This is a genomic window from Citrobacter sp. Cpo069 (assembly GCF_030332785.1).
Classification (GTDB): Bacteria; Pseudomonadota; Gammaproteobacteria; order Enterobacterales; family Enterobacteriaceae; genus Citrobacter; species Citrobacter portucalensis.
The window spans coordinates 459,534-553,789 of the sequence record NZ_JAOWHD010000042.1 but is presented as its reverse complement, the minus strand read 5'-3'; the positions used below and the strand labels follow the sequence as shown (position 1 = coordinate 553,789).

The 94,256-nt window shown below is 54.1% G+C and carries 83 protein-coding genes (1 of these 83 only partly in view); 55 read left to right on the top strand and 28 right to left on the bottom strand.

Translation table 11 applies throughout. The features are described from left to right. Positions 1-306 precede the first annotated feature (306 nt). Positions 307-1,605, top strand: coding sequence for an MFS transporter (locus OGY08_RS07065; RefSeq protein WP_008785510.1), 1,299 nt, complete (start codon positions 307-309; stop codon positions 1,603-1,605). Here OGY08_RS07065 and OGY08_RS07060 read toward each other — a convergent pair. The 5 genes from OGY08_RS07060 to trxC all read right to left on the bottom strand — a co-directional run bounded on the left by OGY08_RS07060 (position 1,602) and on the right by trxC (position 7,324). After that, the gene (locus OGY08_RS07060; RefSeq protein WP_008785509.1) at positions 1,602-1,937 is read right to left on the bottom strand and encodes a YfiM family lipoprotein; all 336 of its coding nucleotides are present in this window, start codon (positions 1,935-1,937) and stop codon (positions 1,602-1,604) included. The genes OGY08_RS07065 and OGY08_RS07060 overlap by 4 nt on opposite strands. A 32-nt stretch (positions 1,938-1,969) precedes the next feature. Further along, positions 1,970-3,325 carry a CDP-diacylglycerol--serine O-phosphatidyltransferase gene (gene pssA / locus OGY08_RS07055; protein WP_003835350.1) on the bottom strand — a complete coding sequence of 452 codons (1,356 nt, stop codon included), beginning with the start codon at positions 3,323-3,325 and terminating at the stop codon, positions 1,970-1,972. A 114-nt stretch (positions 3,326-3,439) separates the two neighbouring features. After that, positions 3,440-6,100, bottom strand: coding sequence for a bifunctional acetate--CoA ligase family protein/GNAT family N-acetyltransferase (locus OGY08_RS07045; RefSeq protein ID WP_286565848.1), 2,661 nt, complete (start codon positions 6,098-6,100; stop codon positions 3,440-3,442). A 36-nt stretch (positions 6,101-6,136) separates the two neighbouring features. Further along, positions 6,137-6,835 (bottom strand): tRNA-uridine aminocarboxypropyltransferase, encoded by a 699-nt coding sequence (gene tapT / locus OGY08_RS07040; RefSeq protein WP_003835347.1) that lies wholly within the window; start codon positions 6,833-6,835, stop codon positions 6,137-6,139. Positions 6,836-6,904: 69 nt separating this feature from the next. Then, a complete protein-coding gene (gene trxC, locus OGY08_RS07035; protein WP_008785506.1) occupies positions 6,905-7,324 on the bottom strand; it encodes a thioredoxin TrxC in 420 nt (139 codons plus the stop codon). 207 nt (positions 7,325-7,531) lie between these two features. On the opposite strand from trxC, the gene OGY08_RS07030 reads away from it, so the two are divergent. Then, positions 7,532-8,611 carry a tRNA/rRNA methyltransferase gene (locus OGY08_RS07030; RefSeq protein WP_057066700.1) on the top strand — a complete coding sequence of 360 codons (1,080 nt, stop codon included), beginning with the start codon at positions 7,532-7,534 and terminating at the stop codon, positions 8,609-8,611. A gap of 33 nt (positions 8,612-8,644) precedes the next feature. Here the strand turns inward: OGY08_RS07030 and ung are convergent, their stop codons facing one another. Then, the gene (ung, locus tag OGY08_RS07025; RefSeq protein WP_057066702.1) at positions 8,645-9,334 is read right to left on the bottom strand and encodes a uracil-DNA glycosylase; all 690 of its coding nucleotides are present in this window, start codon (positions 9,332-9,334) and stop codon (positions 8,645-8,647) included. A 317-nt stretch (positions 9,335-9,651) separates the two neighbouring features. Here ung and grcA point away from each other — a divergent pair, with 317 nt between their 5' ends. Next, entirely contained in the window at positions 9,652-10,035 is a 384-nt protein-coding gene (grcA, locus tag OGY08_RS07020; protein WP_003037563.1) for an autonomous glycyl radical cofactor GrcA, read from the top strand. Between the two features lie 79 nt (positions 10,036-10,114). On the opposite strand, the gene eamB is transcribed toward grcA, so the two are convergent. Continuing rightward, positions 10,115-10,702 (bottom strand): cysteine/O-acetylserine transporter, encoded by a 588-nt coding sequence (eamB, locus tag OGY08_RS07015; protein ID WP_286565847.1) that lies wholly within the window; start codon positions 10,700-10,702, stop codon positions 10,115-10,117. Positions 10,703-10,804: 102 nt separating this feature from the next. On the opposite strand from eamB, the gene OGY08_RS07010 reads away from it, so the two are divergent. After that, positions 10,805-11,701, top strand: coding sequence for a LysR family transcriptional regulator (locus OGY08_RS07010; RefSeq protein ID WP_100247265.1), 897 nt, complete (start codon positions 10,805-10,807; stop codon positions 11,699-11,701). Positions 11,702-11,718: 17 nt separating this feature from the next. On the opposite strand, the gene srmB is transcribed toward OGY08_RS07010, so the two are convergent. Then, positions 11,719-13,047, bottom strand: a complete 1,329-nt coding sequence (gene srmB / locus OGY08_RS07005) for an ATP-dependent RNA helicase SrmB (RefSeq protein ID WP_003835340.1) — start codon at positions 13,045-13,047, stop codon at positions 11,719-11,721. A 130-nt stretch (positions 13,048-13,177) separates the two neighbouring features. Here srmB and trmN point away from each other — a divergent pair, with 130 nt between their 5' ends. Further along, complete coding sequence (trmN, locus tag OGY08_RS07000) at positions 13,178-13,915, top strand: tRNA(1)(Val) (adenine(37)-N(6))-methyltransferase TrmN (protein ID WP_048215761.1); 738 nt, start codon at positions 13,178-13,180, stop codon at positions 13,913-13,915. Here the strand turns inward: trmN and nadB are convergent. Further along, the gene (gene nadB / locus OGY08_RS06995; RefSeq protein ID WP_125363656.1) at positions 13,900-15,522 is read right to left on the bottom strand and encodes an L-aspartate oxidase; all 1,623 of its coding nucleotides are present in this window, start codon (positions 15,520-15,522) and stop codon (positions 13,900-13,902) included. The two genes, trmN and nadB, sit on opposite strands and share 16 nt — an antisense overlap. A 263-nt stretch (positions 15,523-15,785) precedes the next feature. Here nadB and rseD point away from each other — a divergent pair, with 263 nt between their 5' ends. The 12 genes from rseD (at position 15,786) to acpS (ending at position 25,398) form a co-directional block, all read left to right on the top strand. After that, a complete protein-coding gene (rseD, locus tag OGY08_RS06990) occupies positions 15,786-15,950 on the top strand; it encodes a rpoE leader peptide RseD (protein ID WP_122973798.1) in 165 nt (54 codons plus the stop codon). Next, positions 15,947-16,522, top strand: a complete 576-nt coding sequence (gene rpoE / locus OGY08_RS06985) for an RNA polymerase sigma factor RpoE (protein ID WP_003037573.1) — start codon at positions 15,947-15,949, stop codon at positions 16,520-16,522. Before rseD ends, rpoE begins: the two co-directional genes overlap by 4 nt. Before the next feature lie 31 nt (positions 16,523-16,553). Continuing rightward, positions 16,554-17,204, top strand: a complete 651-nt coding sequence (gene rseA / locus OGY08_RS06980; protein WP_008785497.1) for an anti-sigma-E factor RseA — start codon at positions 16,554-16,556, stop codon at positions 17,202-17,204. Beyond that, on the top strand, positions 17,204-18,160 hold the full coding sequence (gene rseB, locus OGY08_RS06975; protein ID WP_125363655.1) for a sigma-E factor regulatory protein RseB: 957 nt from the start codon (positions 17,204-17,206) through the stop codon (positions 18,158-18,160). The genes rseA and rseB overlap by 1 nt, the downstream gene beginning before the upstream one ends. Then, positions 18,157-18,621: a SoxR-reducing system protein RseC gene (gene rseC, locus OGY08_RS06970; RefSeq protein ID WP_003037576.1), complete on the top strand. Its 465-nt coding sequence runs from the start codon at positions 18,157-18,159 to the stop codon at positions 18,619-18,621. Before rseB ends, rseC begins: the two co-directional genes overlap by 4 nt. A gap of 270 nt (positions 18,622-18,891) precedes the next feature. Continuing rightward, positions 18,892-20,691: a translation elongation factor 4 gene (gene lepA / locus OGY08_RS06965; protein ID WP_003037577.1), complete on the top strand. Its 1,800-nt coding sequence runs from the start codon at positions 18,892-18,894 to the stop codon at positions 20,689-20,691. 15 nt (positions 20,692-20,706) lie between these two features. Further along, positions 20,707-21,681 carry a signal peptidase I gene (gene lepB / locus OGY08_RS06960; RefSeq protein WP_003835329.1) on the top strand — a complete coding sequence of 325 codons (975 nt, stop codon included), beginning with the start codon at positions 20,707-20,709 and terminating at the stop codon, positions 21,679-21,681. Positions 21,682-21,950: 269 nt separating this feature from the next. Then, the gene (gene rnc, locus OGY08_RS06955) at positions 21,951-22,631 is read left to right on the top strand and encodes a ribonuclease III (protein ID WP_003037579.1); all 681 of its coding nucleotides are present in this window, start codon (positions 21,951-21,953) and stop codon (positions 22,629-22,631) included. Beyond that, positions 22,628-23,533 carry a GTPase Era gene (gene era, locus OGY08_RS06950; protein WP_003037581.1) on the top strand — a complete coding sequence of 302 codons (906 nt, stop codon included), beginning with the start codon at positions 22,628-22,630 and terminating at the stop codon, positions 23,531-23,533. Before rnc ends, era begins: the two co-directional genes overlap by 4 nt. A 27-nt stretch (positions 23,534-23,560) precedes the next feature. After that, positions 23,561-24,271: a DNA repair protein RecO gene (gene recO, locus OGY08_RS06945; protein ID WP_008785495.1), complete on the top strand. Its 711-nt coding sequence runs from the start codon at positions 23,561-23,563 to the stop codon at positions 24,269-24,271. Positions 24,272-24,286: 15 nt separating this feature from the next. Beyond that, a complete protein-coding gene (pdxJ, locus tag OGY08_RS06940) occupies positions 24,287-25,018 on the top strand; it encodes a pyridoxine 5'-phosphate synthase (protein WP_125363654.1) in 732 nt (243 codons plus the stop codon). Next, entirely contained in the window at positions 25,018-25,398 is a 381-nt protein-coding gene (gene acpS, locus OGY08_RS06935; protein ID WP_003037588.1) for a holo-ACP synthase, read from the top strand. Before pdxJ ends, acpS begins: the two co-directional genes overlap by 1 nt. Positions 25,399-25,427: 29 nt before the next feature. Here acpS and OGY08_RS06930 read toward each other — a convergent pair whose 3' ends face one another. Further along, complete coding sequence (locus tag OGY08_RS06930) at positions 25,428-25,688, bottom strand: YfhL family 4Fe-4S dicluster ferredoxin (protein ID WP_286565846.1); 261 nt, start codon at positions 25,686-25,688, stop codon at positions 25,428-25,430. A gap of 55 nt (positions 25,689-25,743) precedes the next feature. Further along, on the bottom strand, positions 25,744-26,592 hold the full coding sequence (locus OGY08_RS06925; protein WP_032944256.1) for a MurR/RpiR family transcriptional regulator: 849 nt from the start codon (positions 26,590-26,592) through the stop codon (positions 25,744-25,746). Positions 26,593-26,709: 117 nt separating this feature from the next. On the opposite strand from OGY08_RS06925, the gene murQ reads away from it, so the two are divergent. The 4 genes from murQ to tadA are packed head-to-tail and all read left to right on the top strand — an operon-like array spanning position 26,710 to position 30,181. Further along, on the top strand, positions 26,710-27,603 hold the full coding sequence (gene murQ / locus OGY08_RS06920; RefSeq protein ID WP_032944255.1) for an N-acetylmuramic acid 6-phosphate etherase: 894 nt from the start codon (positions 26,710-26,712) through the stop codon (positions 27,601-27,603). A gap of 9 nt (positions 27,604-27,612) precedes the next feature. Continuing rightward, entirely contained in the window at positions 27,613-28,977 is a 1,365-nt protein-coding gene (locus OGY08_RS06915; RefSeq protein WP_125363653.1) for a PTS transporter subunit EIIC, read from the top strand. Between the two features lie 3 nt (positions 28,978-28,980). Continuing rightward, on the top strand, positions 28,981-29,616 hold the full coding sequence (gene yfhb, locus OGY08_RS06910) for a phosphatidylglycerophosphatase C (protein ID WP_048234700.1): 636 nt from the start codon (positions 28,981-28,983) through the stop codon (positions 29,614-29,616). Between the two features lie 28 nt (positions 29,617-29,644). Next, positions 29,645-30,181, top strand: a complete 537-nt coding sequence (gene tadA / locus OGY08_RS06905) for a tRNA adenosine(34) deaminase TadA (RefSeq protein ID WP_071941323.1) — start codon at positions 29,645-29,647, stop codon at positions 30,179-30,181. A gap of 40 nt (positions 30,182-30,221) precedes the next feature. Here tadA and mltF read toward each other — a convergent pair whose 3' ends face one another. Then, positions 30,222-31,772: a membrane-bound lytic murein transglycosylase MltF gene (gene mltF / locus OGY08_RS06900; RefSeq protein ID WP_008785489.1), complete on the bottom strand. Its 1,551-nt coding sequence runs from the start codon at positions 31,770-31,772 to the stop codon at positions 30,222-30,224. Between the two features lie 257 nt (positions 31,773-32,029). Between mltF and purL the strand changes: the two genes are divergently transcribed. The 5 genes from purL (at position 32,030) to glnB (ending at position 40,496) form a co-directional block, all read left to right on the top strand. Continuing rightward, positions 32,030-35,917, top strand: coding sequence for a phosphoribosylformylglycinamidine synthase (gene purL / locus OGY08_RS06895; protein ID WP_125363651.1), 3,888 nt, complete (start codon positions 32,030-32,032; stop codon positions 35,915-35,917). Between the two features lie 649 nt (positions 35,918-36,566). Beyond that, positions 36,567-37,997 (top strand): two component system sensor histidine kinase QseE/GlrK, encoded by a 1,431-nt coding sequence (gene qseE / locus OGY08_RS06890; RefSeq protein ID WP_125363493.1) that lies wholly within the window; start codon positions 36,567-36,569, stop codon positions 37,995-37,997. Between the two features lie 22 nt (positions 37,998-38,019). Beyond that, on the top strand, positions 38,020-38,763 hold the full coding sequence (gene qseG, locus OGY08_RS06885; RefSeq protein ID WP_125363472.1) for a two-component system QseEF-associated lipoprotein QseG: 744 nt from the start codon (positions 38,020-38,022) through the stop codon (positions 38,761-38,763). Next, entirely contained in the window at positions 38,763-40,097 is a 1,335-nt protein-coding gene (gene glrR / locus OGY08_RS06880) for a two-component system response regulator GlrR (RefSeq protein WP_304502732.1), read from the top strand. The genes qseG and glrR overlap by 1 nt, the downstream gene beginning before the upstream one ends. A 60-nt stretch (positions 40,098-40,157) precedes the next feature. Next, positions 40,158-40,496 carry a nitrogen regulatory protein P-II gene (gene glnB / locus OGY08_RS06875; protein WP_002914032.1) on the top strand — a complete coding sequence of 113 codons (339 nt, stop codon included), beginning with the start codon at positions 40,158-40,160 and terminating at the stop codon, positions 40,494-40,496. Between the two features lie 101 nt (positions 40,497-40,597). Here the strand turns inward: glnB and hmpA are convergent, their stop codons facing one another. Beyond that, positions 40,598-41,788, bottom strand: a complete 1,191-nt coding sequence (gene hmpA, locus OGY08_RS06870; RefSeq protein ID WP_125363473.1) for an NO-inducible flavohemoprotein — start codon at positions 41,786-41,788, stop codon at positions 40,598-40,600. A gap of 326 nt (positions 41,789-42,114) precedes the next feature. Here hmpA and glyA point away from each other — a divergent pair, with 326 nt between their 5' ends. Continuing rightward, positions 42,115-43,368 (top strand): serine hydroxymethyltransferase, encoded by a 1,254-nt coding sequence (glyA, locus tag OGY08_RS06865; protein WP_079935298.1) that lies wholly within the window; start codon positions 42,115-42,117, stop codon positions 43,366-43,368. Positions 43,369-43,460: 92 nt separating this feature from the next. Here the strand turns inward: glyA and hcaD are convergent, their stop codons facing one another. The 5 genes from hcaD to hcaE are packed head-to-tail and all read right to left on the bottom strand — an operon-like array spanning position 43,461 to position 47,678. Then, entirely contained in the window at positions 43,461-44,663 is a 1,203-nt protein-coding gene (hcaD, locus tag OGY08_RS06860; RefSeq protein ID WP_125363474.1) for a phenylpropionate dioxygenase ferredoxin reductase subunit, read from the bottom strand. A gap of 9 nt (positions 44,664-44,672) precedes the next feature. Further along, entirely contained in the window at positions 44,673-45,485 is an 813-nt protein-coding gene (gene hcaB, locus OGY08_RS06855) for a 3-phenylpropionate-dihydrodiol/cinnamic acid-dihydrodiol dehydrogenase (protein ID WP_048215769.1), read from the bottom strand. After that, a complete protein-coding gene (hcaC, locus tag OGY08_RS06850; RefSeq protein ID WP_032944244.1) occupies positions 45,482-45,802 on the bottom strand; it encodes a 3-phenylpropionate/cinnamic acid dioxygenase ferredoxin subunit in 321 nt (106 codons plus the stop codon). The genes hcaB and hcaC overlap by 4 nt, the downstream gene beginning before the upstream one ends. Beyond that, positions 45,802-46,320, bottom strand: a complete 519-nt coding sequence (gene hcaF, locus OGY08_RS06845; protein ID WP_118262737.1) for a 3-phenylpropionate/cinnamic acid dioxygenase subunit beta — start codon at positions 46,318-46,320, stop codon at positions 45,802-45,804. Before hcaF ends, hcaC begins: the two co-directional genes overlap by 1 nt. Next, entirely contained in the window at positions 46,317-47,678 is a 1,362-nt protein-coding gene (gene hcaE, locus OGY08_RS06840; RefSeq protein WP_125363475.1) for a 3-phenylpropionate/cinnamic acid dioxygenase subunit alpha, read from the bottom strand. The genes hcaF and hcaE overlap by 4 nt, the downstream gene beginning before the upstream one ends. Positions 47,679-47,813: 135 nt before the next feature. On the opposite strand from hcaE, the gene hcaR reads away from it, so the two are divergent. Further along, entirely contained in the window at positions 47,814-48,707 is an 894-nt protein-coding gene (gene hcaR / locus OGY08_RS06835; RefSeq protein ID WP_048234713.1) for a DNA-binding transcriptional regulator HcaR, read from the top strand. A 3-nt stretch (positions 48,708-48,710) separates the two neighbouring features. Here hcaR and OGY08_RS06830 read toward each other — a convergent pair whose 3' ends face one another. Then, a complete protein-coding gene (locus OGY08_RS06830) occupies positions 48,711-49,904 on the bottom strand; it encodes an ROK family transcriptional regulator (RefSeq protein ID WP_125363476.1) in 1,194 nt (397 codons plus the stop codon). A gap of 114 nt (positions 49,905-50,018) precedes the next feature. On the opposite strand from OGY08_RS06830, the gene OGY08_RS06825 reads away from it, so the two are divergent. The 4 genes from OGY08_RS06825 to OGY08_RS06810 all read left to right on the top strand — a co-directional run bounded on the left by OGY08_RS06825 (position 50,019) and on the right by OGY08_RS06810 (position 56,876). Continuing rightward, positions 50,019-53,285 (top strand): DUF5107 domain-containing protein, encoded by a 3,267-nt coding sequence (locus tag OGY08_RS06825; RefSeq protein ID WP_125363477.1) that lies wholly within the window; start codon positions 50,019-50,021, stop codon positions 53,283-53,285. 72 nt (positions 53,286-53,357) lie between these two features. Further along, complete coding sequence (locus OGY08_RS06820) at positions 53,358-54,797, top strand: sugar porter family MFS transporter (RefSeq protein WP_125363478.1); 1,440 nt, start codon at positions 53,358-53,360, stop codon at positions 54,795-54,797. Beyond that, positions 54,797-55,639 (top strand): aldose 1-epimerase, encoded by an 843-nt coding sequence (locus tag OGY08_RS06815; protein WP_071446847.1) that lies wholly within the window; start codon positions 54,797-54,799, stop codon positions 55,637-55,639. The genes OGY08_RS06820 and OGY08_RS06815 overlap by 1 nt, the downstream gene beginning before the upstream one ends. A gap of 88 nt (positions 55,640-55,727) precedes the next feature. Then, positions 55,728-56,876: a 3-phenylpropionate MFS transporter gene (locus OGY08_RS06810; protein ID WP_008785472.1), complete on the top strand. Its 1,149-nt coding sequence runs from the start codon at positions 55,728-55,730 to the stop codon at positions 56,874-56,876. On the opposite strand, the gene csiE is transcribed toward OGY08_RS06810, so the two are convergent. The 7 genes from csiE to OGY08_RS06775 all read right to left on the bottom strand — a co-directional run bounded on the left by csiE (position 56,871) and on the right by OGY08_RS06775 (position 65,840). Then, positions 56,871-58,148: a stationary phase inducible protein CsiE gene (gene csiE / locus OGY08_RS06805; RefSeq protein WP_032944230.1), complete on the bottom strand. Its 1,278-nt coding sequence runs from the start codon at positions 58,146-58,148 to the stop codon at positions 56,871-56,873. The two genes, OGY08_RS06810 and csiE, sit on opposite strands and share 6 nt — an antisense overlap. 905 nt (positions 58,149-59,053) lie before the next feature. Beyond that, entirely contained in the window at positions 59,054-59,656 is a 603-nt protein-coding gene (locus OGY08_RS06800; RefSeq protein WP_125363479.1) for a KpsF/GutQ family sugar-phosphate isomerase, read from the bottom strand. Next, positions 59,653-61,290 (bottom strand): FGGY-family carbohydrate kinase, encoded by a 1,638-nt coding sequence (locus OGY08_RS06795; protein ID WP_008785469.1) that lies wholly within the window; start codon positions 61,288-61,290, stop codon positions 59,653-59,655. Before OGY08_RS06795 ends, OGY08_RS06800 begins: the two co-directional genes overlap by 4 nt. A 17-nt stretch (positions 61,291-61,307) precedes the next feature. Then, a complete protein-coding gene (locus tag OGY08_RS06790) occupies positions 61,308-62,261 on the bottom strand; it encodes an ABC transporter permease (RefSeq protein ID WP_008785468.1) in 954 nt (317 codons plus the stop codon). A gap of 1 nt (position 62,262) precedes the next feature. Beyond that, complete coding sequence (locus OGY08_RS06785) at positions 62,263-63,252, bottom strand: ABC transporter permease (RefSeq protein WP_008785467.1); 990 nt, start codon at positions 63,250-63,252, stop codon at positions 62,263-62,265. Further along, positions 63,245-64,753 (bottom strand): sugar ABC transporter ATP-binding protein, encoded by a 1,509-nt coding sequence (locus tag OGY08_RS06780; RefSeq protein WP_008785466.1) that lies wholly within the window; start codon positions 64,751-64,753, stop codon positions 63,245-63,247. Before OGY08_RS06780 ends, OGY08_RS06785 begins: the two co-directional genes overlap by 8 nt. Positions 64,754-64,856: 103 nt before the next feature. After that, entirely contained in the window at positions 64,857-65,840 is a 984-nt protein-coding gene (locus OGY08_RS06775; RefSeq protein ID WP_003037665.1) for an autoinducer 2 ABC transporter substrate-binding protein, read from the bottom strand. Between the two features lie 420 nt (positions 65,841-66,260). Here OGY08_RS06775 and OGY08_RS06770 point away from each other — a divergent pair, with 420 nt between their 5' ends. Then, a complete protein-coding gene (locus OGY08_RS06770; RefSeq protein WP_032944224.1) occupies positions 66,261-66,899 on the top strand; it encodes a DUF1007 family protein in 639 nt (212 codons plus the stop codon). Beyond that, positions 66,890-67,870, top strand: a complete 981-nt coding sequence (locus OGY08_RS06765; protein WP_125363480.1) for a nickel/cobalt transporter — start codon at positions 66,890-66,892, stop codon at positions 67,868-67,870. Before OGY08_RS06770 ends, OGY08_RS06765 begins: the two co-directional genes overlap by 10 nt. A 103-nt stretch (positions 67,871-67,973) precedes the next feature. Here the strand turns inward: OGY08_RS06765 and suhB are convergent, their stop codons facing one another. Next, positions 67,974-68,777, bottom strand: coding sequence for an inositol-1-monophosphatase (gene suhB / locus OGY08_RS06760; protein ID WP_003835237.1), 804 nt, complete (start codon positions 68,775-68,777; stop codon positions 67,974-67,976). A gap of 118 nt (positions 68,778-68,895) precedes the next feature. Between suhB and trmJ the strand changes: the two genes are divergently transcribed. From trmJ to sseB, 11 genes are all read left to right on the top strand, one after another. Next, positions 68,896-69,627 carry a tRNA (cytosine(32)/uridine(32)-2'-O)-methyltransferase TrmJ gene (trmJ, locus tag OGY08_RS06755; RefSeq protein ID WP_003835235.1) on the top strand — a complete coding sequence of 244 codons (732 nt, stop codon included), beginning with the start codon at positions 68,896-68,898 and terminating at the stop codon, positions 69,625-69,627. A gap of 239 nt (positions 69,628-69,866) precedes the next feature. Continuing rightward, a complete protein-coding gene (iscR, locus tag OGY08_RS06750) occupies positions 69,867-70,358 on the top strand; it encodes a Fe-S cluster assembly transcriptional regulator IscR (RefSeq protein WP_003037674.1) in 492 nt (163 codons plus the stop codon). Between the two features lie 112 nt (positions 70,359-70,470). Further along, on the top strand, positions 70,471-71,685 hold the full coding sequence (iscS, locus tag OGY08_RS06745; protein WP_003835233.1) for a cysteine desulfurase: 1,215 nt from the start codon (positions 70,471-70,473) through the stop codon (positions 71,683-71,685). A 25-nt stretch (positions 71,686-71,710) separates the two neighbouring features. After that, positions 71,711-72,097, top strand: coding sequence for a Fe-S cluster assembly scaffold IscU (iscU, locus tag OGY08_RS06740; protein WP_002913991.1), 387 nt, complete (start codon positions 71,711-71,713; stop codon positions 72,095-72,097). A 20-nt stretch (positions 72,098-72,117) separates the two neighbouring features. Then, positions 72,118-72,441, top strand: coding sequence for an iron-sulfur cluster assembly protein IscA (gene iscA, locus OGY08_RS06735; protein ID WP_003835203.1), 324 nt, complete (start codon positions 72,118-72,120; stop codon positions 72,439-72,441). Positions 72,442-72,517: 76 nt separating this feature from the next. After that, the gene (gene hscB, locus OGY08_RS06730; RefSeq protein WP_003835201.1) at positions 72,518-73,033 is read left to right on the top strand and encodes a co-chaperone HscB; all 516 of its coding nucleotides are present in this window, start codon (positions 72,518-72,520) and stop codon (positions 73,031-73,033) included. Positions 73,034-73,048: 15 nt separating this feature from the next. Beyond that, positions 73,049-74,899 carry a Fe-S protein assembly chaperone HscA gene (gene hscA, locus OGY08_RS06725; RefSeq protein ID WP_003838439.1) on the top strand — a complete coding sequence of 617 codons (1,851 nt, stop codon included), beginning with the start codon at positions 73,049-73,051 and terminating at the stop codon, positions 74,897-74,899. A gap of 1 nt (position 74,900) precedes the next feature. Then, on the top strand, positions 74,901-75,236 hold the full coding sequence (gene fdx / locus OGY08_RS06720; RefSeq protein ID WP_003037690.1) for an ISC system 2Fe-2S type ferredoxin: 336 nt from the start codon (positions 74,901-74,903) through the stop codon (positions 75,234-75,236). 11 nt (positions 75,237-75,247) lie between these two features. Beyond that, the gene (iscX, locus tag OGY08_RS06715; protein WP_003037694.1) at positions 75,248-75,448 is read left to right on the top strand and encodes a Fe-S cluster assembly protein IscX; all 201 of its coding nucleotides are present in this window, start codon (positions 75,248-75,250) and stop codon (positions 75,446-75,448) included. A 61-nt stretch (positions 75,449-75,509) separates the two neighbouring features. Further along, complete coding sequence (gene pepB, locus OGY08_RS06710; protein WP_286565845.1) at positions 75,510-76,793, top strand: aminopeptidase PepB; 1,284 nt, start codon at positions 75,510-75,512, stop codon at positions 76,791-76,793. Positions 76,794-76,863: 70 nt separating this feature from the next. Beyond that, on the top strand, positions 76,864-77,640 hold the full coding sequence (sseB, locus tag OGY08_RS06705; protein ID WP_016157136.1) for an enhanced serine sensitivity protein SseB: 777 nt from the start codon (positions 76,864-76,866) through the stop codon (positions 77,638-77,640). Positions 77,641-77,683: 43 nt separating this feature from the next. Here the strand turns inward: sseB and sseA are convergent, their stop codons facing one another. After that, entirely contained in the window at positions 77,684-78,529 is an 846-nt protein-coding gene (gene sseA, locus OGY08_RS06700; RefSeq protein ID WP_048234730.1) for a 3-mercaptopyruvate sulfurtransferase, read from the bottom strand. Positions 78,530-78,735: 206 nt separating this feature from the next. On the opposite strand from sseA, the gene OGY08_RS06695 reads away from it, so the two are divergent. The 10 genes from OGY08_RS06695 to der form a co-directional block, all read left to right on the top strand. After that, a complete protein-coding gene (locus OGY08_RS06695) occupies positions 78,736-83,670 on the top strand; it encodes an alpha-2-macroglobulin family protein (RefSeq protein ID WP_125363481.1) in 4,935 nt (1,644 codons plus the stop codon). Then, positions 83,671-85,983, top strand: a complete 2,313-nt coding sequence (gene pbpC / locus OGY08_RS06690; protein ID WP_125363482.1) for a peptidoglycan glycosyltransferase PbpC — start codon at positions 83,671-83,673, stop codon at positions 85,981-85,983. A 148-nt stretch (positions 85,984-86,131) separates the two neighbouring features. After that, positions 86,132-86,563 (top strand): nucleoside-diphosphate kinase, encoded by a 432-nt coding sequence (gene ndk / locus OGY08_RS06685; RefSeq protein ID WP_003037710.1) that lies wholly within the window; start codon positions 86,132-86,134, stop codon positions 86,561-86,563. 251 nt (positions 86,564-86,814) lie between these two features. Continuing rightward, the gene (gene rlmN / locus OGY08_RS06680) at positions 86,815-87,981 is read left to right on the top strand and encodes a dual-specificity RNA methyltransferase RlmN (RefSeq protein ID WP_003037713.1); all 1,167 of its coding nucleotides are present in this window, start codon (positions 86,815-86,817) and stop codon (positions 87,979-87,981) included. Between the two features lie 283 nt (positions 87,982-88,264). After that, positions 88,265-89,263: a cytoskeleton protein RodZ gene (rodZ, locus tag OGY08_RS06675; RefSeq protein WP_032944208.1), complete on the top strand. Its 999-nt coding sequence runs from the start codon at positions 88,265-88,267 to the stop codon at positions 89,261-89,263. 26 nt (positions 89,264-89,289) lie between these two features. Further along, positions 89,290-90,408 (top strand): flavodoxin-dependent (E)-4-hydroxy-3-methylbut-2-enyl-diphosphate synthase, encoded by a 1,119-nt coding sequence (ispG, locus tag OGY08_RS06670; protein ID WP_003037720.1) that lies wholly within the window; start codon positions 89,290-89,292, stop codon positions 90,406-90,408. Between the two features lie 110 nt (positions 90,409-90,518). Continuing rightward, positions 90,519-91,793: a histidine--tRNA ligase gene (gene hisS, locus OGY08_RS06665; RefSeq protein ID WP_003835173.1), complete on the top strand. Its 1,275-nt coding sequence runs from the start codon at positions 90,519-90,521 to the stop codon at positions 91,791-91,793. A gap of 13 nt (positions 91,794-91,806) precedes the next feature. Next, positions 91,807-92,427, top strand: a complete 621-nt coding sequence (locus OGY08_RS06660) for a YfgM family protein (protein ID WP_003835172.1) — start codon at positions 91,807-91,809, stop codon at positions 92,425-92,427. A 10-nt stretch (positions 92,428-92,437) separates the two neighbouring features. Beyond that, positions 92,438-93,616, top strand: a complete 1,179-nt coding sequence (bamB, locus tag OGY08_RS06655) for an outer membrane protein assembly factor BamB (protein ID WP_008785453.1) — start codon at positions 92,438-92,440, stop codon at positions 93,614-93,616. Positions 93,617-93,734: 118 nt separating this feature from the next. After that, positions 93,735-94,256, top strand: partial view of a ribosome biogenesis GTPase Der gene (der, locus tag OGY08_RS06650; RefSeq protein WP_003835168.1) — the start only. 951 nt of this gene lie beyond the right edge of the window; only the first 522 of its 1,473 coding nucleotides appear in the window; the start codon lies at positions 93,735-93,737; its stop codon lies off the right edge, out of view.

The window sequence follows — 94,256 nt, the reverse complement described above, 5'->3', positions numbered from 1 at the left end:
TGCGGCGTGCCGCCTTATCCGGCCTACAGGGGCCGGGCTGAACGTATTTTGTAGGCCTGATAAGCGCAGCGCATCAGGCAACGCGGCGGTACATTGCCGGATGCGGCGTAACAGCCTTAATCGATCACTGTCTCGAACTACTACACGGATCTCTCCCTCGAACATATCTGAATCCTTTCTCTGCTAATTAAAATCGTGATCTTTACCGCACAATAAGATATAACAATTATATAACATTCTATTCACTAAAAAACACACAACCATCATTGATAAATTCACGCGATCGTTGGCAGGGGTACAATTCTAATGGCTGATAGTAGTGTAACTGAGAACGGGGCGCTGGCAGACGGCGATACCCGTCGTCGTATATGGGCGATTGTCGGAGCATCATCAGGGAATCTGGTCGAATGGTTTGATTTCTATATCTATTCATTCTGCTCTCTTTATTTTGCTCATATCTTTTTTCCATCAGGAAATACCACCACACAACTCTTACAAACCGCTGGCGTTTTTGCCGCTGGCTTCTTGATGCGACCAATTGGAGGCTGGCTGTTTGGCCGTATCGCGGATAAGCACGGGCGTAAAAAGTCCATGTTGCTGTCCGTTTGTATGATGTGCATGGGATCGTTGGTGATCGCTTGTCTACCGGGATATGAAACTATCGGTACCTGGGCGCCTGCGCTATTACTGCTGGCAAGGCTATTCCAGGGGTTATCTGTCGGTGGTGAATACGGAACCAGCGCGACCTATATGAGTGAAGTCGCCGTTGAAGGTAAGAAAGGTTTTTATGCTTCATTCCAGTACGTAACGTTAATCGGCGGACAGTTACTGGCATTACTGGTTGTGGTCATATTACAGCACACGTTAGAAGACTCAGCGCTCAGAGAGTGGGGTTGGCGTATTCCATTTGCGTTGGGCGCCGTGCTGGCTATTGTTGCGCTATGGCTGCGTCGCCAACTGGATGAAACCTCGAAACAGGATGTTCGCGCGCTGAAAGAAGCGGGTTCCCTGAAAGGTCTGTGGCGTAATCGCAAAGCTTTTGTCATGGTGCTTGGTTTTACCGCCGCGGGATCATTGTGTTTTTATACGTTCACAACCTATATGCAGAAGTACCTGGTTAATACAGCAGGTATGCATGCCAACGTAGCCAGTGGGATTATGACGGCGGCACTGTGTGTGTTCATGCTGGTACAACCGCTGTTCGGCGCCTTGTCAGATAAAATTGGCCGGCGTACTTCAATGCTGTGTTTTGGCGCGTTGGCCGCGATTTTCACCGTTCCCATTCTGACAGCATTGCAAAGCGTAACATCCCCGTATATGGCGTTTGCTCTGGTGATGTGTGCTCTGTTAATCGTCAGTTTCTATACGTCAATTAGCGGTATTCTGAAGGCCGAAATGTTCCCGGCACAGGTACGCGCTCTTGGGGTCGGCTTATCTTATGCGGTGGCCAATGCGCTGTTTGGCGGTTCAGCCGAATATGTCGCGTTGTCCCTGAAGTCTGTCGGTATGGAAACGACATTCTTCTGGTACGTCACTGCGCTGGCAGTAGTTGCGTTTTTAGTATCGCTAATGCTGCATGGGAAAGGGAAAGGTCTGCGCCTCTAGTAATGTGCCAGTTGCCAGACCGCATAGCCGGTAGATGCGCCTGCAACATCCCAGGCGAAGTCCTTCCAGCTCCAGCCGCTCCCTGCGGGACGGCTGTCCCATAGCTCTTTTGACGCACCCAGGCTGACTGAGAACATCAGGCCGATAGCCGCACTGCGATCGCGGCTGTTGCCCTGATGTTGGGCATATTCATTGCCGGCTGCGGCAAGCATGGCGGAGGCGATGAAGTGTTGAGCTTTGTCTTGCCCGCTCCACTGGTCGTTAGCCATATGGCTGCAGCCCGAAATGGCAAGGACACTGGTAAGAATGAACAGGCGCACCGTTACCTCCATATGAAAAACCCCGTCACTGGACGGGGTCTTGATTACAGAATACGGCTAATTAATCTGTCGATACGAATACGGCGTAGTCGACGGATGAGCTTACGCACTTTGACTGGATAGTCAGCAATGCTTTGCAGGTCGCGATAGTGCTTAACGACGGTAGTATGCGTACGGATAAGCTCCAGCTCTTTATCGCGCTGAGGGGTGAGCTCTTGCTTAGGATCGTGAATAAGGATGGCGTTTTCCAGATCCAGACGCCAGGCGCGAGGGTTAAGATTGTTGCCGGTGAGCAGCATCCATTTATCATCAACCCACATACCTTTCAGATGATAGGTGTTGTCATCATCTTTCCATAGGCGTACGACCAGCTGGTCGGTATTCACGTAATACTGCAATCTGCTCAAGAAACGGCGCAGATTGATTTCATACAGATAAGGCAGCGCACCGATGATCTTGAATGGCTCATCTTCCGGGATGAAAAAGTCGTTGGCGGTTTTATCACCGACAATGATTTCAACCTTTTTCCCTTCACGCAGCAGTTGAATGATATTGCGCACCAGTATGGCCGGAAGGTTGAAATAAGGGGTACAGATTGTAAGCTTGTGCTCCGCGCAGGGCATAAGATGGAAAATGGTCTTATTTAACAGACTGGATTTCCCAAGGCCAACCAGAGGCGTAACCGAAAGCTGTTCGTTATCAGCATCACCCTGAAAATGGAATGACGCATCGCGCAGTTCCTGACGGTACAGGCGGATGTCGTTTTTAATTTCTGGGCTTTTAGGGCGGTTGATATCATCAAGACGGTTAACGCCGCGACCGTTCATCAGGTTTTGCGTCACCCAATCGAACATGATATCGGCCATTTGCGCGTTGCGAATCAACTGATAACGGTCATAGCGATATTTATCATGCTGATGCAGGTAAACATCATTCAGACTGGCCCCGCTGTACAGGACGCTGTCATCAATGATAAAGCCTTTGAAATGCAGGACGCCAAGCGCTTCGCGGGTGTTAATCGGGACACCGTAGACAGGAATATCGATACCAGGGTTTTCTTGCGCCATTCGGCAATACCAATCAGCATTGGTATTGGATGCCGCAGCACCAATACGACCGCGCTGGGCTCGGTGCCAGTCGACAAGCACCCGGACATCCAGCTCAGGACGCTGCCGTTTTGCCGCATAGAGAGCGTCAAGTATGCCTTTACCACCGTCATCCTGTTCCAGGTACAGCGCAATAATGCAGATCCGTCGCGTCGCGCTGGCTATTTTTTCCAGCAGAGTCTCCCTGAAATTAGCGGGAGCATAAAAGAAATCTACATCATCAACTGACTGAGAAATCTTGGGTAGTTGGGCAAGGTGTTGTTGATGTTTATTACGCTTAAATTTTGACAACATCACAGTGCATTTCTTCTCTGTTCATTGAAGGGTCCTCTGTGCTATGCAGACGACATAAGCGGGCAATGATACCACCAGTACCCATTAATGTGGTCAACATTTCCAGTACCTTACTCACGATTCCTCACATTGGGCCAGATTAAGCGTTAGCCCAACAATTCCCTCTTCGAGCTGGACGTCAACAACAAACCCGAGTTTTCGGGCCAGGGCGACCATCCCACGATTGTTCGGCATCGTAATACCATTCAAACGTATAAGTCCGTGATCTCGAGTATAGGCAATTAATTTTTCCATCAATCGGCGACCCAGTCCAAGCCCTTTGAGATCGGAACGAACCAGTACGGCAAACTCAGCGTCTACGTTATCAGGATCCGAGATTGCTCGCGTTACGCCGAGGATCTCTTCGTGATTATCTTTACAACGCACCGCAACAAAGGCCATTTCCCGATCGTAGTCGATCTGCGTCATATTGGCTAAATCTTCGTGGGTAAATTCGTTGATCTCACTGAAATAGCGATAATAAAGATCTTCTTTTGTCACCTGAGAAATGAACTGCTGAAGATGAGGTTCATCCTCCGGCAAAATGGGGCGGAACAGACAGCGTTCGCCGTTCTTCAACTCCACCCACTCTTCAAGCTGATGAGGGTAGGGACGTACAGCCAGTCTGCTTTCGTTATCTCCCGTGAAAGGGGCAATATCCAGCGTAACGTCCAGCGCGGTAAATTCTCCGGCCGAGGCCAGCAGCGGATGAATATCCAGACGCTGAATTTCCGGGCAATCGACGATCAAGTTGGAGACCTGCACCAGAAGTTGGCTCAACCCGGCGATATCCAATGGGCGCAGTGCGCTGCGCGCGCGGATCTTTTTATTTTTGATCCCCTGGATCACCAGATAACGCGCCAGATTCATGTTCAATGGCGGCAATGCCACCACGGCTTGATCTTCCGGTCGCCACTCAACACCACCTTCACCCAACATAATCAACGGGCCAAATACCGGGTCGTGTTCAACGACGACGCGAAGCTCCTGAGCGCCGGCGCGATTCGCCATACTTTGCACTAATAAGCCGTGAATGCGTGCCTGCGGCCAGGCCATTTTTACCCGATCGAAAATTGCATTGGCGGCCTGTTGCACTTCAGTGGCTGTACGCAGGTAGAGCATCACCCCCTGAACTTCTGATTTATGCGGAATATCAGGAGAACGCAGCTTGAGCGCCACCGGGTAGCCGATTTGCTCCGCGATGTGTACGGCTTCCGCGCTGTCGCTGGCGATCCACGTTGGCAGCGTGTGTAAGCCATAAGCCTGTAAAATCGGCTGCACTTCATGGGTATCAAGCGATGTCGCTCCTTCAGCAATCGCACGCTGTAACAGATTATGCGCTTCGGCGGTGTTGGAGGTCAGGCTGTCAGGCAGCGCAGGCGTTTCTCGTAGCTGCTTCTGGTTTCGCCGATACTCCACCATATGCATAAATGCGGTGATGGTACCTTCCGGCGTGCGGTAGGTGGGCAGTCCGGCTTCGCTAAACAGTCTGCGGGCTTCCTGAGAGGAAAACTCTCCGCACCAGTTGGTCAGCAACGAGACGAATTTTCCTCGGGGGTGATGCTTTACCGCTTCAATCAATGCCAGTGCGCTTTCGGTTCCGGGAGCGGCTGCGCTGGGTGAATGAATCACCATCAGCGCGTCGAAATCCTGGCTGGCGAGCAAAATATCCAGCGTCTTAACGTAGTGTTCGCTGCTGGCGTCATCACGCAGATCCAGCGGGTTGGCGATATCAACATGTTCAGGCAATGCATCGCGTAATTTCTGGCAGGTGTCTTCACTCAACGTCGCCAACTTGCCATTTTTTGACCACAGTTCATCTAATGCCAGTGCGGCAGGCGCGGCCCCATTGCTGATGATCATCAGCCTGTCGCCACGTAGTGGACGCATGTGGCTCAGGGTTTCGACCGCCGAAAACAGCTCGTGAGTGTCTTGCACGCGTAATAAGCCGGCACGCTGAATAGCGGCATCCCACGCAGGGTCCATCCCGGCGCTGGTATGCAGTAAACGCTGCGCCGCTGGACTACGACCGCTCTTAATCACCAAAATAGGTTTATTGCGCGAGGCGCTGCGGGCGGCGGAAACAAAGCGTCGGGCATCACTTAAATGCTCGAGATACAGCAATATCGCGCTGGTTTTGCTGTCGCGCGCCAGGTAATCCAGCAGCTCATCAACGTCGATATCCAGGCTATCACCCAGCGCGATAAAGTAAGAAAAGCCCATTTCTCTCTGCTGTGCCCAGTCGAGTATGGTGTTGGATACGGCAGCGGATTGAGAGATAAAAGCCAGCTTGCCGCGCTTAATCGGGACGGGGGAAAAGCTGGCGTTAAGCCCTTGCCAGGGCGCGAGAAGTCCCAGGCTGTTGGGGCCCAGCAAACGTATGTTGTAGCGTGATGCGCAGGCCAGCAGCTCTGCGTGCTGCGCCGCGGGAGCTGAGAGAATAATGCAGGTTTTACAGCCTTTCTCGCCAAGCGCTTCGAGTAACGCCAGGTTACGGCTGGCATTGGTGCACAACACGGCGAGATCCGGGCTAAAGGGCAGGCTGTTGATATTGGGCCATGCCAGTACGCCCAGCACCGCTTTCCATGCGGGCGTCACCGGTAAAACAGGTCCATTGAAACCGCCGGCAAGCAGGTTACGCATCATCAGGTAACCCGCGCGATTAGGCTTCATTGACGCCCCAATCACCGCAATGGATTTCGGTCGCAGTAGTGCTTCCAGAGCACGCTGACTCATATCGGCTTCCTTAATGACACCAGTGACCGAATGATTTTAAACGTTTTCTGATGAATCTGCTGTGACGCTTCCCTGATGTTGAGTTTTTCCTGCCAGGTAGCGGGTTTTAAAGCGAGTGAAATGATCGCTTAACCCTTCTGCGGCTTGCGTATCTCCCGCCAGATCCAACAAGGCGATGGCCACTTCAGCAGTGCAATATTGCCCTTCAGCGTGAACGCCACGCAGGTGGTAAGCAGAAAGGCGTGATAAATCAACGGAGATCACCGGTAGGTTATCGAGGTACGGGCTTTTGCGGAACATTTTACGCGCCTCAGGCCAGGTACCGTCGAGCATGATAAACAATGGTGGCTTACCGGCTGGTGGCGTGAAAATCACTTCACGCTCTTCACCCGCATAGGAGGCCGGGAATACAACCATCGGCTGGTAATCCGGATTTTTCACCAGTTCCAGCAGCGCCTGCGGCGGCTCGGTGCGTGACCACTGAAAAGCCGTGGTATCGGGCAGAATATCAGCAATCAAACGCCCCGTGTTGCTGGGCTTCATCGGCTCGGTATCAAACATCACCAGACAAAAGCGACTTTTTGCCTCAGAGGGTGCCAGCGTTGCGCACAAGCAGAGTTTCTGCGGCAGCAGGCAGCGCTGACAGCGGCGAACGCGATTACCTCGGGCAAGGAAAGGACGCGTGGCGCGCGCGAGGCGCTCAGCGCGTAACTGAAGAACAGCGTTATCGGTCATGGGGAAACACGTTGAAAAACGCTATTGTCGCAGAGGTGAAAACGGGGCACAAGATGCGCCCCGTAGAGATTATAATGATTCGTTAAGCCAGCTATCAAATGGGGCTTTTGGTACAGCGCCGTTAAGCATGTCGACGATTTCCCCTTTTTTGAAAATCATAATGGTCGGAATGCTGCGGATACCGAAACGGGCGCTGAGTTCACGCTCGGCTTCCGTATTCACTTTAACAAAACGCACTTTACCGCTACGCTCTTCCGCGACATCTTCAAAAATCGGGGCGAAGTTACGACATGGACCACACCAGGGGGCCCAAAAGTCAACGACCACCGGGAGATCGTCTTTTAACAGTTTATCCAGTGTCTCACCGGTCGCATTGATCACCTCCCCATCAAACAGGTCGTGACCACAGCGTCCGCATTTAGCCGCTTCCTGGACACGATCGTCGGGGATGCGGTTGATAGCCTGGCAGCTGGTACAAACGGTATTCATAACTAACCTCTGGATGAGTGGAGTGGACTTCACGGCAGGAACGCCAGTATGTTTCTATTATGTTACATATTATCGGGGAGTCTGTTCTAAACAACAATGCGTTTTATTCAATGAGTACAATAGTCCTTAGCTTTTAAATGAAATAATGGCTAACGACGTGCACATCGGGTAATCTGCGCGCTTCGCGCAGAGCAGGTGGAGAAAAACATGAGCGACGAACTGAAGAACAAAAACGGCAAGGTCAAAGTGATGTACGTCCGCAGTGACGATGACTCGGATAAACGCACCCAAAATCCACGTACCGGAAAAGGCGGCGGTCGCCCCGGTACTTCCCGAGCCGAAGGCGGTCGTCGCCCTGCCCGTGATGACCGAAAGGGTCCGAACAGCGAACGCGGTCGTGAACGTGGTCGTGACCGCGATGTAGAACGTGACCACAGACGTGAAGATTCACCGTGGCGTACCGTGTCCCGCGCACCGAATGATGACGCAGCGGATAAAGCCGATCACGGCGGTATTAGCGGTAAGAGCTTTATCGATCCTGAAGTATTACGCCGTCAGCGTGCGGAAGAAACCCGCGTTTACGGTGAGAATGCCTGTCAGGCTCTGTTCCAGAGTCGTCCGGACGCCATCGTCCGCGCCTGGTTTGTTCAGAGCGTAACCCCGCGCTTTAAAGAAGCATTACGTTGGATGGCGGCAAACCGCAAAGCCTATCACGTGGTTGACGAAGCCGAGCTGGCGAAAGCCTCTGGCACAGAACACCACGGTGGCGTTTGTTTCCTGATCAAAAAACGTAACGGTACTACCGTTAAGCAGTGGGTCGGTCAGGCAGGGGCGCAGGATTGTGTGCTGGCACTGGAAGATATCGCTAACCCGCATAACCTGGGCGGCATGATGCGTAGCTGCGCGCACTTCGGTGTGAAAGGCGTAGTGGTTCAGGATGCGGCGCTGCTGGAATCAGGTGCGGCCATCCGTACCGCTGAAGGCGGAGCTGAGCACGTTCAGCCGATTACCGGCGACAGCATTGTTGATGTGCTGGACGACTTCCGCCAGGCGGGTTACACGGTTGTGATGACCTCAAGCGCGAAAGGCAAACCGCTGTTTACTACCACGCTGCCGGAAAAAATGGTGCTGGTATTAGGGCGTGAGCGTGAAGCTCTGCCAGAAGCAGCATGCTCAGCCGACGATCTGTGCGTTGCGATTGACGGCACTGGCAAGGTAGAAACGCTAAACGTTTCTGTGGCAACAGGCGTGCTGCTCGCGGAGTGGTGGCGTCAGAACAAAGCCTGATAATAAAAATGCCAGCGAATCGCTGGCATTTTTTTATTCGCTTTCTGCGGGTAACACTGGCATCCAGTCAATTGGCTTTTCACCTCGTTGTTCCAGCCATTCATTCGCCAGTGCAAAGTGATTGCAGCCAAAGAAACCGCGATGCGCAGAGAGCGGTGATGGGTGGGGCGCTTTCAACACATGGTGACGCTGCGTATCAATAATCGCGCCTTTCTTCTGTGCGTGAGAACCCCAGAGCAGGAAAACCACGCCTTCCCGATGTTGGTTAATCAGACTTATGACTTTATCGGTAAATGTTTCCCATCCAAGGCTGGCGTGAGAATGTGCCTGGCCGGCGCGGACGGTGAGTACGGTGTTAAGTAACAGTACCCCCTGGCGTGCCCAGCTTTCCAGATATCCGTGCGTTGGGCGCGTGAAGCCTGGAATTGTTGCCTCCAGCTCTTTGTACATATTCAGCAACGAGGGTGGAGTGGCAATGCCGGGGCGAACAGAGAACGCGAGACCGTGTGCCTGGCCTGGACCGTGGTAAGGATCCTGACCCAGGATGACGACTTTCACGTCACCAAGCTCGGTAAAGCGAAAAGCGTTAAACACATCTTTTTGCGGCGGATAAATTGTCATTCCCGATTGACGCTCGCCGGCAACAGTATGCAGTGTGTTAACAAAATAAGGCTGCTGTTTCTCTTCAGCCAGCACATCGTGCCAGGTTAATTCGGTGGCCATCTCGCTCTCCTGCGAATTTTCAATCCCCCTAGCTTAACTGCTTCTTTCGACGTCGCAAAATTCTGTACGTTACTCAATGGTCTACCCCTTAAAGATAGTTGAAAATTTATGTAAAAAGTTTATCTGCACACATGGTGTAAGTTGATGTAAAACAATAAAATCCACCTATCACCACTTTTCATGTGTGGTTTTTATTGATTTAAATCAAAGATTCAAGGGTGTGTGAGGGGTATATATACACTCAAGCAACAATGGTTTTACCAATTGGCCGGATGACGGCCAACCGAGATCAAATAATTTTGCCGGGGAGGCATCAAATGATTACAGGTATCCAGATTACTAAAGCTGCAAACGACGACCTGCTGAACTCTTTCTGGCTGCTGGACAGCGAAAAAGGCGAAGCTCGCTGCATCGTTGCGAAAGCAGGTTTCAATGCTGATGAAGTTGTTGCAGTCAGCAAACTGGGCGAAATCGAATACCGTGAAGTACCGGTAGACGTACAGCCGGAAGTCCGCGTGGAAGGTGGTCAGCACCTGAACGTGAACGTTCTGCGTCGCGAAACGCTGGAAGATGCAGTTAAGCATCCGGAAAAATATCCGCAGCTGACCATCCGTGTTTCTGGTTATGCAGTGCGTTTCAACTCTCTGACCCCAGAACAGCAGCGCGACGTTATTGCTCGTACCTTTACTGAGAGCCTGTAAGGCTCACGGGGAATAACCCCGTTTAGCAGAGAATCAAAAAGCGGAAGATGCCAGTGCGTCTTCCGCTTTTTTGCATCTGTTAGTAAAAGATCCTCACCGCGCAATACACCAACAGCAGCGCCAGAATGATATTCAACTGTCGACCGTAATGGCAAAAAACGCGCTGAAAAAGATGGCCCGCCAGCGCCCAGCAGGCATTCCCGAAGGTGCCGATCAGCGCTAACAGAATACTCACCCCAATCAGCCAGTGGGCGTCCTGAGTGTACGGTAATACGAACGTGGATAACGCGGTAATGCCGTACAAAATGATTTTCACGTTAACAAACTGCAAGCCAAAACTTGCCCAGAAGCTAATCGGCTCTGACTGCAATCTATCGTTCGAGGTCGGGCTGGTGGCGATCTTCAGCGCCAGCCACAGGATATAAGCGGCCCCAGCCCAACTAAGCCAATGGATGATGGCTGGATCCATGACCGCCAGTGAAAATGAAATCCCGGCGCACATCATCATGACGATTAAAAAGCCCAGACTCATTTCGGCCAGTACGCGTGTACTCTGACGAAAACCGTGTGACGTCGCGGCGCTGAGCGCAAGGATGTTGTTTGGTCCGGGGGTTAGCGCGGTAATCAATGTATAGGTCCAGAATGCACTTAAAAGCGTGGGGGTCACTTGTTATCTCCTCTGTTTTGGTAGACAGTACCCGAGGCAAAATATTAAAAAAAATGAATGTTTTTGCATTCTGAGTTCGATATTTTCGATGGGTTGGTGCGGATGGATTTACGTCGGTTTATTACGCTAAAAACGGTGGTGGAAGAGGGTTCATTTCTGCGGGCATCACAAAAACTGTGCTGTACGCAATCAACGGTTACCTTTCATATTCAACAGCTTGAGCAAGAGCTTTCGGTGCAGTTGTTTGAAAAAATTGGTCGCCGGATGTGTCTCACCAGTGAGGGAAAACGGCTGATGCCGCATATCCATGACCTGACGCGCGTGATGGCATCGATTCGACAGTCGGCACATCAGGATGCGCAGCCGAGCGGCGATCTACGTGTCGCAACAGGCGAAACGCTGCTGGCGTATAAAATGCCGCAGGTTTTACAGCGATTTAAACAACGTGCGCCCCATGTGCGGCTGTCTTTACAGTCGCTCAACTGTTATGTCATTCGCGATGCATTGCTCAGTGATGATGTTGATCTGGGGGTCTTTTATCGGGTGGGTAATGACGATGCCCTGGAGTTGATGCCGCTTGGCGATCAGTCACTGGCATTAGTTGCTTCGCCACTGCTTCAGCACGTTGATTTTACTCAGCATAACCAGCACATTCCCTGCAGTTTTATCATTAATGAGCCGCAATGTATTTTCAGACAACGCTTCGAGGGGCTACTGCGTAAACGACAGATTACGCTGGAAAATACCATTGAGTTATGGAGCATTGAAAGTATTAAGCAGTGCGTATCGGCAAATCTTGGGATCAGCTTTTTGCCGCATTTTGCCGTCGAGAAGGAGTTACGTTCAGGGGAGTTGATTGAATTACCGTTCAGTGAACAACCTGAGTTAATTACGGCATTGTGTGGTTATCATGCCGGAAAAGTCGTTAGCCCGGCGATGCGGGTGTTTCTTGAGTGCATTGAAGAGAGTTTTGCATCACGTGAAAAAATGCCGGGCTAAATGGCCCGGCATTCGGTTTACTCTTTGTCGGACTGCTGGGTAGCAGCGCCGCTCGGCTTACGACGTTTGCCGATATTTTTGGCGTCGCGGTGACGTTTTTTCACCCGCGGCTTCTCTTTCTCTTTCGCCTTTTTCTCAGCGCGCTTCGCCAGCACTTTCTTGGATGGCTTACCGTTAGATTTCTCACTTGGCGCGCGCGTGGTTGGACGCAGTTCGTCAATGACGCGAGCTTTCAACGGTTCGTCAATATAGCGGCTCGCTTTGCCGAGCAGCAGGTGGTCGTGCGCTTCAACCAAAGAGATCGCAGTGCCTTTACGGCCAGCACGACCGGTACGGCCAATACGGTGCAGATAGGCATCGCCACTGCGCGGCATGTCGAAGTTAAACACGTGGCTGACGTCAGGAATATCGATCCCGCGAGCGGCGACGTCGGTTGCTACCAGCACGTTCACACGACCATCGGTCAGGCGTTTGATCGCTTCGTTACGTTTGTTCTGCACCATCTCGCCTTCGAGATAGCAGTTATTAATGCCCGCCTGGCGCAGCCAGCCTGCCAGTTCGTGCACACGCTCACGTTTGCGTACGAAGACAATCGAGCGAGTCGCTTCCGGCTGTTTTAACAGGTGGATCAGCATGGCAGTTTTGTGCTCGATGTCATCGGCACGGTAGTAAAACTGATGGATCTTCTTGCGTTCACGGGTGGACGGATCCGCTGAGACTTCGACCGGGTCTTCCAACAGACGCTCGGCAAAATCTTTAATCGCATCGCCTTCCAGCGTGGCGGAAAACAGCATGGTTTGCTTACGCCAGCGTGTTTCACCGGCGATATGCTCGATGTCCTGGGCAAAGCCCATGTCCAGCATACGGTCTGCTTCATCGAGAATTAGCGTTTCAACCGCATGGCAGTCGAAGTTTTCTTCTTTAATGTATTGCAGCAGACGACCCGTGGTGGCAACCACGATGTCCTGGTTTTCGCTAAAGACTTCCATGTGGTTCATGTAAGCCACGCCGCCGGTAATCGTAGCGATATCCAGATGCGTATTCTTCGCCAGTTCACGAGCGTGTTCGGCAACCTGCATCGCCAGTTCGCGCGTTGGCGTCAGGATTAAAATGCGCGGCGGACCAGATTTCTTGCGCGGGAAGTCGAGCAGGTGCTGCAACGCTGGCAGCAAATATGCCGCCGTTTTACCGGTGCCTGTCGGCGCAGAACCGAGTACATCACGGCCATCGAGCGCAGGCGGAATGGCGGCAGCCTGAATGGCGGTCGGGCGAGTGAAACCTTTTTCCTGGAGGGCATCCAGAAGGCTTTCATCGAGTTCAAGTTCGGAAAAAGTCGTTACAGTCATGTTCTACCTCTGAGTGGGGCGCTGATTATAGACGTTACGGCTGCAATCTTCATCTGTTTGTATGGATATACCTTCTCAGGTATTGTTTTTATCCTATGTTATCGTTTTTTTTCCAGGAAGGTTGTTCTTCATGCCCCAGTCTACATCCGTACTGAGACGTAATGGATTTACTTTTAAGCAGTTTTTTGTGGCACACGATCGCTGTGCAATGAAAGTCGGAACAGACGGCATTTTATTGGGGGCCTGGGCCCCCGTTGCGGGCGTAAAGCGGATCCTGGATATTGGTACCGGGAGTGGCCTGTTGGCGCTGATGTTGGCCCAGCGCACGGATGAAAACGTCATCATTGACGCCGTGGAGCTTGATGTCGATGCCGCGCAGCAGGCGCAGGAGAACATCGCGCAATCTCCGTGGATGCATCGCGTGAGTGTTCATACAGAAGATGCACAGCAGTGGATACCGCGTCAGACCGTGCGTTTTGATTTGATAATCAGCAACCCTCCCTATTATGAACAGGGCGTGGAATGTGCTACACCGCAGCGCGAGCAGGCGCGCTATACCACCACGCTCGATCACCAGGCGTTGCTTACGCTGGCGGCGGACAGCATTACGGAGGAAGGTTTTTTTTGTGTCGTGCTGCCGGAACAGATTGGGAACGCGTTTACCCAGCAGGCATTAAGTATGGGCTGGCATCTGCGATTACGTACGGATGTAGCAGAAACGGAAGCCCGACTACCGCATCGGGTATTGCTGGCATTCTCCCCGCAGGCCGGGGAGTGCTTTAGCGACAGACTGGTGATTCGTGGGCCAGACCAACGTTACTCTGAAGGTTACACGGCGCTGACCCAGGCGTTTTACCTGTTTATGTGATGACATAGCGGCGAGAGAATGGACGGGCCGGCTTCTGGAAGCTGCTCTGGGTAATCCAGCGTGTAGTGCAGGCCCCGACTCTCTTTGCGCATCATTGCGCAGCGGACAATCAGCTCGGCAACCTGTACCAGATTGCGCAGTTCCAACAAATTGTTCGACACGCGGAAATGGGCGTAATACTCGTCGATTTCCTGTTGCAGCATGGTGATACGGCGCAGAGCGCGCTCCAGGCGCTTGGTCGTACGCACAATACCGACGTAATCCCACATAAACAGCCGCAGCTCATGCCAGTTATGCTGGATAACAACCAACTCATCCGGATTTTCTACCCGGCTTTCATCCCAGCCCGGGAGCGTGCTAACGCCGCGAGCATAAGGCATGCGCCTGTCGATATCTTCAGCCGCGGACCAGCCATAAACCAGACACTCCAGCAATGAGTTCGATGCCATCCGGTTGGCGCCATGCAGGCCGGTGTAACTCACTTCGCCGATCGCATACAGCCCGTCGACATCGGTACGGCCAAAGTCATCCACCATCACACCGCCGCAGGTATAGTGCGCGGCAGGCACGATGGGAACCGGCTCTTTGGTTAAATCAATGCCCAATCCCAGCAACTTTTCATAAATCATCGGGAAATGCTGACGAACAAATTCTTCCGGTTTATGGCTGATATCGAGGAACATGCAATCTGCACCAAGGCGCTTCATTTCATGATCAATGGCGCGGGCGACAATATCGCGGGGAGCCAGTTCGCCACGTTCGTCAAAATCGGGCATAAAGCGTGAACCGTCCGGGCGCTTCAGGTGCGCGCCTTCGCCGCGCAGCGCTTCGGTCAGCAGAAAATTGCGCGCCTGCGGATGATACAGCGCTGTCGGGTGAAACTGGTTAAACTCCAGGTTGGCGACGCGGCATCCTGCGCGCCAGGCCATTGCAATCCCGTCACCCGAGGAAATATCCGGATTGGTGGTGTATTGATACACCTTTGATGCGCCGCCGGTGGCCAACACTACCGACTTCGCATGGCAGGTTTCGACGGCTTCTTTATTACGATTCCAGATCCATGCGCCGACAACCCGACGCGTTCCCGGCAGACCGATTTTATCGGAGACAATCAGGTCGACGGCGTTGCTACGCTCAAGAACCCGGATATTGGGGTGATTTTGTGCCTGGCTGACGAGGGTGGTTTCGACTTCTTTGCCGGTAGCATCCGCAGCGTGCAGGATGCGTCGATGGCTGTGACCGCCTTCACGGGTCAGGTGATAGCTCTCTTCGCCGTTAGGCTGAACCTGTGTATCGAATAAGACGCCCTGATCGATAAGCCATTGAACGCAGGTGCGAGCATTGCTGGCGACAAATTCAACCGCATGGCGATCGCACAGCCCGGCCCCGGCAATCAGCGTATCTTCAACGTGGGAGTCGATACTGTCGGTTTCATCGAAAACCGCGGCAATACCCCCCTGGGCATAAAATGTCGAGCCTTCGCTGACCGGCCCTTTGCTCAGGACAATAACCTGATGTTTTTCAGCCAGGCGCAGCGCCAGTGAGAGTCCGGCAGCCCCGCTGCCAATGATCAGCACGTCACAGGATAATTCAGGAGTCGTATTCATGATGTTTGTTTAATTTACTAAACAGTGTTTGGTCACCATAGCACCACATTGCGCGATACTGCACGTTTTATTTTTAAATGTGTTGCAATGACTAAACATGAAGGAAAAGCATGATGAGGGCGAAATAGGCAAAAATATTTTGTGAAGCAGGCCGTTAGCATCAGATTATGTGATGAAATAAAGTGCCCGTTGGGTTACTCTGCAAGCGGTGAAATGGGCATTTCTGTACAGATAGTGCGTTGATCGGGTTATGTAGACTTATAATGAGAGATAAGACCTGTCTACAACATGACAAACAAAAAACAATGCGTAACGGAACTTTACGAAACTTGAGCACTCTAAGCATTTGCTTGCTCATAGTGAAGCTGATGGAGTGGCGTTTCGAAAGCGCGTGGAAATTTGGTTTGGGGAGACTTTACCTCGGATGAGCGAGCAGTTAACGGACCAGGTCCTGGTAGAACGGGTCCAGAAGGGAGATCAGAAAGCCTTTAACCTACTGGTAGTGCGCTATCAGCATAAGGTGGCGAGTCTGGTTTCTCGCTATGTACCGTCGGGTGATGTACCCGATGTAGTACAAGAAGCATTTATCAAAGCCTATCGTGCGCTGGACTCGTTCCGGGGAGATAGTGCTTTTTATACCTGGCTGTATCGTATTGCAGTCAATACAGCGAAGAATTACCTGGTCGCTCAGGGGCGTCGTCCACCTTCCAGTGATATTGATGCGATTGAAGCAGAAAATTACGAAAGTGGCGGTGCGCTGAAAGAAATTTCGAACCCTGAGAACTTAATGTTGTCAGAAGAACTGAGACAGATAGTTTTCCGAACTATTGAGTCCCTCCCGGAAGATTTACGCATGGCAATAACCTTGCGGGAGCTGGATGGCCTGAGCTATGAAGAGATAGCCGCTATCATGGATTGTCCGGTAGGTACGGTGCGTTCACGTATCTTCCGAGCGAGGGAAGCTATTGATAATAAAGTTCAACCGCTTATCAGGCGTTGACGATAGCGGGATACTGGAAAAGGTATTAGGCATGCAGAAAGAGAAACTTTCCGCTTTAATGGATGGCGAAACGCTGGATACTGAGTTACTCAAAGAGCTAACTCACGACCCGGAAATGCAAAAAACCTGGGAGAGTTATCACCTGATTCGCGATTCCATGCGAGGTGATACCGCCGACGTTCTCCATTTCGATATTTCCGCCCGCGTAATGGCCGCCATCCAGGATGAGCCAGTACGTCAGACGGCGCCATTGATTCCTGAGGCCCAGCCAGCACCGCACCAGTGGCAGAAAATGCCATTCTGGAAGAAAATGCGTCCGTGGGCCGCGCAGCTTACCCAAATGGGTGTGGCCGCGTGCGTATCACTTGCAGTTATCGTTGGCGTCCAGCACTATAATGGGCAATCTGAAACGTCCCAGCAGCCCGAAACACCGGTATTTAATACATTACCGATGATGGGTAAAGCCAGTCCGGTAAGCTTGGGTGTACCTTCTGACGCGACGGCCAGCGGCGGTCAACAACAGCAGGTACAGGAGCAGCGTCGTCGTATTAATGCCATGTTGCAGGATTACGAATTGCAACGTCGACTGCACTCTGAACAGCTTCAGTTTGAGCAGGCCCAAACACAGCAAGCCGCTGTGCAGGTGCCAGGAATTCAAACTTTAGGAACGCAATCGCAGTAATGAAGCAACTTTGGTTTGCCATGTCACTTGTGGCTGGTAGCCTGTTCTTCTCTGTAAACGCCTCGGCCAATCCTGCGTCCGGGGCTTTGTTGCAGCAGATGAATCTGGCCAGCCAGTCGCTAACCTATGAGCTGTCATTTGTCAGCATTAATAAGCAGGGTGTTGAATCCCTACGTTATCGTCATGCCCGCCAGGATAACCGTCCACTCGCGCAACTATTACAAATGGATGGACCGCGCCGGGAAGTTGTGCAACGCGGCAACGAAATTAGCTATTTTGAGCCTGGTCTCGAACCGTTCACGCTGAACGGCGATTATATCGTTGACTCTCTGCCATCCCTGATTTACACCGATTTCAAACGCCTTGCTCCCTACTATGATTTTATCTCAGTAGGCCGCACCCGTATTGCCGATCGACTCTGTGAAGTGATCCGCGTTGTGGCGCGTGACGGCACCCGTTACAGCTATATCGTTTGGATGGACACGGAGACCAAACTGCCAATGCGTGTCGATCTCCTCGATCGTGATGGCGAAACGCTGGAACAGTTCCGTGTGATCTCCTTTACCGTGAATAACGGTGTTAGCGACAGCATGCAGACGTTAGCAAAAGCGAATTTACCACCGTTGCTGTCGGTTCCTGCAGGCGAGAAAACCAACTTCAACTGGAGTCCGTCGTGGTTGCCACAAGGTTTCAGTGAGGTCTCAAGCAGTCGACGTCCGCTGCCGACGATGGATAACATGCCGATTGAATCACGCCTTTATTCTGATGGCCTGTTTAGTTTCTCCGTGAACGTAAACCGTGCGATGCAGAACAGCGCCGATCAACTGCTGCGTACTGGCCGTAGAACAGTCAGCACCAGCGTGCGTGATAACGCGGAAATTACGATTGTGGGCGAGCTTCCGCCACAAACGGCGAAGCGTATCGCGGACAATATCAAGTTCAGGGCAGCACAATGATTAAAGAGTGGGCGACGGTCGTCTCCTGGCAAAATGGTCTGGCGACGGTCAGCTGTGATGTTAAAGCATCATGTAGCAGCTGCGCTTCCCGGGCCGGATGCGGGAGCCGCGTGCTAAACAAACTGGGACCACAGACCACACACACCATCGTGGTGCCCTGCGACGAACCCTTGACCCCTGGTCAAAAAGTTGAACTGGGCATTGCCGAAGGTAGCCTGTTGGGATCGGCGATGCTGGTCTACATGTCTCCATTGGCGGGACTGTTTCTTTTCGCGGCGCTGTTCCAGGTGCTGTTTGGTTCCGATCTTGCGGCATTAAGCGGCGCAGTGCTGGGGGGCGTGGGCGGATTCCTGATTGCTCGTGGATACTCTCGTAAGCTTGCTGAGCGCGAAGCCTGGCAGCCGGTCATTCTGAACGTTGCTCTCCCACCCGATCTTATTCGCGTCGAAACCCAGCAGTGATATCTTTGCCTGATGGCGTTGCGCTTATCAGGTCTACAGCGTGCTCAGATGCAGGCGTAGGCCGGATAAGGCGTTTATGCCGCCATCCGGCAAAAGTTTCACCGACTTTGCAAGGTTGTTTCCAGTTCCCGCTATCCTTGCTCTATGAACGTTTCCTCGCCTCAGCGTTGTAGTGTAGAATGCGGCGTTTCACTTAAACAGACGTTAAGCTCAGATCAGCGACTTCTCAGAGCCTGCTCCGGCGGGCGTAAGGCACAATAATTACACTATATGAAGAACATACGTAACTTTTCAATCATAGCTCACATCGACCACGGTAAATCGACGCTGTCTGACCGTATTATCCAGATCTGCGGTGGCCTGTCTGACCGTGAAATGGAAGCGCAGGTTCTCGACTCGATGGATCTTGAGCGTGAGCGCGGTATTACTATCAAAGCGCAGAGCGTGACGCTCGATTTCAAAGCATCTGATGGTGAAACCTATCAGCTTAACTTTATCGACACCCCGGGCCACGTTGACTTCTCGTATGAAGTTTCCCGCTCGCTTGCTGCCTGTGAAGGCGCATTGCTGGTTGTTGATGCCGGACAGGGCGTAGAAGCGCAGACCCTGGCTAACTGCTATACCGCCATGGAAATGGATCTGGAAGTAGTACCGGTACTGAATAAAATTGACCTGCCAGCCGCCGATCCTGAACGCGTAGCGGAAGAGATCGAAGATATCGTCGGTATCGATGCGACAGATGCCGTTCGCTGCTCGGCGAAAACCGGCGTTGGCGTCACTGACGTTCTTGAACGTCTGGTACGCGACATTCCGCCGCCGGAAGGCGATCCGGAAGGCCCATTGCAGGCGTTGATCATCGACTCCTGGTTCGATAACTACCTTGGCGTGGTGTCACTGGTGCGTATTAAAAACGGCACCATGCGTAAAGGCGACAAAATTAAAGTAATGAGCACCGGTCAGGTCTATAACGCTGACCGTCTGGGCATCTTCACGCCAAAACAGGTTGACCGTACCGAGCTGAAATGCGGCGAGGTAGGTTGGTTGGTTTGTGCGATTAAAGACATCCTCGGCGCACCGGTTGGCGATACCCTGACGCAGGCGCGTAACCCGGCAGACAAACCGCTGCCAGGCTTTAAAAAAGTGAAGCCGCAGGTTTACGCCGGTCTGTTCCCGGTGAGCTCTGACGACTATGAAAACTTCCGTGACGCGCTTGGCAAACTGAGCCTGAACGACGCCTCCCTGTTCTACGAACCGGAAAGCTCTACCGCGCTGGGCTTCGGCTTCCGTTGTGGCTTCCTTGGTCTGCTGCACATGGAGATCATTCAGGAACGTCTGGAGCGTGAATACGATCTGGATCTGATCACCACCGCGCCGACCGTAGTCTACGAAGTCGAAACCACGGCGAAAGAGACTATCTACGTCGATAGCCCGTCCAAGCTGCCGCCGCTGAACAACATCTACGAACTGCGTGAGCCGATCGCTGAGTGTCACATGCTGCTGCCGCAGGCTTACCTTGGCAACGTCATCACCCTGTGTATCGAGAAGCGTGGCGTCCAGACCAACATGGTTTACCACGGTAACCAGGTGGCGCTGACGTATGAGATTCCAATGGCGGAAGTCGTACTCGATTTCTTCGACCGTCTGAAGTCGACCTCTCGCGGCTACGCGTCGCTGGACTATAACTTCAAACGCTTCCAGGCGTCTGACATGGTGCGTGTTGATGTCCTTATCAACAACGAACGTGTCGATGCGCTGGCGCTGATTACCCACCGCGACAACTCCCAGAGCCGTGGCCGTGAACTGGTTGAGAAGATGAAAGATCTGATCCCTCGTCAGCAGTTTGATATCGCGATCCAGGCGGCCATTGGTACGCACATCATCGCGCGTTCAACGGTTAAGCAGCTGCGTAAAAACGTTCTGGCGAAATGCTACGGTGGCGATATCAGCCGTAAGAAAAAGCTGCTGCAAAAACAGAAAGAGGGTAAAAAGCGCATGAAGCAGATCGGTAACGTCGAACTGCCGCAGGAAGCGTTCCTCGCCATTCTGCATGTCGGTAAAGACAGCAAATAATCTTAAGGAGTTGGCATGGCGAACATGTTTGCCCTGATTCTGGTGATTGCCACACTGGTGACGGGCATTTTATGGTGCGTAGATAAATTTATCTTCGCGCCAAAGCGCCGGGAGCGTCAGGCAGCAGCGCAAGCTGCTGCAGGTGATTCACTGGATAAAGCTACGCTGAAAAAAGTGGCACCTAAGCCAGGCTGGCTGGAAACCGGGGCGTCCGTTTTCCCGGTACTGGCGATTGTGCTGGTGGTGCGTTCATTTATTTATGAACCATTCCAGATCCCGTCAGGTTCGATGATGCCGACGCTGCTTATCGGTGACTTTATCCTGGTGGAGAAATTCGCCTACGGGATTAAAGATCCGATTTACCAGAAAACGTTGATCGAAACCGGTCATCCGAAACGCGGTGATATCGTGGTGTTTAAATACCCGGAAGATCCGCGTCTGGACTACATTAAACGTGCTGTCGGTTTACCGGGAGACAAAGTAACGTACGATCCAGTGGCGAAAGAGGTGACTATTCAGCCTGGATGCCGTTCCGGTCAGGCGTGTGAAAACGCGCTACCGGTAACGTACTCTGATGTTCAGCCAAGTGATTTTGTACAGACCTTTGCTCGTCGTAACGGCGGTGAAGCGACCAGCGGCTTCTTTGAAGTTCCGCTGAACGAAACGAAAGAGAACGGTATTCGCCTCTCTGAGCGTAAAGAAACGCTGGGTGAGGTTACGCACCGCATTCTGACCGTGCCGATTGCGCAGGATCAGGTGGGGATGTATTACCGTCAACCTGGTCAGCCGTTGGCAACATGGATCGTTCCGCCGGGACACTACTTCATGATGGGTGATAACCGTGATAACAGCGCGGACAGCCGTTACTGGGGATTTGTACCGGAAGCGAATCTGGTTGGTAAAGCGACCGCTATCTGGATGAGTTTCGATAAGCAAGAAGGTGAATGGCCGACCGGTGTGCGTTTAAGCCGTATTGGTGGCATTCACTAATCACCGATAATCGTTCACGTTGTCGTCATTACGACGGCAGCGTGAATTATTTCTCGGATAAATTCCCGCAGACTAACGACATCCCTTGTCGTTGTGTATAGAATATTCCCCCGAAGTTTTAGGTTGGCACCGACAGGTTGCCACGGCACACGAAACAGCGTTGGTTTGTATATAAATGCATGCAGGCGAAGCCAGATGGCTCAGCGAAGTGCGTATATCAGGTCTGTTTCGTGTGCTGAATTGTTGACGCATTCATTTATTGGTATCGCATGAACCCCATCGTAATTAATCGGCTTCAACGGAAGCTGGGCTACACTTTTAATCATCAGGAGCTGTTGCAGCAGGCATTAACTCACCGGAGCGCCAGCAGCAAACATAACGAGCGTTTAGAATTTTTAGGCGACTCTATTTTGAGCTTTGTTATCGCTAATGCGCTGTATCACCGTTTCCCGCGTGTGGATGAAGGCGATATGAGCCGCATGCGCGCGACGCTGGTTCGCGGCAATACGCTGGCTGAATTAGCCCGTGAGTTTGACCTCGGTGAATGTTTACGTTTGGGGCCAGGTGAGCTGAAAAGCGGCGGCTTCCGTCGTGAATCAATCCTGGCGGATACCGTTGAAGCTTTGATCGGCGGCGTCTTCCTCGACAGCGATATTCAAACCGTTGAGCAATTGATCCTGAACTGGTATCAAACTCGTCTGGATGAAATTAGCCCAGGCGACAAACAAAAAGATCCGAAAACGCGCCTGCAGGAATATTTGCAGGGCCGCCACCTGCCTCTGCCGTCTTATTTGGTGGTACAGGTCCGTGGTGAAGCACACGATCAAGAATTTACTATCCACTGCCAGGTCAGCGGCCTGAGTGAACCGGTGGTTGGCACAGGTTCGAGCCGTCGTAAGGCTGAGCAGGCTGCCGCCGAACAGGCGTTGAAAAAACTGGAGCTGGAATGAGCGAAGAGAAAACCTACTGCGGATTTATTGCTATCGTCGGTCGCCCGAACGTCGGCAAATCCACCCTGTTGAATAATCTGCTTGGGCAGAAGATTTCTATTACCTCACGTAAGGCTCAGACAACACGTCACCGTATTGTTGGCATCCATACCGAAGGCGCGTATCAGGCGATTTATGTTGATACCCCGGGTCTGCATATGGAAGAAAAACGGGCTATTAACCGCTTGATGAACAAAGCGGCGAGCAGCTCGATCGGTGATGTTGAACTGGTTATTTTCGTTGTCGAAGGCACCCGCTGGACGCCGGACGACGAAATGGTGCTCAACAAACTGCGTGATGGCAAAGCCCCGGTTATTCTGGCCGTTAACAAAGTCGACAACGTTCAGGAAAAAGCCGATCTGCTGCCGCACCTGCAGTTCCTGGCAAGCCAGATGAACTTCCTTGATATCGTACCGATTTCTGCCGAAACCGGCTTGAATGTCGATACCGTTGCGGGCATCGTGCGTAAGCATTTGCCGGAAGCTATTCATCACTTCCCGGAAGATTACATCACCGACCGTTCTCAGCGCTTTATGGCCTCTGAAATCATCCGTGAAAAGCTGATGCGTTTTCTGGGTGCTGAACTGCCGTACTCCGTTACCGTGGAGATTGAGCGTTTTATCTCTAACGAGCGCGGTGGCTACGACATCAACGGTCTGATCCTCGTCGAACGTGAAGGGCAGAAGAAGATGGTTATTGGCAACAAAGGGGCCAAGATTAAAACCATCGGCATCGAAGCGCGTAAAGACATGCAGGAGATGTTCGAAGCGCCCGTTCACCTCGAACTGTGGGTGAAAGTGAAATCCGGCTGGGCCGATGACGAACGCGCGCTGCGTAGCCTCGGTTACGGCGACGACGTCTAAACACATCTTCTGAAACACGGCGAATATATGGAAGGATGGCAACGCGCTTTTGTCCTGCATAGTCGCCCCTGGAGCGAAACCAGTCTCGTGCTGGACGTCTTCACGGAAGAGTCGGGTCGCGTGCGCCTTGTGGCTAAAGGCGCACGTTCCAAACGCTCCAATCTTAAAGGCGCACTCCAGCCTTTTACCCCGTTGTTGCTTCGCTTTGGTGGACGTGGCGAGGTCAAAACCTTGCGCAGCGCCGAAGCCGTTTCTCTGGCACTCCCCCTTAGCGGAATCACGCTGTACAGCGGCTTGTATATTAACGAGCTTATCTCGCGCGTACTCGAATACGAAACCCGCTTTTCTGCACTCTTTTTCGATTACCTGAACTGTATTCAGGCGCTGGCTGGCGCGACGGGTTCGCCAGAACCTGCATTGCGTCGCTTTGAGCTGGCCTTACTTGGTCATCTGGGGTATGGCGTCGATTTTACCCACTGTGCGGGCAGCGGCGAGCCGGTAGACGACACCATGACCTATCGCTACCGGGAAGAAAAAGGGTTTATCGCAAGCGTAGTGATTGATAACGCCACCTTTACCGGACGCCATCTGAAAGCACTCGAATCGCGGGAATTTCCGGATGCTGATACGCTTCGCGCCGCGAAACGCTTTACCCGCATGGCGTTAAAGCCGTATCTTGGTGGTAAGCCCTTAAAGAGCCGCGAATTATTCCGGCAGTTTATGCCGAAGCGAAAATAAAAAACGAGGATTGTCATGGCCGAATTACTGTTAGGCGTCAACATTGACCACATTGCCACTTTACGTAATGCACGCGGTACCGCATATCCGGACCCGGTTCAGGCAGCGTTTATCGTTGAACAGGCGGGCGCGGACGGTATTACCGTACACCTGCGTGAAGACCGTCGTCACATCACCGACCGTGACGTACGTATTTTGCGCCAGACGCTGGATACGCGCATGAATCTGGAAATGGCAGTCACCGAAGAGATGCTGTCGATTGCCGTTGAGACTAAGCCGCATTTTTGCTGCCTGGTGCCGGAAAAACGTCAGGAAGTTACCACTGAAGGTGGGCTGGACGTCGCCGGTCAGCGTGACAAGATGCGCGATGCCTGCAAACGGCTGGCGGACGCAGGCATTCTGGTTTCGCTGTTTATCGATGCCGATGAAGAACAGATTAAGGCCGCTGCGGAAGTTGGCGCACCGTTTATTGAGATTCACACCGGCTGTTACGCCGATGCGAAAACCGACGCAGAACAGGCCAGCGAACTGGCGCGTATCGCCAAAGCGGCAACCTATGCTGCAAGTCTTGGCCTGAAGGTGAATGCGGGTCACGGTCTGACGTATCACAACGTTAAAGCTATCGCGCGGATCCCGGAAATGCACGAGCTGAACATTGGCCATGCCATTATTGGACGTGCGGTGATGAGCGGCCTGAAAGAGGCCGTAGTAGAAATGAAGCGCCTGATGCTGGAAGCGCGTGTCTAATGGCGATTCTGGGATTAGGTACGGATATCGTGGAGATTGCCCGCATCGAAGCGGTGATCTCCCGTTCCGGCGACCGCCTGGCAAGACGTGTGCTCAGCGACAACGAATGGGCAATCTGGGAAACGCATCAGCAGCCGGTGCGTTTTCTGGCGAAGCGTTTTGCAGTCAAAGAGGCGGCAGCAAAAGCCTTTGGCACGGGTATTCGCAATGGGCTGGCGTTTAATCAGTTTGAAGTCTTTAACGATGAACTCGGTAAGCCGCGTCTGCGATTATGGGGAGAGGCGTTAAAACTGGCGGAAAAACTCGGCGTTGCGCACATGCATGTGACGCTGGCCGATGAGCGTCACTACGCCTGCGCCACGGTGATTATCGAAAGTTAGATTCAGGACGATGCCGGATGGCGACGCGGCTAAAGTTTGTCGGCGTGGTGCATCAGCACAAACTTATCCCACAGCTGCTCTTCTGTTTCGACATGCGCCGGATCTTTCAAAATAGTATTGGGGATCGGGCACACTTTCTGGCAGGTTGGCGTGTTGTAATGGCCTACGCATTCCGTACACTTGTCGCTGTTAATCTCGTAAATGCTATCACCCATCGAAATCGCCTCATTCGGGCATTCGGGCTCGCACATATCGCAATTGATACACTTTTTAGTGATTAACAGGGCCATCAGGAAACTCTCAAAACATCACAAATCGGGCGGGCATTATACGCGCATTCTTTGCTCAGACCAGTTTTTTTACCAGTGCCTCACTGTGGCGAATACGTTCCGGGGCATGCTCCAGATCCTGCTGTACCAGCGCCATAAACAGTAAATCAGTGAGCATCATTTGCGCATGGGTGGAGGAAATCGCTGCGCTGCGCGTGGCCTGCTCCTCGGCAATGGTGTACAGACAATGACTTGCCCGTTGCTGCAGGGCGTTCGGTGTGAATCCGGTGATGGCGAGGATTTTCGCGCCGGTGCGCAACGTTTCATCCGCAGCCAGGTTGAGCTCGCGACGCTCTCCGGTATACGAAATGGCCAGCAGTAGATCGTTGGGCGAAAGCGCCTGCACCGTCGCCAGTAGGGCGTGCATATCGCGTTCCACCACCGCGTTAAAACCAATCTTCAGCAGCTTCCAGGCAAAATTCTGTGCCACCAGACCCGATGCGCCAATCCCGGTCACGATAATGCGGCGGGCTGAACGCAGCATCGTGACGCTCTCCATCAGTTTCTCTTCGCTGTTGACGTCCAGCGTTGCATGCATCGCCGCCACGTTCTCTTTAATCAGTTTCTCGCCTACCATTCGCATCGGGTCGTCACCGCGAATCTGATTATGTACCGGAATGGAATGGGGATTGGGATTGCTGGCCAATGCTTCGCTAATCGCCAGTTTGAGTGCCGGGAATCCTTTAAAGCCCATCTTTTGCGCGAATTTCACCACGCTGGACTGGCTGACGCCCGCTTCAAAGGCCAGCTGTTGTGAACTGAGATGACGCGCAGTATCCGGTTGAGCAAGAAGATAATCCGCAAGTTTTTTATCGCTTTGCGCGAGATCCGGATAACGCTGACGAATGCGAATTAAACAGTTCATGCTTTCTCCTGGCGAAAATGTGATGGCGATTACAAAACAAAATATCACTCGCCTTAGTGAATATAATATTCCATTATGACAGATTATTATGAATTAAAAATTCCTAAGGAACAAAAAATGAATCTCGGTGCGTTAGTTTCAGAAACCCGCAATCCTCAGACCATGGATCTGGATGCGCTCTCCACTCTGGAGTTGGTTCATCGTTTTAATCAACAGGATACGCTGGTAGCTGAAGCAGTAAAAGCAACTCTTCCCGAAGTTGCGCGTGCGGTCGATGCGGCAGCTGACGCGCTAAAAGCCGGTGGACGCATTATTTACATGGGAGCAGGTACCAGCGGGCGTCTTGGGGTGCTGGACGCGTCTGAATGCCCGCCGACCTTCGGCGTCCCGCACGGTCTGGTGGTTGGGCTGATTGCCGGGGGACCGGGCGCTTTGCTGAAGGCAGTAGAAGGCGCAGAAGACAACCCGCAGCTAGGCGAAGACGATCTGCGTGGGCTCAATCTTACCGCACAGGATCTGGTGGTGGGGCTGGCAGCTTCTGGTCGCACGCCGTATGTAATTGGCGGGTTGAAATATGCGCGTTCGGTGGGCTGTACAACGGCGGCTATTTCTTGCAATCCGGATTCCCCTATCGCGCATGAAGCGGATATTGCTATTTCTCCGGTAGTGGGGCCTGAGGCGCTGACCGGGTCAACACGACTGAAATCCGGCACCGCGCAAAAGCTGGTGCTCAATATGATCTCCACCGGCGCGATGGTGAAATTTGGCAAGGTGTACCAGAACCTGATGGTGGATATGCAGGCAACCAACGTCAAACTGGTCGATCGGGCGTGCCGTATGGTGGTTGAAGCCACCGGTATTGCGCGGGCTCAAGCTGAAACGCTGCTGAAGCAGACGGATTATGATGTTAAGCCAGCTATTTTAATGGCGCTCACCGGCCTGGATGCCGCTGCCGCCCGCGAAAAGCTTGCCGCTCACCAGGGTTTTTTACGCGCGGCGTTAGAACACTAAGAGGTGTATATGGATAAGACGGCGTTGCTGGCCAGCGACATCCTGCTGGGCGTTGGCGGAGAGAACAATATTCTGCGTCTGGAAAACTGTATGACCCGTGTCAGGGTGGAAGTTCAGGATGACGGGCAGATCGATATTCCCCGCCTCAGGCAACTGCCCGGCGTTAGCGGCTACGTGAAGCAGGGCGCACAGCACCAGATTATTGTCGGCCCCGGTAAAGCTGCCAAAGTGGTGGATGCCATGCGTTCCCTGATTGCCGATGGCGGCGAGCGAGCAGGTGCCAATGATATTGAGCGCACCAAGTCAGAGGCCAAAGCAAAGTACAAAGCGCCGATGAGCGATGCGCTGCGCAAGCTGGCGAACGTCTTTATCCCTCTTATTCCGGCGTTTATCGCCTCCGGTTTGATTACCGGGATTATTAACATCCTTAAGCGCCCGGATATCGTCGGGGATTTTGCGACCCACTATCCAAATATGCTGGGGTTGATGGGCATATTTGGCAGCGCCGTGTTTGCCATTATGAATATTCTGGTCGGGGTGAATACCGCCAAAGTTTTCGGTGGCTCCCTGGCAATGGGCGGGGTGATGGCGGGGATCCTTTCCAGCCCTCAACTGGCGCAAATTACCCTGTTTAGCGAAGCGTTGCAGCCGGGGCGCGGTGGGGTGATCGCGGTATTGCTGGTGGTTGCGCTGATGTGCTGGATCGAACGTAAATTCCGCACGCTGTTGCCGGAATCACTGGAGCTTATCCTTAACCCGCTGCTAACCACCATCATTACCGGCGTAATCGCGATTGTGGCGCTGCAACCGCTTGGCGGATGGATTTCTGAATCTATCGCTCACGGCGCATCCTGGGCTATCGATCGCGGCGGTTTTCTGGTCGGTGCCGTGCTGGCAGGAACCTTTCTGCCGTTGGTGCTCACCGGACTTCATCAGGGATTGGTGCCCATCCACGTTGAGCTGGTTCAGGCACACGGTTATAACGCGCTTTTTCCGATCCTGGCAATGGCGGGCGTTGGGCAAATAGGTGCTGCGATCGCGGTTCTGATGAAAACTCGTAATGCGCGGCTAAAGAAAGTGATCAAAGGGGCGTTACCGGTCGGACTGCTGGGGATTGGCGAGCCGCTGATTTTTGGCGTAACGCTGCCGTTGGGTAAGCCGTTTATCGGTGCCTGTCTTGGCGGCGCGGTAGGTGGGGCGCTGATTAGCTACTGGAAGGTGGCGACGGTCATCACCTTTGGCATCTCCGGGTTACCGCTGGCACTGACGATTGTTGCCGGAAAAGTGATGTTCTATCTGTTAGGCTATCTGGTAGCAGTTATCGCCGGGTTCCTGTTTACCTGGCTATTGGGATTCACTGATCCAGAGGAATAAGGTTTGACCAATCACCAGCGCCGCGTTGTCTTTTTTGATTTGGATGGCACGTTACACCAGCAGGATATGTTCGGTAGTTTTATTCGTTATCTGCTGCGTCGCCAGCCGCTGAATGCGTTGCTTGTGCTGCCTCTGTTACCGGTGATTGCGCTGGCGTTGCTGATAAAAGGACGTGCCGCCCGCTGGCCAATGAGCCTGCTGTTATGGGGATGCACTTTTGGCCGCAGCGAGGCGCGTCTGAAAGCGCATCAGGCCGACTTTGTGCGCTGGTTTCGCAGTAACGTGACGGCGTTTCCGCTCGTGCAGCAGCGGCTGACAACCTACCTGTTAAGCTCTGACGCTGATATCTGGCTTATTACCGGCTCTCCGCAGTCACTGGTCGAGCAGGTTTACTTTGATACTCCATGGCTACCGCGAGTCAATCTGATCGCCAGCAAAATGGCACGGGGATACGGCGGCTGGGTACTGACTTTGCGCTGTCTGGGCCATGAGAAAGTGACACAACTGGAACGCCACATTGGCGCGCCGCTACAGCTTTACAGTGGTTATAGTGACAGTAATCAGGACAATCCGCTGCTCTCTTTTTGCCAGCATCGCTGGCGCGTCACGCCGCGCGGAGAGCTTCAGCAACTCGAATAGCTAACGCACATGCAATTTGAAGTATGACGTGTATAATGCGCCCGCTTTGATTACTGGAGTTACCCCTTTGTCAGATGTTGAATTTAGCCACGAATACTGGATGCGTCATGCTTTAACGCTGGCTAAGCGCGCCTGGGATGAGCGTGAAGTCCCGGTGGGTGCGGTATTGGTACATCACAACCGAGTGATTGGCGAAGGCTGGAACCGCCCGATTGGACATCATGATCCGACTGCCCACGCTGAGATTATGGCGTTGCGTCAGGGCGGCCTGGTGCTGCAAAACTACCGCCTGTTAGATGCCACGCTGTACGTCACTCTGGAACCGTGCGTGATGTGCGCTGGCGCGATGGTGCACAGCCGTATCGGTCGGGTCGTTTTTGGTGCGCGCGATGCGAAAACGGGCGCTGCCGGGTCATTAATGGATGTACTGCATCACCCTGGAATGAATCATCGGGTTGAAGTGACAGAGGGGGTACTGCGGGATGAATGTGCCACGTTGCTCAGTGATTTTTTCCGCATGCGCCGGCAGGAAATCAAGGCCCTGAAAAAATCCGCTAATCAGTAACTCTCAGCCTGATGGCAGTGCGCTTATCAGGCGTACAAGACTACTTCTCCTCTTTTTTATGCGGTGAAAACAGCAGGGAAGGGGAGTGCGTCAGGTAGTTTGACGACGTTTGAGACAGAAACGCCGAAAGCGGGAATTTCTCTTTACCTAATAGTTCTGCGGGCGTCACCGTCGGGTAATCCTGCGCCAGTTGCTGCGTTTCTAGCGCCTGTTTTTCTTTCTCTTGCAGATATCCCACCAGGCTAATTTGGTACTTACGGATATTTTCCACATAGGCGTAAGCTTCGTGGCCGCGCGCATAGCCATAGGTCAACTTGTTATAATACGGTTTTTGGCTGAGCAGCGGTAATCGCTGTTTTACGTCAGACCAACTGTTCGGATTGCCTTTGGTTTTCACCGTCAGCGCCCGCGCATCCAGCATGTGCGCATAACCCATGTTATAGGCTGCAAGGGCAAACCAGATGCGTTCTCCTTCGGGGACGGTATCCGGTACTTTACTCATCATATCCTGCAAGTATCGCGCGCCGCCGCTGATACTCTGTTCGGCATCGGTACGGTCGGTCAGCCCGAGACTCTGAGCGGTATTTTTGGTCAACATCATCAGCCCGCGTACGCCGGTTGGAGAGGTGGCCTGCGCGTCCCAGTGTGATTCCTGATATGAGATAGCGGCCAGTAGTCTCCAGTCTATCTCTTGCGCATATTTCTCAAACAGCGGCTTGAGGTCCGGCAACACGCTGTCTACGGCACGTAAAAAGGAGCGGGTATCGACATAGTCAAAATCATCGCCATGCCCGAGATATTTCTCTTCCAGCCGTGCCAGAGAACCGTCTTCATTCATAGTGTTGAAGAAATCCAGTAGGGCGGCAGACAGCGTGTTGTCATCGTCCAGCCGACTAAACCATGTCACCGGTTGTTCGTCAGAGACGTCGAGCGCTACGGCCAGCTCAGGATGCACGCGTTGATATAAGCTGATGGCGACAGAATCGGCAATGGTGTAATCCAGCTTTCCGGCGATTACATCATCAAGCAGTTCGGTGGTGCCCTTTTTGTCATCGACTTTCCAGCTCAGATCGGGAAATTTTTTCTCTTTTAGCTGCTGGAGGTCATTAACCACCACGTGCCCCGGGGCGATAGTCAGTTGGTTTTCGTTCACGGTGGCAAGTGTGCGCGGGCGGTATTGCCCAACCCGGTACACCAGCTGTTGTGAAACCGAATAATAGGTCGGGCCTGGCTGGTAATTTTTCACCCGCTCGCTGTTATAGACCAGACCAGCGGCTAACAGGTCGGCATTGCCGTTATCCAGGTCGTCAAAAAGCTGGCTGATGTTCTGGCGTACGGTAACTTTTAACTTCACGCCTAAGTAGTCGGCAAATTCCTGGGCCAGTTCATAATCCAGGCCGAATTTTTTGCCGTTGAGGGTCGCGTAAGTTAACGGTGAGTCGATGGTACTGACGCGCAGCTCTCCCCGCGACTGAATGGCGGCGATACGATTTTCGGCTTTACCGAACCAGGGGATAGATGGCCAAAGGGCCGCTGCCAACAACAGCGTCAATATGCCGATGAACAGATAATTAATCTTTAATTTTTTCAATTAGTTAATTCTCTGAACCGTACGTTGTCTCTGTCTGTTGTGGTGTTGATTAAGAAGTGAAGTCGTCATTAATGAACGGCATTTTGCTTAAACTTGCGTCAGTTGGCAACTTATTCAGAAATCTGACCGCATTTGATGATAAGTGACGGTCGTGATTTTATTTCGACGCAAACGGTTTCGTCGGCGCGGTAGATTCTTTATAATGACGCCCGTTTCCCCCACTTGGGCACACCGAAAGCTTAGAAGACGAGAGACTTATGATGGAAATTCTGCGTGGTTCACCTGCACTGTCTGCATTCCGTATTAACAAACTGCTGGCACGTTTTCAGGCTGCCAACCTCCAGGTCCACAACATTTACGCCGAGTACGTCCATTTTGCCGATCTGAATGCACCGTTAAATGAAGATGAGCACGCGCAGCTTGCACGCCTGCTGAAATATGGTCCTGCTCTGCAAAGCCACGCCCCGGAAGGCAAACTGCTGCTGGTTACGCCTCGCCCAGGCACCATCTCCCCGTGGTCTTCTAAAGCGACTGATATTGCCCACAACTGCGGTCTGCACCAGATTAGCCGCCTGGAACGTGGCATTGCCTGGTATGTAGAAGCCTCTACGCTGACCGCTGAGCAATGGCAGATGGTGGCCGACGAACTGCACGACCGCATGATGGAAACGGTTTTCTCTGCGCTGAACGATGCCGAAAAACTGTTTGCCCATCACCAACCGGCGCCGGTCTCCAGCGTTGATCTACTGGGTGAGGGGCGTCAGGCGCTGATCGACGCTAACCTGCGTCTGGGTCTGGCGCTGGCGGAAGACGAAATTGACTATCTGCAGGATGCGTTCACTAAACTGGGGCGTAACCCGAACGATATTGAACTATACATGTTTGCGCAGGCCAACTCTGAGCACTGCCGCCACAAGATTTTTAACGCCGACTGGGTTATCGATGGTAAACAGCAGCCGAAGTCGCTGTTCAAGATGATCAAGAATACCTTCGAAACCACGCCGGACCACGTGCTGTCTGCCTATAAAGACAACGCTGCGGTAATGGAAGGCTCTGAAGTGGGCCGCTATTTTGCCGACCACAAAACCGGCCGCTACGATTTCCATCAGGAACCAGCCCACATCCTGATGAAGGTTGAAACTCACAACCACCCGACGGCTATCTCTCCGTGGCCAGGTGCTGCAACCGGCTCCGGTGGCGAAATCCGCGACGAGGGCGCAACAGGTCGCGGTGCAAAACCGAAAGCCGGGCTGGTGGGTTTCTCCGTTTCCAACCTGCGTATTCCTGGCTTTGAACAGCCGTGGGAAGAAGACTTCGGTAAGCCGGACCGTATTGTTACCGCGCTTGATATCATGACCGAAGGTCCGTTGGGCGGTGCGGCGTTTAACAACGAATTTGGTCGTCCGGCGCTGACTGGCTACTTCCGTACCTATGAAGAAAAGGTCAACAGCCACAACGGCGAAGAGCTGCGCGGTTACCATAAACCGATCATGCTGGCAGGCGGGATCGGTAACATCCGTGCCGATCACGTGCAGAAGGGCGAGATCGTCGTTGGCGCTAAGCTTATCGTCCTAGGCGGCCCGGCAATGAACATTGGCCTTGGCGGCGGGGCAGCCTCCTCTATGGCTTCCGGCCAGTCTGATGCCGATCTTGATTTCGCTTCCGTACAGCGTGACAACCCGGAAATGGAACGTCGTTGCCAGGAAGTTATTGACCGTTGCTGGCAGATGGGGGATGCGAACCCGATTCTGTTTATCCATGACGTTGGCGCGGGTGGACTGTCTAACGCTATGCCGGAGCTGGTAAGCGATGGTGGTCGCGGCGGTAAGTTCCAGCTGCGCGATATCCTCAGCGATGAGCCGGGTATGAGCCCGCTGGAAATCTGGTGTAACGAATCCCAGGAACGCTACGTGCTGGCGGTTGCTGCCGATCAATTGCCGCTGTTTGACGAACTGTGTAAGCGCGAGCGCGCGCCGTATGCGGTGATTGGTGAAGCTACCGAAGAACAGCATCTGACCTTGAGCGACAGCCACTTCGACAACCAGCCGATCGACATGCCGCTTGATGTGCTGCTGGGTAAAACACCGAAAATGACCCGCGATGTGCAGACGCTGAAAGCCAAAGGCGATGCCCTGAACCGTGGTGAAATCTCGATTGCAGATGCGGTTAACCGCGTGCTGCATCTGCCGACTGTCGCGGAGAAAACGTTCCTCGTGACCATCGGTGACCGTACCGTTACCGGCATGGTGGCGCGTGACCAGATGGTTGGTCCATGGCAGATCCCGGTCGCTAACTGCGCGGTCACTACCGCAAGCCTCGATAGCTACTACGGCGAAGCGATGTCTATCGGCGAACGCGCGCCGGTTGCACTACTGGACTTCTCTGCCTCTGCGCGTCTGGCGGTCGGTGAAGCGCTGACAAACATTGCGGCAACGCAGATTGGTGACATCAAACGTATTAAGCTGTCGGCAAACTGGATGGCGGCTGCGGGTCACCCTGGTGAAGATGCTGGCCTGTACGAAGCAGTAAAAGCCGTTGGGGAAGAGCTATGCCCGGCGCTCGGCCTGACCATTCCAGTGGGTAAAGACTCTATGTCGATGAAAACCCGCTGGCAGGAAGGTAACGAGCAGCGTGAAATGACCTCGCCACTGTCGCTGGTGATTACCGCCTTTGCCCGCGTAGAAGATGTGCGCCACACCATTACCCCGCAGCTGTCTACTGAAGACAACGCCCTGCTGCTGATTGACCTCGGTCTTGGTCACAATGCGCTGGGCGCTACGTCGCTGGCGCAGGTTTACCGTCAACTGGGCGATAAGCCTGCCGACGTGCGTAACGTTGAGCAACTGAAAGGCTTCTACGATGCGATTCAGGCGCTGGTCGCTGCGCGTAAGCTGCTGGCCTATCATGACCGTTCTGACGGTGGTCTGCTGGTTACGCTGGCGGAAATGGCCTTCGCCGGTCACTGCGGTATTGACGCTGATATCCACTCTCTGGGTGAAGATCGTCTGGCGGCGCTGTTTAACGAAGAACTGGGTGCGGTGATTCAGGTTCGTGCTGCTGAGCGTGAGGCGGTGGAAACGATTCTGGCTACCCACGGCCTGGCAGACTGCGTACACTTCCTCGGTAAAGCCGTTGAAGGTGACCGCTTCACCCTGACCGCTAACGGCCAGCCGGTGTTTAGCGAAAGCCGTACAACCCTGCGTATGTGGTGGGCGGAAACCACCTGGCAGATGCAGCGTCTGCGTGACAATCCGGAATGCGCCGATCAAGAACACGATGCTAAAACCAACGATGCGGACCCTGGTCTCAACGTTAAACTGTCGTTTGATATCAACGAAGATGTTGCCGCTCCGTACATCGCCACCGGTGCGCGTCCCAAAGTGGCCGTACTGCGCGAGCAGGGTGTGAACTCCCACGTTGAAATGGCAGCTGCCTTCCACCGTGCGGGTTTCGACGCCATCGATGTGCACATGAGCGACCTGCTGGGCGGACGTATCGGCCTGGGTAACTTCCAGGCGCTGGTGGCCTGCGGCGGCTTCTCTTACGGCGATGTGCTTGGCGCTGGTGAAGGTTGGGCGAAGTCGATTCTGTTCAACAACCGCGTCCGTGATGAGTTCGAAACCTTCTTCCATCGCCCGCAAACGCTGGCACTCGGCGTGTGTAACGGTTGTCAGATGATGTCTAACCTGCGTGAGCTAATCCCAGGAAGCGACCTGTGGCCGCGCTTTGTACGTAACCACTCCGATCGTTTTGAAGCCCGCTTCAGTCTGGTCGAAGTGACGCAAAGCCCATCCTTACTGCTTGCTGATATGGTGGGTTCGATGATGCCGATTGCCGTTTCTCACGGTGAAGGTCGTGTCGAAGTGCGTGACGGTGCGCATCTGGCTCAGCTTGAGAGTAAAGGTCTGGTGGCGCTGCGCTACGTTGATAACTTCGGTAAGGTGACCGAGACCTATCCGGCTAACCCGAACGGTTCGCCGAACGGCATTACTGCAGTGACCACTGAAAATGGTCGCGTCACCATTATGATGCCGCACCCGGAACGTGTGTTCCGTACCGTGAGCAACTCCTGGCACCCGGAAAACTGGGGCGAGGATAGCCCATGGATGCGTATTTTCCGCAACGCGCGTAAACAGCTCGGTTAATTCGCTCAATAGTCATCAAGCCCCTCTTCGCGAGGGGCTTTTTTTTGTCTGCCGGATGGAACCCGCCTGATGACGCTACGCTTATCAGGCCTACAGGGAAAATGCGGTTGTAGGCCGGATAAGGCGTTCACGCCGCCATCCGGCAATAAACTCAGCGCTTGCACCTAAAAGTAAAGTGTCGGGAAATGCCGACATGGGCAGGGTTGCGGTGTCGTCAAAAAGAGACGTTTAATTATTTGATTTAATAGGGATTTGTTTTTAAGTGCTGCAAGTGTTGCTGATTGGCGACAGAGAGAACAAAAAACAGCCAGAATTGTTATTTGTGAAAATAATAATATTTTTCATACTTATCATTGTGTTAATAAAGTGTTTTGAATATTGGCACAGATGCTGCATAATATTAACCAGTGGCTCATTCACCTTCTTATGTCAGCCCCTTCGGGACGTGCTACATAAACTTCGAATGACGCACAACAAGGTGCCTGCCGTCCAACATCTGATATTAGCATTGCTCATATCAACCTCCGGGCGAAACGTCGAGTTAGGCACCGCCTTATTCCATAACAAAGCCGGGTTAATCCCGGCTTTGTTGTATCTGGCGTTCCCCTCAGTTAGCATCAATCTATTCCTGTCCATTGAGAGTAACGCCTTGAAGCGCTGGTCAGTTTTTCCCCGATCTTTACGTCAATTGGTGACGTTGGCCTTCTTGCTTATCCTGCTGCCGTTGTTAGTTCTGGCCTGGCAGGCATGGCAAAGTCTGAATGCCCTGAGCGCGCAGGCTGCGCTGACAAACCGCACCACGCTGATTGATGCCAGACGCAGCGAGGCGATGACCAACGTCGCGCTGGAGATGGAGCGCAGCTATCGGCAATACTGCGTGCTTGATGACCCAACATTGGCCAGGGTCTACCAAAGTCAGCGTAAACGCTACAGCGACATGCTGGATGCGCATGCGGGGGTGTTGCCGGATACCAAGCTCTACCAGGCGTTGCGTCAGGATCTTAACGATCTCGCGCAGTTGCAGTGTAAAAACAGTGGTCCTGACAGTGTGTCGGCTGCACGGCTGGAAGCGTTCGCCAATGCCAATACCGAGATGGTGCAAGCGACGCGTACCGTGGTCTTTTCTCGTGGGCAGCAGTTACAGCAGGAAATAGCCGAACGCGGGCAGTTTTTTGGCTGGCAGGCACTGGTGCTGTTTCTCGTCAGCCTGGCGATGGTCTTGCTGTTTACCCGCATGATTATCGGTCCGGTGAAGGGCATTGAACGGATGATCAACTGTCTGGGAGAAGGGCGCTCGCTGGGGGATAGCGTATTATTTACCGGGCCACGGGAGCTGAGATCCGTGGGGAAGCGTATCATCTGGTTAAGCGAACGCCTCTCCTGGCTTGAGTCGCAACGGCATCAGTTTTTACGCCATCTTTCCCATGAGCTGAAAACGCCGCTGGCGAGCATGCGCGAAGGTACCGAATTGTTGGCCGATCAGGTGGTTGGCCCGTTAACACCGGAGCAAAAAGAGGTGGTCGGTATTCTGGATGACAGCAGCCGTAACCTGCAAAAGCTGATTGAACAACTCCTCGATTACAACCGCAAGCTGGCTGATGACGAGGTGGAACTTGAAAGTGTGGAAATCACGCCGCTGGTGGAAAGCGTTGTTTCTGCGCATAGCCTGCCTGCTCGCGCCAAAATGATACATACTGATGTTGCGCTTGCGGTGAACACCTGCCTGGCAGAACCGATGCTGTTGATGAGCGTGCTGGACAATCTTTATTCCAATGCGGTGCACTATGGTGCTGAATCCGGTAACATTTGGATCCGCAGCAGTTTGCATGGCTCAACGGTATACATCGATGTAATGAATACTGGCACACCGATTCCAGAAGCAGAACAGACCATGATCTTCGAGCCTTTTTTCCAGGGGAGTCATCAGCGAAAAGGGGCGGTAAAAGGAAGCGGGTTGGGGCTAAGCATTGCCAGAGATTGCATCCGCCGTATGCGGGGCAAGCTGTATCTGGTTGATGACCATGCGCAAAACGTTTGTTTTCGCATAGAACTGCCGCTAGCTGCTGCGAAAAATCACTAAAATAAACTTAAGTCTGGTGAGTATGCCATACGTTGTTGTCCGAATGCTTAAACGACATTTTCTTCGTCGCGTCATCCTCGCAAGCTTGCCGTGCCTGGCGCTGGTTGGTTGTGTCCCGAACGCGGTGAATCATATTATCGGCGATCCCTCGCAGGAGAAAATTCCGCCTAATCAACTGGCGGACTACCTTGCAACCGACTGTGCGGATATCTGGTCGCTGTCTGGCCAGTCAACAGAAACCAATCCGTTGTACTGGCTGCGGGCGATGGATTGTGCCAATCGCCTGATGCCGGTGCAGGCGCGTAGTGAAGCCAGCACCCTGATGACAGATACCTGGCAGGGCGCTTTCAGGCGTGGGATCCTGCTCGATAATGCCAACATTACGCCGCCTGAAAGGCGGGAGGTTGTTACGCGCCTCGATGCGTTAAGCCCGCAAATTCCGCCGCAGGTACGCCCGCTGTATCAGGTCTGGCGCAGCAGCCAAACGTTGCAGTTGCAGCTTGCCGAAGAGCGTATGCGCTACAGTAAGCTCCAGCAGGCGTCCGACAGCGATCTCGATACGCTGCGCCAACAGCAACAGCATTTGCAGTCCCAGCTCGATCTCACGACCCGCAAGCTGGAGAATCTGACCGATATTGAGCGTCAGCTTTCCACGCGCAAACCTGGCGGTAACTACAATCCTGATGCGCCGCACGGGAACGATAAACTCACTACGCCTGATAACGAAGAAGGCGCAGCGCCGTCTGCCGATGAGGTTACACCATGATAAGCCGTAAGCCCGCGCATCTGCTGCTGGTGGATGACGATCCGGGACTGTTGAAATTACTTGGAATGCGACTGACCAGCGAAGGCTACAGTGTCGTGACCGCGGAAAGTGGGCAGGAAGGGTTACGGGTGCTGAACCGTGAAAAAGTGGATCTGGTTATTAGCGATCTGCGTATGGATGAAATGGACGGCATGCAGCTGTTTACTGAAATCCAGAAAGTACAGCCTGGAATGCCGGTAATTATCCTGACCGCTCACGGCTCCATCCCGGACGCCGTTGCGGCGACCCAGCAAGGGGTGTTCAGTTTCCTCACTAAACCAGTCGACAAGGACGCGTTATATCACGCGATTGACGGGGCGCTGGAACAGTCTGCGCCCGCCACCGATGACAGCTGGCGCGAATCTATCGTTACCCGCAGCCCGCTGATGCTACGCCTGCTGGAACAGGCGCGGATGGTGGCGCAATCGGACGTTAGCGTCTTGATCAACGGTCAAAGCGGAACCGGGAAAGAAGTTTTCGCTCAGGCTATTCACAACGCCAGCCCACGCAGCCAAAAACCTTTCATTGCCATTAACTGCGGCGCGTTGCCGGAACAACTGCTGGAATCAGAACTGTTTGGTCATGCGCGCGGTGCTTTTACCGGTGCGGTGAGCAATCGTGAAGGGCTGTTTCAGGCCGCAGAAGGCGGTACGCTGTTTCTCGATGAGATTGGCGATATGCCTGCGCCGTTACAGGTGAAACTGCTGCGCGTATTGCAGGAACGAAAAGTCAGACCGTTGGGCAGTAACCGCGATATCGACATTGATGTGCGGATCGTTTCTGCGACCCACCGCGATTTACCCAAAGCGATGGCACGGGGCGAATTTCGCGAGGATTTGTACTATCGCCTCAATGTGGTGAGCCTGAAGATCCCTGCGCTGGCCGAGCGTACGGAAGATATTCCGCTGCTGGCGAACCATCTGCTGCGCCAGTCTGCTGAACGGCACAAACCGTTCGTACGCGCCTTTTCAACCGATGCCATGAAGCGGTTAATGACCGCCAGTTGGCCGGGCAACGTGCGTCAACTGGTCAACGTAATTGAGCAGTGCGTGGCGTTGACCTCTTCGCCGGTGATCAGCGACGCGCTGGTGGAGCAGGCGCTGGAAGGGGAAAACACCGCGCTGCCGACCTTTGTTGAGGCGCGTAACCAGTTTGAGCTCAACTACCTGCGTAAGCTGCTGCAAATCACCAAGGGCAATGTGACCCACGCAGCAAGAATGGCGGGGCGCAACCGCACCGAATTCTATAAATTACTTTCTCGGCACGAGCTGGATGCAAACGATTTCAAAGAATAAATCTGCGGATTATGTTAGCTTTATTCGATCAAAAGACAGGCGACCTTTTCAAGGAATAGCATGAAAAAGATTGATGCGATTATTAAACCCTTCAAGCTGGACGACGTCCGCGAAGCGCTGGCAGAAGTCGGCATTACCGGTATGACTGTGACAGAAGTGAAAGGTTTTGGCCGTCAGAAAGGCCATACCGAGCTGTACCGTGGTGCGGAATATATGGTGGATTTTCTGCCGAAGGTAAAAATTGAAATTGTGGTTACCGACGACATCGTCGATACCTGCGTCGACACCATTATCCGTACTGCCCAGACCGGCAAGATCGGTGACGGTAAGATTTTTGTCTTCGACGTGGCACGCGTTATTCGTATTCGTACCGGTGAAGAAGACGACGCGGCAATCTAAGCCGCGCCGTTGATTTGTAGGCCTGATAAGCGTAGCGCATCAGGCAGAGTGATTGCCGGATGGCGGCGTAAACGCCTTATCCGGCCTACTTGCGTAACACATTACAAGACTTTGTGCGGGCCAAAGCACTCGTAATGAATGTTCTCGTTTTTCACGCCCAGACCGACCAGCTGCTTCGCGGCGAACTGCATGAAACCAACCGGACCGCACAGATAAAACTGCATCGCCGGATCGCTGATTGCGCTTTCCAGTTTGTTCAAATCTATCAGACCTACGCTATCAAAGGCACCTTTCGCACGATCGGCTTCGGTTGGCTCACGATACCAGGTGTGTGCGCTAAAGCGTGGCAGCGTTTTGCCGAGTTCGTTGACTTCATCAGCGAAGGCATGCACGTCACCATTTTCTGCCGCATGGAACCAGTTAACCTGCGCCGTATGCTGCGCTTTTGCCAGCGTATCCAGCATCGCCAGCATTGGGGTTTGTCCCACGCCCGCGGAGATCAGAGATACCGGGGTGTCGGTCGCAACGTCCATAAAGAAATCGCCCGCAGGTGCGGCCAGGTGAACAACGTCGCCAACATTCGCATGGTTGTGCAGCCAGGTTGAAACCTGACCACCGTCCTCACGCTTAACCGCAATACGGTAGCCTTTGCCATCGGGTTTACGGGTCAGTGAGTACTGACGAATTTCCTGATGCGGGAAACCTTCCGGCTTTAACCAGACGCCCAGATATTGCCCCGGATGATATTCAGCTACTGCGCCACCGTCGACAGGTTCAAATTCAAAGCTGGTGATAAGTGCACTGCGTGGGGTTTTTGCCACGATACGGAAAGGACGGGTACCTTCCCAGCCGCCATTTTTATTGGCATTTTCGCTGTAGATTTGCGCTTCACGGTTGATGAAAACGTTCGCCAGCACGCCGTATGCTTTGCCCCACGCATCCAGAACTTCCTGGCCTGGGCTGAACATTTCGTCCAGCGTTGCCAGTAAATGGCCACCCACGATGTTGTACTGCTCGGGTTTAATCTGGAAGCTGGTATGCTTCTGTGCGATTTTCTCAACAGCCGGCAACAGTGCCGCCAGATTTTCGATATTGCTGGCATACGCGGCAATAGCATTAAACAGCGCTTCACGCTGATCGCCATTACGCTGATTACTCATGTTGAAGATTTCTTTCAGCTCTGGGTTATGCGTAAACATGCGGTCGTAGAAATGGGCGGTCAGCTTCGGGCCTGTTTCAACCAGCAGGGGAATGGTGGCTTTCACTGTAGCGATGGTTTGTGCGTCAAGCATACGGTCTTCCTTTATCTGAGACTTTAATGATGTATGTCAAATGCATCTTATAAAAAATACCCCTGCATTGTAAATGGTTCTTTGTAACTTTGCGTTGTAAAGGTTACATCGTGAAAAATCTGCATCACAAACCTGAAAAGAAATCCGTTGAAATTCAGCAGACCTTTGTTCTCCAAAGCCTTGCGTACCTTGAAGGTAATCGTTTGCGTAAAATCCTTTGTCAAGACCTGTTATCGAAGAATGATTCGGTTATACTGTTCGCCGTTGTCCTACGGACCGCCTTTTAAGGCCGAAAATTTTATTGTTAGCTGAGTCAGGAGATGCGGATGTTAAAGCGTGAAATGAACATTGCCGATTATGATGCCGAACTGTGGCAGGCTATGGAGCAGGAAAAAGTACGTCAGGAAGAGCACATCGAACTGATCGCCTCCGAAAACTACACCAGCCCGCGTGTTATGCAGGCGCAGGGTTCTCAGCTGACCAACAAATATGCTGAAGGTTATCCGGGCAAGCGCTACTACGGCGGTTGCGAGTACGTTGATATCGTTGAGCAACTGGCTATCGATCGCGCAAAAGAGCTGTTTGGCGCTGACTACGCTAACGTACAACCGCACTCCGGCTCTCAGGCTAACTTTGCTGTTTACACCGCTCTGCTGCAACCGGGCGATACCGTTCTGGGTATGAACCTGGCACAAGGCGGCCACCTGACTCACGGCTCCCCGGTTAACTTCTCCGGCAAACTGTACAACATCATCCCTTACGGTATTGATGAGTCCGGCAAAATTGACTACGAAGACATGGCGAAGCAGGCCAAAGAGCACAAACCGAAGATGATCATCGGTGGCTTCTCTGCTTACTCCGGCGTTGTTGACTGGGCAAAAATGCGTGAAATCGCCGACAGCATCGGTGCATACCTGTTCGTCGATATGGCGCACGTTGCGGGTCTGATTGCCGCAGGCGTTTATCCGAACCCGGTTCCACACGCACACGTTGTGACCACCACCACCCACAAAACCCTGGCGGGTCCACGCGGTGGCCTGATCCTGGCGAAAGGCGGTGACGAAGAGCTGTACAAAAAACTGAACTCTGCTGTGTTCCCAAGCGCGCAGGGCGGCCCGCTGATGCACGTGATCGCGGCGAAAGCTGTGGCGCTGAAAGAAGCGATGGAGCCTGAGTTCAAGGTTTACCAACAGCAGGTTGCCAAAAACGCCAAAGCGATGGTGGAAGTGTTCCTGAACCGTGGCTACAAAGTGGTTTCTGGCGGTACTGAAAACCACCTGTTCCTGCTGGATCTGGTTGATAAAAACCTGACCGGTAAAGAAGCTGACGCCGCGCTGGGCCGTGCTAACATCACCGTTAACAAAAACAGCGTACCGAACGATCCGAAGAGCCCGTTTGTGACTTCCGGTATCCGTATCGGTTCTCCGGCTGTGACTCGCCGTGGCTTTAAAGAATCGGAAGTGAAAGAGCTGGCTGGCTGGATGTGTGACGTTCTGGACAACATCAATGACGAAGCTGTTATCGAGCGCGTCAAAGGTAAAGTGCTGGATATCTGTGCACGTTTCCCGGTTTACGCGTAAGTAATACGGATTGCCAGATGGTGGTGTAAACACCTTTTCCGGCCTACAGGTAACTCACATGTAGGCCGGATAAACGAAGTGCCATCCGGCAGTTATATTGACTTAAGCAAGATTGTTTCATCGATTAAAGTCGCCACTGGCGGCTTTTTCTTTGCCTGAATCCATTTTCTCAATAAACGTATTTCTCGACCCTGATTCAACGTTACTGCGCCGACAATCACGCCATCCTGTAGGTTAAACCATATTGCTTTCTGCGCATCAGGATCGCCGCGTAGGAGCCAGTTCTCACCCTGCATTTCGCCGACAAACTGTAGATTATCACGGTACTGATCGGTCCAGAACCAGCCCGGCGTTGCTGCTGGCTGCGGTTGATTGAGCATCGCGGCGGCGGCAACCTGTGCCTGAAAATTGGCGTTTTCCCAGCTTTCCACGCGTACTAACGAACCGTCAGCCTGGCGCGTTATCGCTACGTCACCGGCGGCGAAAATCGCGGGATCGGAGGTGGTGCAGGCGGCATCAACGATAATGCCGTTCGCCGTCTCCAGCCCCGCTTCGCGGGCCAGCATATCGTTCGCCACAATACCAATGCCATAGATCACCGCATCAGCGGTGAGAGTTTCGCCGTTTTGCAGCATGAGCGAGAGACACTCTCCCGCTTCGGCATGCTCAATAGCGCTGTTAAGCAGTACCCGCACGCCCGCAAGTTGGTGGCGGGCTAGCAGGTAGTCGCGCACCGGAGCAGGCGCGTTGCGGCCCATAACCGTTGGCGCCAGCTCCACCACCGTCACCTGACAGCCGCGTTGAGTCGCGCTGGCCGCCAGTTCCAGACCAATGGTGCCCGCACCGACAATGACAATCGACTTGCCCGGCAATAAATTGTCGCGCAGGCGCTCGGCATCGCCCGCGTGGCGCAGGGTGAAGCAACGATCGCCCAGCTTATCCAGTTGCGGAAGGGGGCGTGCCGCAGCGCCCGTCGCAATCAGTAGCCGATCCCATGGATAACTCTGCCCATTAGCCAGCACCAGCTGATGCGTTTGGCGGCCGAGCGTCTGCACAGTAACCCCCAGATGCAGCTGTACGTTGTGTTCCCGCCACCAGTCAGCGGGGAGTATCGGCTGAAGTTGCGGATTGTCGTCCAGTAGCATCGCTTTGGAGAGCGGTGGGCGTTCATAGGGCAGATGCTGCTCATCGGAAAACAGGTGTAATTCGCCGTCAAAACCTTGTTGGCGCAGTGCAGCGGTAGCCATAGCCGCCGCCTGACCGCCGCCGACGATAGCAATAGTTTTTGGGTTCATAACGCCTCCTCAGAGATCCAGTCCGGCGGCGACGTGACGAATACCGCGAATCCCCAGACCGGCGTCGGCATTGATCATCACGCCGCTCAATGTGCGGTTGTTGCGCTTTGACGCCAGCATCACATACGGGCCGGTAAAATCCGCCGGCTCCGGGAAAAATTGTAGTGGCAAAATAGCGGCGATTTTTTCCGGCGTCAGCGACTGCATAATCGATGTATCGTTTTGTCCCAGCGCCTGCGGGCCGCGTAGATCTGTCGCCATACCGCATGGACCGACACCGTTAACACGAACCTTTGGTGCCAGCTCGTATGCCAGCTGGCGAATCAGCCCGGTAGCCGCATGTTTGCTGGCGGTATACAGCGGGCCGCCGCCGCCGGGATACCACGACGCATTGGATAGGGTAAAGATGATGCTGCCTTCGCTGGCGATAAGTGCAGGGGCACAGGCTTTCGCGCCCAGCAGATAGCCCAGCACGTTGACGTTAAACAGCTCATGAAAGCCGCTCTCCAGCGCATCCGCAGGCGTATTGACCAACGAGGCGTTGTGATCCCATATCCCCGCATTTCCGATAAAACAGTCCAGCGTACCGTAATGCGTCAGGATTTGATCTACCGCGCGCTGATAGTCGGCGTAGCAGGTGACGTTGCCTTCGATTGCCAGCACATGTTCGCCAAAGCGCTGACGCAGGCTGGCAACTTTAGCTGGCGACAGCTCCAGCGTGGCGACCCGCGCACCTTCTTCGATGAAACGCTCGACCAGTGCCAGACCAAGACCGGAGCCGCCGCCGGTGATAAAGACCACGTTATCGCGTAAATCGCTCATCTTGCGTCCTCTGGAATATCAACAAACACATCGCTACCGTCTACATATACCGCGTAGGTGGTGAGCGCGTCGGTGGCGGGTAAGCACAACGCCTTGCCGGTTTTCAGGCAAAAACTGGCGGCATGCAGCGGGCATTCCACCGTAGCGTCGTCTTCCAGATAGCCTTCCGACATCGAGGCGTTACCGTGGCTACAGCGATCGTTAATGGCATAGAACTCGCCGCCAACGTTGAACAGCGCGATGACGGGCGAGGTATCAAGCCGGAGCGCTTCACCCTCCGGCAAATCCCCTACGGGGCAGGCATAAACACGACTCATCAGAACAGTACACTCAGGTTATGGGAGGTGATCACCGCTTGATCCAGCACGATCTCACGCTCCAGTAAGCGCCACTCATCGCCCGGCAAACGGCGCACTTTGTCTATGCGCATGCCGACGTAAAAGGTTTCATCGCGCTCTTTTTGCGCGCGATACAGCAGATAATTAAGGCGCACGGCAAAGACGTCGGGAACCCCAGTTTCACTGACCTGGCAGTTGCTGATCAGGTGCCGGGTACGCGACGGTGGCTCTTCCGCCCAGGCCATGCCGGTTTCCAGCCGCGCGATACGACGTTCGAGCTGGTCTTTGTTGTCGTTGAAAATCCAGGTGGTCGGCGGCTGCACGCCTTTGCGACGATCGCGCGTCTGGGCATTGACCGTCGTACGCATGGTGTAGCGAATGTCTTCATCCAGTTGTGCCAGCCAGTCACGAAACTTCCAGTCATCCAGCAGGCTGGCTTCATGGTAGAGAAACTGTGTAATGCGGTGGTGTAGTTCCTGAGAAACGAAGGTGCTCATTTCATCACCTCCTGCTGGTAAGCGGCGGTTTTTTCCTGCACTTCCTGCCAGCTTTCGCTGCTGAGTAAATCGGCCCAGCGCTGATACATGCCGCGCGCGGCGGTTTCCGAAAAGATGTAGTTGGTGATCCCCGGAATGCCGTCTTCACGACGTTTCTCCTGGCCCAGCCCCATTTCCAGACACAACTTGGTGTTGCGTGCGCGGTGACCCTTCAGCAGTTTTTGAATTTCACACCAGTTTTCCGAGTCGTCCTGCTCCAGGAATCCGGCGGGGCCAAAGGCGCGCGTGGCGCTGTTTTCAAACGCAGCTTTCACTTCATCAGAGGCGGCTTTATCGGTAATACAGAATGCCCATACTTCAACTTGATCCGGCCCGCGCGGATGCCAGACCCTTAAGGTGGCAGTACCGTTGAGCCAGGAAAGCGTTGGGAAAATGTTGTTGTGACCGGCCAGACGCAGGGCGCGAACTTTACCCAGACGCTGCTCGGCTTCCGCGTAGGTGTCGCGGTAATAGCTGGAGACTTCGCCGTCGACCCAGACGTTGGCATCAGGATTTTCGGTAAAGAAAAATCCGCTACCGTGCCCATCCTGACCGAACTGTAGTGCGTCTTTGGCGGTTTCCCACACCGGGCGGGCGGTTTGTCCGTCGCCCAGGCGTTTACCGCTGCCGTCGTCTTTTGCCCCCAGCACCTGCACGGCCGAGGCATGGCTGAACAGCGCGTGATACTGGTCGCTGGCAAACTGTTCGGCGGGGAATTTCCAGTTACAATCAATGGTCCACTTTTGTACGCCACCGACGATTTCGGTGCCGCCTTCACGACGATCCAGCACACCGTCGAGATACCAGGCGATGTCGCCGAGATAATCGCGCAGCGCAGGCGCGGAGGTATCCCAGTTGCCGAAAATCAGTCCCTTGTAGCTCTCTACGCCAGGAACTTCGTTCAGCCCCCAGTGCGATTTGCACAGCCCTTGCGGGTAGGCGCGCGGTTCCAGCGGAACGTCGATCAGCTCGCCGTTTATGCCGTACGACCAGCCGTGATACGGGCAGGTGAAAGCGCGGGTATTGCCGCAGTCGGCGTAGCTGACGCGCATTGCGCGGTGGCGACACTGGTTGAGAAACGCTTTGATGCTGCCGTCTTTCTGGCGAACCACCACAACTGCATCCTCGCCCATGTAGGTGTTAAAAAAATCACCGGGTTTGGGGATTTGGCTTTCGTGGGCGAGAAATAACCAGCAGCGTCCGAAGATGCGTTCCAGCTCCAGTTGGTAAATTTCAGGGTCGGTATAAATTCGTGGGGTTACGCGACCGTTTTGCGTGTCGATCAGTTGGTAGATGTCTAAATTTGAGGGTGTGGTCATATTTTTTAATCCTGAAAGCTAAGATGTATTGACCTTCTTTTTTTGTACCTTAAGGATGTTGCTGGTTAGTTATTAATCTGTGAAATAGTAAATTTCTACCAGTTGAGACATTTTTTCGATAACAAGGAGAAGGGCATGGAACTGAGGCACTTACGCTATTTCGTAGCGGTGGCGCAGGCGCTGAATTTCACCCGAGCGGCAGAAAAGCTGCATACCTCTCAGCCGTCGTTAAGCAGCCAGATCCGCGATCTGGAAACGTGCGTGGGCGTTCCGTTGCTGGTGCGGGATAAACGAAAAGTTGCGCTGACGGCGGCGGGAGAGTGCTTTTTGCAAGATGCGCTGGCGATCCTCGAACAGGCGGAAAACGCCAAAGTTCGTGCCCGTAAAACGGTGCAGGAAGATAATCATTTCGCCATCGGTTTTGTCCCTTCCGCAGAGGTAAATCTGCTGCCGAAGGTGCTGCCTTTGTTTCGTTTAAAACAGCCAGATACGCACATTGAGCTGGTGAGTCTGATCACCACCGAACAGGAAGAGAAGATCCTGAGTGGAGAGCTGGATGTGGGCTTAATGCGCCACCCGGTGTACAGCCCGGATCTCGATTATCTGGAGCTGATTCATGAGCCGTTAGTAGTGGTTTTACCGGTGAATCATCCGTTAGCTAATGAGCAAGCAATCTCCGCAGAACAACTACACGGCGTGAATTTTGTCAGCACCGATCCGGCCTACTCTGGCGCGTTAGCGATGATTGTCAAAAACTGGTTTCAGCAGCAAAAAAGCCAGCCCAACATTGTGCAGGTGGCAACCAACATTCTGGTGACCATGAACCTGGTCGGCATGGGGCTGGGGGTGACTTTGATACCCGGTTATATGAATAATTTTAATACCGGACAGGTGGTTTTCCGCCCTATTGTTGGCGATGTACCGACCATTGCGCTGTTGATGGCGTGGAAAAAAGGGCCAATCAAACCGGCGTTGACCGATTTTATCGCCACGGTACATGAACGTTTAGCGGTGAGCCTGACGGAGTAATGGCTATAACTCGCTAAGCTGTGACTCGACATACAGATAGCCAATGCCCATAAGTTGCTGGGTGCGATTAAGCTTACCGAAGCTTATCTGCGTGGCTCTGGCTCGCGGGTTATCGCCGTGATCGAATGGGTTAAACCCAGTTTGCTGCACCAGCGTATTGAGCCAGCTGTCGCCAAATGCGCAGCTACGCCCATACAACCATATTTGGTTAATATTCAGTATATTCAGAAAGTTATAAAGACTCAGCCCGATGGCGCTGGCGGCATTTTCGGCCCAGGCCTGAATGCGGACATCTCCGTGCTGCCAGGCCGCAATTAGCTGGTCAGTGGTGAGCGTTTCCGGATCGTAAAGGGATGTCGGCTGCGATTTCATCCACACCCGGGCCTGCTTTTTCAATGCGCTTAATGACGCTACGGTTTCCAGACAGCCATAGCGACCACAGTCACAGGCGACACCATCGGGATGAATGATGGTATGCCCAATCTGACCGCTGCCATACAGGCTACCGCGCCAGATGTTATCGTTAATCACAAACGATGAGCCAATACCGTAATCAACGTTAATCACGCAGAAATCACCGTTTGCCGCCGGGTTTTGCCATTTTTCCGCCAGCGCCAGCATCACGCAGTCATTGTCCAGCCGGACCTGCACGCCGAGCTTCTCCTCCAGCAGATATTTTATTTCCACCGGTGTTTTCCACGGGGCCTGGGGCATGGTTTTTGATGCACCGGTTATCGGATCAACTTGACCATGAACGCCAAGCGCCAGATTAATCGTCACCTCGGGAAATTCCCGACGATACTCCCGCCAGTGTGCTGCCAGGGCTGACAGCAGTGCTTTTGGCGATTCGGGGTTGATAACTTCATGCTGCCAGTTGCCGACAGCAACCAGCCGCGCGTCCGCCAGTTGACTGGTGATGCTGGTGGGGGTGACGTTGATGCACAGCGTCCAGGCGCCTTTTTCTGGCAAATGATAGCTGCCGCTGCTCAAACCGCGCTGACTTAAGGTTTCTCGCGAATGGCTGATTCTCCCTTCATCCATCAGTTCTTCGAGGATATTGCTGACCGCCGGGATCGACAGGCTGGTGAGCTGCGCCAGCTGTGACTTGCTGAGCTGTTTTTCCCGCCACAGGTGAGACAAAAAGATCTGTTTATTCGCCTGACGGACCCTGACGTTGTTGAACCCCGAACGCTGCATTCACTTAACTCCCTTAACTATATTGCGTGAGCATTGCGCATTTTAACGCCACCTAACTGCCGCAGAATAGCATCAAGTTGAATTTTTACTTTTGTTTATTGAGTGGAGAGCGGCATGTACGGTTCAGTTAAAGTCTGGCAGGAAACGATCACCCTCCCAACTTGGGCGGCGGGTGAAGAAGATGCCAACCCAATGTTTCTGGAAAAACGGGTGTATCAGGGATCTTCTGGAGCGGTTTACCCTTACGGCGTGATTGATACGCTGACCGGCAAACGTGAAATGCGCGACTATCAGGCGGTGTGGATGGAGAATGACTTCATTCGCATCATGCTGCTGCCGGAGTTAGGCGGGCGTATTCATCGAGCGTATGACAAAGTGCAGCAGCGCGACTTCGTCTACTACAACGAAGTGGTGAAACCCGCGCTGGTCGGTCTGCTTGGGCCGTGGATCTCCGGCGGCATCGAGTTTAACTGGCCGCAACATCATCGCCCGACCACCTTTATGCCGGTGGATTTTACTCAGCAGCAGGGTGAGCAGGGTGAATACACCGTGTGGATGGGTGAGGTTGAGCCTATGCGCGGTTTACAGGTAATGACCGGATTCACGCTGTATCCGGATCGCGCGTTGATCGAGATAACCGGGAAGGTGTTTAACGGTAACGCTACCCCGCGCCACTTCTTATGGTGGGCGAATCCGGCGGTGAAGGGCGGCGACGATCATCAGAGCGTGTTCCCTCCGGATGTGACGGCGGTATTTGACCACGGTAAGCGCGATGTCTCAGCGTTTCCAATCGCCACCGGCACATACTACAAAGTGGACTATTCGGCCGGTGTGGATATCTCACGCTACAAGAACGTACCCGTACCGACCTCCTATATGGCTGAAAAATCAGATTATGATTTTGTTGGCGCGTGGCATCACGGCGAGCGTGGTGGGTTGCTGCATGTGGCCGATCACCATGTTTCGCCGGGGAAAAAACAGTGGACATGGGGATACGGCGACTTTGGTGTTGCCTGGGATCGTAATCTCACCGATGACAACGGTCCGTATATTGAACTGATGACCGGGGTCTTTACCGATAATCAGCCGGATTTCACCTGGCTTGCGCCGTACGAAGAGAAAGTCTTCGTGCAAAACTTCTTGCCCTACAGCGAACTGGGAATGGTGCAAAACGCCAGCACGCAGTTGGCGCTTCGTCTGGTGCGTGAGCGTAGCCAGCTTTCTGTGGGCGTTTATGCGATTGCGCCGCTACGCGATGTTCAGGTTACGCTTGCTGCGCACGGGCAGCCGTTCTATGAAAATACCCTCACCCTTGAGCCTGGACAGAGCTGGCTGGCCGATGTGTCTGACAATGGCCATGCCCGGGTGACGATGACCGTCACAAGCGTCGATGGCACTACGCTTTTGCAGTACGAAGAGCACATCGCGAAAGAATTACCGCTGCCTTCGGCGGCCGTTGCGCCAGCGCTGCCAGAAGCGCTTTCTAATACCGATGAACTCTATTTTATTGGTCAGCATCTGGAGCAGTACAACCACGCCAGCCGCTATGCCGAAGATTATTATCGCCGCGCGCTGGACGTTGATCCGCTGGACTACCGCAATAATGTGGCCCTGGGGACGCTGGCGCTAAACCGCGCCGACTGGGCGCTGGCGGCACAATGTGCTGGCAAGGCGCTGGAGCGGGCGCATAAGCTCAATAAAAATCCGCGTGATGGTGAGGCAAGTATGCTGCTGGCCGCCGCACAGGAACGTCAGGGCGATGATGACAGCGCGTGGGATAATTATTATAAGGCCAGCTGGAGCGGCAACTGCCGGGATGCGGCTTTCTGGTCGTTAGCGCGTCTGGCGATGAAGCGTCAGGACTACGCCGGCGCCTTGGAAAAGGTCGAGCAGAGCCTGCGCTTTAACGGCAGTAATAACCTGGCGATGGGGCTGAAAGCGCTGGCGCTGGCAAAGCTTGATCGCAATGCGCAAGCGCTGGACTACATTCGCCAACAACTGGTTGATTATCCGCTGAGTTACACCCTGCACTATGCGCGCTGGGCTATTTGCCAGGATGAGGCCACTGCACAGGCGCTAATCTCGATTACCGGGCGGCGCGGGACCAACGCGTGTGAACTGGCAGGCTGGCTGACTTCTTTGGGGCAAAAGGATGCTGCCCGTAGCGTGCTGGAACTGCTCGACAGCCAGGAAACGCTGCCGATGCTGTGGCGCGCTTCGCTGAGCGATAATCCACAACCGTTCATTGAACGTGCTCGTGAGTGTCTGCAAAACCGCGTGCGCTTCCCCAATACGCTGGATGAAGTGCAGATGCTGCAAACTCTTGAGCAAAGTGCTTTTGCCCGCTATTTCCTCGGCTGCTTCTGGTACAGCAAACGGCGTTATGCCGAGGCGGTTTCCTGCTGGCAGTTCACGCTTGCGCAGGAAGCGGATTTCGCACCGGTACACCGTTTACTGGGAATCTATGCCTGGAACAAACTGCGCGATGCACAGCAGGCGATGCAGTATTTGTCGCAGGCCGTGGCGCTGGAACCACAGAATGCTCGCTTCCTGTTTGAACTCGACTATCTCAAGAAGTTAATGGCACAACCCGCTGAGCAGCGTCTGCAGCGACTGGAAGCCAGTAAAGAGATTGTCTTCCATCGAGACGATCTGACGGTGGAACTGCTCAGCTTGTGGAATGGGGTGGGGCGCTACGACGATGCCGCCGCAGTGTTACGTGAACGCGTGTTCCATCCGTGGGAAGGTGGTGAAGGTAAAGCCACCGGGCAATATCTGCTGAATCAGATGCATCGTGCCCTTGCTGCCGTTCAGTCCGGCGACCTGCAAACCGCCATCGCGCAGCTGCAACAGGCGCTGCACTACCCGCAAAACCTTGGGGAGGGGCGTCTGCCTGGGCAAACGGATAATGACATCTGGTATTTGCTGGGGCATTGCGCGCAGCTGCAAGGCCATTTCGAGGAATCCCAGCGCTACTTCTCCCGTGCGACGCGTGGCGGCAGCTCACTGGATGCCGGACGTTACTACAACGACCAGCCAGTGGACTATCTCTTCTGGCAGGGTATGGCGCAGAGAAAACTTGGCGATGACGCAGAGGCGGACGCTTTGTTCAATAGCTTCCTGCAATGGGTTGAGTCGCATCACGACAACGTGCCGGATGTCGATTTCTTCGCCGTCTCGCTACCCGACCTGGTGGTGCTGGATACCTCAGCACAAGCAAAACACCAGCAACACTGCCTGTTTATCAATGCGCTCGGGCATCTGGGGCTGGGAAATAGCGCCGCCTGTCAGCGCGGACTTGATGAACTCCTGCAACTCAATCCGGCACATGACAAGGCATTACTGCTGCGTCACGCCATTAACGTAAGGCTTTTCCAGTAACACCCGAAACGGGTGGGGGTAACCTCACCCGAAACCTACTGTACCCTGCGTTTCCCTGAAAGAGGAATCATAATGAATAACGCGCAGACACATTTAAAGATTGGTTACGTCTGGACTATCTGCCTGGTTGCGGCCTGCGGAGGTTTACTGTTTGGCTATGACTGGGTGGTGATCGGCGGGGCAAAACCCTTCTATGAAGCATATTTCTCGATTACCGATCCGGCACAATCCGGCTGGGCGATGAGTTCCGCGCTGGTTGGTTGTATCTTTGGCGCGCTGATTTCCGGCTGGTGCGCCGATAAATTTGGCCGAAAAATGCCGCTGATTCTCTCAGCGATCCTCTTTAGCGCTTCCGCCTGGGGAACTGCCGTCGCCAGTAACTTCGATATGTTTATTGTTTATCGCATCGTTGGCGGCGTGGGGATTGGTCTGGCGTCTGCGCTAAGCCCACTGTATATCGCCGAGGTTAGCCCCGCTGAAAAGCGTGGTCGCTTTGTGGCCGTTAACCAGCTCACCATCGTCATTGGCGTGCTGGCGGCGCAGCTTATCAACCTGATGATTGCCGAACCTGTCGCCACAGGCGCTACGCAGCAGGCAATTGTTGAAAGCTGGAACGGTCAGACGGGCTGGCGCTGGATGTTTGGCGCAGAATTAGTGCCCGCGGTAATTTTCCTGGTGCTGATGTTCTTTGTTCCTGAATCGCCGCGTTGGCTGGTGAAAGCGGGGAAAGCCGATCGTGCGCGTGCCATGCTGCAGCGCATTGGTTCGGCGGAATATGCCGGGCAAACGCTGAAAGAGATTGAACATACGCTGCAAAAAGATAATCACAAGGTCGCGTGGTCAACGCTGTTACAACCACAGATCAAACCGATCGTGATTATTGGCATGGTGCTGGCAGTGTTTCAGCAGTGGTGTGGGATCAACGTTATTTTCAACTATGCGCAGGAGATCTTCGCTTCTGCCGGATTCGACATCAACGGTACGTTAAAATCGATCGTAGCGACCGGGATCATCAATCTGGTCTTTACCCTTGCCGCTCTGCCGTTAGTGGACAAAATTGGGCGTCGTAAACTGATGCTGTTTGGTGCATCAGGGCTGACGGTTATCTACGTACTCATTGCCGGGGCATACGGGTTGGGCATTCTGGGCTGGCCGGTTTTGGTTCTGGTGCTGGCGGCGATTGCCATTTACGCCCTGACGCTGGCTCCGGTGACCTGGGTACTGCTGTCTGAAATTTTCCCTAACCGCGTTCGTGGGTTGGCGATGTCGCTGGGGACGCTGGCGCTGTGGATTGCCTGCTTCCTGCTGACCTATACCTTCCCGCTGCTCAATGCGAGTCTGGGCGCGTCGGGAAGCTTCCTGCTGTACGGTGTGATTTGCGCGATGGGCTTCATATATGTTCTGCGTAATGTACCGGAAACCAAAGGCGTGACGCTGGAAGCGCTGGAAGAACAGCTGGCGGCGCAACATACAAAAGCTGGCACATCAGCCCAGCAACGAAGCGCCCGATAATGGATGGTCTGCTGACGCTACAAAACGCACATCTGCGGATGTGCGTAGACTCGCAGGGCGGTTCGCTATTAAGTCTGGTTTCGTTACAACATCAACAGGCCATTTTACGCGAAGGTCATGGTCAGCAACCCGGTGATTGCGGCCTGTTCCCGATGCTGCCGGTCGCGAATCGGGTGGCGGGAAATCGTTTTATGCTGCGCGGTGAAGAGGTGGTTTTACCTCAACATGGCGCAGATGACACCTTTTTCCTGCACGGTGACGGCTGGCTGCAACGCTGGCAGGTTATCACTGTCACTCAAAGCGGTTGTTTGCTGCAGTTGCGCAGTTGGCATCCCTGTGGCTACGACTATACGGCGCAGCTTTGCTATCAACTGGAAACCTCGAGCCTGCACGCCTCGTTGACGCTCACTCATTGCGGTGAGCAGCCAATGATTTACGGCTGCGGGTTCCATCCGTTTTTCGCCTTTGATAAGCGCAGTACTGCGCAGTTCACCGCAAGCGGCTACTGGCCTGAGGGGGAGCAGCATCTGCCGCTGGAATGGCAACGTGATATCCCTTCAGCGGCTGATTTCATGCATGCGCAATACGGTGAGGATAGCTGGCTGAATGTCGGATATTCTGGCTGGAGCGGGCGGGCCGTTATTCATCGTGATGTGATGAAAGTCACGATTTTAGCGCAAACTCCGTGGTTGATGCTGTTCAGAATGTCGGGTGAGGAGTTCCTGTGTCTGGAGCCGCAAACGCATCCGGTGAATGCCCACAACATGCAGGGGCAGCCGGGATTGCAGGTTTTAGCGCAGGGAGAACGCTGCCATTTTGCGATGCAAATTAGCATCGAATAGGGCAAAAATCATGTTATCTGCCTGTTAATGCTCTCTTGCGCCAGCCTGCGTTTGTCGCCAGACTATCGCCTCCAAACGGGAGGGATTCATGGCTTTGCATTCCACGCGCTGGCTGGCGCTCGGTTATTTCACCTACTTCTTTAGCTACGGTATCTTTCTGCCTTTCTGGAGCGTCTGGCTCGAAGGGCTAGGGCTGACGCCGGAAACCATCGGTTTACTGCTGGGCGCGGGGCTGATTGCCCGTTTTCTCGGTAGTTTGCTGATTGCGCCGCGTGTGAGCGATCCCTCTCGGCTGATCTCAGCGTTACGTATTCTGGCCCTGTTGACGCTGGTGTTTGCGCTGGCCTTCTGGGCGGGAACCAACGTGGCGTGGCTGATGGTGGTGATGGTCGGCTTCAACCTGTTTTTCTCACCGCTGGTACCGCTGACCGATGCGCTGGCCAACACCTGGCAGAAACAGATAACCATGGATTACGGTCGGGTGCGACTGTGGGGATCCGTGGCTTTTGTGATCGGCTCCGCGCTAACCGGCAAACTGGTGAGCCTGTTTGACTATCGGGTGATCCTGGTCCTGCTATCGCTTGGCGTCGCCTCGATGCTGCTGGGCATGATGATTCGCCCGAGCGTGCAGCCAGCGGGTGAAAACCGTCAGCAGGAGAGTGCGGGATGGCCCGCCTGGCGCGCGCTGATAACCCAGAGCTGGCGTTTTCTTGCTTGCGTGAGTCTGCTACAGGGGGCGCATGCTGCGTATTATGGTTTCAGCGCCATCTATTGGCAGTCTGCCGGATATTCCGCTTCGGCGGTGGGCTATTTATGGTCACTAGGTGTGGTGGCGGAGGTGATTATTTTCGCACTTAGCCACAAGCTGTTCCGTCGTTTCAGCGCCCGCGATCTGCTGCTGCTTTCCGCCGTTTGCGGGGTGGTGCGTTGGGGATTGATGGGCTGGAGCACCGAGCTGCCGTGGCTGATCGTGGTGCAAATCCTCCATTGCGGAACCTTTACCGTCTGCCACCTGGCGGCAATGCGTTATATCGCGGCACGCCAGGGGAGCGAAGTTATTCGTTTGCAGGCGGTGTATTCCGCGATAGCGATGGGCGGCAGTATCGCCATCATGACCGTATTCGCGGGCTATCTGTACCAGAATCTGGGCAGCGGCGTGTTCTGGGTGATGGCGCTGGTGGCGCTCCCGGCAATCGTTCTGCGCCCGAAGGTGGTCGCGCAGCCTGCAACGTTATGATTCGAGGATTTTGCGGATCTGCTGCTGCTGATGCGGCGTAAGCGCCAGATCCGCATGAATCAACGGGGGTGAAAATAGCGGTAACGGCGTGGTGTACGGCGTAATAATCAGCGTTACGCCGCGCGGGGCACCCTCTTTTTGAAAGTCCTGCATCGGCATATGTTTTACGTTGAGCGGCAGCAGCGTCAGTTCGCGCAGCTGTTGCTCTATATGTACTTCAAGTTGTTCGTTACTACCGGTCAGCAGGATAATCTGCTTTTCGTGTAAATCCTTCTCCTGCATCAGCCAGGCGCCGAAAATAACGGCCACCAGCCCGATCTCTTCTTCGGAAAATTGCACATCGTATTCGGCCTCGAAGCCGTGAATCGCCTCGCGGGTAGTACGAACCAGCCGGGGATAAAGGCGGCTGAACTCCTCCGGCAGCGTGTTATCAATGCCGATGGCAAACACGCTGCGGTTCAGTGCCTGAGCCAGGTGGATATACAACTGGTCATTCAGCCCTTGCTCATCGCTGAAGCGCACATTGCCATACTCGCGAAAACGCAGCACCAGCCGCGCAATAGCAAGGCGCAGGCGGCGATCCTGCTGGTGATTATCGCGAATCGGGTCGGGGATACGAAGCATTGAGAACAGCAACGCCATAAACAGCGATTCGCCCAGCGGTGCACTCTGCATGACGTGGCGCTGCCAGTGACGGCCAATTTCCTCTGCGAGCGGATATTCCGCGCAGGATTGCGCCCAGCGTTGCTGGAGTGGGTTAAATTCCGGGGTGATCCCCGCGTGATGCTGTAGCAGGCAGTACTGTAAATACAGGCGCAGGAACTGGATGTCACGACACTCAAACGGCTTCTGCAAGCGCCGGGAGCACAGATTAATGAGCGCATGCAGATTGGTGTCGTCATACAGCGTACGTGCGATCCCCCTTTGTTTAAGTTCTGCTTTTAACGCCGGGGTAAACTGCTGGGCGATAAAGGCAGGGCAAATCCGCAGGCCACGGCGCAGCCACTGCAACAGACACAGACGTTGATTTAGCGGGGTTCCTTCGATCGTATAGCCACCATTCTGCGCGGTGGCTATCGCGAGCCGGTGATAGCGCTGGATTTCGAGTCCTGCGCCAATAATATCTTCCTGAACCGTGGCATCATCGACACCGTTGAGGCTGCTGAAGGTTTGTGTAGTAGCGATTTGCCCCGGCAGGAAAAGCGTCAGCAGCACCTGGCAACGGCGCTGGGGAGCGGAAAGTACAGATGGTGGGGCAAGCGTTGACATCATCTGTAGGATCTCCCGTAAGTATGTTTGATAAGAATAGCTAAAGTTTGCTCATAGATTTTGAGGAATGGAAAGCTTTACGCCAGGAATGCTGGGGAGCGTCACAGAATTTTTAACGTGCGGAACAGATAGCGGTAGTGGAACGCAACGCGTTAATCCGCTTTTTCACTGTTTTATCTTTTGTTTAGATATAAATAAACCGGCAGGTTGCGCAATGACGTACTGTTAATGCTCCTGTATCAACATATGTTGGCGGAGCATAATGAATATGTTTTCTCCGAGAAAAGGTTCCGTTCACCTTATGTTCATCGCTTCTCTGTACACTGAACGCCAGTGAACGTGTTAAGGGTGCTATCGCCGCACCCTTAACAATCCCGGCTCCCGGCGGGAAAATTGCCGCTCCGCGGTTCCCTCCGCTTATTCCTCCAGGCTACCGGGCCGGGCGCGATGTAACGTCCCTGTAAAGCGCGCCCTGAGCCAGCATCCATGCTGGCTCTCCCGGCCTTACGGAAACACGTCGGCAATTTTCAGCCGGACCAGCCACGCCTCACCACCTGTGTTTTTTTTTGAACATGTTTGAACAGCAAAACGAATTTAACTGAAAACCAGAGAGTTGAAGCGATGCCTCCGGTCCGGCTGAAAATCGATGAGGCGTTGACGGCTGACCGGGTCTGCCCGCAGGGATGCGGGCAGAGGGGGCGGCCTGCATGGATGCAGGCTCGGCCCTGACCCGACAGGCAGACGGAATAAGACGAATGAATCGCGCAGCGACGATTTTCCGTGCCGGGAGCCTGGGTTGCAAGGGAGGCGGCGGTGAGCCTCTCTTGCCCGTTCACGGGTATCTGAATTTCAGAGAAATGACAGCGCTGAGGTGAACGGAACCCCATAGCGGAATTACATGTTCTCCATCACGGCTGCCCACGGCTCAGCGTTAATCCCACATCACCGCCGGGATGCACAGACAACAGCGTCTCCTTTGAGTAACCGCTTTCGCTCATCAGGCAGGCGCAGGCGGCGTCAAAGATAGCCAGCACCAGTAAAATTGAGGTGGTGGCCAACATGTTCAGCGGGTCGGCCTCACGCTGGACGCCGGTGGAAATCACCAGTCTCGACGCTTTAGCAATGGCTGAATCGGCGTTTTCAGTCACGCTCAGAATCGGCACATTTCGCGCATTCAGTCCGGGCAGCAGCCGGGTGAGTTCGTCCGAATTCCCCCCACGCGACAGCATAATCACCAGGTCGTTGGCGCGTAAAAAACCGAGATCGCCATGCGCCGCGTCCGTCGCGTTGAGGTAGATCGCCGGGCGTTCCACGCACGCAAGCATATGCGCCACTTTACGCGCTGCGATGCCGGAGGTACCTACGCCGGTGACGACGATTTTCCCCTGACAGCCGCGCAGCTCCGCCATCAGCGACTGCCAGAGCGGTTCAGTCAGATGCTGCCCCAGACCCGCCAGGGCATCGCTATAGAGCTGAAATACGCCGGTGGCCTGAGACCAGGAGTCGCTCATGCGTCCTCCTGCATCAACTGGCGGTATTTCATATGATCCTGATACATCTCGTGGAATACCCGATATTTGCGATCGTAGTACTGCTTAATGCGATTAGTCTGCGGGGTAACCGTTTTACCAATCCGGCTCATCGCCGACATCGCTTCCGGGAAGGTTTCGAATACACCCGCGGCGATAGTTCCCATCATGGCGCCACCCAGCAGCATGGCTTCGCTCTCTTCAGGCAGCAGCATCGCGCAGCCGGTGGCGTTGGCATGTTCCTGAACGAAGATTGGGTTTTTCGTCCCGCCGCCGCTGGCCATTATCGTATCGATGGTGTAGCCGCTTTGATTCATCGTTTCAATGATATGGCGGGTTCCCAGCGCAATAGCCTGGATGGTCGCAAGGTACTGTAGCGCCATATCTTCCGGCGTACGTGACAGTTTCAGTCCGGTGATTGCGCCCGTAAGCGTTGGGTTAGCGCGCGGCGAGCGGTTGCCGTGGAAATAGGGCAGGATGTGCATATCGCGGGTTAAAAATGCGATATCTTCCGGCTCACCGGCCATTTTACGCAATAGCGCATTCAGCACTTCGTAAATGGTCTGCCCCTGAGATTTAGCTTGCGCCAGCAGGGTTTCGTAGCAAGGATGCGACTGAATAACGTGGTCGATTAACGCCCCGGTTGCCGACTGTCCACCTTCGTTGAGCCAGTATTCTGGCAGCACGGCTGAGTAGTAAGGACCCCAAACGCCACCGATAAAACGCGGCTCTTTGGAAATCGCCATGTGTCCAGTGGAAGTGCCGCCAATCAGCGCGATACGACGGTCAAAATCCGCCACCTCGCCGGAAACACCGCTTGCCCCGAGCGTGCCGAGGGTACCGGCGTGGGCATCGATGATCGAGACGCTGACAGCGGTCCCCGGAATCAGCCCCATTTCGCTGGCGGCGCGCGCGGATAGCCCGTGACCGAGCGGTTCGCCCATGGTTTTCACGTAGCGACCAATTTTGGCGGCATCATGCTCCAGCAAATCTTCCAGCCCAATCTGGCGGAAATAGCTGGCATCCCATTTGTCTTCATGGCCCATATAGGTCCATTTACACACCGTCGAACACAATGAGCGCGTGTCATCGCCCGTTGCGCGCCAGGTCAGGAAATCGGGTAGGTCAAAGTAGTATCCCGCATTGGCCCAGGTGTTGGGCATATGTTGCTTCAGCCATAGCAGCTTGGGCGTTTGCATTTCTGGGGAGATAATACCACCAACGTAGTCCAGCACCCGATGATGCAGGGCGTTGATGCGCTCGGCCTGAGTAATGGCGCGGTGATCCATCCACACAATGATGTTCTGTTCGCTGCGCCCGGACGGGCTAATGGTCAGCGGTTTACCTTCTTTGTCCAGCACCACCAGTGAACAGGTCGCGTCAAAGCCCAGACCTTTCACCTGGATTGGGTTGATATCCGACTGGTTAATCGCATCGCGAACCGCGTTACACACCGCCTGCCAGATGTTATCGGAAGACTGCTCAACAAAATCGGCCTGCGGGCGGTAAATCTCGATGGCCCGACTGGCCTGACCGACCATTCTGCCGTTGAGATCAAACACGCCAGCACGTGCGCTTCCGGTTCCGACGTCCACACCAATAAAGTAACTTGCCATAATTTTTTCTCCTGAAATCAGGCTTTACGATTCTGTAATGCGATAAAGAGGATCAGCACCGCGCCCCACAGCGCCATCGTCAGATAGCTGCTGACCCCCAGCAAGTTAAGGCCGCTTTCCAGCATTTGCAGCACAATCAGTGCCAGCACCAGGCCGATAATGCGCCCGAAGCCGCCATCCGGGTTGATACCGCCGAGGACGGAGGCAAGGATGGTGACCAGCAGGTAGGATTCACCGTATCCGGCTTTAGCTGAGTTGAATTTCGCCATCATCAAAATGGCGGCGACCCAGCCGAGCAGGGCAGAAATCACGTACACCGAAATTTGTACCCGTACGGTATTCACGCCGCTGTAGCGGGTAGCCTGTTCATTGGAACCAACGAGATACAGGCTGCGCCCAAGAGTGGTGTGTTCCAGCAGTACCCACAGCAGGATTGCCACCAGGAAAAAGAGCAGTAGCGCCACCGGAATACCGGCAATCGTGGCGTTACCAAGGTACTGAATGGCGGTCGGGAAACCGGAAATCACTGTCCCGTTGGAAAGCAGAATATTCAGCCCGGAGATAAGCGTCATCGTGCCGAGCGTGGCGAGAATAGGCGAAACCCCGACCCAGGCAATCAGCGCACCGTTGAGCGTGCCGATAACCACCGCCACGGCAGCGCCTGCCAGCAGCGCTAGCACCAGAAACAGCGGGTTATCCGGATGGGTGACGATAATCGCCGCCATCACCAGCGAGCAGGCGTTCGCCCCGGCAATAATCGACAGGTTAATGCCGCCGGTCAGCATGGTCATGCCCATCCCGAGGGCCAGCATGCCGAGGATTGGTAGCTGTGAGCCAATCGACTGGAAGTTAGCGACGCTGAAAAAACGGCTGCCAAGCAGGGCCGAGAAGACCAGGGCGACGACCACAATAATCACGCATTGCAGACGAATGATGGCATCACCGGGTAAAAATCTGGCGATTGTTTTCATCTCAAAGCTCCCTTGCCAGTTTGCGTTTTTCGTTCCAGGCCGTGGCGCTAATGCTGACCAGGATAATGGCGCCGCTGAACACGGTGTGCCAGTAAGAGGAGACGCTAAGCAGCGTCAGGCCATTTTGTAAGAAGGCCAGCAGAACCACGCCGAGCAGGGTTCCGGTCAACGTACCGCGCCCGCCGCTCATGCTGGTTCCGCCGAGTACTACCGCCGCCAGCACCGTCAGCTCAAAGCCGAGCAGCGAATTGGGCGCAACTGACTGGGTGATTTGCGCCTGAACCACGGCGGCAACGCCTGCCAGAATGCCCATGTAGCCATAGACGTAAAAATGCAGCTTCAGCAGATTCAGCCCCAGGCGCGAGGCCGCGTCGCGGTTGCCGCCCATGGCGTAAACCTGACGGCCAAGACGGGTATAGTTCATCAGCACGGCGGTAAAAATGATCACCGCCGCCAGGCACAGCAGGGGGAGGGTCAAACCGTAGTCGTAGCCATCCGCCGCGGTGAATGAGAACCAGTTAATGCCGTTCATAAACCAGTCCGGGAAGCCGTACAGCCAGGTGCCTTTGGTGGCGTAAACCAGCAGACCGTAGTAGACGTTCAGCGTGGCGATGGTAATGATGATTGCCGGAACGCGTAGCCAATAGACCAGAAAACCGTTGATCAGCCCAAGCAGCAGGCCTACCGCAATAGCGATGATTAACGCCAGCGCGAAGTTGCCGCCGTGACCGATAACCCAACTGGCCATTGCATACTGGGCTATCGCGGTCATCGCCGGAAATGAGATGTCGATCCCACCGGAAATCAGCACCACAAACAGCCCACAGGCCAGGATGCCGAGAATCGCGTAGCTGGTGGCCACATCCGTCAGGTTCCCCAAAGACAAGAACTCGTCGGTGCTGATGCTCAGCCCAACGGCAAGGGCTACAACCAGCAGGCCCAGCCAGAACTCATGTTGCCCGATTAAACGGGAGAGATGCATCTTATTCATTGATTACCTCGACCACTTCAGCAATCTCCTCTTCACGGCATTGATGAGGATTAAATTCCGCCACCAGCTTGCCGCGACGCATTACCAGCACACGGTGGCTGTTGTAATACGCTTCCGGGATTTCATCGCAAATCATCAGCACCGCCATACCTTGTTCAGCCAAATCGCGGGCTATCTGGTAAATACCCTCTTTGTTGGCGATATCCACGCCGACGGTAGGCGAGTCGAGGATCAGGATGCGGGGATTGGTCGCCACCCATTTGGCAATGGCGATACGCTGGGCATTACCGCCGGAAAGGGTTTTGACCGGCAGGTGCGGATCGGACACTTTGATATTCAGTTCGCGGATTAAATCGGCGACCAACTTTTGCGCTTTACGATGATCGAGCAGACCGCTACCGGTGTGCAGTTGATCAAACACCGTGACGATGGTGTTGTCGTAGATCGACTGCTCCATGATCAGCCCCTGCGTCAGGCGATCTTCTGAGACATAGCCGATCCCGTGTTGGATGGCGTCATGGTTATTGCGCAGAGTAACCGGCTGACCGTTAATGCGAATCTCGCCGCTTTCCGGGTGCGTCATACCAAACAGGCTCAGACAAAGCTCAGTGCGCCCGGCACCCAGCAGACCAACAATGGAGACGATCTCGCCGCCGTGCAGCGACAGATTAATGTTTTGGTATTTGCCTCTGCGGCTCAGATTGCGCAGCTCAAGCAGCGGCTCTTGCTCAATCGCGGGCCTTTCCGGCAACGGGCTGTAGTGGAAGCGTTGTCCGGTCATCAGGAAGGCCAGCTCGTGGCTGTCGAGTTCGCTGGCAGGGTATGTACCCACCAGTTTGCCGTCGCGCATTACGCTGATGCGGTCAGCCACTTCCATCACCTCATCCAGACGATGGCTGACAAACACGACGCAAATTCCGGCCGCTTTCAGTTCATTAACTACTCGCAGCAGGCCATTAACCTCCTGGCGGGTTAGCGAAGCGGTGGGCTCGTCCATAATCACCAGACGCGCATCGGCGGCAATCGCCCGGCAAATGGCGACCAGCTGTCGATCAGCAATTGAGAGTTTTTCAACTTTTTTATCGGGATCGATATTCACCCCAATACGTTTCATGGCTGCCAGCGCCTGCTGCTTCATGGCGCCGCGACGCACCCAGATATCGCCACCTGGCAGATAGCGGTTGACCGCGATATTTTCTGCGACGCTAAAGTTGGGGAACAACGACAGGTCCTGATAAATAACCTGAATGCCATAATGGGAAGAGAGCTGCGGCGTCAGATGATGGAACAATTTTCCGTCGAGTAAAATCTGCGCGCCTTTTTCCGGATGATAAACCCCGGAGATCACTTTAATAATGGTACTTTTACCACAGCCGTTTTGACCCGCCAGACAGTGAACTTCGCCTTTTCTCAGCGTCAGATTCACGTTATCCAGCGCCAGCACGCCCGGGAATTGTTTGCTGATATTCTCAAGAGTGATAAATGCGGTGGTGTCTGCCATGGACAATACCCCTGCGCGCGTCCGGGGGGACGCTGAGTGTTAGTTTGGTTGATAGCGCCGACCAGACGGTCGGCGTTAAGGTTCCCTGGTGTTGGCTAAAGCCTTAGAAACCAAGTGATTGTGCGTTGTCTTTGGTGACTTCGAGGATCTTGTTAAAGCGGATCACTTTCTTCTCCGTGTCGATATCGGCTTTCCCTAAACCATCGATACTCAGATCGGCGTTCACTTCTTTGCCCTGCAACAGCTGATCGGCAACGGTGACCAGCGCGTAGCCCGCGTCTTTTGGATCCCACAGCAGCGCTTTTTTGATATCACCGCGCATCAGGTAAGGTGCTGCCTGCGCTGGCATAGCGATCCCGACGACGGCGATCTTATCTTTGGCGCGTTTTTTCTGCACAGCCTGACCCGCACCGATTGGACCCAGCGAGCCGAAGCCGATAATGCCCTTCATCTGCGGGTAGGTTTTCATCAGATCCAGCGTTGTGGCGTAGGATTTATCGATACTTTCCGCAACCGGCAGACGTGAAGTGACTTCGAACATTTCCGGATATTTTTCTTTCTGGTACTTAATTGCATAATCCGCCCACGCGTTATGCAGTGGGACCGTCAGCGAACCAACATAGATGGCATATCCGCCTTTGCCGCCCATATTTTTCGCTAACTCATCGACGTTAGCCTGTGCGTATTTTTCACTATCGATGGTTTCGATATCCCACTGGCCAATTTGCTCATCCGGGGATTCGTGCGTCAGCACCACGATGCCTTTATCGCGCGCTTTTTTCAGTACCGGCTCAAGGACCTTGGCATCATTCGGCACCACGATGATCGCATTAACGTTTTTGGCGATCAGATCCTCAATCACTTTCACCTGCTGCGCCGGGTCCGGCGTTGAAGGTCCGGTCTGGTAAGCATTCACATCCAGTTTTTTTGCTGCTTCATTTACGCCGGTTTCCATCCGGTTAAACCATGGGATCCCGGTGACTTTGGCAACCACAGCAATTTCATATTTTTCCGCCGCAAAGGACGTGCCGGACAACATGCATGCAGAAACCAGGGTTGCACTGAGTAATGCGAGTTTGAATTTCATAGTTGTACCTTTCGTAGGGGGCAGGACATGTCACGGCGTGAAGTTAACAATGAATGGAAGAGGGAATGAATCATAAGTTTGGTAAATGTGATATGCGCCCATTATTGTGAATTTATAGAAATAAAATGGTTAATAATTAGTTAAATTTGCATAGTTTTACATTCAGATTTTCAAATTAAGTGTTAATTAAATATTAAAATGAAACTATTAATTAACATTTTGTTATCATTTGACTTAAGTTTTGACGCCTAAAAGGTGTTTGGGGGGAATTTCCCGAAGAAGAAATTATCGAAATTGAGAACTGAATCGATACCGGAAAAGGGTGCTCAATATTTTTTCGTTCAATGGTATCCTCAGCACACTTTCGCCAAACCCGGCATCATTATTTGTGGCGGTGTAGATTTTCATCGTGGAGAACTCATGCAAGGCGTTAAACGTATCATTATCACGTTGTTTCTCGCTGTCCTGTCCTTTGGCGCAGGCGCGCATCCCCACAGCTTTATCCATCTGAAAACTGAGATAGTGAGCGAGAATGACCAGTTCGTCGCGCTGAAAATGCGCTGGACGATGGATGAAATTACCTCGGCGGATCTGCTTTACGATGCGGGAAATGCCAAACCTGGCGATGAGATCTGGAAGAAACTGGCGGCGGAAGTGATGGCCAACGTTCTCGGGCAGCACTATTTCACCGAAGTGTGGCACGACGGGAAAAAGGTAAAGTTTAAAAACAGGCCGACGGAATATGGCATGGCGCGGGAGGAACACCAGGCAGTGCTGACGTTCGTTTTGCCGCTGGCCGAAGCTCAGCCGCTGAGTGGTCAAAAATATACCATTTCAACCTTCGACCCGACCTACTACGTTGATATGAGCTATGACAAAGACAGCGACGCCAGGCTGGGGCAGGCCATAAGCCAGAAATGCCGGATTTCAGTACATACGCCGACGCCCAATGAACAAACGCTGAGCTTTGCGCAGTCGCTGGATAAAGAAGACGCACCGCCGGAGGATATGGAGTTGGGTAAACAGTTTGCACAGACGGTAACGCTGCAATGTCAGTAGTTTATCAACAACGTGCAGCCAGACGTCGCTGGCTGACGCTATGGCCGCTGGCTGTCTTTTTGCTGTTGGCGGCAGGCGGCATACTGTGGCTATGGCAGGCCTGGCCGCAGGTGATGATGAAAAGTGTCGTCTGGCAGCGCGACGTTAACCAACAGATGAGCGGGTTGCTGAAAGCAGTTGCCGCCAATCCGGCCCAGGCCGGGGGATCGCTGCTGCTGTTTAGTTTTCTCTACGGCGTTCTGCATGCGCTGGGGCCGGGACATGGAAAAGTCGTCATTACCACCTGGCTGGCAACGCACCCCTCGAAGCTGAAGTCGAGTATTGGCCTGACGCTAGCCTCATCTTTATTACAGGGGCTGGTCGCTATCGGACTGGTGGTTGTGGTGCTTACCATCTTGCAGTTGCCTGCACGACAGCTACATATGAGTAGTTTCTGGCTGGAGAAAGGGAGTTATGCGCTGGTTGGCGTGTTGGGCGTTTTATTGTGCGTCCGTGCGCTGAAGAAATTGCGCCAGCTGCTGCGCCGCCCAAAATTCACTACCTTCACGCCGCATCATGTGCATCACGAGGGTTGCGGCTGCGGGCATCAGCATTTGCCCGATCCTGAACAGCTGCAAAGTGGTGATGACTGGCGTGCCCGGTTGATGATCGTGCTGTCTATGGGGATGCGCCCGTGCTCGGGGGCCATCATGGTTTTACTGTTCAGCAAAGTGGTTGGCGTGTTTAGCTGGGGGATGGCGTCGGCGCTGGCGATGGCGGCAGGAACCTCTTTGACGATTACGTCACTGGCTCTGCTGGTACACAGTTTCCGCTCGCTGGCGGTGAAACTTAGCGGGCATAAAGCGCCGGTATTGTGGCGACAGATTGGCTGGACGACGCTGGCGTTAGCTGGTGGTGCGGTGCTGATCGCTGCTGCGGTAGTGATGTGGATGAGTGCGGTGCCGGTAGGGCGAGGGATAAGACCGTTTTAGCACTGTTGTAGGATGAATGCCTGATGGCGCTTCGCTTATCAGGCCTACGGGGAACTTCCCTGGTAGGCCGGATAAGGCGCTAGCCGCCATCCGGCATCAACGATTAACGCTTCAGCGCATCGCTCAGTTCGTCACGCATGTTAGCCAGCATGGCTTTCACTACGCGCGGGTTACCTGCAACGATGTTGCCGGTCGCCATGTAGTTATGACCACCGGTAAAGTCGCAAACCAGTGCGCCAGCTTCACGGGCAATCAGCTCACCTGCGGCGAAATCCCACGGGCGCAGGCCAATTTCGAAATAACCGTCAACGCGGGCTGCGGCAACGTAGGCCAGATCCAGCGCAGCAGAACCGGTGCGGCGGAAGTCCGCGCATTCGGTAAACATGTTGCCCAGAATTTTCATGTAAGAAGCGGCGTGCTGTTTGGCTTTGAACGGGAAACCGGTGGCGATGATGGTGCCATCCAGATCGCGGGCGGTGCTGCCACGCAGGCGGTAGCCGTTCAGCTGTGCGCCCTGGCCACGGGTTGCGGTGAACAGTTCGTTACGCATTGGATCGTAAACAACGGCGACTTCAGTACGGCCTTTGATGCGTACTGCGATGGATACCGCGAAGTGCGGCAGACGTTTTACGAAGTTGGTGGTGCCATCCAGTGGATCGATAACCCATTGAACATCCAAATCTTCACCAACATGTTCACCGCTTTCTTCGGTGATGATGGTGTGCTGTGGGTAAGATTTGCGAATCGTTTCGATAATAATCGCTTCGGCGGCTTTATCGACGTTAGTCACGAAATCATTGCTGCCTTTCTGGCTGGTTTCTACAGAGTCTGGGGTTTCGTAGTGTTTGGCAATTACATTACCCGCCTTGCGCGCTGCGCGCACGGCGATGGTCAGCATCGGATGCATCGGTCTCTCTCACTGGATGTTAAAGAACGGGAAAACGGCGCAGAGTATAGCAGCGAGTTCGGAATATGTCTTCGTTTTATGATAATATGCCCGAATAATCTTTAGCCGAAGAAATACAATGCTGCAAAATATTCGAATCGTGCTGGTGGAAACCTCTCACACTGGCAACATGGGCTCTGTAGCCCGCGCAATGAAAACCATGGGTTTAACCAATCTGTGGCTGGTAAATCCACTGGTTAAACCGGACTCCCAGGCCATCGCCCTGGCAGCGGGTGCCAGTGATGTGATCGGCAGCGCGCAGATCGTCGATACGCTCGATGAAGCCCTGGCGGGCTGTAGCCTGGTGGTAGGCACCAGTGCGCGTTCCCGCACGCTGCCGTGGCCGATGCTGGATCCGCGTGAATGCGGTTTAAAAAGTGTCTCTGAAGCGACGAACTCGCCGGTGGCGCTGGTCTTTGGTCGTGAACGTGTTGGTCTGACCAACGAAGAGCTGCAGAAGTGCCATTATCACGTCGCCATTGCCGCGAACCCGGAATACAGTTCGCTCAACCTGGCGATGGCAGTGCAGGTCATCTCTTATGAAGTGCGCATGGCCTGGCTGGCGACGCAGGAAAGCGACAAGACCGTAGATTACGAAGAAGCAGAGTATCCGCTGGTCGATGATTTAGAGCGTTTTTACGGTCATCTGGAGCAAACGCTGCTATCGACCGGGTTTATCCGCGAAGGGCACCCGGGGCAGGTGATGAATAAACTGCGCCGTCTGTTCACGCGCGCGCGTCCAGAGAGCCAGGAGCTGAACATCCTGCGCGGGATTTTAGCTTCAATCGAGCAGCAGAATAAAAGCAAGTAACTGTACTAATGCCGGATGCGCTTCGCTTATCCGGCCTACAGGCCGCACGATTTGCAGGCCGGATAAACGAAGCGCATCCGGCAAGTGAAAATGGCACTGAAGGTTAAATACCTGACTAAATTAGTCAAGTAAATAGTTGACTGATTTAGTCGGGAATGTCAGACTTGCCCCTGCTATGCAATACCCCCATTTTACAATAAAAAACCCCGGGCAGGGGCGAGTTTGAGGCTAAGTAAGACATGAGACTGACATCAAAAGGGCGTTATGCCGTGACCGCAATGTTGGACGTTGCGCTCAACTCCGAAACGGGCCCGGTACCGTTGGCTGATATTTCTGAACGTCAGGGAATTTCCCTGTCATATCTGGAGCAGCTGTTTTCCCGTTTGCGTAAAAACGGTCTGGTTTCCAGCGTACGTGGACCAGGCGGCGGGTATCTGCTGGGTAAAGATGCCGGCAGCATCGCAGTAGGTGAAGTGATTAGCGCTGTTGACGAGTCTGTAGATGCGACCCGTTGCCAGGGCAAAGGCGGTTGTCAGGGCGGCGATAAATGCCTGACCCACGCGCTGTGGCGCGATCTGAGCGATCGTCTGACCGGTTTCCTCAACAACATTACGTTGGGCGAACTGGTAAATAATCAGGAAGTCCTGGATGTGTCTGGTCGCCAGCATACCCATGACGCTCCACGCACTAATCGTGCTCAAGACGCGATCGACGTTAAGTTACGCGCATAATAAAAGTATTTTAGAATCAGGCCGGGGTGCTACACACCCCGTTAACTCGGTCGTACATCCAGCCGGTTGCCTGATTCCTTGCATTGAAGCGATGTACGGAGTTTATAGAGCAATGAAATTACCGATCTATCTCGACTACTCCGCAACCACGCCGGTGGACCCGCGTGTTGCCGAGAAAATGATGCAGTGTCTGACCCTGGACGGAAACTTTGGTAACCCAGCGTCTCGTTCACACCGTTTCGGCTGGCAGGCTGAAGAGGCGGTAGATATCGCCCGTAACCAGATTGCCGACCTCGTGGGCGCTGACCCGCGTGAAATCGTATTTACTTCCGGTGCGACTGAATCCGATAACCTGGCGATTAAAGGTGCTGCCAACTTTTATCAGAAAAAAGGCAAGCACATCATCACCAGCAAAACCGAACACAAAGCCGTGCTGGATACCTGTCGTCAGCTGGAGCGCGAAGGGTTCGAAGTCACCTACCTCGCCCCGCAGCGTAACGGCATTATCGACCTGAAAGAACTTGAAGCGGCAATGCGTGACGACACCATTCTTGTGTCCATCATGCACGTGAACAACGAAATCGGCGTGGTGCAGGATATCGCGACTATCGGCGAAATGTGCCGTGCTCGCGGCATCATCTATCACGTTGATGCGACCCAGAGCGTGGGCAAACTGCCTATCGATCTGAGCCAACTGAAAGTTGACCTGATGTCCTTCTCCGGCCACAAAATCTATGGTCCGAAAGGTATCGGCGCGCTGTACGTTCGTCGTAAACCGCGTATTCGTATTGAAGCGCAGATGCACGGCGGCGGTCACGAGCGCGGTATGCGTTCCGGTACGCTGCCTGTGCACCAGATCGTCGGCATGGGTGAAGCATACCGTATCGCTAAAGAAGAGATGGAAACCGAGATGGCGCGCCTGCGCAGTCTGCGTAACCGTCTGTGGAACGGCGTGAAAGATATGGAAGAGGTGTACCTCAACGGTGACCTCGAGCAGGGCGCACCGAACATTCTCAACGTCAGCTTCAACTTTGTTGAAGGCGAGTCGCTGATTATGGCGCTGAAAGACCTGGCTGTATCCTCCGGTTCTGCATGTACTTCTGCAAGCCTGGAGCCATCCTACGTGCTGCGCGCGCTGGGGATGACCGACGAGCTGGCACACAGCTCAATTCGTTTCTCTTTAGGTCGTTTCACTACCGAAGAAGAGATTGACTACGCCATCAATCTGGTTCGCAACTCCATCGGCCGCCTGCGCGACCTTTCTCCGCTGTGGGAAATGTTCAAACAGGGCGTGGATCTGAACAGCATTGAATGGTCACATCACTAATCGGTACCGATAAGGAGAATTCAGCATGGCTTACAGCGAAAAAGTAATCGATCATTACGAGAATCCACGTAACGTGGGCTCTTTTGATAACAGCGACGAGAACGTGGGCAGCGGCATGGTGGGTGCACCGGCCTGTGGCGACGTGATGAAGTTGCAGATCAAAGTCAACAATGAGGGTATCATTGAAGACGCGCGTTTCAAGACTTACGGCTGCGGTTCCGCTATTGCTTCCAGCTCTCTGGTTACCGAATGGGTAAAAGGGAAATCTCTGGATGAAGCACAGGCGATTAAAAACACCGATATCGCCGACGAGCTTGAACTGCCACCGGTGAAAATTCACTGCTCTATTCTGGCTGAAGACGCGATTAAAGCCGCGATTGCGGATTACAAAAGCAAACGTGAAGCAAAATAATTAAGAGTTGAGGTTTTATTATGTCGATTACCTTAAGCGACAGTGCAGCAGCGCGTGTAAATACCTTCCTGGCAAACCGCGGTAAAGGGTTTGGTCTGCGTCTGGGCGTGAGAACCTCCGGCTGCTCAGGTATGGCCTATGTACTGGAATTTGTTGACGAGCCGGCGGCTGAAGATACCGTGTTTGAAGACAAAGGCGTAAAAGTCGTGATCGACGGTAAGAGCCTGCAATTCCTCGACGGTACGCAGTTAGACTTCGTCAAAGAAGGTCTGAACGAAGGGTTTAAGTTCACTAACCCGAACGTGAAAGACGAATGTGGATGCGGCGAAAGCTTCCACGTGTAACGTGCGTCACCCGAAAACCCCACCGTGGCTTCGCTACGTGTGGGGTTTGTTCTAACAGGCTACCCCTGAGAATGTTATGGACTACTTCACCCTCTTTGGCTTACCGGCCCGTTATCAGCTCGATACTCAGGCGCTGAGCCTACGTTTTCAGGATCTACAACGTCAGTATCATCCTGATAAATTCGCCAGCGGTTCCCAGGCGGAACAACTTGCTGCGGTTTCGCAGTCCGCCACTATCAACCAGGCCTGGCAAACGCTGCGCCATCCTTTGATGCGCGCCGAATACTTATTGTCTTTACACGGTTTTGATATCCGCAGCGAGCAGCACACGGTGCGCGATACCGCGTTCCTGATGGAGCAACTGGAGCTGCGTGAAGAGCTGGACGAGATTGAACAGGCAAAAGACAGTCAACGTTTAGATGCGTTTATGAAACGCGTCAGCGAAATGTATAACGTTCGCCATCAACTGATGGTGGAACAGCTGGATAGCGAGACGTGGGACGCAGCGGCAGATACCGTGCGTAAGCTGCGTTTTCTCGATAAACTGCGAAGCAGTGCAGAACAACTCGAAGAAAAACTGCTCGATTTTTAATTTCCGGAAGCGAAAATGGCCTTATTACAAATTAGTGAGCCTGGTCTGAGCGCCGCGCCGCACCAGCGTCGTCTGGCGGTAGGTATCGATTTAGGCACCACCAACTCCCTGGTTGCTACCGTACGCAGCGGCCAGGCCGAAACGCTGGCAGACCATGAAGGTCGCCACCTGTTGCCGTCAGTGGTTCACTATCAGCAGCAGGGCTACTCTGTCGGTTACGATGCCCGCGCCAATGCAGCGTTGGATACGGCAAACACCGTTAGCTCGGTAAAACGCATGATGGGCCGCTCTCTGGCGGATATCCAGGCGCGTTACCCGCATCTGCCATATACGTTCCAGGCGAGCGAAAACGGTCTGCCGATGATTGAAACCGCTGCCGGTTTGCTTAATCCGGTGCGCGTCTCCGCTGATATTCTGAAAGCGCTGGCCGCGCGGGCTACCGAATCGCTGTCCGGCGAACTGGACGGCGTGGTAATCACCGTTCCGGCTTACTTTGACGATGCACAGCGTCAGGGGACCAAAGACGCCGCGCGTCTGGCGGGCCTGCACGTATTGCGTCTGCTGAACGAACCGACCGCAGCGGCGATCGCGTATGGTCTGGACTCCGGTCAGGAAGGCGTGATCGCAGTCTACGATCTTGGCGGCGGTACGTTTGATATTTCTATTCTGCGCCTGAGCCGTGGCGTGTTTGAAGTGCTGGCGACCGGTGGTGATTCCGCGCTCGGCGGCGACGATTTTGACCATCTGCTGGCCGATTACATTCGCGAGCAGGCGGGCGTGGCCGATCGCAGCGATAACCGCGTACAGCGCGAACTGCTGGATGCCGCGATTGCAGCGAAAATCGCACTTAGCGACGCTGATTCTGTAACGGTTAACGTGGCTGGATGGCAGGGTGAAATCACCCGTGAAACCTTTAATGAACTCATTTCCGCACTGGTCAAGCGTACGCTGCTGGCCTGCCGTCGCGCGCTGAAAGATGCGGGCGTGGAGCCGCAAGATGTTCTGGAAGTGGTGATGGTTGGCGGTTCAACTCGCGTGCCTCTGGTACGTGAGCGCGTCGGTGAATTTTTTGGCCGCACGCCGCTGACCTCTATTGACCCGGACAAAGTGGTCGCTATCGGTGCGGCAATCCAGGCGGATATTCTGGTCGGAAATAAACCGGACAGCGAAATGCTGCTGCTGGACGTTATCCCGCTGTCTCTGGGACTGGAAACCATGGGCGGTCTGGTGGAGAAAGTGATCCCGCGTAACACCACTATCCCAGTGGCGCGCGCGCAGGACTTTACCACCTTTAAAGATGGCCAAACCGCGATGTCCATTCACGTGATGCAGGGCGAGCGTGAGCTGGTGCAGGACTGTCGTTCACTGGCGCGTTTTGCGCTGCGCGGCATCCCGGCATTGCCAGCAGGCGGTGCGCACATCCGCGTGACCTTCCAGGTGGATGCCGATGGGTTGCTGAGCGTCACCGCCATGGAGAAATCCACAGGCGTTGAGTCCTCAATCCAGGTTAAACCGTCCTACGGTCTGACCGACAGTGAAATCGCCTCCATGATTCAGGATTCGATGAGTTTTGCCGAGCAGGACGTTAAAGCCCGTATGCTGGCAGAACAGAAAGTCGAAGCGGCACGCGTACTGGAGAGTTTATCCGGTGCGCTGAACGCTGATGCCGCGCTGTTAAGCGCCGCAGAACGTCAGGCTATCGACACCGCCGCCGCGCACTTGAGCGAGGTTGCACAGGGTGACGATGTTGACGCGATAGAACAAGCCATTAAAAACGTAGACAAACAAACCCAGGAATTCGCCGCTCGCCGCATGGACAAATCCGTCCGTAGCGCGCTGAAAGGCCATTCCGTGGACGAGGTTTAATATGCCAAAGATTGTTATTTTGCCTCATCAGGATCTCTGTCCCGATGGCGCAGTTCTGGAAGCTGAGACCGGCGAAACCATTCTCGACGTTGCCCTGCGTAACGGGATCGAGATTGAACACGCCTGTGAAAAATCCTGTGCCTGCACTACCTGCCACTGCATCGTGCGTGAAGGTTTTGATTCTTTGCCGGAAAGCACAGAAGAAGAAGACGACATGCTGGATAAAGCCTGGGGACTGGAGCCGGAGAGCCGTTTAAGCTGTCAGGCGCGGGTAACCGAGGACGATTTAGTGGTCGAAATCCCACGTTACACAATCAATCATGCGCGTGAGCATTAACAGAGGGTAGTATGGGACTGAAGTGGACCGATAGCCGCGAAATCGGCGAGGCGCTGTATGACGCTTTCCCCGATCTCGATCCCAAGACCGTTCGTTTCACCGATCTGCACCAGTGGATCTGTGACCTGGAAGAGTTCGATGATGATCCTCAGGCATCGAACGAAAAAATCCTTGAGGCCATTTTGCTGGTCTGGCTGGACGAAGCCGAATAAGTCAACGGGCTGCCCACGGGTGGCCCGTTTTCCTGTATGCGCGAAAATAAGGATAAATAAAATGACAGAAGCCATGAAAATTACGCTTTCCACGCAACCCGCCGATGCCCGCTGGGGTGAAAAGGCGACATACAGCATTAATAATGACGGCATGACCCTGCACCTGAACGGAAAAGATGACCTCGGCCTTATCCAGCGTGCTGCGCGTAAAATCGACGGCCTGGGTATTAAACACGTTCAACTGGACGGTGAAGGCTGGGATACCGAACGTAGCTGGGCGTTCTGGCAGGGCTACAAGGGACCAAAAGGCACCCGCAAAGTTGAGTGGGCCGCTCTGGACGAAGCGCAGCGCAAAGAGCTGGATAGCCGTCTGAAGATTATTGACTGGGTGCGTGATACCATTAATGCCCCGGCAGAAGAGCTGGGCCCGGAACAGCTGGCGCAGCGCGCTGTTGATCTGCTGTGCTCCGTCGCGTGCGATAACGTCTCTTACCGCATCACCAAAGGTGAAGATCTGCGCGAGCAGAACTACATGGGCCTGCATACCGTGGGTCGCGGATCTGAACGTCCTCCAGTGCTGCTGGCGCTGGACTACAACCCAACAGGCGACAAAGAAGCCCCGGTTTATGCCTGCCTGGTTGGTAAGGGAATTACTTTTGATTCCGGTGGTTACAGCATCAAGCAAAGCGCATTTATGGACTCAATGAAGTCCGACATGGGCGGTGCGGCAACGGTCACCGGCGCGTTGGCATTTGCCATCACCCGTGGTCTGAACAAGCGCGTGAAGCTGTATCTGTGCTGCGCGGATAACCTGATTAGCGGCAACGCCTTTAAGCTCGGCGACATTATTCACTATCGCAACGGTAAAAAAGTTGAAGTGATGAATACCGATGCCGAAGGACGTCTGGTGCTGGCCGATGGCCTGATCGATGCCAGTGCGCAGAAACCGGAACTGATCATTGATGCTGCCACGCTGACCGGCGCGGCGAAAACCGCGCTGGGCAACGATTACCACGCGCTGTTTAGCTTTGATGATCAGCTGGCTGCTCGCCTGCTGGCAAGTGCGGCGCAAGAAAACGAACCGTTCTGGCGTCTGCCGCTGGCAGAGTTTCACCGTAGCCAGTTGCCGTCGAACTTTGCCGAACTGAATAACACCGGTAGCGCGGCTTACCCGGCTGGCGCAAGCACCGCGGCGGGCTTCCTGTCCCATTTCGTGGAAAACTACCAGCAGGGCTGGCTGCATATCGACTGTTCCGCAACCTATCGCAAAGCGCCGGTTGAGCAGTGGTCTGCGGGCGCAACCGGTCTGGGTGTGCGCACGATTGCGAATCTGCTGACCGCATAATTTATTACTGTATTGCCGGATGGCGCTACGCTTATCCGGCCTACATGTATTCATCCAATTTGTGATACTTATGTCCGAAACAAAAAACGAATTAGAAACATTGCTGGAACAAGCGGCAACAGAGCCTGCGCATCGTCCGGCATTTTTCCGTACTTTACTGGAATCCACAGTCTGGGTGCCGGGTACTGCCGCAGAAGGCGAGGCGGTGGTTGAAGACAGCGCTCTCGACCTGCAGCACTGGGAAAAAGAAGACGGAACGACCGTGATCCCGTTCTTCACTTCTCTGGAAGCCCTGCAGCAGGCGGTGGAAGATGAGCAAGCATTTGTCGTTATGCCGGTGCGTACGTTGTTTGAAATGACGCTCGGCGAAACGCTCTTTCTCAACGCGAAACTGCCGACCGGCAAAGAATTTATGCCGCGTGAAATCAGCCTGCTGATGGGGGAAGAGGGGAATCCGCTCAGCACCCAGGAAGTACTGGAAGGCGGTGAATCGCTGATCCTCTCTGAAGTCGCTGAACCTCCGGCGCAGATGATTGACTCGCTGACTACGCTGTTTAAAACCATTAAGCCGGTAAAACGCGCGTTTCTCTGCTCAATCAAAGAAAGCGCGGAAGCCCAGCCGAATCTGCTGATTGGTATTGAAGCGGAAGGGGATATTGAAGAGATCATCCACGCTGCTGGCAGCGTCGCGACCGATACGCTCCCGGGCGATGAACCTATTGATATCTGCCAGGTGAAGAAGGGTGAGAAGGGCGTGAGCCACTTTATCACTGAGCATATCGCACCGTTCTACGAACGCCGCTGGGGCGGTTTCCTGCGCGACTTTAAACAGAACCGGATTATCTAAATTGTAGGCCGGATAAGCGAAGCGCTATCCGGCTTTTCCAGCTTTATAATTGCGGTTCTACCGGTAAATCGTTGCGCGCTCCCCATTCGCTCCATGCGCCGTCATACAATGCGACGTCAGAAACGCCCAGCGTGGCAAGTGCCAGCACGACGACGGCAGCCGTTACGCCGGAGCCGCAGCTGGCGATAATAGGGCGGTCAAAGCTCACGCCGTGGCTGAAGAAAATAGCATCCAGCTCATCGGTAGTTTTCAGTTCGCCGTCACGAACCAGCTCTGTCCACGGTACGTTAAGCGCACCGGGTACATGACCACGCTTCAGGCCAGGACGCGGCTCGTCAACTTCGCCATTAAAACGCGCAGCCGGACGGGCATCGACGATCTGCGCCGTTTTTTCATGACTGGCCAGCAGTACATCGGTAACGCGCACAACTGCGTCAGGCGTAAAGGCCACGTTAAATTCACCTTCAGGTAAATCCTCATCGCCTTCCTTGAGCATTAACTCATCGCGCTTCCAGCCTGCCAGACCGCCTGCCAGAATGGAGACATTTTCGACGCCAAATGTCCGCAGCATCCACCATGCACGTGGCGCGGAAAACAGATTACCGTCATCGTAGATAACCAGATGCTTATCCTGATTAACGCCCAGCTCGCGCATCGCAACGGCAAAGGCTTCGGGGCGTGGCATCATATGCGGTAGCGGTGAGGTATGATCGGAAAGCGCTTCAATATCAAAAAATACTGCGCCAGGAATATGGCCCGCACGATACTCCTCGCCAACATCGCGATCTTCCTGTCCTGGAGGTGCCATCCGGGCATCAAGAATTTGTATTTCCGGGTCGTCAATGTGTTCGGCAAGCCAGTCGGCAGCGACAAAGAAGGCGGTGGTCATAGGCATCTCCATTTTTACCAGGTTTTGGCAAATTGTCGGATGTTTACCGTAAAGCGACAAGTAAAACAGGCTGATTTGTCAGGTGAATCCACATTAATCACTTAAATTAAGACAACGTTGTTCAGTTACTGACTTCCACAGCCGGAAATCTGACGCATAATAGTTGTTCTACGTAGCTAACGGGCCACTACGGCCAGGGATGAAAAATGAAACATTTACGCGTAGCGGCCTGCATGCTGATGCTGGCACTGGTCGGGTGCGATAATAATAACGAAAAATCACCGACGGCTGCGAAACCTGATGCGCCTGCGGCACAGACTGCGCCAGCAAAAGATAAAGCTCAATTACAAAAGCTGATGCAGCAAAGCCAGGGCAAGTCGCTGACGCTGCTGGATGCCTCAGAGGTCCAGCTCGACGGTGCGGCAACGCTCGTTTTGACCTTCTCCATTCCCCTCGATCCAGAACAAGATTTTTCCCGCGTCGTGCACGTTGTTGATAAAAAAAGCGGCAAAGTGGATGGTGCCTGGGAGCTAGCGCCAAATCTGAAAGAGCTGCGCTTACGCCATCTGGAACCTAACCGGGAACTGGTGGTGACCATTGAGCGTGATTTGCTGGCGCTGAATAAAGCGACGTTCGCTATTGATTATGAAAAAAACATTACCACGCGCGATGTACAGCCAAGCGTTGGGTTTGCCAGTCGCGGCTCGCTGTTGCCGGGAAAAGTAATTGAAGGCCTGCCGGTAATGGCCCTCAACGTTAACAGCGTGGATGTGAACTTCTTTCGTGTGAAGCCTGAATCGCTCGGAGCATTTGTCAGCCAGTGGGAATACCGCAATTCGTTGACGAACTGGGAATCTGACAATCTGCTGAAAATGGCGGAACTGGTGTATACCGGACGCTTTGACCTCAATCCTGCGCGTAACACCCGTGAGAAGCTGCTGCTGCCGCTGAGCGATATCAAGCCGTTGCAGCAAGCAGGAGTTTACATCGCGGTGATGAATCAGGCTGGACAATACAACTACAGTAATGCCGCTACGCTGTTCACGCTCAGCGATATTGGTGTGTCTGCGCACCGTTACAATAATCAACTGGATGTTTTTACGCAGAGTCTGGAAAACGGCGCTGCGCAGCAGGGTATTGAGGTCACGTTACTCAACGAAAAAGGACAGATGCTGGCGCAGGCTACCAGCGACGCGCAGGGTCATGTCAAACTGGAGACTGATAAAGACGCGGCTTTGTTGCTGGCCCGTAAAGACGGGCAAACCACGCTGCTGGATCTGAAACTCCCGGCGTTGGATCTGGCTGAATTTGATATTGCCGGTGCACCGGGATACAGCAAACAGTTCTTTATGTTTGGTCCCCGTGACCTCTATCGTCCTGGCGAAACGGTGATCCTCAACGGATTACTGCGTGACAGCGACGGCAAAACGTTGCCCGACCAGCCGGTGAAGCTGGAGGTCGTGAAGCCCGACGGGCAAGTGTTACGTTCGGTGGTTAGCCAGCCGGAGAACGGTCTGTACCGTTTTAGCTGGCCGCTGGACACCAACGCGCCAACCGGTATGTGGCATATTCGTGCTAATACGGGCGACAACCAGTCACGTATGTGGGATTTCCACGTCGAAGATTTTATGCCTGAGCGGATGGCGCTCAATCTCTCCGCTAATAAGATTCCGGTGGCTCCGGCTGATGAAGTGAAGTTCTCGGTAGTGGGCTACTACCTGTACGGCGCGCCCGCTAACGGCAATGCTCTGCAAGGGCAGCTTTTCCTGCGCCCGCTGCGCGAAGCGGTGCAGGCATTGCCGGGGTTCCAGTTTGGTAATATTGCCGAAGAAAACCTGTCCCGCAGCCTCGATGAAGTTCAGCTTACGCTGGATGAACACGGTCGCGGCGAAGTGACCACCAACAGCCAATGGCAGGAGACGCATTCCCCGTTACAGGTGATCCTGCAAGCCAGCCTGCTGGAGTCAGGTGGCCGCCCGGTGACGCGTCGGGCTGAACAAGCCATCTGGCCTGCGGACACGCTGCCGGGTATTCGTCCGCAGTTTGCGGCAAAAGCCGTCTATGACTACCGCACTGATACCACTGTGAATCAGACTATCGTTGATGAAAACAGCAACGCAGCTTTCGACATTGTTTATGCCGATGCGCAGGGCGAGAAAAAAGCGGTGTCCGGTTTGCAGGTGCGTTTGATCCGCGAGCGCCGGGATTATTACTGGAACTGGTCTGAAGGCGAGGGCTGGCAATCACAGTTCGATCAAAAGGATCTGGTTGAAGGTGAGCAGACTCTGGATCTTAAGGCCGATGAAACCGGTAAAGTCAGCTTCCCGGTTGAGTGGGGTGCCTATCGTCTGGAAGTGAAAGCCCCGAATGATGCGGTGAGCAGCGTACGCTTCTGGGCAGGTTATAGTTGGCAGGATAACAGCGACGGCAGTGGGGCTGTGCGTCCCGATCGCGTGACGCTGAAACTGGACAAACCCAGCTATCGTCCTGGAGATACCATGAAGCTGCACGTTGCCGCTCCTGCTGCTGGCAAAGGTTATGCGATGGTGGAATCCAGCGAAGGCCCGCTGTGGTGGCAAGAAATAGACGTACCGGCGGATGGTCTTGATATCTCCATCCCGATTGATAAAACCTGGAATCGCCACGATTTGTATCTCAGTGCGCTGGTGGTTCGTCCTGGCGACAAGTCCCGTTCGGCCACGCCAAAACGGGCGGTTGGTTTACTGCATTTGCCGTTAGGTGATGAAAACCGTCGTCTGACGCTGGCGCTGGAAAACCCGGCGAAAATACGTCCAAACCAGTCTTTGACCGTCAAGATTAAAGCCAGCGTCAAAAATGGCGACATACCAAAACAGGTCAACGTGCTGGTCTCTGCCGTTGATAGCGGGGTGTTGAACATTACCGATTACGCCACGCCAGATCCGTGGCAGGCATTTTTCGGACAAAAACGCTATGGCGCGGATATTTATGATATTTACGGCCAGGTGATCGAAGGGCAAGGGCGGCTGGCGGCGCTGCGTTTTGGTGGTGATGGCGATGAATTAAAACGCGGCGGTAAGCCACCGGTCAATCACGTCAATATCGTGGCGCAACAGGCGCTGCCGGTCACGCTCAACGAGCAGGGCGAAGGTACGGTGACGCTACCGATTGGTGATTTCAACGGCGAGCTACGGGTAATGGCACAGGCCTGGACGGCGGATGACTTTGGCAGCAGTGAAAGCAAGGTGATTGTTGCCGCGCCGGTAATTGCTGAACTGAATATGCCGCGTTTTCTGGCGGGAGACGATACCTCGCGACTGACGCTGGACGTTACTAACCTGACTGACAAACCGCAAACACTGAATATTAAGCTCGCGGCCAGCGGTTTACTGGAGCTGATGGGACAAGATCCTGCTCCATTGAATCTGGCACCAGGCGTACGGACTACGTTGTTTATTCCGGTGCGTGCGCGGGAGGGGTTTGGCGATGGCGAAATTCAGGCAGAAATTAGCGGTCTGACTTTACCGGGTGAAACGCTGCCAGTTCAGCATAAACAGTGGAAGATTGGCGTGCGTCCGGCGTTCCCGGCGCAAACCGTTAATAACGGTGTCGCAATTCAACCGGGCGCAACCTGGCAGCTTCCGGGCGAAGAACTGACCAATTTCTCCCCTGCAACGATGCAGGGACAACTGCTGTTCAGCGGTAAGCCGCCGCTAAATCTGGCGCGTTATATCCGCGAACTGAAGGCTTACCCTTACGGCTGCCTGGAGCAAACTGCGAGCGGGTTGTTCCCATCCTTATACACTAACGCTGCGCAATTGAAGGCGTTAGGTATTGTGGGTGACAGCGATGAAAAACGCCGCGCGGCAGTCGATATTGGGATTTCTCGTTTAGTGCAGATGCAGCGTGATAACGGCGGTTTCGCGCTGTGGGATAAAAACGGGTCGGAAGAGTACTGGCTGACCGCGTATGTCATGGATTTCCTCGTTCGGGCAAATGAACAGGGCTACAGCGTCCCGGTAGAGGTCATTAACCGTGGCAACGAACGGCTGCTGCGCTATTTGCAGGATCCAGGAATGTTGTCGATTCGCTATACCGACGACTCTTCAGCAAGCCGGTTTGCCGTACAAGCCTACGCCGCGTTGGTTCTGGCGCGTCAGCAAAAAGCCCCGCTCGGCGCATTGCGTGAGATCTGGGAGCGTCGTGCGCAAGCGGCCTCTGGTTTACCGCTGTTACAACTGGGGATCGCGCTGAAAAATATGGGCGATGCTAACCGCAGTGAACAGGCGTTGACGCTGGCGCTGAATACGCCGCGCCGCGATACGCAACAGTGGATGGCGGATTACGGCAGTGCGTTACGCGACAACGCGCTAATGCTGGCCTTGCTCGAAGAGAACAAGCTCAAACCTGACGTGCAGAATACGCTGCTGAACACGTTGTCAGAACAGGCCTTTGGGCAGCGCTGGCTCTCGACTCAGGAAAATAATGCGTTGTTCCTTGCCGCGCGTACGTTACAGGACTTGCCAGGCACATGGCAGGCGCAAACGTCACTCTCGGAGCAACCGTTAGCCGGGGAGAAATCACAGACGCGTAATCTGGATGCCGATGCGCTGTCTACGCTGAGCGTCACCAATACCGGTAATCAACCGCTGTGGCTGCGTCTGGATGTGAGCGGTTATCCGCAAACTTCACCGACGCCTGCCAGCAACGTTCTGCATATTGAGCGTCAAATTCTGGGGCTCGACGGAAACAGCAAATCGCTGGATTCGCTGCGCAGCGGCGAGCTGGTGCTGGTCTGGCTGGAGGTGAAAGCCAGCCAGAACGTGCCGGATGCGCTGGTGGTTGACTTACTGCCAGCAGGACTGGAACTGGAAAACCAGAATCTGGCCAACGGCAGCGCCAGCCTGCAGGATAGCGGTAGCGAAGTGGCGAATTTGCTTAAGCAGATGCAGCAGGCAGATATCCAGCACGTTGAGTTCCGTGACGATCGCTTTGTCGCTGCGGTGGCGGTCAATGAAGGACAACCGGTTACGCTGGTGTATCTGGCGCGAGCGGTAACGCCGGGGACCTACCAGGTTCCCGTCCCACAGGTGGAATCAATGTATGTTCCGCAGTGGCGCGCGACCGGTGCGACAGAGGGACTTTTGATTGTCAGACCGTAAATGATGCGCCGGTTGGGTAAACGCGGCTGCTGGCTCTGGCTGGCAGCCGTTGCGCTATTGATTGTGGCGGCAGTTTGGGCGGCAGATAAAATCTGGCCGCTGCCTTTGCGCGAAGTCGATCCGGCACGGGTCGTGGTGGCACATGATGGTACGCCACTCTGGCGCTTTGCCGATGCCGAAGGTATCTGGCGGTATCCGGTAACGATTGATGAGGTGTCGCCCCGCTACCTTGAGGCGTTAATTAACTATGAAGACCGCTGGTTCTGGAAGCATCCCGGCGTCAATCCGTTTTCAGTACTGCGCGCAGCATGGCAGGACCTCTCCTCTGGGCGTGTGGTTTCGGGCGGCAGTACGCTCACCATGCAGGTCGCACGATTACTCGATCCCCATCCGCGAACCTTCGGCGGCAAGTTTCGCCAGCTCTGGCGCGCATTGCAACTGGAATGGCATCTCTCCAAACGCGACATCCTGACACTGTATCTCAACCGTGCGCCGTTTGGCGGTACGCTGCAGGGCGTCGGGGCGGCAAGCTGGGCCTATCTTGGTAAATCACCCGCGCATTTGAGTTACTCCGATGCCGCGCTACTGGCTGTTTTGCCACAGGCACCGAGTCGCCTGCGTCCGGATCGCTGGCCGGACCGTGCTGAAGCGGCGCGTAATAAAGTGCTCGAACGTATGGCGAGCCAGGGTATTTGGCCTGCCAGACAGGTACAGGAGTCACGTGAAGAACCGGTCTGGCTGGCGCCCCGGCAAATGCCGCAGTTAGCGCCGTTATTCTCACGCATGATGCTGGGAAAAAGCCGGAGCGATAAAATCGTGACTACCCTTGATGCCGGATTGCAGCGTCAACTGGAAGAGCTGGCGCAGAACTGGAAGGGGCGCTTACCTGCACGCAGTTCGCTGGCAATGATTGTGGTCGATCACACCGATATGAGCGTACGTGGTTGGGTGGGGTCGGTAGATATGAATGACGACTCCCGCTTTGGTCATGTGGATATGGTGAATGCGATCCGTTCGCCCGGCTCGGTGCTGAAGCCGTTTGTTTATGGCCTGGCGCTGGATGACGGACTCATTCATCCCGCTTCGTTGTTGCAGGATGTCCCGCGGCGAACCGGAGATTATCGACCGGGGAATTTTGACAGCGGTTTTCATGGCCCGGTGAGCATGAGCGAAGCGCTGCTAAGGTCGTTGAATTTACCCGCCGTGCAGGTGCTCGAAGCCTATGGTCCGAAGCGCTTTGCCGCATCGTTACGTAACGTCGGCTTACCGCTGTATCTGCCCGCAGGGGCTGCGCCGAATCTGTCGCTGATTTTAGGTGGCGCGGGGGCAAGGCTGGAAGATATGGCCGCAGCGTACAGCGCCTTTGCCCGTAAGGGAAAAGCGGGAAAACTGCGTCTGCAGCCGGGTGACCCACTGCTTGAACGTCCGTTGATGTCGGCGGGCGCGGCGTGGATTATTCGCCGTATCATGGCCGACGAAGCGCAACCGCTGCCGGATAACTCGCTGAGCAGAGTGGTTCCGCTGGCGTGGAAAACGGGCACCAGCTATGGCTATCGCGATGCCTGGGCGATTGGCGTTAACGCCCGTTATGTGATCGGTATCTGGACTGGCAGACCAGACGGAACGCCGGTGGTGGGCCAGTTTGGATTTGCCAGCGCCGTGCCGCTGCTCACTCAGGTCAACAATCTTTTGCTCTCTCGCGGGACAAATCAGCCGGAAGATCCACGTCCTGATTCCGTGAGTCGCGGCGTGGTGTGCTGGCCGGGCGGGCAATCCCTTGCCCCAGGAGACAGCAACTGCCGTCGCCGTCTGGCAACCTGGTTACTGGATGGCAGTCAGCCGCCAACGTTATTATTGCCCGAGCAGGAAGGGGTTAATGGCATTCGTTTTCCTGTCTGGCTGGATGATGAAGGCAAACGTGTGGCGGCGGATTGCCCGCAGGCGCACGAGCAAACATTAATCGTCTGGCCGTTGCCGCTGGAGCCATGGCTACCTGAATCAGAACGCCGTGGGGCGAGATTACCGCCAGTTTCTGCCACGTGTCCGCCGCTGGGACAAGACGCTTCGCAGCCATTGCAGTTGACAGGTATTCGTGATGGCGCGATTGTGAAGCGTTTACCCGGTTCTGCTCAAGCCTCATTGCCGGTGCAAACCAGTGGTGGGAGCGGTGAACGCTGGTGGTTTCTTAACGGTGAAAGGCTGGAAGAACGAGGACGTCATCTTACGCTACGGCTGGCGACTAAAGGGGATTATCAACTGCTGGTGATGGATGACGCTGGTCAGGTAGCGACGGTGAGATTTTCGATGCAGTAGACCAGTTCGTGACTGTTTGTTGCTAAAATTCATCTTATTTTAAAGAAATGTTACCTTCATCAATAGTCAATTGCCGGGATGCTCTTTATAATCCGCGCCAGGTCGTACATCTATATAGACAACAACAGAACACATTACAGAGGTTATCATGGCTATTGAACGTACTTTTTCCATCATCAAACCAAACGCGGTGGCAAAAAACGTTATTGGGAGCATCTTTGCGCGCTTTGAAGCAGCAGGGTTCAAAATTGTCGGCACTAAAATGCTGCACCTGACCGTTGAGCAGGCACGTGGCTTCTATGCTGAGCACGATGGCAAACCGTTCTTTGACGGTCTGGTTGAATTCATGACCTCCGGTCCGATCGTTGTTTCTGTTCTGGAAAGCGAAAATGCCGTACAGCGTCATCGCGATCTGCTGGGCGCAACCAACCCGGCGAATGCGCTGGCCGGTACTCTGCGTGCAGACTATGCTGACAGCTTCACCGAGAACGGTACTCACGGTTCCGACTCCGTTGAGTCAGCGGCGCGCGAAATCGCCTATTTCTTTGGTGAAGGTGAGGTTTGCCCGCGCACTCGCTAATAAGCTCGTGGGGTAGGCCGGATAAGCATTTGCGCATCCGGCTCTGCTTTGCCTGATGGCGATGCTGATGCGTCTTATCAGGCCTACGATCTTCCTTTACATATTATTTTCGCTAATGCTTCGTGCAAACGTGGCATCCCTGCGCCAGACTTTGTACAATGCAACGCCCCGGAAGAGCAGATCGCTTGCCGGGGCGTTTCTTTTTAACCCTCCACGGGCCACAACGTGTAACAACGAGGCCGGAAAAAATTATGTCTGAATTAGTTAACACCTCTGAAGTCGTCATTCCTGCGGTTCCAAATAAAAATGGAAAAATTAACCTGCTGGATCTGAACCGTCAGCAAATGCGCGAATTCTTCAAAGAGATGGGCGAAAAACCGTTTCGTGCCGATCAGGTCATGAAGTGGATGTACCACTATTGCAGCGACAACTTTGATGACATGACTGACATCAACAAGGTGCTGCGTAACAAGCTGAAAGAAGTGGCTGAAATTCGCGCCCCGGAAGTGGTGGAAGAGCAGCGTTCTTCTGACGGTACGATCAAATGGGCTATCGCGGTTGGCGATCAGCGCGTTGAAACGGTGTATATCCCGGAAGACGATCGTGCGACCCTGTGTGTTTCTTCACAGGTCGGGTGCGCATTAGAGTGTAAATTCTGCTCTACGGCGCAACAGGGCTTTAACCGTAACCTGCGGGTATCGGAGATCATTGGTCAGGTCTGGCGCGCGGCGAAGATCGTCGGTGCGGTGAAGGCTACGGGCGTGCGTCCTATTACCAACGTGGTGATGATGGGGATGGGCGAGCCGCTGCTCAACCTGACCAACGTGGTTCCGGCGATGGAAATCATGCTCGATGACTTCGGTTTTGGGCTGTCCAAGCGTCGCGTCACGCTCTCCACCTCAGGTGTTGTCCCTGCGCTGGATAAGCTGGGTGATATGATTGACGTCGCGCTGGCGATTTCTCTGCATGCGCCGAACGATGAAATTCGTGACGAAATTGTACCTATCAACAAAAAGTACAATATCGAAACATTCCTTGGCGCGGTTCGTCGTTATCTGGAGAAGTCCAACGCTAACCAGGGTCGTGTAACCATTGAGTATGTGATGTTAGATCACATCAATGATGGCACTGAACACGCGCATCAGCTGGCAGAACTGCTGAAAGATACGCCGTGTAAGATCAACCTGATCCCGTGGAACCCGTTCCCGGGCGCGCCGTATGGCCGTAGTTCTAACAGCCGTATCGATCGTTTCTCCAAAGTGTTGATGAGCTATGGTTTCACTACCATCGTGCGTAAAACACGTGGTGATGACATCGATGCAGCCTGCGGTCAGCTGGCGGGCGACGTTATCGACCGTACCAAGCGTACTCTGCGTAAGCGTATGCAGGGCGACGCTATCGACATTAAGACCGTTTGATGTTGGCGCACTACGGTATAATTCCTGTACCGTAGTGCAACGTAAGCCATATGAGGTTTTTTGTTGTCGTCGTCAGGTCAATAATAACGGTGCGTTTTTGTCGACTTTAAGGCAGTATGTAACGGCGTAACAAGTGTTTAGCCCTCAGGTTTACGCCGTTTTGTCATTGATAGTCTGACCGTTTTATACTGTCTGACGAAGGTTAACTGACCAGATGTTTCGCGGTGTGGGTGAGCATTGTGGCTCGCCGGCATCAGAACCCAAATTTACGCAGCTGTAGCGAATGAATACTGAAGCCACGCACGACAAAAATGAAACACTATCCACCGGCGTTCGTCTGCGCAATGCCCGTGAACAACTCGGATTCAGCCAGCAGGCAGTCGCGGAGCGACTTTGCCTGAAGGTCTCCACGGTACGCGATATTGAAGAGGATAAGGCGCCAGCCGATCTTGCTTCAACATTCCTGCGCGGGTATATCCGTTCTTATGCGCGTCTGGTGCATATTCCTGAAGAAGAACTGTTGCCAGGGCTGGAAAAACAGGCTCCGATTCGACCAGCTAAAGTCGCACCGATGCAGAGCTTCTCGCTCGGCAAACGTCGTAAGAAACGCGACGGCTGGTTAATGACCTTTACCTGGCTGGTACTGTTTGTCGTTGTCGGACTGACTGGTGCCTGGTGGTGGCAGAACCATAAAGCGCAGCAGGAAGAGATCACCACTATGGCCGATCAATCCTCTGCTGAGCTGAATGCCGGTAAAGAGGGTGCGCAGAACGTACCGTTAGATACCAGCGCAGCAGCAGGGCAGGATACCCCTCCGGCTCCTGACGATGGTGCGGTAGCGGACGCAGCGCCAACGCCAGACGTTGCTGCGACCCCGGCACCCGCCGCTGATGCGCAACAGAACGCCGTTGTTGCCCCTTCTCAGGCTAACGTCGATACCGCAACCGCAGCGCCAACAGCGCCAGCTACAGCGGCTCCTCTGCCGACCGATCAGGCAGGTGTGACTACACCTGCAGCCGATCCTAACGCGCTGGTGATGAACTTTACCGCCGATTGCTGGCTGGAAGTAACCGATGCGACCGGTAAAAAACTGTTCAGCGGGATGCAGCGTAAAGACGGCAATCTAAACCTGACCGGTCAAGCGCCGTACAAACTGAAAATTGGCGCCCCGGCGGCAGTGCAGATTCAGTTCCAGGGTAAACCTGTCGATCTGAGTCGTTTTATCAGAACTAACCAGGTTGCGCGTCTGACCGTTAATGCCGAACAATCACCGGCTCAGTAACAGACGGCAATGCGGGAGATTTTTTAATGCATAACCAGGCTCCAATTCAACGTAGAAAATCGACACGCATTTACGTTGGGAACGTGCCGATCGGCGATGGTGCGCCCATCGCCGTACAGTCTATGACTAATACGCGTACCACGGATGTGGAAGCGACGGTTAATCAGATTAAAGCGCTGGAACGCGTAGGCGCAGACATTGTTCGTGTCTCTGTACCGACAATGGATGCCGCAGAAGCGTTCAAGCTTATCAAACAGCAGGTTAACGTCCCGCTGGTTGCCGATATTCACTTCGACTATCGTATCGCGCTGAAGGTAGCGGAATACGGTGTTGATTGCCTGCGTATTAACCCAGGTAATATCGGCAGTGAAGAGCGTATTCGCATGGTGGTGGATTGCGCTCGTGATAAAAATATTCCTATCCGTATCGGCGTCAACGCCGGATCGCTGGAAAAAGATCTGCAGGAAAAATACGGTGAACCGACGCCGCAGGCGCTGCTGGAATCCGCTATGCGCCATGTGGATCACCTCGATCGTCTGAACTTCGATCAATTCAAAGTCAGTGTTAAAGCGTCTGACGTTTTCCTCGCCGTAGAATCCTATCGCCTGCTGGCGAAACAGATCGATCAACCGCTGCATCTGGGGATCACCGAAGCCGGTGGCCTGCGTAGTGGTTCGGTGAAGTCCGCGATCGGCCTTGGCCTGCTGTTATCTGAAGGGATCGGCGATACGCTGCGTGTTTCTCTGGCAGCCGATCCGGTGGAAGAGATCAAAGTGGGTTTCGATATCCTGAAATCGCTGCGCATTCGCGCGCGCGGGATCAACTTCATCGCTTGCCCAACCTGTTCGCGTCAGGAGTTTGACGTTATTGGTACGGTTAACGCGCTGGAGCAACGCCTGGAAGATATCATTACGCCAATGGACGTTTCGATCATCGGTTGCGTGGTAAACGGTCCTGGTGAAGCGCTGGTTTCTACGCTGGGCGTGACGGGCGGTAACAAGAAAAGCGGCCTGTATGAAGACGGCGTGCGTAAGGACAGACTCGATAACGACGATATGATTACGCAGCTTGAAGCCCGCATCCGTGCTAAAGCGAGTATTCTGGACGAAGCGCGTCGTATCGACGTGCAGCAGCTTGAAAAATAACAACGTGATGGGAAGCGGCGTGCTTCCCGTGTATGATTGAACCCGCATGGCGCCCGCATTGTTCGGGTTAGCGCTGAGGGTTCATTTTTATATTCATAAAGAGAATAAACGTGGCAAAAAACATTCAAGCCATTCGCGGCATGAACGATTATCTGCCTGGCGAAACCGCCATCTGGCAGCGCATTGAAGGCACTCTCAAAAACGTGCTCGGTAGCTACGGTTACAGTGAAATCCGCTTGCCGATTGTAGAGCAGACCCCGTTATTCAAACGCGCGATCGGTGAAGTTACCGACGTGGTTGAAAAAGAGATGTATACCTTTGAGGACCGTAATGGCGACAGCCTGACGTTGCGTCCTGAAGGGACTGCGGGCTGCGTACGCGCCGGCATCGAACATGGTCTCCTGTACAATCAGGAACAGCGTCTGTGGTATATCGGGCCGATGTTCCGCCACGAACGTCCGCAGAAAGGACGCTATCGTCAATTCCATCAGCTGGGTGTCGAAGTATTTGGCCTGCAAGGCCCGGACATCGATGCGGAGCTGATTATGCTGACCGCTCGCTGGTGGCGCGCGCTGGGTATTTCTCAGCATGTTAGCCTTGAGCTGAACTCAATCGGTTCGCTTGAAGCCCGCGCTAACTACCGTGATGCGTTGGTCGCCTACCTGGAACTGCATAAAGAGAAACTGGACGAAGACTGCAAGCGTCGTATGTACACCAATCCGCTGCGCGTTCTCGACTCCAAAAACCCGGAAGTACAGGCGCTGCTCAACGACGCGCCTGCACTGGGCGACTATCTTGATGACGACTCTCGCGAGCACTTCGCGGGCTTGTGCAAACTGCTGGAATCCGCAGGCATTGCCTACACCGTCAATCAGCGTCTGGTTCGTGGTCTTGATTACTACAACCGCACCGTATTTGAGTGGGTCACCAGCAGCCTGGGCTCTCAGGGCACCGTGTGTGCCGGTGGTCGTTACGACGGTCTGGTAGAGCAACTTGGCGGTCGTGCAACGCCAGCCGTGGGCTTTGCTATGGGGCTGGAACGACTTGTTTTGTTAGTTCAGGCAGTTAATCCGGAATTTAACGCAGATCCTGTTGTCGATATATACCTGGTCGCTTCAGGGGCGGACACGCAGTCGGCGGCAATGACGCTTGCAGAACGTCTGCGCGATGAAGTTCCTGGTGTGAAACTGATGACAAACCACGGTGGCGGCAACTTTAAGAAACAGTTTGCCCGTGCCGATAAGTGGGGCGCCCGCGTTGCACTGGTACTGGGCGAGTCCGAAGTGGCTGACGGTACTGTTGTAGTGAAGGATTTGCGCTCTGGTGAGCAAACGGCAGTAGCGCAGGATAGCGTTGCCGCGCATTTGCGCACTTTACTGGGCTAAGGAGAAGGACAGCGTGGAAATTTACGAGAACGAACACGACCAGGTTGATGCGGTAAAACGCTTCTTTGCTGAAAACGGCAAGGCGCTGGCTGTTGGGATCATTTTAGGGGTTGGCGCGCTGGTTGGTTGGCGTTACTGGACCAGCCATCAGACGGAGTCCGCACGCTCTGCTTCTCTGGCATATCAAAATACGGTGACTGCGGTTAGCGCGGGTAAACCGGACAGCATTCCTGCCGCTGAGAAATTTGCTGCAGAGAATAAAAATACCTACGGCGCGCTAGCTTCACTGGAACTTGCGCAGCAGTTTGTTGACCAAAATGAACTTGAGAAAGCCGCAAGTCAGCTGCAACAGGGCTTGGCTGCGACCAGCGATGAAAATCTCAAAGCGGTGATTAACCTGCGTCTGGCTCGTGTTCAGGTTCAGCTTAAACAGGCTGATACCGCGCTGAAAACACTCGACACCATTAAAGGTGAAGGGTGGACGGCCATTGTTGCCGATCTGCGCGGTGAAGCGTTGCTGAGCAAAGGCGACAAACAAGGTGCGCGTAGCGCATGGGAAGCGGGTGTGAAAAGCGATGCCTCTCCTGCTCTGAGCGAAATGATGCAGATGAAAATCAATAATTTGTCCATCTGAGAGGGACCCGATGCAATTGCGTAAATTACTTCTGCCAGGGCTGCTTTCCGTTACCCTATTGAGCGGCTGTTCACTGTTTAGTGGCGAAGAAGATGTCGTTAAGATGTCCCCATTACCGGTGGTTGAAAACCAGTTTACTCCGTCTACGGAATGGAGCACCTCTGTAGGCAACGGTATTGGTGATTTCTATTCCAATCTTCATCCTGCGCTGGCGGATAACGTTGTCTATGCAGCCGATCGCGCTGGTGTAGTGAAAGCGTTGAACGCAGGCGACGGTAAAGAAGTCTGGTCTGTGAATCTGGGTGAGAAAGACGGCTGGTTCTCCCGTGCATCTGCACAGCTTTCTGGCGGTGTAACCGTGTCCGGCGGACATGTTTACATTGGCAGCGAAAAAGCACAGGTTTATGCGTTGAATACCAGCGACGGTACCACCGCATGGCAGACGAAAGTCGCCGGTGAAGCGCTGTCTCGTCCTGTTGTGAGCGATGGCGTAGTTTTGATCCACACCAGCAACGGCCAGTTGCAGGCATTAAACGAAGCTGATGGCGCCATCAAATGGACCGTTAACCTCGACATGCCTTCCCTGTCTCTGCGTGGTGAATCCGCTCCGGCAACCGCCTTTGGCGCAGCTATTGTCGGCGGTGATAACGGTCGCGTGAGCGCCGTGCTGATGCAGCAAGGCCAGATGATTTGGCAGCAGCGTATCTCACAGGCGACAGGCCCAACGGAAATCGATCGTCTGAGCGACGTTGATACCACGCCGGTTATCGTCAATGGCGTTGTTTACGCGCTGGCTTATAATGGTAACCTGACGGCGCTGGATCTGCGCAGCGGTCAGATTATGTGGAAACGCGAACTGGGCTCGGTGAATGATTTCATCGTCGACGGTAACCGTATCTACCTGGTTGACCAGAATGACCGCGTACTGGCGCTGACCACCGATGGCGGCGTGACGCTGTGGACGCAAAGCGATCTGCTGCACCGTCTGCTGACGTCCCCGGTATTGTATAATGGCAATCTGGTCGTCGGTGATAGCGAAGGCTACCTGCACTGGATTAACGTTGACGATGGTCGTTTTGTGGCCCAGCAGAAAGTCGACAGCTCAGGTTTCCTGACCGAGCCGGTCTCTGCTGATGGTAAACTGCTGATCCAGGCGAAAGACGGTACGCTGTACTCTATTACGCGTTAATCGTCCCGGCCGCTCGCTTTGAAAAACGGCTCCTGGTGCAGGGGCCGTTTTACTGTTTTTAACAACGGGGCAAAAAATGTGCCCGTTGTCTGATGATTTTTTAAATGAGGCTTTAAACATGGTACCTGTGGTCGCGCTTGTCGGGCGCCCTAACGTTGGCAAATCCACGTTATTTAACCGTCTAACTCGCACCCGAGATGCGCTGGTTGCGGATTTCCCGGGTCTGACTCGTGACCGTAAGTACGGTCGTGCGGAAATTGAAGGCCGTGAGTTTATCTGTATTGATACCGGCGGTATTGATGGCACCGAAGACGGTGTTGAAACCCGTATGGCGGAACAGTCGCTGTTGGCTATCGAAGAAGCAGACGTTGTGCTGTTCATGGTGGATGCGCGTGCTGGCCTGATGCCAGCGGATGAAGCTATTGCTAAACACCTGCGTTCGCGCCAGAAACCGACGTTCCTGGTCGCCAACAAAACTGACGGACTCGATCCTGACCAGGCGGTTGTTGATTTCTACTCATTGGGTCTGGGTGAAATTTATCCGATCGCGGCGTCCCATGGTCGTGGTGTTCTCAGCCTGCTGGAGCATGTTCTGCTGCCGTGGATGGATGACGTTGCTCCTCAGGAAGAAGTGGATGAA

What these genes read in the sequence shown, in the direction of transcription:
- OGY08_RS07065 (WP_008785510.1), top strand. Translation starts at nt 307, where the DNA reads ATGGCTGATAGTAGTGTAACTGAGAACGGGGCGCTGGCAGACGGCGAT.
- OGY08_RS07060 (WP_008785509.1), bottom strand. Translation starts at nt 1,937, where the DNA reads ATGGAGGTAACGGTGCGCCTGTTCATTCTTACCAGTGTCCTTGCCATT.
- pssA (WP_003835350.1), bottom strand. Translation starts at nt 3,325, where the DNA reads ATGTTGTCAAAATTTAAGCGTAATAAACATCAACAACACCTTGCCCAA.
- OGY08_RS07045 (WP_286565848.1), bottom strand. Translation starts at nt 6,100, where the DNA reads ATGAGTCAGCGTGCTCTGGAAGCACTACTGCGACCGAAATCCATTGCG.
- tapT (WP_003835347.1), bottom strand. Translation starts at nt 6,835, where the DNA reads ATGACCGATAACGCTGTTCTTCAGTTACGCGCTGAGCGCCTCGCGCGC.
- trxC (WP_008785506.1), bottom strand. Translation starts at nt 7,324, where the DNA reads ATGAATACCGTTTGTACCAGCTGCCAGGCTATCAACCGCATCCCCGAC.
- OGY08_RS07030 (WP_057066700.1), top strand. Translation starts at nt 7,532, where the DNA reads ATGAGCGACGAACTGAAGAACAAAAACGGCAAGGTCAAAGTGATGTAC.
- ung (WP_057066702.1), bottom strand. Translation starts at nt 9,334, where the DNA reads ATGGCCACCGAATTAACCTGGCACGATGTGCTGGCTGAAGAGAAACAG.
- grcA (WP_003037563.1), top strand. Translation starts at nt 9,652, where the DNA reads ATGATTACAGGTATCCAGATTACTAAAGCTGCAAACGACGACCTGCTG.
- OGY08_RS07010 (WP_100247265.1), top strand. Translation starts at nt 10,805, where the DNA reads ATGGATTTACGTCGGTTTATTACGCTAAAAACGGTGGTGGAAGAGGGT.
- srmB (WP_003835340.1), bottom strand. Translation starts at nt 13,047, where the DNA reads ATGACTGTAACGACTTTTTCCGAACTTGAACTCGATGAAAGCCTTCTG.
- trmN (WP_048215761.1), top strand. Translation starts at nt 13,178, where the DNA reads ATGCCCCAGTCTACATCCGTACTGAGACGTAATGGATTTACTTTTAAG.
- nadB (WP_125363656.1), bottom strand. Translation starts at nt 15,522, where the DNA reads ATGAATACGACTCCTGAATTATCCTGTGACGTGCTGATCATTGGCAGC.
- rseD (WP_122973798.1), top strand. Translation starts at nt 15,786, where the DNA reads ATGAGAGATAAGACCTGTCTACAACATGACAAACAAAAAACAATGCGT.
- rpoE (WP_003037573.1), top strand. Translation starts at nt 15,947, where the DNA reads ATGAGCGAGCAGTTAACGGACCAGGTCCTGGTAGAACGGGTCCAGAAG.
- rseA (WP_008785497.1), top strand. Translation starts at nt 16,554, where the DNA reads ATGCAGAAAGAGAAACTTTCCGCTTTAATGGATGGCGAAACGCTGGAT.
- rseB (WP_125363655.1), top strand. Translation starts at nt 17,204, where the DNA reads ATGAAGCAACTTTGGTTTGCCATGTCACTTGTGGCTGGTAGCCTGTTC.
- rseC (WP_003037576.1), top strand. Translation starts at nt 18,157, where the DNA reads ATGATTAAAGAGTGGGCGACGGTCGTCTCCTGGCAAAATGGTCTGGCG.
- lepA (WP_003037577.1), top strand. Translation starts at nt 18,892, where the DNA reads ATGAAGAACATACGTAACTTTTCAATCATAGCTCACATCGACCACGGT.
- lepB (WP_003835329.1), top strand. Translation starts at nt 20,707, where the DNA reads ATGGCGAACATGTTTGCCCTGATTCTGGTGATTGCCACACTGGTGACG.
- rnc (WP_003037579.1), top strand. Translation starts at nt 21,951, where the DNA reads ATGAACCCCATCGTAATTAATCGGCTTCAACGGAAGCTGGGCTACACT.
- era (WP_003037581.1), top strand. Translation starts at nt 22,628, where the DNA reads ATGAGCGAAGAGAAAACCTACTGCGGATTTATTGCTATCGTCGGTCGC.
- recO (WP_008785495.1), top strand. Translation starts at nt 23,561, where the DNA reads ATGGAAGGATGGCAACGCGCTTTTGTCCTGCATAGTCGCCCCTGGAGC.
- pdxJ (WP_125363654.1), top strand. Translation starts at nt 24,287, where the DNA reads ATGGCCGAATTACTGTTAGGCGTCAACATTGACCACATTGCCACTTTA.
- acpS (WP_003037588.1), top strand. Translation starts at nt 25,018, where the DNA reads ATGGCGATTCTGGGATTAGGTACGGATATCGTGGAGATTGCCCGCATC.
- OGY08_RS06930 (WP_286565846.1), bottom strand. Translation starts at nt 25,688, where the DNA reads ATGGCCCTGTTAATCACTAAAAAGTGTATCAATTGCGATATGTGCGAG.
- OGY08_RS06925 (WP_032944256.1), bottom strand. Translation starts at nt 26,592, where the DNA reads ATGAACTGTTTAATTCGCATTCGTCAGCGTTATCCGGATCTCGCGCAA.
- murQ (WP_032944255.1), top strand. Translation starts at nt 26,710, where the DNA reads ATGAATCTCGGTGCGTTAGTTTCAGAAACCCGCAATCCTCAGACCATG.
- OGY08_RS06915 (WP_125363653.1), top strand. Translation starts at nt 27,613, where the DNA reads ATGGATAAGACGGCGTTGCTGGCCAGCGACATCCTGCTGGGCGTTGGC.
- purL (WP_125363651.1), top strand. Translation starts at nt 32,030, where the DNA reads ATGATGGAAATTCTGCGTGGTTCACCTGCACTGTCTGCATTCCGTATT.
- qseG (WP_125363472.1), top strand. Translation starts at nt 38,020, where the DNA reads ATGCCATACGTTGTTGTCCGAATGCTTAAACGACATTTTCTTCGTCGC.
- glnB (WP_002914032.1), top strand. Translation starts at nt 40,158, where the DNA reads ATGAAAAAGATTGATGCGATTATTAAACCCTTCAAGCTGGACGACGTC.
- hmpA (WP_125363473.1), bottom strand. Translation starts at nt 41,788, where the DNA reads ATGCTTGACGCACAAACCATCGCTACAGTGAAAGCCACCATTCCCCTG.
- glyA (WP_079935298.1), top strand. Translation starts at nt 42,115, where the DNA reads ATGTTAAAGCGTGAAATGAACATTGCCGATTATGATGCCGAACTGTGG.
- hcaD (WP_125363474.1), bottom strand. Translation starts at nt 44,663, where the DNA reads ATGAACCCAAAAACTATTGCTATCGTCGGCGGCGGTCAGGCGGCGGCT.
- hcaB (WP_048215769.1), bottom strand. Translation starts at nt 45,485, where the DNA reads ATGAGCGATTTACGCGATAACGTGGTCTTTATCACCGGCGGCGGCTCC.
- hcaC (WP_032944244.1), bottom strand. Translation starts at nt 45,802, where the DNA reads ATGAGTCGTGTTTATGCCTGCCCCGTAGGGGATTTGCCGGAGGGTGAA.
- hcaF (WP_118262737.1), bottom strand. Translation starts at nt 46,320, where the DNA reads ATGAGCACCTTCGTTTCTCAGGAACTACACCACCGCATTACACAGTTT.
- hcaE (WP_125363475.1), bottom strand. Translation starts at nt 47,678, where the DNA reads ATGACCACACCCTCAAATTTAGACATCTACCAACTGATCGACACGCAA.
- hcaR (WP_048234713.1), top strand. Translation starts at nt 47,814, where the DNA reads ATGGAACTGAGGCACTTACGCTATTTCGTAGCGGTGGCGCAGGCGCTG.
- OGY08_RS06830 (WP_125363476.1), bottom strand. Translation starts at nt 49,904, where the DNA reads ATGCAGCGTTCGGGGTTCAACAACGTCAGGGTCCGTCAGGCGAATAAA.
- OGY08_RS06825 (WP_125363477.1), top strand. Translation starts at nt 50,019, where the DNA reads ATGTACGGTTCAGTTAAAGTCTGGCAGGAAACGATCACCCTCCCAACT.
- OGY08_RS06820 (WP_125363478.1), top strand. Translation starts at nt 53,358, where the DNA reads ATGAATAACGCGCAGACACATTTAAAGATTGGTTACGTCTGGACTATC.
- OGY08_RS06815 (WP_071446847.1), top strand. Translation starts at nt 54,797, where the DNA reads ATGGATGGTCTGCTGACGCTACAAAACGCACATCTGCGGATGTGCGTA.
- OGY08_RS06810 (WP_008785472.1), top strand. Translation starts at nt 55,728, where the DNA reads ATGGCTTTGCATTCCACGCGCTGGCTGGCGCTCGGTTATTTCACCTAC.
- csiE (WP_032944230.1), bottom strand. Translation starts at nt 58,148, where the DNA reads ATGATGTCAACGCTTGCCCCACCATCTGTACTTTCCGCTCCCCAGCGC.
- OGY08_RS06800 (WP_125363479.1), bottom strand. Translation starts at nt 59,656, where the DNA reads ATGAGCGACTCCTGGTCTCAGGCCACCGGCGTATTTCAGCTCTATAGC.
- OGY08_RS06795 (WP_008785469.1), bottom strand. Translation starts at nt 61,290, where the DNA reads ATGGCAAGTTACTTTATTGGTGTGGACGTCGGAACCGGAAGCGCACGT.
- OGY08_RS06790 (WP_008785468.1), bottom strand. Translation starts at nt 62,261, where the DNA reads ATGAAAACAATCGCCAGATTTTTACCCGGTGATGCCATCATTCGTCTG.
- OGY08_RS06785 (WP_008785467.1), bottom strand. Translation starts at nt 63,252, where the DNA reads ATGAATAAGATGCATCTCTCCCGTTTAATCGGGCAACATGAGTTCTGG.
- OGY08_RS06780 (WP_008785466.1), bottom strand. Translation starts at nt 64,753, where the DNA reads ATGGCAGACACCACCGCATTTATCACTCTTGAGAATATCAGCAAACAA.
- OGY08_RS06775 (WP_003037665.1), bottom strand. Translation starts at nt 65,840, where the DNA reads ATGAAATTCAAACTCGCATTACTCAGTGCAACCCTGGTTTCTGCATGC.
- OGY08_RS06770 (WP_032944224.1), top strand. Translation starts at nt 66,261, where the DNA reads ATGCAAGGCGTTAAACGTATCATTATCACGTTGTTTCTCGCTGTCCTG.
- OGY08_RS06765 (WP_125363480.1), top strand. Translation starts at nt 66,890, where the DNA reads ATGTCAGTAGTTTATCAACAACGTGCAGCCAGACGTCGCTGGCTGACG.
- suhB (WP_003835237.1), bottom strand. Translation starts at nt 68,777, where the DNA reads ATGCATCCGATGCTGACCATCGCCGTGCGCGCAGCGCGCAAGGCGGGT.
- trmJ (WP_003835235.1), top strand. Translation starts at nt 68,896, where the DNA reads ATGCTGCAAAATATTCGAATCGTGCTGGTGGAAACCTCTCACACTGGC.
- iscR (WP_003037674.1), top strand. Translation starts at nt 69,867, where the DNA reads ATGAGACTGACATCAAAAGGGCGTTATGCCGTGACCGCAATGTTGGAC.
- iscS (WP_003835233.1), top strand. Translation starts at nt 70,471, where the DNA reads ATGAAATTACCGATCTATCTCGACTACTCCGCAACCACGCCGGTGGAC.
- iscU (WP_002913991.1), top strand. Translation starts at nt 71,711, where the DNA reads ATGGCTTACAGCGAAAAAGTAATCGATCATTACGAGAATCCACGTAAC.
- iscA (WP_003835203.1), top strand. Translation starts at nt 72,118, where the DNA reads ATGTCGATTACCTTAAGCGACAGTGCAGCAGCGCGTGTAAATACCTTC.
- hscB (WP_003835201.1), top strand. Translation starts at nt 72,518, where the DNA reads ATGGACTACTTCACCCTCTTTGGCTTACCGGCCCGTTATCAGCTCGAT.
- hscA (WP_003838439.1), top strand. Translation starts at nt 73,049, where the DNA reads ATGGCCTTATTACAAATTAGTGAGCCTGGTCTGAGCGCCGCGCCGCAC.
- fdx (WP_003037690.1), top strand. Translation starts at nt 74,901, where the DNA reads ATGCCAAAGATTGTTATTTTGCCTCATCAGGATCTCTGTCCCGATGGC.
- iscX (WP_003037694.1), top strand. Translation starts at nt 75,248, where the DNA reads ATGGGACTGAAGTGGACCGATAGCCGCGAAATCGGCGAGGCGCTGTAT.
- pepB (WP_286565845.1), top strand. Translation starts at nt 75,510, where the DNA reads ATGACAGAAGCCATGAAAATTACGCTTTCCACGCAACCCGCCGATGCC.
- sseB (WP_016157136.1), top strand. Translation starts at nt 76,864, where the DNA reads ATGTCCGAAACAAAAAACGAATTAGAAACATTGCTGGAACAAGCGGCA.
- sseA (WP_048234730.1), bottom strand. Translation starts at nt 78,529, where the DNA reads ATGACCACCGCCTTCTTTGTCGCTGCCGACTGGCTTGCCGAACACATT.
- OGY08_RS06695 (WP_125363481.1), top strand. Translation starts at nt 78,736, where the DNA reads ATGAAACATTTACGCGTAGCGGCCTGCATGCTGATGCTGGCACTGGTC.
- pbpC (WP_125363482.1), top strand. Translation starts at nt 83,671, where the DNA reads ATGATGCGCCGGTTGGGTAAACGCGGCTGCTGGCTCTGGCTGGCAGCC.
- ndk (WP_003037710.1), top strand. Translation starts at nt 86,132, where the DNA reads ATGGCTATTGAACGTACTTTTTCCATCATCAAACCAAACGCGGTGGCA.
- rlmN (WP_003037713.1), top strand. Translation starts at nt 86,815, where the DNA reads ATGTCTGAATTAGTTAACACCTCTGAAGTCGTCATTCCTGCGGTTCCA.
- rodZ (WP_032944208.1), top strand. Translation starts at nt 88,265, where the DNA reads ATGAATACTGAAGCCACGCACGACAAAAATGAAACACTATCCACCGGC.
- ispG (WP_003037720.1), top strand. Translation starts at nt 89,290, where the DNA reads ATGCATAACCAGGCTCCAATTCAACGTAGAAAATCGACACGCATTTAC.
- bamB (WP_008785453.1), top strand. Translation starts at nt 92,438, where the DNA reads ATGCAATTGCGTAAATTACTTCTGCCAGGGCTGCTTTCCGTTACCCTA.